Raw genomic sequence first — 112439 nt, forward strand, 5'->3', positions numbered from 1 at the left:
GAGGCCTCCTACGACATCGTGCTTGTCGACGCCGACCCCGAGAACGTCATCGAGTACGTCGAGCACGGGCTGCGGCTCGCGCGCGTCGGCGGCATCGTCGTCGTGCCCCGTGTGCTCGCCGGCGGAAAGGCTGCCGATCCTGTGCAGCGCGACGCCGTCACCAGCGCTTACCGCTCTCTGGTGCAGGAGACGCAGGAGTCACCCGCCGTGCTCGCGGCCATCTCCACAGTCGGCGAAGGACTGCTGCAACTGGTCAGCATCCGCACCGCGTAGCGTCGCGCGAACACAAAAGGGGTGGTGGATCATCGATCCACCACCCCTTTGTTGCTCAGGCGCTCAGCTCACGACGCCCGCGAGGACGTCATGCAGCTCCTTCGCCTCGGCATCGTTCACGGAGACGACCAGTCGGCCGCCGCCCTCGAGGGGTACTCGCACGATGATCAGTCGTCCCTCCTTCACGGCCTCCATTGGTCCGTCACCGGTTCTCGGCTTCATCGCTGCCATCGTGGCTTCCTTTCCTCGCTGGTATGCATCAAGTTTATCGGTAGACTCCCGCCTCGGCATTCGCACGGGAAGAAAGCGTCATGAACGATGCGTATCGTCGACGTCCGCCGGCTCTAGGGAACCTGCCAGTACGTATTCCCCAGGGCGTACATGTGGAATATCCACACCCACTGCCCCAGCAGACACGCCGCGAGAACCGCCAGTCGGTACAGCCGTGATCGCGGTACAGCGAGCGCTCCCACGAGAGGCGTGAGCGGCAGCAGCAGCCGGAACGTGCTCGATTGCGGGAAGAAGACGGCTAGTAGGTACAGAAGGTAGCTCGCACTCCACAGACGCAGGTCGGCGCCGAGTCGCCGCACCTGCGCAGTGAACAGCGCGAGCACCATCGCCACGACGATCAGCACGAGGGCGACGATTCCGAGCCACCCCGGCATACCCCACTGCGAGAACCAGAATTGCGCCGCCTGCACCCACCCGTCGAATGGGATGAAGGCGCTCTCGCCGATCCCCCAGTTGCGTCGCCAGGAAAGTTCGGTGGCCAGGTACGCCCCAGGGTCGCCGGTGACGACGCCGGCGATGACCTGCCACAAGAATCCGGTGGCGGCGGCGAGCAGGCCGAGCGCGACAATGTGCACGATCTCGCGGGTGGGAAGCGGGTCACGTCGCCGGTTCACCCAGCGCAGGATGCCGTAGAGCGCCAAGTACAGCGAGAATGCGAGTATCCCCGGGCGGGTGAAGGCCATCACGGGGATCACAAGGTAGAGCCAGCCGAAGCGACGCCTCGCCACGAGGTCAAGACAGATCAGCAGCAGCAGGACGAACAGCGTCTCGGCGTAGCCGACCTGGAACAGCGCCGCGAGCGGCCCCCAGGCGAAGAATGCCACCGACCACAGTGCAGCCGATGAACCGATGCGTCCTCGCAGCAGGCGGTGCAGCATGACGCAAGCGAAGAAGCCGGCGACCAGTGAGATCAGCAGCGCACCGGCGCCCCACGACCCGAACGGTGTGCCGATGACCTGTGCGGCGTAGGCGTACACGGGCATGAAGGCCCAGGCGTTCTCAGCGACCTGCCCTGCCTCGTTGAGGGGCAGTGTCTGCGGATATCCCTCCCAAGCGACCAGCCAGTACCACTGGGCATCCCAGCCGACGATGAAGCTGCCGATGCTCGCATCCGCGCCGAAGCGTGAAGCGGGCCCTGACAGCGACGCCGCCAACGCAAGGAAGCCGAAGGTCACGAGGCGCCCTGCCACGTAGATGACCGCGATGCGAGCGATGATCGGCATCTTCGCCCACCATCGCGCCACAGCGAGCGCCGCAGGAGCCACTATGCGGTGAGCCAGGCCCGCAAGCCCCGCTCGACAGCGTCGATCTGGGCGAGCGGCACCTGCTCCTCGTCGTGGTGAGCCAGGTGCGGGTCGCCGGGACCGTAGTTCACCGCGGGGATGCCCATCGCACTGAACCGCGCCACATCAGTCCAGCCATATTTCGGTCGGGGCTGCGCGCCGACGGCGGCGACGAACTCCTGAGCGATCGGCGCATCGAGCCCTGGACGGGCTCCGTCTGCGGTATCCGTGATCTCGATTTCGAAGCCTTCGAGCACGCCCCGCAGATGCGCCTCGGCATCTGCTGCGCTCTTGCTCGGGGCGAAACGGTAATTGACCTCGACCTCGCAGAGATCGGGGATGACGTTTCCGGCAACGCCTCCGGTGATGCGCACGGCGCTCAGACTCTCGCGGTAGGTGAGGCCCTCGACCTGCACCTCTTTCGCACGGTACTCCGCCAGGCGCGCGAGGATCGGGGCTGCGGCATGGATCGCGTTCTCGCCGATCCATGCTCTGGCGCTGTGCGCACGCACGCCCTTCGTGCGGACGATCGCGCGCAGGGTTCCGTTGCATCCGCCCTCGACCTGCCCGTTCGACGGTTCGCCGAGAATGGCGAAGTCCGCCTGGAACAGATCTGGGTGGTCGGCCGAGAGCAGGCCCAGTCCGTTGAGGGCTGCGGCGACCTCTTCGTTGTCGTACCACATCCAGGTGATGTCGACCACGGGCGCGGTGAGCTCTGCCGCCAGCTTCAGCTGCACCGCAACGCCACCCTTCATGTCGACGGTTCCGCGACCCCACAGGTGCGGTTCGCCATCGACGTCAACGACGCGCGTGGGCACGTTCTCGTTGATCGGCACGGTATCGATGTGCCCGGCGATCACGACGCGCTGCGCGCGGCCGAGGTTCGTACGCGCGACGACCGTGTTTCCGTGACGAAGGATCTCGAGATGGTCCAGTGGCGTGACGGCGGCTTCGATCGCGTCGGCGAGCGCGACTTCGTCCCCTGACACACTGGGGATGTCGCAGATCGCACGGGTGAGATCGACAGAGGACGCAGTCAGATCGAGCAGCATTCCTCCACCCTACGGCGCAGGCGCCCCACCGGTGACCGGTAGCGTTGACGTATGAGCGACGCGCGCACTGCATGGGGTATCGGCCTGACCACGATCGCCGGTGACGACACGGTTCTCGACGCCTGGTACCCGCACGTGGGTAGTGGCGAGCTCCCCACGATCGACCTCACCGATCTCGAAGCACAAGCAGGCCACGATGAGCGCAGGAACGTGCGGACTGAGGTCGTCCAGCTGCAGATCGACCTCGACGCGTCTCCCTCTTCCACGGCTGATGCCTATCTGCGTCTGCACGCGCTCTCGCACCTTCTCGTGCGCCCGAACGAGCTGAACCTCGACGGCATCTTCGGACACCTCCCCAACGTGGCCTGGACGAACGCCGGCCCCATGCATCCGGACGATGCAGCACGCCTGCAGGCGCAGCTGCGCCGTCACGGCATCCAGGTGCAGGGGCTCGACAAGTTCCCCCGGCTCACCGACTACGTGCTGCCGACAGGCGTGCGGATCGCGGATGCCTCGCGCGTGCGCCTCGGCGCGCACCTCTCCCCCGGCACGACAGTGATGCACGAAGGCTTCGTGAACTTCAACGCCGGAACGCTGGGCGCATCCATGGTCGAGGGGCGCATCTCGCAGGGCGTCGTCGTCGGTGAAGGCAGCGACATCGGCGGCGGAGCATCCATCATGGGCACCCTTTCAGGAGGCGGCACCGTGCGGGTCTCGATCGGTCAGCGCACCCTACTCGGCGCGAACGCAGGTCTCGGCATCGCTCTCGGCGATGACTGCATCCTCGAAGCGGGCGTCTACATCACAGCCGGCTCGAAGGTCGTACTCGCTGACGGTCCGGCCTCCGCCGATGGCGGCAAGACCGTCGTGAAAGCCGCCGAGCTCTCCGGACGCAACGGCCTCCTGTTCTGGCGCAACTCCCTCACCGGTGCGATCGAGGCGAAGCAGCGCCGCGGAGTGGGCGTCACGTTGAACGAGACCCTGCACGCCTGACCCTTCTGCCGGCGCACGAACCGCTCTCAGCTTCACTCTGCTAGGCTTGTGCGGTTGCCCGGCATCGGGTGACTGCGTCGTCGACACGGGGTCCTCCCGGACCACAGCGAGCAGAACTGCTCCCCACCAGTTGGCGTTTCGAACGGCGAACCTCTGCGCACTTCCTGTGCGCGGTCGCCCACCCCACTATTCACGCGTGAATTGTCACGCGTTCACGGAGTATCCCTATGACTACTTTCCTCGACCTCGGCGTGCCCGCACGCCTGGCAGACGTTCTCGCCGCCGACGGCAAGACTGAGGCCTTCGCGATTCAGCGCGACACGCTTCCCGACTCCCTTGCAGGTCGCGACCTGCTCGGCCGCGGCCGCACCGGCAGTGGCAAGACCATCGCATTCGCCATCCCCCTCGTCGCACGCCTGACTGATTCGGGTCGCAAGAGCCGCCCCGGCCACCCGCGCGGCCTCATCCTCGCGCCGACCCGTGAGCTCGCCACCCAGATCGCCGCAGTCGTCGCCCCTCTCGCCGAGGCCGTCGGTCTTCGCGTGACCACCGTGTTCGGCGGTGTCAGCCAGCGCCCGCAGGAGCAGGCGCTGCGCAGCGGCGTCGACATCGTCGTGGCGTGCCCCGGCCGCCTGGAAGACCTCATGAAGCAGAAGGTCGTCTCGCTCGACTCGGTCGAGGTTGCCATTCTGGATGAAGCCGACCACATGGCCGATCTCGGCTTCCTGCCCGGCGTCACCCGCATTCTCACCGCCACGCCCTCCGGCGGACAGCGTCTGCTCTTCAGCGCAACGCTGGATCGCGGCATCGACTCGCTCGCCAAGCGCTTCCTCTCGAACCCGATCAGCCACGAGGTCGACGAGTCCAGTGTTCCGGTCGGCGAGATGACCCACCGCGTGCTCGTCACCACCAGCACTGAGCACAAGACGGTGCTCGTGCGGGAGCTTGCCTCCGGCACTGGCCGCCGAATCATGTTCACTCGCACCAAGCACCAGGCGAAGAAGCTCGCCAAGGTGCTCACCGCAGCGGGAATTCCCGCCGTCGACCTGCACGGCAACCTGTCGCAGAACGCCCGTGAGCGCAACCTCAGCGCGTTCTCGGCTGATCCCGCAGACGGCGGCGTGCGCGTGCTCGTTGCGACCGACGTCGCAGCCCGCGGCGTGCACGTCGACAACGTCGACCTCGTCGTTCACGTCGACCCGCCCATGGAGCACAAGGCGTACCTGCACCGCTCGGGCCGCACGGCTCGCGCGGGTGCTGCCGGCACCGTCGTCACCGTTGTTCTTCCCGAGCAGCGGCGCGACGTGAAGGATCTGCTGCGCAAGGCGCAGATCGTAGCCGAGCTCGAGCAGGCAAACTCCACCATCGTCGATGAGCTCGTCGGCGAGCGTGCAGCGCACGTCAAGCCCGCTCCGGTGCAGCCGCAGCAGCGCCAGCAGCCGAAGAAGCCTCGCCAGCCTCAGCAGGGTGGCGCTCCGGCATCCGGATCGCCCGCACAACGCCGTCGTCGCCCGCAGGGCCAGGGCGGTCAGGGGCAGGGGCAGGGCGGCCAGGGGCAGCCTGCAGGTCAGGGGCAGCGCGCAGGCGCATCCCAGCGCTCCGGCGGCCAGCGCCCCGGCATCCAGGTCGGACAGCGCGTCGACAACCGTCGTCCGCGACGCGCGCAGGGCGGCAGTTCTCAGGGACGCTGAGCCCCACGCGAAAGCCCCGGATCTCTTCCTTCAGGAAGCGATCCGGGGCTTTTCGTCATTCGCCGCGCATCCCGTGGATGGCGACCGGTGATCAGCGGGTCGGGAACTGGCGCTCCGGGGATCCCGTGTACAGCTGCTGCGGGCGACCGATCTTGGTCTGCGGGTCGAGGTTCAGCTCGCGCCACTGCGCGAGCCAGCCAGGGAGGCGTCCGATCGCGAACAGCACGGTGAACATGCGAGTCGGGAAGCCCATGGCCTTGTAGATCACGCCGGTGTAGAAGTCGACGTTCGGGTACAGGCGACGCTCCTTGAAGTAGTCGTCTGCGAGAGCGATCTCTTCGAGCTCCTTGGCCAGGTCGAGCAGCGGGTCGGTGACACCGAGCTCGCGCAGCACCTCGTCGGCGGCTTCCTTGACGAGCTTGGCGCGCGGGTCGTAGTTCTTGTAGACCCGGTGGCCGAAGCCCATGAGCTTGACGCCCTCTTCTTTGTTCTTGACCCGCTCGACGAAGCGCGCCACGCCCTGACCCGAGTCGCGGATCTCGGCGAGCATGCTCAGCACTGCTTCGTTGGCACCGCCGTGCAGCGGGCCGGAAAGGGCCTGAATGCCCGCAGAGATCGATGCGAACTGGTTCGCACCGGTGGAGCCCACCAGACGCACCGTCGAGGTCGACGCGTTCTGCTCGTGGTCTTCGTGCAGGATCAGCAGCAGCTCGAGCGCCTTCGACATGACCGGGTTGATCTCGTAGGGCTCGGAGTGCACACCGAAGTTGAGCTTGAGGAAGTTGTCGACGAAGCTCAGCGAGTTGTCGGGGTACAGGAACGCCTGACCGGTGCTCTTCTTGTGCGCGTACGCCGCGATCACCGGAAGCTTGGCGAGCATGCGAACCATGTTCAGCTCGACGTGCTCGGGGTTATTCGGGTCGGTCTGGCCCTCGTAGTAGGTCGAGAGGGCAGCGACGGCCGACGACAGCACCGACATGGGGTGGGCCGTGTGCGGCAGCGCGGAGAAGAAGTGCTTGAGATCTTCGTGAAGAAGGGTGTGACGACGAATGCGGTCGTCGAAGTTCGCCAGCTCATCGGCAGAGGGCAGTTCACCGTAGATGAGCAGCCAGGCGACCTCGAGGTACGTGCAGTTCTTAGCGATCTGCTCGATCGGGTAGCCGCGGTAGCGCAGGATGCCCTGGTCACCGTCGATGAATGTGATGTCGGACTTGGTGGATGCGGTGTTGACGAATCCGTAGTCGAGTCCGGTGTAGCCGGTCTGCTTGGTCAGCGTCGAGAAGTCGATGCTGTCTGCACCCGCCGTGCTGCGCAGGAGGGGGAATTCTGCCTTGGTCTCACCGATTGTGAGAGTCGCCTTGGCCTGCTGGTCTCCCGCTGCACTCACGCGGTCCTCCTTGTACGTGTCCGCGAACCGCTGGCTTGAATCTTCCAGTCGGTCGCATTTGATCGAGGGCGATGCACGGCGCCGAGCACCTGGCCGGGGACCGACCGAATCGCCTTTACAGCCTAGTCGCCAGATCGGCCTACTGTGACATCGACCAAGGGATGCCTACAATCCACGGTGGGAACCTACAGAGCTTCGCCCCGCAGGCGCCGTGCGCCTTCGGCGATGCGCTCCAGCGGAGCAGTGAGAGACAAGCGCACATGCTGCGAAGCATCCGCCCCGTAGAAAGGCCCAGGCCCCGCGAGGATGCCGAGGTCGGCGAGCCTGCCCATCGATTCCCAGGCGTCTCGTCCTTCGGTGACCCAGAGATACAGGCCTGCCTCGGAGCCATCGATTCGGAAACCCGCGTCCTCGAGAGCAGGACGCAACAGGTCACGGCGTTCGCGATACAGCTCTTTCTGCACGGCGACATGCTCGTCATCGCTCAGAGCCGCGATCATCGCGTGCTGCACGGGAAGCGGCGTCATGAGGCCGAGGTGCTTGCGCGGCGTGAGGATCTCGGCGATCACCCGCGCACACCCCGCGACGAAAGCCGCACGGTAGCCGGCGAGATTCGACTGCTTGCTCAGCGAGTAGACGCTCAGCAGGTTGCGGCGCGAACCACCGGTAACCCGAGGGTCAAGGACAGATGGCACCGGCTCAGTCGCCCACTGGCCGTCCCAGCCGAGCTCGGCGTAGCACTCATCGCTGGCAAGCACCGCTCCGAGTTCGCGCGCGCGGCTGACGGCGGCTGCGAGCTCATCGACGGTCCACGTGCGCCCATCCGGGTTTCCCGGGGTGTTGATCCAGATGAGTCTGGTGCCCTCTGGCCACAAAGCGGGATCGTCCTCTGCGACCGGTGTCGCACCGACGATGCGCGCACCGACCTCGTAGGTCGGATATGCCACCCGGGGGAAGACGACGATGTCGCCGGCGCCGAGCCCGAGGAGCGTCGGCAGGAGTGCGACGAGCTCTTTCGAGCCCACGGTCGGCAACACGTTCTCAGGTGTGAGACCGGGCACTCCCCTGCGCCGCGCGTACCAATCGGCGATCGCCTCTCGCAGAGCGGGAGTGCCGATGTTCTGCGGATAGGAGTGCGCGTCAGTGGCTTCGGCGAGAGCTGCGCGGATCACATCCGGGGTCGGGTCGATCGGCGAGCCGATGGACAGGTCGACGAGGCCCTGGGGATGCTGCACCGCACGCTCCCGGAATGGGACCACCGCATCCCAGGGATAGTCGGCGAGATCCTTGACCCCCACGGACTACTCGCCCTGGGGAGGAAGCGCTGCGACGATCGGGTGATCGTACTTGATGACACCGATCTTGGCGGCGCCGCCTGGGGAGCCGATCTCGTCGAAGAACTCGACGTTCGCCTTGTAGTAGTCGGCCCACTCTTCGGGCAGGTCATCTTCGTAATAGATCGCCTCGACGGGGCAGACCGGCTCGCAGGCACCGCAGTCGACGCATTCGTCGGGGTGAATGTAGAGCGAGCGCTCTCCCTCGTAGATGCAGTCAACGGGGCACTCGTCGATGCAGGCGCGATCCTTGACATCGACGCACGGAAGGGCGATCACATACGTCACCCCTTCAGTCTACGACTCGTTTCGCTCGGCGGGCGTCAGTGTCGGCGCCGCTGCCGGGGTCTGCACTCGGGAAGGAAGCCGATCAAGGCTCGGCCAGGCGATCACGAGCAGCGCGATGCCGCAGATGAGGAAGATCCAGATCAGTCCGACGGGAGTGTTCGGGACGATGACCGACCCACCAGGACCCGGGCCCGAGATGATCAGCAGCATTCCGATCATTCCGATCGCTGTCGCCACTGCTGCTCCGCGATCATGCGTGAGGGTGCGCACCGCGACGAGGAGCGCCGCACACGCGATCCCGCCGACGATGAGGCCGACGGGCACAACGCCCCACATCAGGCTGTGCGCGATGGTCCCTGCCGTCCCGTAGACAGCGCCGACGAGCGCGGCGGCGATCCAGGAGAGGGTACGAGACAACCAGTTGGGCACGCACCGATCTTACGCGTCCCGCGCGTGTGCGCCGTGGCTCAGACTGCCCAGCCGATCAACCGCAGCCCCGCCGCGACGGCCGCCGCAGCGATGACCACGACGAGAAACGACTGCCGCAGGTACAGCAGGCCCGCGGCGACGAGCACAGCGGGAACCCGAGCATCCACCACGATGTGCTGGCCTGCACCGAGAGTCTGCACGGCGACGAGAGCCGCCAGCAGCGCGACCGTCAGCAGGTCAGAGATGCGCGCGGGGCGCGGCGCCTCCAGCAGATGCGCCGGGATCAGGTAGCCGAAGGCCTTCAGCGCCGCACAGACGCAGGCGGCGAGCAGCACCGCGCTCCACACACTCATGCGCTCGCCTCCGCGCTGACCGACGGCTTCTCATCGCGGCCCAGCCAGTTGAACCAGCCGACGACGATGGCAACGACTGCGGCCACCAGCACCGGCAGCCCAGGCATCAGGAAAGGTGTGAGCGCAGCGGCGATCACTGCCGCCGCGACGCCGACCGCGATCGCCTGGCGCTGTTTGAGCCGTGGCCACAGCAGAGCGAGGAACGCTGCGGCGGCCGCAGCATCCAGGCCCCACGATTTCGGGTCGCCGAGCACATCGCCGAGCAGCGCGCCCACGAGAGTGGTGATGTTCCAGCCGATGAAGACGCCGACGCCGGTGATCCAGAAGCCCAGCCGTCGCAGCGGCGGGGTGTTCTGCGAGATCGCAACAGCGGTGGATTCATCGATCGTGACCTGCGCTGCCGCCATCCGCCGGAAGAAGCCGGGGCCGATGGTCGGCGACATCCGCATGCCGTAGGCCACGTTGCGCACTCCGAGCAGTGCGGCCGAAGCGATCGCAGACGGGAGCGCCGAGATGCCCCCTGCGCCGAAGACGCCGATGAAGGCGAACTGCGATCCCCCGGTGAACATCAGCAGGCTCAGTACGCACGTCTGCCAGACATCGAGACCGGATGCTACCGCCAGAGCCCCGAACGAGACCCCATAGGCGCTCGTCGCTATCGCGACGCCCAGCCCTTCGCGCCACACCTCGCGACGGCCTAGTACCGCTTCGGCAGGCCGCTTCGATAATCGCATGGTGATCATTCTGCCCGCTCCCGGCGCATCTCCTGTAACGCGTCGAGGCCCCCACCTAGCATCCACGCCCCCTCCTAGCAACGTCTGCTGCTGGGGGCGTCGACGACAAGTGGGGGCCTCGACGAGTGCAGGTTACGCGTTGGCGTCCTGACGCTTCATGCGCGAAGTCTCGCGACCGCGAACGGTCTGGTCGAGAATGACCTTGCGAATGCGAATCGCCTCGGGGGTCACCTCGACGCATTCGTCGTCGCGAGCGAACTCAAGGCTCTCCTCCAGCGTCAGCTGGCGCGGCGGCGTCATCGACTCGAAGGAGTCCGAGCTCGCGGCACGCATGTTCGTGAGCTTCTTCTCCTTCGTGATGTTGACGTCCATGTCGTCGGCACGAGAGTTCTCGCCGATGACCATGCCTTCGTAGACTTCCTGCGTCGGCTGCACGAAGAACGACATGCGCTCCTGCAGAGCGATCATCGCGAACGGGGTGACGACACCCATGCGGTCAGCCACGATCGAGCCGTTCTGGCGCGTCGTGATCTGACCTGCCCATGCGTCGTAGCCGTGCGAGATCGCGTTGGCGATACCGGTACCGCGAGTCGTCGTCATGAACTCGCTGCGGAAGCCGATCAGACCGCGCGCCGGAACGATGAACTCCATGCGCACCCAGCCGGTGCCGTTGTTGATCATGTTGTCCATGCGGCCCTTGCGGTTCGCGAGGAGCTGCGTGATCGCGCCGAGGTGCTCTTCCGGTGTGTCAATGGTCAGGTGCTCGTACGGCTCGTGAACCTTGCCGTCGACCTGCTTCGTGACCACCTGCGGCTTGCCGACGGTGAGCTCGAAGCCTTCGCGGCGCATGTTCTCGACGAGAATCGAGAGCGCGAGCTCGCCACGGCCCTGGACTTCCCAGGCGTCCGGGCGTCCGATGTCGACGACCTTCAGCGAGACGTTACCGATGAGCTCGCGGTCGAGGCGGTCCTTGACCATGCGTGCGGTGAGCTTGTGCCCCTTGACCTTGCCCATGAGCGGCGAGGTGTTGGTACCGATCGTCATCGAGATCGCCGGATCATCGATCTCGATCTGCGGGAGCGGACGGACATCTTCGGGGTCGGCGATCGTCTCGCCGATGGTGATGTCTTCGAAGCCCGCGATAGCGACGATGTCGCCGGGGGCTGCGGACTCTGCCGGGTAACGCTCGAGCGCACGCGTCTTGAGCAGCTCGGTGATGCGCGCGTTCTGGTGAGTGCCGTCAGCACGCACCCAGGCCACGGTCTGGCCCTTCTGGAGCGTGCCGTTGAAGACGCGCAGGAGCGCCAGGCGGCCGAGGAACGGGCTGGAGTCGAGGTTGGTGACCCAGGCCTGCAGAGGCGCCTCGTCGTCGTAGGACGGAGCCGGGATGTGCTCGAGGATCGCACCGAAGAGCGGCTCGAGGTCGTCGTTGTCGGGCAGGGTGCCGTTCTCGGGACGGTTGAGGCTGGCAGCGCCTGCACGGCCGGACGCGTAGACGACAGGGACGTCGAGCAGTGCGTCGACGTCGAGGTCGGGCACGTCCTCCATGAGGTCGGATGCCAGGCCCAGAAGCAGGTCCTGCGCTTCGGCCTCGACCTCGACGATACGTGCGTCGGCGCGGTCGGTCTTGTTCACGAGGAGGATGACCGGCAGCTTGGCCTCGAGTGCCTTGCGCAGCACGAAGCGGGTCTGCGGCAGCGGACCCTCGGAGGAGTCGACGAGAAGAACAACACCATCGACCATGGACAGGCCGCGCTCGACCTCACCGCCGAAGTCGGCGTGGCCGGGGGTGTCGATCACGTTGATCGTGATCTCCTCGCCACCGGCGTGCTCACCCTTGTAGGTGATCGCCGTGTTCTTCGCGAGGATCGTGATGCCCTTTTCGCGCTCGAGGTCGTTCGAATCCATGGCGCGCTCATCGACGTGAGCGTGCTCGCCGAAGGAGCCCGTCTGACGGAGCATCGCGTCGACGAGAGTGGTCTTGCCGTGGTCGACGTGCGCGACGATAGCGACATTGCGGAGGTCAGAGCGAAGGGCGTGCGCCATGCAAGTTTCCTAAAAGGGGTTTTGGGATGCGCCGGGATGCCGACGGTCCAGGATATCGCATGCTCGCTGAACGCTCGCCGACCGCTCCCGTAACATCGGGTTGTGACCCCTGAAGCCTCGCGCGTGCGCACCTGGTGGGAGATCGCCATCGTGCTCGCGCTCGGGCTCGGCGAATCGGCGATCTACGCGATCGTGCAGCTTACATATCGACTGACGGATGCGACGCCTCTGGCCGATCAGACGACGACGCTGAACCCCTCCCGCAGCGACCGTGAGGTCTTCGACCTCATCTATCAGGTGCTGGGGATCGGGTTCTCGATCGTGCCGGTGCTGCTGGTCTGCTTCCTGGTGTGGCAGAACACCCGACCGCACCTGGGGAGTCTCGGACTCGACGGCACGCGCGTCGGGCACGACATCGGGCGCGGTGCGCTGCTCGTTCTCGCCATCGGCATCCCTGGCATCGCCCTCTATGTCGCCGGCCGGATGCTGGGGCTCTTCGTCCTCGTCGATCCGGGTGGGCTCGACCAGCACTGGTGGACCGTTCCGATCCTGATCCTGTCGGCCGCACGCGCCTCGATCATGGAGGAGTTCGTCGTTCTCGGCTACCTGTTCTTACGGCTGCGTCAGCTCGGCTGGAGCATCTGGCCGATCATCATCGCGACCAGCGTGCTGCGAGCGAGCTATCACCTGTATCAGGGGCCAGGCGCCTTCATCGGAAACCTCGCGATGGGCCTGCTGTTCGGCTGGCTGTTCGCCCGGACGGGGCGCCTGCTGCCGTTCCTGGTCGCGCACTTCCTGATCGACGCCGCGGCGTTCGTCGGCTACCCGCTCGTCGCGCCGCTTCTCCCCTAGCGCGCAAGCCTGCAAAACCACGCCGAGACCGCGGCGGATCGCGCGCGTCTCGGCGTGGTTTTACAGGTTCAGTGCGGGCACCACTCGTCCTGCACAGGTGAGGAACACCCTGTGCACCTGTGGACAGCACAGAAGCGGCTGGCCTATGTGAGAACTTGGCCAGATGCAGATCCTGCCAAGCCCCCTGCCTCTCGTCCTCTCTCGCGACCAAGGCGTCAGCCATACGGAACGCGGATGGCGCGCAGGCACGCTGACGCGTCTCGCTCGCGGCGTGTATGTCGAGACTGAACCGTGGAGAGCGCTTCCTCCGTGGGAGAAGTATCTCGTCCGGGTTCACTCGGTGATCGCGGTCGACCCTCGTCGAGTGATCTGCCACGAATCGGCGGCGGCGCTGCTGGGTGTATTGATCGCTTACCCCAGCCGCCCCGTGCATGTGCTCGCTGGCGAAGGTTCGTCACGGGAGTACCGTGGTGTCCGCACGCACGTATTCGTCGAAGCGCGCGAAATCATCAGCATCGATGGCATCCGTCTCACATCGCCCTCCGCGACGGCCGTTGACATTGCCCGTACCCGTCCACCCGCCGAGGCGCTGGCGTATGCCGATGCACTGTTGCGCGTCGATTCCACGATCATCCCCGAATCACTCGGCGCCCTCAACGAGGCACTCGCCTCCGGGCGCGGACGGCGCCAGGCTTGTTGGGCGCTGGAGCACGCGACTGGGATCCCGGAGAGCGTGCTGGAGTCGGCAAGCGTGGCAGTGATGGAATGGCTGGGCTACGAAGCACCCACTCTCCAACAGGAGTTCTATTTTGAAGGACAGCTCGACCGATGCGACTTCTATTGGAAAGACGCAGACGTCATCGGCGAGGCCGACGGTGATACGAAATACTCGGCCGATTCAGGCGATCCGACGGCGGCGATCATCAAAGAGAAGAGCCGTGAGAACAGACTGCGGCGCAACACAGCGGGTCTCGTGCGCTGGGGATGGCGCGAGCTGCACGAGATCGATCCCGTTGATGCAGCGCTTCGCTCGGCGGGGTTGCAACCCGTACGCCCTCGCGACACGATGCGTCTGGCGAACTTCAGCCCGTTGGGCCGAGACTGACGCGCAAACCTGCAGAACCACGCCGAGACCGCGGCGGATCGCGCGCGTCTCGGCGTGGTTTTGCAGGTTCGAGGGGGGAACGGGTCAGCGGGTCGCGAACACGGCGACAGCCGCCCAGACCACGAGCACCGCAAGAGCGATGATGGATGCCCAGTCCCAGGTACGGACGACGACAGCATCCGGTTGGATTTCCGCATCCAGACGAAGGCGTTGCATCCGCGCGATGCCGTCTTCGGCCGTTTCGTTCCCGTCCTCGCGCGTCCGCTCGGGGCCGATCCTTCGCGGACGTGAGCGGGCAGGGCTGCCGAAGCAGCGCACGACGACGCCATCATCCAGCGTCAGCTCGAGCTGCCAGCGCATGGCGATGCGCTTCACCCTGCTCCATGGAATCCAGGTGCGATGAAGAAGGTTCTGCACGTGGACGCCGCTGCGGTCGGCGCGCACGTCAGACGCGATCCCCACCACGTAGACCGCCCAGAGGACCAGCAGCATCCATGGTGCGAGAAGCAGCGCTTGGGCGCCCCCCGATCGGACGGCTGCGTCGATCAGCAGTGCTGCCGCGACCAGCGCACAGAGCACGAACAGGACGACCGACCCGGTGACTCGAAAGACCCGGGCCGGTCGAGCTTCCCTCATCCGCTGACGCCACCCAGAGGCAAAGTTGCTCCGGGGATGGCATCCAGCAGTCGGCGGGTGTACTCCTGCTGAGGATTGCTGAAGATATCGTCGACCGTACCCTGCTCGACGATGCGTCCCTGCTCCATGACGCACACGAGGTCTGCTGCGACACGAACGACCGCGAGGTCGTGGGTGATGAACAGGTACGTCAGGCCGAGGTCGCGCTGCAGGTCGGAGAGCAGGTGCAGGATCTGATCCTGCACGAGAACATCCAGCGCAGAAACGGCCTCATCGAGAACCACGATGTCCGGCTTCAGCGCGAGCGCACGCGCGATCGCAACGCGCTGGCGCTGGCCGCCCGAGAGCTCGTTCGGGTAGCGCCAAGCGAGTTCCTGAGGCAGAGCCACCTGCTCGAGCAGGTCGAGCGAGCGCTGGTGCTGCTCGTCGCGCGTGCCGATGCCGTGCACATGGAGCGGCTCGGAGATGAGACTGCCGATGCTGCGCAGCGGGTCGAGCGAGCCGTACGGGTCCTGGAACACCGGCTGCATACGACGACGCAACCGGAACACATCCGACCGCGACATCGTGCTCGTCGCCAGCCCGTCTATGAGGATCTCACCGTCGGTCGGCTTCTCCAGCTGCAGGAGCATCTTCGCGACCGTGGACTTGCCCGAGCCGGACTCCCCCACGAGCGCCAGCGTCTTGCCGCGCGGAATCGAGAAGGAGACGTTGTCGACTGCACGGAAGTTCTCGTGACGCAGGCCACCGGTGCGGATCGAGAATTCCTTGACGAGGTCACGCACCTCGACCACAGCCGGAGCGTCCTCGTTCACCTGCATGGACCGCCCCGTGAGCCCGATGCGCTTGGATGCCAGGCTGGGGGCAGCCGCGACCAGTCGCTGGGTGTACGGGTGACGCGGATTCGAGAGGATCTCAGCGCTCGCACCGGCTTCGACGATCTCGCCCTGGTTCATCACGAGGATGCGGTCGGCGCGCTCGGCGGCGAGTCCGAGATCGTGCGTGATCAGCAGCACGGAGGTGCCGCGTTCGCTGGTGAGAGTTGCGAGGTGATCGAGGATCACTCGCTGCACCGTGACATCGAGCGCGCTGGTGGGCTCATCGGCGATGAGCAGTTTCGGGTCGGCTGCGAGGCCGATTCCGATCAATGCACGCTGCCGCATACCTCCGGAGAACTGATGCGGGAACTGGTGCATGCGCCGGGCTGCATCGCTGAGGCCGGCCTGAACGAGAACCTCGACCGCACGGTCGTGCACCTCGCGCCGTCCCCGGGCGAGCCCGTTCGCTCGCACAGCTTCCTTGACCTGGAAGCCGATCGACCACACGGGGTTGAGGTTCGACATCGGGTCCTGCGGGACGTAGCCGATCTCACGCCCGCGGATCCGCTCCATCGCATGTCGGCTCGCCTTGGTGAGATCCTTGCCGTTGAGCTCGATGCTCCCCGCGGTCACTTCACCGGTGCCAGGCAGCAGGTCGATGATCGCGGCGGCCGTGGTCGACTTGCCGGAACCCGACTCACCGACGATCGCGAGCGTCTCACCCTCGAGGATGTCGAAACTCACGCCGTGCAGGACCTCGCGCGACTTCTTGCCGCTGCGGAACGCGACCTTCAGGTCACGGATGCTGAGAAGCGGTGCATTCATCGCTGTGCCCTCGCCTTCGGATCGACGGCGTCGCGCAGCAGCTCGCCGAGACTGATGAATGCCAGCACAGTCACCGTCAGCGCGAGCGACGGCCAGAACAGCGCCATAGGTGCTGTTCTGATGCTGGTCTGAGCCTGGCTGATGTCGTTGCCCCACGACATCGTGCTGCCGCCGAGACCGACACCGAGGAACGAGAGCACGGACTCTGCGACGATTGCCGCGGCGAGGCTGAGGGTTGCGACCACGATGACCGGTGCCATGGCGTTGGGCAGCACGTGGCTCAGCAGCGTGCGGAATCGTGAGAGACCCACAGCTTCTGCGCCCATCACGAAATCGGCCTGTTTCACGCGGAGCACCTCAGCGCGCATAATTCTCGCCGTCGACGCCCACGCGAACCCACCGATCGCGAATGCGAGCACGATCTCGTTCCGCACCGGCATCACAGACATCACCACGATCGCCGCGATGATGTACGGGATCGTGAAGAAGATGTCGCCGATGCGCGAGAGCAGCGAGTCGAGCCAGCCGCCGTAGAATCCGGCGAACGCGCCCATGATCACGCCGAGGACCGTGCTGATCAGCGTGGCGAGCAGGCCCACCACCACTGAAGTGCGCGTTCCCCAGATGATCCGCGAGTACACGTCACACCCCTGGCGGGTGAAGCCAAGGGGGTGCCCGGCCTCCGGCCCGCCGTTGCTCTTCGCAAGTTCGCAGCCGTTGTTGGGAGCGACGTTCGTGAACAGTCCCGGCCACAGCGAGACGATCACCACGAGCAGGACGAACGCTGCGGAGATCCAGAACAGCGGGCGGCGGCGCAGATCGCGCCAGGCGTCGAGCCACAGGTTACTGCGCTTGGCATCGATGCGGACGGCGTCGACCGCAATCGACGTCGTGTCGACGGGAGCGACGTAGTGCTCCACGTTCGCGTCAGGACGAGACATAGCGAATCCTCGGGTCGAGCAGGCCGTAGATCAGGTCCACGACGATGTTGATGAACACATAGACAACGACGAACACCGTGACGAACGAGACGACTGTCGGGTTCTCGCCTCGAATAATCGCCTGGTACAGCGTGTTTCCGACGCCAGGGACGTTGAAGATGCCCTCGGTGACGGTGGCGCCGACCATGAGGATGCCGAACACCGTTCCGAGGTCGGTGACCATCGGGATCAGCGAGTTGCGAAGAACGTGCACGGGGATCACACGTCCACGCGACAGCCCCTTGCTGTATGCGGTGCGCACCCAGTCCTGGTTCAGCGTCTCGATCGTGGAGCTACGGGTCAGGCGCATGCTCGTCGCGTAGACGCTGAGCCCGAGGACTATGGCGGGAAGCCAGAGATCACCCCAGTCGTTGCGCGCACCGACCGTCGGTCTGAACCACCCCAGCTGCACTGCGAGGAAGTATTGCGCGAGGAACGCGAGCACGAAGATCGGCACCGCGACGAAGATGAGCGCGAGCACGAGCATCGAGTTGTCGAAGATCCCGCCCTTGCCGAGGGCGGAGAACAGTCCGATGACGATCGCGAGCCCGAACGCGATGACGATGGCCATCACCGCGAGACGCAGCGTGACGGGGAACGTCCTGGCCAAGATGTCGCTAACCGGTTGGCCCGAGAAGCTGATGCCGAAATCGAGTCGGAAGATTCCGGCGATGTAGTAGAAGTACTGCACGATGAAGGGCTGATCGAGGTGGTACTGCGCGCGCAGTCTCTCGAGAAGCGCCGGGTTGGGCTGTCGGTCACCGAACAACGCCGCGATCGGGTCGCCGGGCATTGCAAAGACCATGAAATAGATCAGCAGGGTGGCGCCGAAGAACACCGGGATCGCCTGCAGGATCCGTTTGAGGATGTAAAGAGCCACCCTCGACCTCCGTTCAGATACGGGCCGGACAGGTGACGAGGCGGTGGTCTTCACCACCGCCTCGTCATCTGTCGTTCGGGTGTCAGCCTACCTTGGTGATCTGTTCGTACAGAGGCACCGAGTTCCAGCCGAACTCCACGTTCTCGACGGTCTCACCGTAGCCACCGACGACGTTCGAGTACCACAGCGGCGTAGCCGGGAGGTCACGGAGCAGAACCTCCTGAGCCTGCTGGAACAGGGAGTTCGCCTCCTCAGGATCCGTCGCCGAGATGCCCTGCGAAAGCAGGTCATCGAACTCGGGGCTGGAGTAGTCTCCGTCGTTCGAGCCGGCGTTGGTTGCGTAGAGCGGGCCCAGGAAGTTGTACAGACCCGGGTAGTCCGCCTGCCATCCGGTGCGGAATGCGGTCAGGATCGCACGATCGGTGACCTCACCGCGCAGTTCAGCGAAGGTCGGGTACGGTGCACCCGATGCGTCGATGCCGAGCGTGTTCTTGATGGAGTTCACAGTGGCGTCGACCCAGGCTTGGTGGCCTCCGTCGGCGTTGTAGGCGATCTGGAAGGAGCCACTCCAGGGGCTGATCGCGTCAGCCTCTGCCCACAGTGCCTTGGCCGTCTCGGGGTCGTACGCCAGAACCTCGGCGCCTTCGAGCGTGTCGGACCAGCCGTCGATGACCGGCGAGGTGAAGTCGCTGGCCGGGGTGCGGGTGCCCTGGAAGATCACGTCGGTGATCTCCTCGCGGTTGATCGCCATCGACAGCGCCTGACGGCGCAGCTTGCCCTCGTCGCCACCGAAGTGCTCGAGGCGCTCGGGGATCGTGAAGGACTGGAAGATCGCGGCCGGCTGGTTCACGGCGCGGTCGCCCAGGTCTGACTCGAAGGTCTCGAAGGCCGAGTCCGGGATCGCGTCGAGGACGTCGAGTTCGCCAGCCTGCAGGTCTGCATACGCAGCGTCCTGCGAAGCGTAGAACTTGATGTCCAGTCCGCCGTTGGCCGGCGTGCGCGGACCGTCGTAGTCAGGGTTGGAGACGAGGTTGATTCCGACGTCGTGCTGCCACGCGCCCTCGCCCTCGAGCATGTACGGGCCGTTGCCGATCGGGTTCTCGCCGAAGGTGTCGATGTCGTCGAAAGCGACATCGGGCAGCGGGAAGTACGCGGAGTAGCCGAGACGCTGAGCGAAGTCAGATGCCGGCTTGTTCAGCGCGATCGTGAAGGTGTAGTCGTCGACCTGCTCGAGACCGGTCAGCTCAGAGTCCTCGTCGTAGCTGAAGCCCTCGATGTCTTCGAAGAAGTAGCTGGAGAGCTGCTCGTTCGATGCGAGAGCACCGTAGTTCCACGCGTTGATGAAGTTGTCAGCAGTGACCTCTTCACCATCGGTGAACTTCAGCCCCTCACGGAGCTTGACGGTGAGGTGCTGCGGGTCTTCGACCGTGATGTCCTCAGCGACGTCGTTGAACACCGAACCGTCGGCCGCGTAGCCGATCAGCCCTGCGAACATCGCGTCGAGGATCTTGCCGCCGCCGACCTCGTTGGTGTTGGTCGGGATCAGCGGGTTCTGCGGCTCAGAGCCGTTCACCGAGATGATGGCCGAAGCATCGCCTCCGCCAGTGCTGTCGCCGTTGCCGGAATCGTCGTTCCCGCTCGCGCAACCAGCCAGAACCATGGTTCCGGCGGCAAGCAGGCCCACCCCGGCGAGGGTGATCTTGTTTCGCTTCATGTGAGTGTCCTCCTGTGGACAGATGCAAAGGCGCGACAACAGTGAGCGCACCATTACATCTGAGGCTACGTGACCTTCTCGCGCACAGGTAGCGCCGTTAATGAACCGTTACTGAACGATCGCCAAGGAAACTCGGTCTCCCATCCCGCGAAACCGCATTTCTTGCGCTTTCGCGGGATGGACTGTTCATGCGAATGCCTCGATCGGAGGGCAGGCGCAAACCAGGTTGCGATCGCCGTATGCCTGATCGATCCGGCGCACAGGAGGCCAGTACTTCGACGCGACGAGCGTACGCACCGGGTATGCGGCATCCTCACGGGTATACGCGTGGTTCCATTCCCCCGAGATCAGGGACGACGCGGTGTGCGGTGCATTCACGAGCGGATTGTCCTCCGCGGGCCAGCGGCCTGCGGCGACAGCATCCGCCTCCTGCTTGATCAGGATCATCGCCTCGATGAACCTGTCGATCTCGCCGAGATCCTCCGACTCCGTCGGCTCGACCATGAGAGTCCCCGGCACGGGGAACGACATGGTCGGCGCGTGGAAACCGTAGTCGATGAGCCGCTTGGCGACGTCGTCGACAGTGATGCCTGTGGCGTCTTTGAGTGGACGGAGGTCGAGGATGCACTCGTGCGCGACGCGGCCGTTCTCACCCGTGTACAGCACCGGGAAGTGCTCGCCGAGGCGAGCCGCGATGTAGTTCGCCGACAGGACGGCGGCAGCCGTGGCATCGCGCAATCCGCCTGCGCCCATCATGCGGACGTACGACCACGAGATCGGCAGGATGCCGGCCGAACCGTACGGAGCGCCCGAGACGACACCACCGGCGAACTCGTACCCGCCGGCATGCGTCGTCCGCTGCTCGAGCGGATGGGACGGCAGGTAGGGAGCAAGATGCGCCTTCGCCGCGACCGGCCCGACGCCTGGTCCACCCCCGCCGTGCGGGATGGCGAATGTCTTGTGCAGGTTCAGGTGTGAGACGTCGCCGCCGAGATCGCCGAAGCGCGCGTAGCCGAGCAGCGCGTTGAGGTTCGCGCCGTCGACGTACACCTGCCCACCCGCATCGTGCACCGCATCGGTGATGTCGACGACATCCTGCTCGTACACACCGTGCGTCGACGGATACGTGATCATGAGCGCCGCGATCTCATCGGCATGCGCGGCGATCTTCGCGCGCAGGTCGTCGAGATCCACGTTTCCGAGGTCGTCGCACGCGACGACGACGACCTTCATTCCGGCAAGAACCGCGGATGCTGCATTCGTGCCGTGCGCGGATGACGGGATCAGGCATACGGTGCGAGCCTCATCGCCGTTGGCTTGATGGTAGCCGCGGATGGCGAGGAGTCCTGCGAGCTCACCCTGCGAGCCGGCATTCGGCTGCAGGGAGACGGCGTCGTATCCGGTGACCTCGGCGAGCCAGCTCTCGAGCTGGTCGATCATCTCGAGGTACCCCTCCACGTCGGATGCCGGGGCGAACGGGTGGATGCCGGCGAATTCCGGCCAGGTGATCGCAGCCATCTCGGTGGCCGCATTGAGCTTCATCGTGCAGGAGCCGAGCGGGATCATTCCGCGATCGAGTGCGTAGTCGCGGTCGGCGAGGCTCTTGAGGTACCGCATCATGGCGGTCTCGCTGTGGTGCACGTGGAAGACGGGGTGGGTGAGGTAGTCGTCCGTGCGGTGGAGCTTGTTGGGGATACGAGCCCGCGTACCGTCACCACGCGGGTCGATCACCCGCGCTGAGGCGACGAACAGGGATGCAACTGTCGAGAGCTCTGCGTACGTCGTCGTCTCGTCGACCGAGATGCTCACTGTGGCGTCATCCACGAGATGCAGCAGGATGCCGTGCTCGTCATGCGCGCGCGCCACGACCGCTGCAGCATCCTGAACACGCACGGTCAGTGTGTCGAAGAACGTCTCATGCACGACCTCGACATCGCGCTCGGCGAGCCAGTCGCCGAGTACCGCGGCCTTGGATGCGACCTCACCTGCGATCTGCCGCAGCCCGTCCGGCCCGTGGTAGACCGCGTACATCGCCGCCATCACGGCCAGTAGCACCTGCGCGGTGCAGATGTTGCTGGTCGCCTTCTCGCGGCGGATGTGCTGCTCACGCGTCTGCAGTGAGAGGCGGTAGGCGGGCTTGCCCTCGGCATCAACCGAGACGCCGACGAGGCGGCCGGGCAGCTGACGCTCCAAGCCCTTGCGCACAGCCATGTAGCCGGCGTGCGGCCCGCCGAAGCCCATCGGCACGCCGAAGCGCTGGGTCGTGCCGACCGCCACATCGGCGCCGAGTGAGCCGGGCGACGAGATCAGCGTGAGTGCCAGCAGGTCGGCGGCGACGACCGCGAGGCCTCCCGCGACGTGCACGGCGTCGATGACGGGTGTGGGGTCCCAGACGAGTCCGGATGCCGCGGGGTACTGCACGAACGCACCGAACAGTTCCTCGGGCAGCGCTTCGCCACCGGACAGGTCGCGCTCGATGAGCTCGATGCCAAGCGCCGATGCACGCGTCGCAAGCAGCGCCTTGGTCTGCGGGAACGCATCGGCGTCCACCACGAACACGGGCGACTTCGACTTCGACGCTCGACGCGCCAGCAGCATCCCTTCGGCGACCGCCGTGGACTCGTCGAGCATCGAGGCGTTCGCCGTCGACAGCCCGGTGAGGTCGGCGACCATCGTCTGGAAGTTGATCAGGGCTTCGAGCCGCCCCTGCGAGATCTCCGGCTGGTACGGCGTATACGCCGTGTACCACGACGGGTTCTCCAGCACATTGCGCTGGATCACGCTGGGCGTGAGCGTGCCGTAGTACCCGAGGCCGATCATCGAACGGTTCACCGTGTTGCGCGATGCGAATCTGCGCAGCTCAGCGAGGGCCTCCGCTTCGGTCGCGGCCGGCGGCAGCACGGAGCTCCCTGAGCCTGTCGAAGGGGCGAAGATGGCGGCGGGAACGGCCTGACGCATGAGCGTCTCGACCGGTGCATCAGCATCCGTGAGTCCGAGCGCCTCGAGCATCGTGCGCTGGGTCTGGGCGTTGGTTCCGATATGACGATCGGCGAAGGCTGTCACTGCAGGATCAACCTTCGGTCAGCGCGACATATGCATCGCGGTCGAGCAGTGCGTCCGTGCCGCCTTCGGCGATCGCCACCTTGATCAGCCAACCGCCTCCGAAAGGCTCGGCGTTCACGAGCGACGGGTCATCGACGACCGCGTCATTGACCTCGATCACTCGGCCGATGACGGGGGCGTAGAGTTCGCCGACCGACTTGGTCGACTCGATCTCGCCGATGACCGCTCCCGTCGTGAGGTCGAGACCGACCTGCGGCAGCTCGACGAAGACGACGTCGCCGAGCTTGTCGGCCGCATAGTCAGTGATTCCGATCGTGGCCGTCGTGCCCTCGATGTGGAGCCACTCGTGCTCTTCGGTGTACTTGAGTGCGTTGAGATCGGTCATTTCTTCCTCCGGTAGAAAGGCAGTGCGGTAACGGTTGCAGGGATCTTGGTGCCGCGGACATCGAGGAACACCGTGGCTCCTTCGTCGGTGAACGCAGGATCGACGAAGGCCATCGCGATCGGGTGTCCGAGAGTGGGGCTGAGTGCGCCGCTGGTGATCTCGCCGATGACGGTGCCCTCGTCGGTGACGACGGCGTAGCCAGCGCGGCCGGCACGCTTGCCCTCGGCGGTGAGACCCACGAGAACGCGCGGTTTGGACCCTTCGACAGACTCAGGGATCGAAAGCGCCGCCTTGCCGACGAAGTCGTCCTTGTCGGATGCCACGACGCGGCCGAGCCCGGCCTGCGCAGGTCTGATCCCGAGTGAGAGCTCATGACCGTACAGCGGCATGCCCGCCTCGAGCCGGAGCGTGTCGCGCGCTGCGAGTCCGGCCGGAACGAGGCCGTGCGGCTCACCTGCGGCGAGCGCGGCGTCCCAGAGCGCAGCGGCGTCCTCGGCACGAACGAGCAGTTCGAAGCCGTCTTCACCGGTGTAGCCCGTACGAGCGACGAGAAGCGGTTCACCGTTATAGCGCGCGTCGGTCCAGGCATAGTACTTCTGCTCGGCCCACGGGACAGTGAGGTCAGTGATGCCATCGATCACCGCGGCGATCGTCTCGGATGCCGGCCCCTGGATGGCGATGAGCGCGAAGGAGTCCGAGACGTCTTCGACCGTGACACCGGTCTTCCCGCCGACGAACGCGAACGACCCGTTGTCGCCGACCATCTCTGGCGTGCGGCGGAACGCGTGTGCGCGTACGCGCTCACTGAGCGCCGCAGAGACGGCATTCCGGTTACCGGCGTTCGAGATGACCAGGAAACGGTCGTCGCTGATCCGATAGACGATGACGTCATCGATGATGCCGCCGGAGTCGGAGAGCAGCAGCGAGTACTTCGCCTTGCCGATACTCATGGTCGATAAGCGCCCCGCGAGCGCGTAGTCAAGATACGCGGCGGCTTCGGAGCCATGGACGAGGAACTCGGCCATGTGCGAGATGTCGAAGAGGCCCGCGGCCTGTCGCACGGCATGATGCTCGGCGAGATCAGAGGTGTAGCGCACCGGCATCTGCCAGCCGCCGAAATCCGTGAAGGACGCCCCTAGCGACTCATGTCGCTCTCGGAGCGGAGTGAAGCATGCCTCGGTCATGGAGTTCTCCCGTGTGGATCGGAAGGATGCCGTACGGAATGCACGGTATCCGAGAACTCCCCCTCTGTCATGGGCCTGAGAGTTTCGCCCGTGATCTCGACGCTTCGACGCGCTCAGCGAGCGAAGGTCAATGTGGGGCTTTCACCGTCGGCGGATGCATGAGCATCGCTTTTCAGAGTGGCCTGACCTGCGCGGTACTCGGTACCTGAGAGATTGGCGGGGAGGCTTGCTCCTTCGGTGCCCGGTCGCATTCACCGGGGCTCTCCCGCACGGGTCGTGAGGCCTTCTTCAGTTGTCACTGACAGCTTAGCCGCACACACCCTCTCATCTAGGCTCGACAGCGTGACTTCTCCCGACGGCAGTTCCGACGCGATCCGCGTCGCCGTGTCGACCGTCATCTTCTCGGTGCGCAGCGGCACGGACGGCGACCGTTTGATGCTTCCGTTGGTGCGACGCACGCGAGAGCCGTATCTGGGGTCCTGGGCGCTGCCCGGCGGCTGGCTCGATCCTGCTGAAGATCTGGATGCCGCGGCATCCCGCACCCTCGCCGAGACCACCGCTCTCAAGCCGAGCTATCTCGAGCAGCTCTACACGTTCGGCGACGTCGACCGCTCCCCCGTGCGTGCGATCTCGATCGTCTATTGGGCGTTGCTGCGGTCCGACCTCGTCGACGCGCACCGCGCGGCCGCCGGCGCACCCGAGAATGTGGAGTGGTTCGACGTCGAGGCGATGCCGACGCTCGCCTTCGACCACAACCGCATAGCCGAGTACGCCCTGTGGCGCCTGCGCAACAAGGTCGGTTACAGCTGGATCGGTGCGGGGCTCCTCCCGGATGAGTTCACACTCACGGAGCTGCGCGAGGTCTACGAGACGGTGCTCGGCCGCCGCCTTGACCCCTCGAACTTCCGGCGCCTGCTCGAAGGATCAGACGAGCTCGTCCCCACGGAGTCGTTCCGTACCGGCAAGCATCGCCCCGCGCGGCTGTTCCGCGTCGCTTCCGACGGCTGAAATTGCAGTAAAGGTCATTTCGACATAACCTGAACCCGCACAGTAAGTGTCGAAGTGACCCTAAGGCGGAGCCTGATGTCCACACTCGCTACCCACCGGATCGATCCCTCGGTTGATCACCTGATCCAGTCAGCACCGGCCGAGTCGTGCAGCAGCGATCTCGCAGCATCCCCCTGGACCTTCGACAGCGTCCCCGGCTACGGCCCCGGCTCCTCGATGGGTGATGTCATTCCGACGGGAGCACCCAGGCAGGGCGAACTTCCTGCCGAGTACCGCGAGGCGAGCGATGCCGCACTCGATCAGCGCATCCGTGTCGCGAAGGCCACGCTCGGCGACCGCGCCGTCGTGCTCGGACACTTCTACCAGCGTGAAGAGGTCGTGCAGCACGCCGACTACGTGGGCGACTCGTTCCAGCTCGCGAACGCTGCGCTCGAGCATCCGAACGCTGAGGCAATCGTGTTCTGCGGCGTGCACTTCATGGCCGAAACGGCCGATCTGCTCTCGACCCCCGATCAGGCCGTGATCCTGCCGAATCTCGCGGCCGGCTGCTCGATGGCCGACATGGCCGACATCGACCAGGTCGAGGACTGCTGGGAGCAGCTCGAAGACGCTCTCGGCCCGCTCGATCAGGCAGGTGCCGACGGCCGCATGCCGGTGATCCCGGTGACCTACATGAACTCCTCCGCGGCGATCAAGGGCTTCGTCGGGCGTCACGGCGGCATCGTCTGCACCTCCTCGAACGCCGAGACGGTGCTGGAGTGGGCTTTCGAGCGCGGTCGACGCGTGCTGTTCTTCCCCGATCAGCACCTCGGCCGCAACACCGCAAAAGCCATGGGCGTGCCGCTCGAGCAGATGCCGTTATGGAACCCGCACCAGCCGCTCGGCGGTTCGTCCGCCGCGCAGCTGGTCGACTCGCGCGTGATCCTCTGGCACGGCTTCTGCTCCGTGCACCGCCGTTTCACGGTCGCCCAGATCGATCAGGCCCGCGCCGAGCATCCCGACGTACGCGTGATCGTGCATCCCGAGTGCCCGATGGAGGTCGTGGATGCCGCCGACGAAGCGGGATCGACCGACTACATCCGCCGGGCGATCGCTGGAGCGACCGAACCCACAACCTTCGCAATCGGCACCGAGATCAACCTCGTACGGCGCCTGGCCGCACAGTTTTCGCAGCACGAGATCTTCTGCCTCGACCCGGTCGTCTGCCCCTGCTCGACGATGTACCGCATCCACCCCGGCTACCTCGCCTGGGTGCTCGAAGAGCTGGTCGCGGGCCGCGTCGTCAACCAGATCTCGGTGGCGTCCGACGTTGCCGATCCGGCGCGCGTGGCTCTCGAGCGGATGCTGGCCGCAAAGCCTCGCGCATGAACGTGATCGTCGCGGGCTCCGGTATCGCGGGGATCACCGCGGCTCTCCACGCCGCCGATGCCGGGCACCGCGTCACCCTCGTCACGGACGACGCCCTCGGGGGTGGGTGCACCCCACTCGCCCAGGGGGGCGTTGCCGGCGCGTACGGCCCTAACGACTCGCCCGCGGTGCACGCGGCCGACACGCTCACCGCGGGCGGAGGGCTCGCTGACCCCGCTGCCGTCGATGTGCTCGTGAGCGAAGGATCCGCGCGCATCGCAGAGCTCATCGCTCGCGGCGTCGCGTTCGATCGCGGTACTGACGGGATGCTGCTGCTCGGCCGCGAAGCCGCCCACGCTCACGCGCGTATCGTGCACGCCGGTGGCGATGCGACGGGGGCGGCGATCTCACGTGCACTCGTCGCCCAGGTGGAAGCCGCCGATATCGAAGTGGTCGAGCACGCCTTGCTGGTCGATCTCATCGTCGCCGATGGTGTCGCGCGCGGCATCCGGATCCTTCGCACAGCCCGGATCGACATGTATGCGGATGCCGTGATTCTCGCGACCGGCGGCGCCGGACGCCTCTATGCGCACACGACGAACCCCCGAGGCGCCACAGGCGGAGGAATCGCCGCGGCGATCCGCGCAGGCGCTGCCGTCACGGATCTCGAGTTCATGCAGTTCCATCCGACCGTGCTCGATGCGGGAGCGCCGTTCCTCATCTCGGAGGCTGTGCGCGGCGAAGGTGCTGTGCTCATCGACGAGCGCGGACGCCGGTTCACGTTCGATTCTCACCCCGACGGAGAGCTCGCACCCCGCGACGTCGTCGCTCGCGCCGTCGCCCGTCAGGCCGCAGCGCAGGGTTCGCCGGTGCGACTGGACGCCACGATGATCGGCGCCGCCCGTCTCGCGGAGCGCTTCCCGACGATCGATCGGGTCACGCGCGAGCGCGGACTCGACTGGAGCCGCGAACCGCTCCCGGTGACCCCCGCCGCACACTATCTGATGGGCGGAGTGGTGACCGATATCGACGGGCGGACCTCGCTCCCCGGGCTCTTCGCCGTCGGCGAGGTCGCCCGCACCGGGGTGCACGGCGCGAACCGCCTCGCCTCGAACAGCCTGCTCGAGGGCGCGGTCTTCGCCGCCCGCGCTGCCGCAGCGCTCGGGCGTCATCTGTCGGCCGCAAGCCAGACGTCGCGCCCCACGTTGTCGCCCCCCTCGTTCAGTTCGCGAATTGTGCCGGTACCGGATGCTGAAAACGGCAGAAATCGCGACCTGAACGGTGGGCCATTCTCGCGTGCTGCGCTGCAGCAGCTGATGTGGGATCGCGTCGGACTGCTACGGACGCACGAAGGTCTCGCTGAAGCGCTCGAGACGATCCGCAGCTGGCGCGTGGCAGCGGCGACCCCTGTCTCACGCTCCGAGCACGAGGATGCCGATCTGCTGCTCGTTGCAGAAGCCACGGCATCCGCTGCCCTCGCGCGAACGGAATCTGTCGGTGCGCACCACGTCGACCACGAACCCGCCCTGATCGGAGCCTGATGCTCACCACCGCCACCCTCACCCGCGTCGTAGGAGCAGCCCTCGAAGAGGACGCTCCGTGGGGCGATCTCACCAGCACCGCGCTGCTGCCGGCCGAGGCCACCGCAACCGCTGACCTCGTGGCCCGCGAGGCCGGGGTCTTCAGCGGCGGCGACGTCTTCTCTGCCGCGTTCACTCTCACCGATCCCTCGCTCACCGTGGACCTGCACGTCGGCGACGGCGACGAGTTCGCACCGGGAGATGTGCTCGCGACCGTGTCGGGTTCTGCGCGCAGCATCCTCACCGCCGAGCGCGTCGCGCTCAACTTCACCCAGCGCATGAGCGGCATCGCGACCCTGACCGCACAGTATGTGCGCGCTGTCGACGGCACCGGCGCGCGCATCGTCGACACTCGCAAGACCACGCCGGGGCTGCGTGCATTCGAGCGGCATGCGGTCGCCTCTGGCGGCGGAAACAACCACCGCTTCTCGCTGTCTGATGCGGTCATGGCCAAGGACAACCATCTCGCCGTGCTGCAGTCATCGGGTGCGGCTCTCGCCCCTGCCCTGCGCGAGGCCCTGTCGAAGCTGTCGCACACCACACACGTGGTGATCGAGGTCGACCGCCTGGACCAGGTCGAGACAGTGCTCGCGGGCGGGGCGCACACCGTGTTACTCGATAACTTCTCGCTCGAGGATCTGCGGGCGGCGGTCTCGCAGATCGGCGACCGGGCAACGGCCGAAGCATCGGGCGGGGTGAACCTCGACACCGTGCGCGCCATCGCCGACACCGGCGTCGACGTGATCTCGGTCGGCGCGCTCACCCACTCCGCGCGCGCGTTGGATCTGGGGCTCGACGTACGGATCGCCTGACGTGCTCTATCTCGATCACGCGGCGACATCCCCGGTGCGTCCGGAGGTGCTCGAAGCGATGCATCCGTATCTCACCCGCATCTTCGGCAACCCTTCGAGTCACCACACCGTCGGCGAAGCCGCCGCGAGCGCGCTCGAGGATGCCAGGTCACGCGTCGCGCGAGTGCTCGGGATGCGCACGGGCGACGTCATCTTCACCGCAGGAGGAACCGAGGCCAACAACCTCGCGGTGAAGGGCATCGTGCTGGCCGCACTGGCGAACGGGCGGCACCACCTGGTCACGACGCCGATCGAGCACGAGTCGATCCTCGAATCCGCAGCCTTCCTCGAGAGGTTCCACGGTGTGACAGTGACGCATCTGCCGGTTGACGAGGCCGGACGCGTTTCGCCGGCGGCTCTCGCGGCCGCGCTGCACGATGACACCACGCTCGTCTCGCTCGGGCACGCAAACAATGAGATCGGCACGGTGCAGGATGCCGTATCCCTCGCGCAGGTCGCGAAGGAGGCTCGCGTGCCGCTGCACCTGGATGCGGTGCAGTCCGCCGGGTGGCTCCCCCTCGCCGGCCTCGGTGCGGATGCCGTGTCGATCGCCGGTCACAAGCTCGGCGCCCCCAAGGGCATCGGGGCGCTCGCGGTGCGCGGCCGAGTGCCGCTCGAGCCCCTACTGCACGGCGGCGGACAGGAACGCGGGCGCCGTTCAGGGACGGCGAACGTTGCGGGGGCCGTCGGGCTCGCGACAGCCCTCGAGCTCGCTGAAGCCGAGCGTTCCTCACGTGCGGAGCAAGTGGGTGCGTTGACCGCGCGGTTCATCACGAGAGTCCTGGAACTACTGCCGCACGCGGCACTGACCGGCGACCCGGCGAGCAGATTGCCGGGCGTCGCGAGCTTCACCCTCGCGGGCGTCAGTGGCGAGAGCGTACTGCTCGAGCTCGAGCGGCGCGGAGTGATCTCATCGAGCGGTTCGGCATGTGCGGCCGGCAGTGACGAACCGTCGCACGTGCTGCTCGCGTGCGGCATCGCCCCCGAGATCGCCCAGACCTCGGTCCGTTTCACCTTCGGTCGCGAACCGCTGCCGGGAGATGCCCCAGAGCGCCTCGCCGCTCTGGTGGCGGATGCTGTCGCCGCTGTCTCGGGCTGACAAGAGCCTCTGCCCCCTAGACTCTTGTGCGTGTCAGACCCGATCGTCACGCTCATCGTCCCCGGCCGCGACATCGAGTCCTTCGCGCCCGCGGCCATCGCCTCGTTGCGCGCGCAGACCGAGCCTCGCTGGCGGGCGATCCTCGTCGATGACGGATCCGTCGACGGCACTGGCGACATCTTTCGCGCCGCCGCCGCAGACGATCCGCGCTTCACCGTCCTCGCTCACGAATACGCCCGCGGTCTCGGAGCGGCCCGCAATGCCGGGCTCGCCCAGGTCGATACGGAGTTCCTCGGTTTTCTCGACGGCGACGACGAGCTCACTCCGAACGCGCTCGAACGCCTGATCGGCACGATCACCGCGACGGGCAGCGACTTCGTCGCCGGCGCCTATGTGCGCCTGCGCCCACAGGGTGATGGCTATACGACAGGGCGCGTGCAGCCGTGGACGACGGCCGCTACAGATCCCGAGCGATTGCGCACGAACATCTTCGAGCATCCGGCGGCATCCGCGAATATCGTCGCCTGGTCGAAGTTGAGCCGCACCGCCTTCTGGAAGGGCGAGCGCTTCCCCGAGGGCGTCGCCTACGAAGACCAGATCGTCGCACAGCGGATGTACACCCGCGCATCGGCCTTCGACGTCATCCCCGACGTCATCGTGCACTGGCGCCTGCGCGCTGACGGCTCCTCCATCACGCAGAGCAAGTCACAGCTTCCCGTGCTGCGCGACTATCTCGCAGCGCTGCGCGGCGGCATCCAGGTGCTGAGAGATGCCGGTGCGCATGCGGCGGTGACCGCGCGGATCGATCTCATCCTCGCGATGGATATGGCTCCACTCGAAGAGATCGCTGCCAGACACTCAGACCCCGCATACGCCGCCGAGGTCGCAGCATTCCTTGACGATCTTCGGGCGCTCCCCGAGTTCGCCGACGTCCATCCCGACCCTGATCTGGCTGCGGCTCTCTCGTGGTGACGCGCATCCTTCTCGTGGAGACCCTGTGAGCACGTACCTCGATTCCCTCTTCTCCCTCGACGGCCGCACCGCGATCGTCACCGGTGGCAGCTCCGGCATCGGACGCGGCATCGCCACGGCGCTCGCCCGCGCGGGCGCGGCAACTGTCATCGTCGCCCGAGGAAAGGATCGCGTTGACGAGACCGTCGCCGAGCTGACAGAGGGCGGATGCCGCGTCGCAGGCGTCATCGGAGACCTCAGCACCCGCGACGGGATCCGCGCGGTCGCCGAAGCCGCGTCAGAGCCATTCGGCGAACCCGACATCCTCGTGAACTCGGCCGGCATCAACATTCGCCCTCCCTACGCCGAGATCACCGAAGAGGACTGGGATGCGACGATGACCGTCAATGCGCTGGCGCCGTTCCTGCTCGGCCAGCGCTACGGAATCGGCATGGCCGAACGCGGCTACGGCCGGCTGATCCACATCAGCTCGCAACAGGCGCACCGCGCGTTCGTCGGCAGCGGCATCTACGGCGCCTCCAAGGGCGCCGTAGAGTCGTTGATGCGCTCAGAAGCTGAGGCGTGGGGCGGCCGCGGCGTCACCAGCAACACTCTTGTCCCAGGCTTCGTGCTCACCCCGCTGAACGCTCGCCTGCAGGAGGATCCGGAGAAGATCGCCGAACTCGCCGCACGCACGATGATCGGTCGCAACGGTCGTCCCGATGATTTCGCCGGCGCCGCGGTATTCCTCGCCGGCGCCGGCTCAGCCTATGTGACCGGCCAGTCGCTGTTCGTTGACGGTGGAATGTCGTCGCACTGAGGCTCAGCCTTCAGCCGGGTATACCCGCTGGTCGACGCCCTGACCATCCAGCAGCGGCACCGGCGCGGTGAGAGCATCCACGGCATCCTCCGCTACCGAGCCCTGAGGTGCGCGGTCGGCCCGGCGGTCGGCGAAGGCCGCCATCAACCCGCCGCTGACCGACTGCTCGATCTTCTTCTCCGTGTCGAGGATCTGAGACGCTGCCACCTGCTGCGCGGCGAGCTCTGCATACAGGCCGCCGGCGGCGAGCAACTCTGCGTGCGTCCCCGACTCGACGATCTGCCCGGCCTCGACCACGTGGATGATGTCTGCCCCCATCACCGTCGACAGCCGGTGCGCGATCGAGAGCACGGTCCGGCCTCTCGCCGCCTTATCGATGGCTTCCTGTACCACCCGCTCGGAGACCGTGTCCAGGGCCGAAGTCGCCTCATCGAGCAGCAGCACCGGCGGATCCTTCAACAGCACCCGCGCAATGGCGATACGCTGCTTCTCGCCTCCGGAGAGCCGGTAGCCGCGTTCTCCGACAACGGTGTCGTAACCGTTCTCGAAGCCGGTGATGATGTGATGGATATTCGCTGCCTGGCATGCCGCGACCATCTCCGCCTCCGAAGCATCCGGCTTCGCGTACATCAGGTTCTCGCGAATCGTGGCGTGGAAGAGGTACGTCTCCTGTGACACGATCCCGACATCGTCGATGATCGAGCCCTGCGTCAGCGTGCGCACATCAGCGCCCGCGAAGAGGACCGCGCCGCCGTGAGCTTCGTAGAGCCTTGGGGCGAGATACAGCACGGTGGTCTTGCCCGCACCCGACGGGCCGACGAACGCGACGTGCTGCCCAGGGCTCGCGGTGAACGAGATTCCCTGCAGAGTCGGGCGGGTGTCCGGCGCGGCATCCGGGTATCGGAAGACGACATCACGGAACTCGATCTGTCCCCTTGGACCCGGTGCCTGCGACGCCGGGATCGCATTCGGGGCATCTTCGATCTCTGGCACCAGGTCGAGATACTCGAAGATGCGCGCGAACAACGCCTGCGATGTCTGCAGGTCGAGCGAGACTCGCATGAGCCCCATCAGCGGCTGAAGCAGTCGTGCCTGCACAGTCGTGAATGCGACGACGGTGCCGGCTGTGATCGCGCCTTCGCCCCCGGCGATCAGATACCCCGCGACCAGATAGATCACGGCCGGGACGGATGCCATCAGCACCTGCACCACCGCGAAGAAGCCCTGGCCGCTCATCGCGCGGCGAACCTGCAGAGTCACCTGATTGCGGTTCTCTGCCTGGTATCGATCCGACTCGGCCTGCTGCCTGTTGAACGATTTGGACAGCAGCATCCCCGACACGCTCAGCGTCTCCTGCGTGATCGAGGTGAGCTCCGACAGGGATTCCTGCGTCTCCCCCGCGATCCGTGCGCGCACTTGCCCGACCCGGCGCTGCACGATGACGAGGAACGGCATCAGCACCACGGCGATGATCGTCAGCCGCCAGTCGATGAGGATCATCGCGACGAGCGACGCGATCACCGTGACCACGTTGCCGAGAATGCTGGTGACGGTGTTCGTCAGAACACCCGAGACCCCGCCGACATCGTTCTGCAGCCGGGACTGGATGACACCGGTCTTGGTACGCGTGAAGAACCCGAGCTCCATCGCTTGCAGGTGCTCGAACAGCCGAACACGCAGATCGCCCGTCACACTGTTTCCGACCGTCGAGGTGAGCCAGGTCTGGGCGACACCGAGCCCGGCTGAGAAGAGGAACAGCCCGACCATGGTGAGTACGAGCCGGATGAGAAGCCCGATCTGCGGGCCACCACCGTCGACGGGAAAGAGCGCGTCGTCGAAGATGCGCTGCACGATCAGCGGAGGAATGACGGCGATCGCCGCCCCGACGATGACGAGTGCGCCGGTGATGACGATACGAGCGAGATACGGACGGAACAGTCCGACCACCCGCTTGCCGAGACCATCGATCTTCGGGGCCTGCGCATTCAGCTTCTTCTGGGCCGCGGCATCGACACCGCGGAATCCCGCGCCCCCACCTCGTCCGCCACCCATGCTCATGCGCTCAGCCTAATCGGCAGAAAATCCCGCGAGCGGGGAATGAGAGCGCGGCATGCAGGGTTATCCTGGAATGTCGCGCACGAGCGGATGCCGGATCTGACGGCTCCTTCTCTGGCCTTCCGCCACCCCCCCCTGTCGCTGAGGAGACGCTTTGGCCACCACACCCACTGGTACTGTTCCCACCGCGAAGAAGGAACCGCTGATCGCCGCATCCGACATGAGGGTGATCTGGCTGCTGCTGGTCGCCGCCTTCGTCGCGATTCTCAACGAGACGACGATGGGCATTGCAATTCCCCAGCTGAACGCCGATCTCGGCATCCCGCCGGAGCTGGGTCAGTGGCTCACGAGCGCGTTCATGCTCACGATGGCCATCGTCATCCCCACCACCGGTTTCCTCCTCCAGCGCTTCACCACCAGGCAGATCTTCATCGCTGCGATGAGCGCGTTCGCCCTCGGCACGCTGGTCTGCATGCTCGCGCCCGGTTTCGAGATCCTGCTGGTCGGACGCATCATCCAGGCCGCCGGTACCGGAATCATGATGCCGCTGCTGATGACGACCATGATGAACGTGGTGCCGCCCCAGTCCCGCGGCCGGATGATGGGCCGCGTCGGCCTGGTGATCTCGCTCGCTCCCGCGATCGGACCGACGCTCGCGGGTGCCGTGCTCGACGCGTTCAGCTGGCGCGCGCTTTTCGTCATCGTGCTTCCGATCGCCCTCATCGCGCTCGCGATGGGTGCGAAGTGGATGACGAACCTCGGTGAGACCAAGGATGCTCCGATCGACATCCTCTCTATCGTGCTGTCGGTCTTCGGCTTCGGCGGCTTCGTCTACGGGCTCAGCCAGTTCGGCGGAGAGGGCTCGACGGGCGAAGTCATCGGCATCGTCTCACTTGTGGTGGGCATCATCTCTCTCGCGCTGTTCGTCTGGCGCCAGCTCGTGCTGCAACGGGTGGATGACGCTCTGCTCGACCTGCGAGTCTTCCTCAGCCGTAACTACACGATCTCCGTCATCGTGATGGCGATCCTCGCACTGTCGATGTTCGGCACTCTTGTTCTTCTTCCGCAGTACCTGCAGAACGTCGCAGGGCTCGACGCGCTGCAGTCCGGCCTGATCCTGCTGCCCGGTTCCGTGCTGATGGGTCTGCTCGGGCCGGTGATGGGCCGCGTCTACGACGCCCGCGGTACGCGCACACTGCTCGTGCCCGGAACGATCATGGTGTCGGCCGCGCTGTTCTTCTACGCCACGATCGGCGAGCACACCGCGTGGTGGCTGCTGGTGATCGCGCAGACGGTGATCTCGGTGGGATTGGCCATGTCGTTCACGCCGTTGTTCTCCGCGTCGCTCGGATCGCTGCGTCGCCACCTGTACTCGCACGGATCCGCCGCGCTGAACACGATTCAGCAGGTGGCCGGCGCCGCGGGTGTCGCTCTGCTGACCGTCATCTACTCATCGATCCTGCACACGGGCGAGCAGCAGGGACTTGAGACAGCCGCCGCAGGTGCGCCCGGAGCGCGCATGGCGTTCCTCATCGCGGCGATCGTCTCGCTGGGCGCTGTCGCGCTGAGCGCGTTCGTCCGCAAGCCCGCAGACGACATCGACTCCGAGTTCGCCGGGGGAAACTGACCGCCAGCGTCGGTGCCGGGTGGGACTTACTCGCCCGGCATCGCGCAGGATCCGCCGCCGCAGCAGCCCCCTGCGCTCTCATCGCCCAGCAGGTTGAGTCCTGCGGGAGCCATCAGCGGTTGCGTCTCCTGCACAGCGCCAGTCTGCGCGGCATCCGTCGTCCGGGAATCGGTCATGGCTCCATGCTACGCCGGTATCCGTACGGCGGCACATCGAGCGCGATGAGGTCAAGGGGCTGGACACGAGCGCGCGCACGCCGAACACTTGAGCCATGGATCAAGAGGGCTCCCTCGGCGACGCGCTGAGTGAAGACGGACGCGACGAGACAGCGAATGAGCGGGCTGACCGCAACTGGGAAGAGCTCATGCAAGAGCTGCGCGTCATGCAGACCGGCACCCAGGTGCTGTCCGGTTTTCTGCTGGCGGTGGCGTTCCAGCCGCGCTTCACCGAGCTCGATCCGCTGCAGGTGGGGCTGTATCTGGTGCTCGTCGGTCTTGCCGCACTCGCGACGATCCTCGCGCTCGCCCCCGTCGGCATGCATCGGTCTCTGTTCGGTCGGAGGCAGAAGCCCGAGCTCGTGCGGATGGCGGCCCGCCTGGTCAAGGCAGACCTTGTCGTCGTCGGCATCCTCAGCGTCGGCGTGACCGTACTGATCGTCGATTTCACGCTGGATCGCACATTCGCCGTTGTCGTGCTCATCCTGGGATCGATCATCGTCGTCAGCTTGTGGCTGGTGCTGCCGCTGCTGGTGTCACGTGGTGCAGAACGGGACGCTCGCGCGCATACGGTTGAGACATGATTCGACGTCTCCTCGCGCGGGCCTTCTGGGCACTCAGCCGATGGAAGCTGGTCAGCGAACCGGCGCCCACCAATCCCACCGTGCTGATCGGCGCTCCGCACACCTCGAACTGGGACTTCGTGCTCATGCTCGCCATTGCCTGGCGGCTGGGAATCGACTTCAGGTGGCTGGGCAAAGCGAGTCTGTTCGCCGGCTGGCGCGGCTCGCTGATGCGCGCGCTCGGTGGCATCCCCGTGGATCGCGCGAATCCGAGCCGGGTCGTCTCCGATGTCGTCGCGCTGATCCGCGAGGGCGAGGTATTCGGTCTCGTGGTGACGCCGGATGGAACGCGAAGCAACACGGCGTACTGGAAGTCCGGTTTTTACCGCATCGCGCAGGAGACCGGGATGCCGTTGACCCTGGGCTACGTCGATCGAACCACCATGACAACCGGACTCGGAGTGACCGTCGAGACCACGGGCGACATCGCAGCGGATATGAGTCGCGTCCGGGAGTTCTACGCCGACAAAGCCGGCTTTCACCCGGAACGGCGCCGCGAGCCACGGCTGCGAGAAGAGGGACCGCGCATCGAGCTGCGTCGCATCACGAAGGATGACGCGGGCGAGATCCTCACGATCCAGCGGGCCGCCTTCGTCTCCGAAGCGCTCATCTACGGCAGTGCCGACATGCCTCCGTTGACCCAGACCCTCGAGCAATTGCGTGCGGAGATCTCTGAGAACGCCGGTTGGGTCGCCACAGCTGACGGGCGTCTCATCGGCGCGATCCGTGCCGTTCAGGACGACGAGGTCTTGCTGATCGGTCGAATCGCCATCGCGCCCGATATGCAGGGCGAAGGCGTCGGACGCGCGCTGCTGGAGGCTGCGGAGAACGGCAGCACTGCGAGCGAATCGGAGCTGTTCACCGGTAGCCTCAGCGAAGCGAACATCCGCCTCTACGAATCATGCGGCTACGTCGAGGCGCGCAGGGTGGCCCAGGACGACGGCACCGAGCAGGTTTTCCTGCGCAAGAACCTGCGCACATAAGACGGTAGTACTCACGCCTCCGTGACGCGGCCAGCGTCGACGCCCCAGCGCCGGTCGGTGCGCACGGTGTCCAGCATCCGCCGGTCATGGGTCACCAGCAGCAGCGTGCCCTCGTAGGATTCGAGGGCCTCTTCGAGTTGCTCGATCGCGGGAAGATCCAGGTGGTTGGTCGGCTCATCGAGCACGAGCAGATTGACGCCACGGGCCTGCAGCAGTGCAAGACCGGCGCGGGTCCGCTCCCCCGGAGACAGTTCGTCCACCGGTCGGCTCACATGATTTGCTTTCAGCCCGAACTTGGCCAGCAGGGTGCGCACCTCGCCCGAGGTCAGCTGCGGAACGCGGGCTTCCACGGTGTCCGCGAGCGGCCGTTCACCGGAGAGCAGAGAGCGCGCCTGGTCGATCTCGCCGATCTGCACGCTCGTGCCGACGCTGGAGGCCCCCTCGTCAGGCGTCTGCTGGCCGAGCAGGGCGCGCAGCAGTGTCGACTTCCCTGCCCCATTGGGTCCGGTGATCCCGATCCGATCTCCCCCGTTCACCTGCAGCGACACCGGCCCCAGCGTGAACGAGCCCTGCCTGAAGACAGCACTGCTGAGCGTCGATACCACAGAGCTCGAGCGAGGCGCCGACCCGATCGTGAATTCGAGCTGCCATTCCTTGCGCGGCTCCTCGACCTCGTCGAGTCGGGCGATGCGACTCTCCATCTGGCGCACCTTCTGCGCCTGCTTCTCGCTGGACTCCGTGGAGGCTTGGCGACGGATCTTGTCATTGTCGGGTGACTTCTTCATCGCGTTTCGCACACCCTGGCTCGACCATTCGCGCTGAACGCGGGCGCGCGAGACGAGGTCGGCCTTCTTTCCGGCGAACTCGTCATACTTCTCTCTCGCATGATGGCGAAGCGTCGCGCGTTCCTCGAGATACGATTCGTAGCCGCCGCCGTACACGCGATTGGAGTTCTGGGCGAGGTCGAGTTCGAGCACGCGTGTCACACAGCGAGCGAGGAACTCCCGGTCATGGCTCACGAGAACCACTCCCCCGCGCAGGCCACGGACGAACGTCTCGAGCCGCTCGAGGCCGTCGAGGTCCAGATCGTTCGTCGGCTCATCGAGCAACACGATGTCGAAACGCGAGAGCAGCAGTGCGGCCAGACCGACACGAGCAGCCTGGCCTCCGGAGAGCGAGGTCATGGGGACCTCCTCGAAGCCCGTACCGGGCGATGTCAAGCCGAGGTCGGCCAGCACCGGCGGTACGCGCTCGTCCAGATCGGCGGCACCACTGGCGAGCCAGCGATCCAGGGCGATCGAATACGCGTCTGAGGGATCCACGCCCGCGGGTGCGAGAGACGGGTCGCCGAGCGCCTCGGCTGCGGCGTTCATCTCCCGCGTGGCTTGCGCGCACCCGGTCCGGCGAGCGATGTAGCCGGACACCGTCTCACCGGGAACGCGCTCATGCTCCTGCGGCAACCAGCCGACGAAAGCGTCGGACGGCGACAGCGCGACTGTTCCACGCTGTGGCTCATCGACGCCGGCGAGGAGGCGAAGCAGCGTCGACTTGCCGGCGCCATTCGCTCCCACGACTCCGACGACATCTCCTGGCGCGACCGTCAGATCGAGAGTGTCGAAGAGCGTGCGGTGACCGTACCCGCCGGCGAGATTCTGGACGACGAGGGTTACGGACATCCGTCAATTGTCTCAGGAATGCCGCTCAGCCCTGCCCGCCGCCGTCTCGCCGCCCACTCCGCAGTCAGTCCTTTGGGAAACGTGATCGCAATCTGTCGATACTCTGCTGAGCCGCGCGGCGCACTTCCACCTCGGGATCCTTGAGCAGCACCCCGATGCGGTCGATATCCGCTGAGGAGCCGATCGCGCCCAGCGCCCGGGCCGCGGCCGCGCGCACCCGCGGAACTTCTTCTCCCAGCAGGTCGGCGAGTTCGGATGCCGCGTCGAGCTCACGCGCTGCGACGAGCCTCGCTCCCATCTCCTTCACCCGCCAGGCGGGGTTGTTCAGCGTGCTGATCACAAGCGACTCTGCCGTCTCGTCCCAGACGGATTCGTCCCAGACATGCAGAAGTGCACGCGCGCCCCAGAGTTCGGGCCAGTAGAGCACAGGTGCCCCGTCCAGGATGCCCTGGGCGTGCTCTCCTCCGACGAAGAGCAGGAAGTCGGATCCTTCGTCATGACCGGCGAGCAACGAGAGCGAGCGGGCCATCACGACCGATTCGCCGTACCGCTCGACGGCGGCCGCCAGACGACGCTCGAGGGGAAGGTTTACGGGAACGGGGCCGGCGGCTGCTGAGTTACGGGACACACTTCAACCATAGGCGGCACCTGCGACGAGCGATCTTCAGTCTTCGAGGCACTCCTCGATGATGCGCACATGAGAGGTTCCTCACAATCCTGCCGCTGAGCTTGAAGACACCGGCGCTGTGCGGAATCGTGGCCCGGACATGTTCTGTCCGGAGCATGTCCGCAACACGGAAGGAGAGCCCTGTGCTCACCCTGACCGAGAATGCAGATGCCGTCGTCACCACGATCGTCGGCCGAGAGGATGCCAGCGCAGAGGCCGGGCTTCGCATCCAGACCGCGGAAGGGCAGGGTCCGAACGGCGAAGCGCGTTTCGCCGTTCAGATCGCACCGTCCCCTGAACCCGCGGATATCGTCATCGAGGGCCCTGGGGCCCGAGTCTTCCTGGAAGACAACGCTGCCGAGGCACTGTCTGACAAGGTCCTCGATGCGGGAGTGGACGAGCAGGGGGCAGTGAGTTTCACGATCCTGCCCCAGCCGCTCTGATCAGCAGTCGTGCGAAAGGGTGGGATGCTTCGGCATCCCACCCTTTTTCGCGTGTGACGTCAACCCCCCTCGGAGATCATCGCGGCAAAGACGATAGTGAGCAGATCGATGGGAAGGATAACGTCATGTCTGATGCGACGAACCCGCAAGAAGAACCACTCACTGAGGTGCCCGTAGAGGAGACCAGGGAAGACAGCAAGGGTTTCGAACCGATCACGCCTGAAGGCGTTCAGACCGGCAAACCCGCTGTCCCCGATCCGAAGGACTCGCAGAACCCGCCGCCGCGGCGCTTCTGAGATCTGTTGCACCGTCCACGAGAAACTCACGAACGAGGAGATGACAATGGCAGAACTCGAAGGCAAGAACGTGGCTTTTCTACTCATCGACGGATTTGAAGACAGTGAGCTGACCAACCCCTGGGGTGCGGTGACGGAAGCCGGTGCCCGCGCTCAGCTCGTCTCCCCCGCCGACCAGAAGGTCACCGGGAAGAACGGACACACCCAGCCGGTGGATGAGGAGGTCGTCGTCGACGAGGGCCTGGTCTCCAGCCGGACGCCGGATGATCTGCCTGCCTTCAACGCGAAGACGGTCGAGGAGATCGCTGAGGGTCCGCACGCGGGTCAGCACGCGTGACCGCTGAACTCTGAGTGCGACAGACTGGTCGCGTGGAAGATCTGAACGTCGCCGGCGGACCCGGAGCGCCCCGTGGCCTCCGGGTACCGGCTGATGAACTCCACGAGCAGTTCTCACGGTCGTCTGGTCCGGGCGGTCAAGGTGTGAACACCACAGACTCCCGCGTGCAGTTGAGTCTCGATGTCGGAACGACCAGTGCGTTGAACGTCGCACAGCGAGAGCGCGTGCTCGACTACCTCAGCTCGCGTCTTGCCGGCACGGTCCTCACGATCAGCGCCAGTGAGCAGCGATCCCAACGGCAGAACCGACTCGCGGCGAGGGAGCGCCTCGCTGAGCTTCTCCGCGAAGCGGTGATGCCGGCTGTCACCCGCCGGTCGACTCGTCCGACGAAGGGGTCGCAGCGACGGCGGCTCGAGGGGAAGCGTCGACGGTCAGAGACCAAGAGCAGCCGTCGGCGCCCTGGCGAGCAGGACTGATCGAGGTCAGATCCACTTGCTGCGTTTGAAGACGGTATAGAGCACTGCCGCGAGCGCGAGCATCAGTCCAAGGGCGAACGGGTAGCCGAATGCCCAGTGCAGCTCGGGCATCTCATCGAAGTTCATGCCATAGACGCCACCGATCAGCGAAGGGGCGAAGAGGATCGCCGCCCACCCGGAGATCCGCTTCATGTCTTCGTTCTGCCGCTGGTTGACCAGGGTTGCGTTGACGCTCAGAATCTGCGCAAGAGCATCGCGCAAGCCGGATGCTTTCGTGTCTGCCTGCACGAGCCGGTCAGCGACATCATCGAGGCGCGTACGCAACTCTTGCGAAGTCTCGTGCCCACTCGGCTCGGAGCGAAGCAGATCAACTGCTTCCGTCAGCGACGCGATCGCCTGCTGCATCTCCACGACCTCGCGGCTCAGTCGGTAGATGCGCTCCGCCACCGTCGCGACGCCGCCGAAGACCTGGCGTTCGATCTCTTCTCTATCTGCGGAGATGCCGCTCAGCACCGGACCGTAACCGTCGACGATCGCATCGAGGAGCATGTAGACGACAGCCACCGGCCCCATCTTCAGCAGACTCTGGTCGGTGAGCATGGCGCGCTCACGATCTCCGAAATCGACCTCGCGCGCGTCGCGGCCATCGTGCTTCGAGTGCTCGGGGCGGCGCAACCACCGGGAATCCTGACAGAGCACCGCGACCGCTCCCGGCCGCAGCAGAACGTGGAACTCGCCGAAGTCCACGGCCTCACTGTCGTCGAGGTACCGCGCTGCTTTCGCCACGAGGAAGAGCGTGTCGCCGTAGCGTTCGAGTTTGGGACGCTGACCGGCGTTCAGGAGGTCCTCGACCAGCACCGGATGCAGCGCCCATGCTTCGGCGAGTTCTTCGATCTGCGCCCCAGTGGGCTGCGAATACAGGAACAGCGCCATCTGATCGCTGTTCTGCGCCGCGAGGACGGTCGCGTCAGTGACCGTGAGATCATCGGGGACGCGAGTAGGCACCCCGTTGTGGACGAATCTCACGAGCTTGCCCGTGACGTACTTGGATTCTTCAGGGGTGTCGTCACGAGCGTGACGGTGAAAGAGTCCGCCGATCCCGAGATCGCTCTGCCACAGCTTCCGCATCGGTTCCTCCGTCTTCACATCATCGCTACGAGTCGACCATAGCCGAGCCGGGAGACACGACTGTGCGGGGCGTGATCAGTCCCAGTCGAGATACTCCTCGATGATGACGGCCGTCTCGATCGGGTGCGTGACCGGGAAGAAGTGATCGGCCCCTTCGAGCGTCTTGATGCTGGCTCGCTCAGGGGCCGTCGCCTGCAGCTTCTCGGCGTTGGCCGCCGGCGTCACGTCATCTGCGGTGCCCTGCACGAGCAGGACGGGGATCGCCGGTGCAAGGGGAATGTCGGCATCCTCAACGCCCAACAGCAGAAGCCCATTGACGCGATCGACGTGCGCGGCGGCGAAGGAGCGAGCGGCCGTACCTCCGATCCCGTACCCGCCCACCCAGCTGTCCTCGAGGCCAAGGTGGTCGAGCACTGCCAGAACATCGGCAACCCGGTCGTCCGCTGATTCATCGGCCGCGCCCGCACCCGTTCCGATGCGGATGATGCGGAAGCCTGCTTCTTCGGCGAGATAGTGCGAGATCACACCGAGCCCGTCGGAGTCCAGTGCGCGTTCAGTGATCAGCACAAGAGCAACTGGGCCCTCACCTTCGACGACGTACGGGACGGCGCGGCCTTCGGGCTCCGAGATGTTCAGCTGGGACACGTGTGGGATCCTCCTGTGCGACGGGTCTTCGTCCGTCAGTCTAATTGCAGAGCGCAGATCCAAGAGGGTGTGTCAGCTCGTCTACGCTGGAGCGATGCGTGCCCACGAGAGGCATGCACGAGAGAGGCACGACGTGAAGATCACGATCATCGGAGGCTCGAAGGGCACCGGAGCGCGGCTTGCCGCACTCGCGGCCAGCGCAGGTCATGAGGTGACTGCCCTTTCGCGCAGCGGAACCGCGCCCGAAGGCGTTCATGCGATCGCTGGTGACGCGACCGACCCCGCCGTGGTGCGGGATGCCGTTTCCGGTTCGGATGCTGTCGTCGTCACCGTCGGCGGGGCGAAGGGAAACTCCCGCCACAGGACCTCGGTCACCCGCGCCGTCATCAGCGGCATGGAGCAGGCGGGTGCCTCCCGCCTTGCCGTGCAGTCCTCCCTCGGTGCTGGTGATTCCGGCGCGCTCATGCCCGCACCGCTGCGCCTGCTGATGAAAGGAGTGCTCGCCGCTCCCCTGGCAGATCACAACGAGCAGGAGGATGCGGTGATGCGTTCTTCGACGAAGTGGACCATCGTGCGGCCCACCGGCCTCACCAATCGGCCAGCGACCGGCAGCTGGCGCGCGCTCCAGGTCGGCGAGAAGGGGCACCTCGGAGGATCGATCCCCCGCGATGATCTCGCTGCCTACATGCTGCAAGCGCTCGGTGATGACGCCCTGATCGGCGCTGCCGTCGGCATCAGCAGCTGAGACCGCTGCCGGACTCAGTTGTCTGGGTGCGCTTCTAAGCCGCGATATCGATCCAGAGGACGTTCCTCAGACGTGGTGGATAGGATCGCGCCATGCGTCAAAGCAGATGGCTGATCACGGGTGCCGCGGGGCGCATCGGTGTCGCGCTTCGTCGTCACCTTGCTGACCACGGCATTGCGTTGCGCTCAGTCGATCTGGCGAGGCCACACGCAGTGGCGGAGGACGACGAGGTCATGGCCGCCGACCTCCGCGATCTCGACGCCATGACGCGCAGCGCCGAGGGCTGCGACGGCATCGTCCACCTCGGAGGCATCTCCGATGAGGCGGACTTTCACGATCTCGCAGAGGTCAATATTGTCGGAACCTACCACGTACTCGAAGCCGCACGCCGAGCAGGAATCCGGCGCGTGGTCTTTGCAAGCAGGAACCGCATCACCGGCATGTACCCCGCAGACACAATGGTCGACCCTTCCATGCCAGTCAGACCCGATGGGTTCTACGGCGTCTCCAAGGTCGCTGGAGAAGCTCTCTGCCGACTCTACGCAGACAAGTTCCAACTCCTCACTGTGACGGTGCGAATCGGATCGTATGAGGAGCTGCCCCATACCCAACGTGACCTGCGGACGTGGCTCAGCCCAGGCGACGCACTCCGCGCGTTCGACGCCGCCATGGTTGCGGATCAGCCTGGAGCAGTGTTCTACGCCGTCTCGGCGAACACCGAGCGTTGGTGGTCATTGAACGCGGGAAAGCAGCTTGGCTATCGCCCCGAGGACGACGCGCAGGACCGGGCGAGCTTCGCTGTAGAGCCTTACCCACCGGCTCGGCCGCAGGCGGGGCCGTACGCTGCTGCCGATTTCTCCACGACACGCATGAATCGATAGACGGCGTGCCGCCGGACACTCACCGACTGACGGAATACGACTGCATATTGAATCGCACTAGACGACAGACACGATCTTGCCGCGTGTATGGCGCTCGCGCATTCCGACCAGCGCTGCATCAATTTCATCGAGCCCGATGACTTCTGCTATCGGCACCACAAGCCGACCGTCGGCCACTCGGTCAAGGAGGTCGGTCAGCATGATGCTGAGGTCGCGGCGATGGCGATCCTCGCCGTGGCTGTACGCGGCGCCGAGGGAGATTTCGTGAACCGATGGCGAGATGCCAAAGGACGCAATCGCGTGCAACTCCGGCACACCCGCGATGCAGGCGATGCCACCCGTGTACCCCAGCATGGCGAGGTGGCGCGTGGCGCTTGCTGAGTTGACGGCGTCCACGACAGCGTCGAGACCGCGGCCATCGTTGGCGGCAAGGATCTGTTCTGCTGCATCGGCGGCGCGGTAGTCGATGACCACGGTGGCGCCGAGGCGCATGACATCCTCATGTCCGTGCGAGGCAAGTGCGATGACGTGCGCACCGGCCCGGGCGGCAAGCTGCACGGCGAATCCACCGACTCCACCGGTGGCTCCAGTAATGAGGATGCTCTGCCCCGAACGGACATCGAGCCGTCGGTGTACGGCCTGATATGCAGTCATGCCGGCGCAAGGGACGGCTGCTGCCTGAACACAAGTGACACCGTCCGGGATCCGTGCCAGAACTTCCGCACCGAATATGACGAACTGTGCCGCCGCACCGTCAGCACGAAGGTCGCCGTGACCCGCAACTCGATCGCCTACGCGCCACTCTGTGACACCATCACCGATCGCGTCGACGACGCCTGCGGCATCCAAGATCGGCACGTGCGGCCAGACCCACTGTGCGTTTCCCGACGCTGCAAGTTCCGCATCTACCGGATTCAGGCCGATCGCCTCAACCTTGATCCGCACTTGACCGGGACCCGCCTGAGGGACAGGGAGATCGACAAGCGTAAGCGGAGCTCCGGCACGCTCCTGCGCAAGAGAAAACATCGTGATTCCACCTTATAGAGCGACCAGCCGAACATTCCGCTGACCCCCGGTCGGTATGCAACCCAGGTTGACAGGATTGCATTTAGCAACATAGGTTGACGGTATGGAGTCTTCGCAGATCGCGGCAGTGGCAACGGATACCAGCAACCCGAGAGCGGGATTGCGGGCGGTGGCATCGTTGCGCATACTCGCGGACACCTTGGAGCTTCGGCAAGTCGAGGCCGCCTTGCGTTCAGGCATGAATTGGCAGGACATCGCCGACGCGCTCGGGGTGACACGACAGGCCGCCCATAAGAAGCACTCCAAACGAATCGACCCCACGATCCCGACCCTCAGGAGGAATGCATGAGCAAGTTCGTTCGCGCCGCTCAAACGAGTCAATCGCTCTCCCTTGCCGCCATGGAGGAAGCATCCAGGCTCGGGCTTCGCGAAGCGGACATCGAGCATATGTTCCTCGCCATGGTCATCAATGACCAATCTGCCGGCCGCGCACTGCGCAGCTTGGGTATCGACCTTGACAGCGCCCGTCGTGCTGTCGAGAAGCAGCACGAGATGCAGCTCGCTTCTCTCGGCATCGACGCCTCGTTTCCCGAGGCTGGAAGGATCGTGTTCCACGAGACGGACGGGTACGAGTGGAGTAAGCGTGCTTCTGACCTCATCGCCAAATCTGGCGGCAAGGGCAAGGCCGGCGACGCCGCCGCAGTGCTCCGAGAACTCGTCGCGGAGCCCAGCGGTTTGATCGCAGACATCCTCGACCACCTGGGCACGACGCCCGACGCTCTGCTCGAGCATCTCGAACAGTTCGCCTCCCCCAGTGGGGAGGCTATGCCTGCTGCAGCAAAGGTGAAGGGTCGGACCTCAGTGTCGATAGAGACGTTCGCCTGCGCGCCGATGGAGGCGGTATGGGAGCTCCTCGCAGACCCCGCACGCATTCCCGAGTGGGAACCCGGCATCGGCGTCATCGATCACGCCAGCCGGGATGCGACGCCAGGTACGGTCTGGCAGGGTTTCGCGCCCACCAGTTACCCAGACGGGAAGCCGGTGAAGGTAAGACCCAAATTTCATCGCCGGAGCATTGAACTCATCGCAGCACATCAACCGGGAAGCATCGCGTGGAGCTTTGGATATCCCGACGCCGCGCGGAGCAATCCGATTCTGACTGAATTCGCCTTAGTGACCACGACAGGTGGCACCCAACTCCAGATCCGCAAGTCATGGTCGCGACGCCACGGCTGGCGAGGACTCATCACATTGCTGCTGCGTCCCATCCAGAAGCTCTTCGTGTGGATCGCCCTGTTCCAGACGGGGAGCGCGATCAGCCGAACATTCCGCTAGCGTCGGCGGCTGCGCGGCCATGCACCACGCTGTCGAAACGTGCCAGGTAACCTGAATTGCCATGATCGACGAGAAACGCCCAGGACTGACAGCGAATCTGACCGGCGGTGAACTACTCCGTTGGTATTGGCTCAAGGAAGAGCTGGCCGACTTCGCCAGACGGCTCGGCATCCGGGCGACCGGCGGCAAGGAGCTTCTGACCCAACGGATCGCAGCGAAGCTAGACGACGTTCCTTTCGCGGAGTCGCAACGGGCCAGCCGCGCTGTCCGTGCGCAACTGACCAGCCCGCTGACACCAGAAACGGTGATCCCTGAGGGTCAACGGTGCAGTCAGATCGTACGCGCCTGGTTTGTCGAGCATGTGGGAGGGGCCTTCGGGTTCGATGCCGAGATGCGCTCCTTCTTTGCTGGTGCCGACGGCACGCAGACCATGCAAGATGCGCTCGACCACTATTGGGCAACGCGCGAGCAGGGCGCAAAGACGATCGACGCCCAGTTCGAGTACAACAGATTCACCCGTGCCTGGCACGAGGCCAACCCCACGGGTGCCCGCGAGGATCTTCTCCACGCCTGGCAGAGGTACAGGGAGCACCCGATAGACCAGCGGGGAAGAGCGTGAGCCCGAACGGATTCGCGAAAGCCGGCGTGCGCGAGAGACCTCAACGAAGCCCGGATAGATTGCCCCAGTCGTTCCGTAACAAGCCGTACACCCAGGAATCGGACACGTCACCGTTGACGATGCAATCCTCGCGCAATGTCCCCTCACGTATGAAGCCCAACTTCTCGAGAACACGAGCTGATGCCGAGTTGCGCGTATCGGTCTCGGACTGCACGCGGTTGAGGTCGAGCGTTTCGAAGGCCCACTCGAGCAGGGCGTGTGCTGCCTCTGTCGCATAGCCGTGGCCCCAGGCAGCTTCGGTGAGGCAGTACCCCAGGGACGCACTTCGAAAGTCAGAGTTCCAACTGTTGAAGGTGCACCAGCCGAGGAACACGTGGTCAGACAGGCGCTCAATGACGATCCGCGCACCACTGCCTTCCTCAGCCATCTTGTGACAGCCGACCATGAAGCGCGTGACAGATGCCCTCTCCACCCACGGCGCAGAGTCCCAATAGCGCAACACCTCGGCATTGCTCTGCAACGCAAAAAGGTCGTCCGCGTCTGCATCCGTGAACGGACGCAATCGCAGTCGTTCTGTCTCCAACGTCGGGGTCGGCAGAATCATGCGATCAGTTTCGCACGATGTGAAAGCCCGCAGCAGCTTCATCGTCGGTCGCAGCGATCTCATCAACGCTCGGCACGCTCACGCGACTTTCCGCGGTGTGATCGACGCGATCTGCTCCCCTGCGATGCCCTCAGCGCGGTCGAGCTCGTAGTGGCTCTGCAGGTTGATCCAGAACTCCGCCGAAGTTCCGAAGTACTTCGCAAGCCGCAACGCAGTGCGCAAGGACCTCCATCAGCGATAACTACCACGAAGAGCGCATCCACCGGCACCCAGTGCCCGCGCCTCGACCGCTGACGTTGAAGCAGAACTCAACCACGTTCCGGTACAGACCAACCTCTGACTCCTGAACCGTCACAGAACGGCGGTTCCTGAGAGGACCACCTCGGCTCGCCCGCCGACCCACAATGTGTGGTCTTCGACACTGACATGGATGCGACCTCTTCGGCCCATCGCGGTTCCCTGCGCGGCGATATAGGGCGCGTTGGCGCGTTCTGTCGCGATCAGCCATTCCGCGGCCGCGGCGTTCAGACTCCCTGTCACTGGATCCTCGAGCAGCGGCTTGTCACCCTCGGTGAAGAATGCTCGCAGTTCGAACGCCGTCTCCGAGCCCGGGTCCTGAGCGCCGATGACGCCGATGTCCCATCGGCCCGGATGCGCTGTCGCGTCCGGACGCAGCTTCAGGACAGTGTTCGCGTGATCGAGCAGAAGCCCCACCCAGCCCGGGCCGTTGTCGAGCCATTCCGCGGCCAGCACCCGTTCGGGCTCGACCCCGAGGATCTCGATCACTACGGCGAGCAGGTCGGGGTCGACGGGACCCGAGCGCAGTCGTGGGGGCGCTGTGAAGGCGAGGCGGTCCGCCTCGACGCGCACGGGGACCAGCCCAGCACCGCATTCCTGCATCACGACGCCTGGCGTCGCAGGGACGCCTCCCGCATCCAGCCATGCCCGAGCGGTTCCCAGGGTCGGGTGCCCCGCGAAGGGAAGCTCTGTGTTCAGGCTGAAGATGCGCACCCGGTAGTCCGCGCCTCGCTCTGTCGGGGGCAGCACGAAGGTGCACTCCGATAGGTTCGACCAGACCGAGAACCGCTTGAGGGCATCGTCGTCGAGTCCCTCGGCATCGAGCACGACAGCGACGGGGTTTCCCGTGCAGGATTCCTCGCCGAACACGTCGACCTGCCGAAATCGCCTCATATGCCGAGGATAGCTTTTCACCGTGGCATCCTAGATGGGCAACGGCAGGCCACTTCTCCGGGGCGGGCCCCCAGCTGCTCCGCGACGACAGCGGCGACACGGCCAATGCGCAACGGTGATCCTCTGGACTGACGATGTTCGTGCTGGCTATGCGCGGCTCATCGAGCTCGGAGCGAAGCCAATCAAGACGCCAGCGACATGGCTCGGTCGCCTGCTCATTGCGTGGGTTGAGGAGCTCGCCGGACATCTGATGCAGGTCATGCAAGCCGTCAACTGACGAGACATCTTCGTTGACAGGGTCATGCTCACCTACGAGACAAGCTATCGGTGCACCAGCCGCGACCGACCTGTCCCTCGCACCCCAGGACGTGGGCTCACCGCCCGACGCGGAAACCTTGCCACGGTGCGATCGCATCAGACATCTCGATGCCCAGTTCGTCGAGAACCGCAGGTTCCCGCAGATCGACGATGGCGGATGTGTCGACATCAACCGAAGCGATCTCGAGCGAAGCGGATCGCGAATCCTTGTGAGCTACCATCCACTGCCCACCAGGCACCTCGGGTACCAGCCCAAGTCGAGCACCGGGTGGCGCCGCATGCGATCGAAGCATAAAATGAACACGAGTTCATTGAAAGGGTCATCGTGCCGCGGACGACAGAGCAGAACGAAGCGTTGCGCTCAGCCACGCGCTCCGCTGTGGAGACGGCTGCCGTCCGGGTGTTCGCGCACCGTGGTTTCGCGGCCACGAACATGCGTCAGATCGCCATCGAGGCGGGGATCAGCACCGGGTCGATCTACCGGCACTACGCGAGCAAGCAAGAGCTGTTCGATGAACTGATCGATCAGGCCTCGCGCGGGCTCGGGGCTGTCGCCGCGCAGCTCTCGACGGAAGGGGATCCGATCTCCATGATCCGATCCTTCACCGAGGTATACGTGGCGGACCTCGTAGCGAACGACGGCGCGGCCGAGTTCTACATGATGATAAATCAGGGCGTCACGACGGACACCCCGGAGGGAACCTCATCTCGGCTGGCCGCATCACAGAGAACGATCTGGCGGGCCTTCGCCTCGCTGATCGCGCGAGGCCAAGCTAAGGGTCAGATCGCCGAGGGAGACTCCGCCCGACTAACCACTCACTACTTCGCCATGCTAACCGGCATCACAACGTTGCACGTTGCTCTGGGGGAGGAATCCGCGAAGCCCGATGTCGACCTGATCCTACGAGTATTCACAGGAGGGCCCCGATGAAGATCGAAGTCACACGTGCAGACGAACTCGGGGAGGAGTACCGACACCAGATCGCGGAAGTTCTCACGCAAGGATTCGCCGAGGATTTCGCCTTCTTCTCCAAGAACGCGGATGTACTCGCCGACGCATTCGCCGCGATGCTCATCCTGGAGCGCTTCCACATCGCGCTCGTCGACGGCGAGCCCGCCGCGGTCGCGGTCGTCACCGAAGGCGAGCAGGAGTGCTTCAAGCCGGATCGGCACGAGCTCCAGCGCGTGCTCGGTCCAATACACGGGATGATCAGCTATCGGATCATCCGAAGCCAATTCATGGGGGCTTACGACGGTGCCCGCGACGGTCTGACGGAGATTGCATTCGTCACGACAGCGCCGCAGCATCAGGGCAAAGGCGTAGCCACTGCGCTGATGCGTCGGCTCCTGGAGCTGCCCTCCGACGAGTTCGTGCTACGTGATATCAAGGACACCAACACCCCCGCCCTCGGACTGTACGCCAAGCTCGGATTCACCGAGACGCAGCGACGACGCATCAAGTTCGCGAAGCGAGCGGGGTTCTCCGCGTATGTCTCGATGGGCCTCAACCGCGCGAAGGCTGATGCTTGAAGGGCGCACGAACTCGACAGGTCCGGAAGCGCGCTTCGGGGCTCTCCTCAAGTCCGGGCTCTAGATCGAAAAGCGGAACTCGACCGGATTACGTCAGCGTTAGCGGTGTGGTCGACGAGTTCGGTGTGACGGACGACTGAGCCTGCGCGGGAATGTAGACACTCGCTACACATTCGCAAACAGAGAGTGAATGTTTCCCTCCGGATCCGCGAAGAAGCCGGTGAACTGGTCCCACTCCCGCAACGCCGGTCGCCCCGTTGGCGTCGCCCCCGCAGCGACCAGCTGATCGTAGCGCCGCTCCACCTCGTCCGCGCTATCACACTGAAGGTTCAGTTCGAATGCCTGGCCGGTGAACCGCATGGCATATGCCGGATGCCCGTCGGTGTTCCCGCTCATCAATGGACGAGAGAAGATCGCGACGCGGACCCCCTGTCCCCCGAACGCGACGTACGCTTCTTCGCGAACCTCCACTTCCCAGCCGAGTGCGATCTCATAGAAATCGGCGAGAGTCTCTACATCATCGGCGAGAACGGTAATACCTTCGAGATGAATCACCATACGCCGACCGTAGCCGGAGCGTCCGACATACCGACTGCCCTACCGCTCATCGCGTGCGCTAGTTGTTGAAGCGGAACTCCACCGAGTTCCGGTACCGAGAAACCTCGACCGTGCCGTCCGAAAGCAGGATGACATGAGCCGCGCTCGACGTCTGTCGCGGGCTGCATGGAGCTCGTCGGAATGACTCCAGAAGAGTCTCAGCACTTGGATCCAGGTGCTGGCTTCATGAGGTAGACGTCGATCGGGTCCTGACTCACGAGGGTGAACCCGTGACGTTCATACAGACGACGGGCAGGACTCCCCTGAAGCACATTGAGCCCGAACGGCTGTCCCGCAGTGTCGGCGCTCAGAATCCGAGCGAGGGCCCAGCTGCCGGTGCCCTGCCCCTGCTGTGCGGGGTCGAGGTAGCTTTCCGCGTGACACCGGAGCGGAGCTTTCGACCGAGCGTAAGACCGACGTCGATTCCTCCGACCTGTATGACACGGGTGTGCGCCGGGGTGAACGCGTCGAGGAATCGCCGTCGCACACGGTCCGGGTCGTAGCGCCCCAGGCGCTCGAGATCGGGCCTAGAAATGCTCGATCCACACCCCGTCATCGTCAGATCGCACCGCGACATAGTCGCCGATGCCACCTGGATGGCCGAGCTTCGAGCGGTGGTCATGCGACCCCGCCTGCCGAAGCAGACGGGGCCTTTCATGAAGTCCTGAGCATCAGACGTCGAAGGGGAACTCCACCACGTCGCTGCAGATCCCAACCTCTCACCGACACGTCTGCGGCTGTGGCAATGCGTGCCGCTCAATGACCGTGCGTCAAGGAGCCTGAGTGCCGCCGCACCACGTCCCGCGCCCAGTCCCGCAATGCGGCCTCGGAGACCGCAGGCTGCTCGAGATGGACATTGTGCCCAGCCCCGTCGATCACGACGTAGCTCGCTCGCGGGTAGTGCGCGAGCAGGGCGAACTGATCCTCGAAGCCCACGACGTGATCCTGACGTCCGGTGATGATCACCGTCGGCCCATCGAACCGATCGAACACATCCTCAGGCCGCTCCTCGAGGAAGTAGCGCTGCGAGAGGCGAACCATCGCCGCCTCGTCGGCGGCCCGAATACCTGGGAGCGCATGATCGCGAAATGCCCTCCAGGACTCAGCGTCCTGACGTACTGCCATGCCCGCGAACTCTTCACGATCGGAGGGTGTCAGCGAATCCATCACCTCGGCATCGGTCTCGAGCACTTCGAACGTCGGCAGCCGGCGCAGCGACGCATCAGGCTCCACCGCGGGCGCGATCAGAGCGAGGCCGATGACCTGCCGCGGGAGCACCGAGACCACGTGCCTCGCCAGAAGGCCGCCCATCGAATTCGCCAGGAGCGCGAACGGGCGCTCTCCGACAAGATCGCCGATCACGTCGACGAGCCATCGCGCAAGCTCTGGAAGTCCGCCAGCACCATCGATCGGGGGCGTTTCGCCGAAGCCGGGAAGATCGAGATAGATCCTCTCCCAGTCCCCGCTCTCCACGAAGCACTCGTCGAGCGCGAGCAGCAACCGATGATCAACTCCGTTGCCGTGCACCGCAATGAGCGGGACGCCGCTGCCTCGCCGCACGAGGTTCACGCCCGAGATCATGCGACCTTCAGCGGTGTGATCGCTGCGACCTTGTCACGCAGCACCCGACGCTCGAGCCTCAGTTCGTAGTTCGACTGCAGGTTCATCCAGAGCTCCTCAGATGTCCCGAAGTACCGCGCCAGGCGGATAGCCGTGTCTGCCGTGATACCCCGCTTGCCGTGCACGATCTCGTTGATCCGGCGCGGCGGCACGCCGATGGACACAGCCAGCTTGTTCTGTGTGATCCCGAAACCCTCGATGAAGTCCTCCATCAGGATCTCCCCCGGATGGATCGGCTCGATCAGATCAGCCTCAGTGGTAGTCGACGAGTTCGACATCGTCCGCACCTCCCTCTCTCCAGACGAAGCAGATGCGCCACTGCGCGTTGACCCGGATGCTGTGCTGACCACGACGGTCACCCGAGAGCTGCTCCAGGCGGTTGCCGGGCGGGATCCTCAGATCCTCGACATCCTTCGCCGCATGGATCAACTCGAGCTTCCGCAAGGTCGCCCGCTGCACCGTCCGGTCAACATGCTTGACGTACTGCTCATGCCAGATGCGCTCGGTGTCCTTGCTACCGAACGATCTGATCACGAGACCAGTGTATAACGGAGGCCGTCAATAACGCTAGACGTTAAATCGGAATTCAACCACGTCGCCATCCTGCATGACGTAGTCCTTGCCCTCCATGCGGGCTTTGCCCTTGGAGCGGGCTTCGGCGACCGAGCCGGTCTCGACGAGGTCTTCGAACGAGATGACCTCGGCCTTGATGAAGCCCTTCTCGAAGTCGGTGTGGATGACGCCGGCAGCCTGCGGCGCCTTGGCGCCCTTCGGGATCGTCCAGGCGCGGGATTCCTTCGGACCTGCCGTGAGGTACGTCTGCAGTCCTAGCGTCTCAAAGCCGATGCGGGCGAGCTGGTCCAGGCCCGACTCGTCCTGACCCGTGGATGCCAGCAGCTCAGCAGCATCCTCAGGATCGAGATCGATGAGCTCGGACTCGATCTTCGCATCGAGGAAGATCGCCTTGGCCGGTGCGACGAGCGCTTCGAGTTCGGCCTTGCGCGCAGCATCCGTCAGCACCGTCTCATCGACGTTGAACACGAAGATGACCGGCTTCGAAGTGAGCAGGCCCAGTTCCTTGATCGGGGCAAGATCGATGCCGCTGACGGAGAGCAGCACTCCACGCTCCAGAGCATCCTTCGCAACGTTCGCCGTCTCGATGACCGACGGGTCAAGCTTCTTACCGCGCACCTCTTTCTCAAAGCGCGGGATCGCCTTCTCGACCGTCTGCAGGTCAGCGAGCATGAGCTCTGCGTTGATCGTCTCGAGATCGTTCTTTGGGTTGATCGCGCCCTCGACGTGCACCACGTCACCGTCGGCGAATCCGCGCACGACCTGAGCGATAGCATCCGCCTCACGGATGTTCGCGAGGAACTGGTTGCCGAGGCCCTCGCCCTCACTCGCTCCGCGCACGATTCCGGCGATGTCGACGAACGACACCGTCGCCGGGAGCAGTCGCTCGCTGCCGAAGATGTCGGCGAGTGTCTGCAGACGCGAGTCCGGCAGGTTGACGACCCCGACGTTCGGCTCGATCGTCGCGAACGGATAGTTCGCCGCGAGCACGTCGTTCTTGGTCAGAGCGTTGAAGAGGGTGGACTTGCCGACGTTGGGCAGGCCGACGATTCCGATAGTGAGAGCCACGGGGTAAGAGTCTACCGGGGCGCACCTGGACGCCTCACTCGCAGTCGGTCGTTGATTCCTACGGCGAGTCTGCCGCGCGAGACTCCAACTCAGGGCGAAAGTGAAAGGGTGCCTCTGGACTTCACCGCAATCGACTTCGAAACCGCGAACTCCAGCCCGGCATCTGCCTGCTCGGTCGGACTCGTCCGCGTCCGAGACGGAGAGGTCGTCGCGACCGCAGGGTGGCTGATTCGTCCCCCGGCAGGACACGACGAGTTCCAGGAGTGGAACATCAAGATCCACGGCATCCATCCTCATGAAGTGGCGGATGCTGCGACTTGGCCCGAGCAGTTCGACAGGCTGTGCACCTTCGCCGGAGCTGACGTCCTCGTGGCGCACAACGCGGGCTTCGATATGAAGGTGCTGCGCACGGCGTCCGAAGTCACGCTCCTCGACTGCCCGCCCTACCGCTCGCTGTGCAGCCTCCAGGTGGCACGAAAGGTGTACGACCTTGATTCGTACCGGCTGCCGAACGCCGCAGCCGCTGCCGGCTTCGCCGAGTTCTCGCATCACGACGCTCTGGCAGATGCTCGTGCCTGCGCGCAGATCGTCATCGATGCAGCCCGCCGCACCGCAGCTGCAGATGTGCACGCGCTCGCCAGCTCGCTGAGCCTGCGCGTCACCGAGCCGGCCGCACCGGCGATCGCCGAACGCGCTGCGTGAGGACATCCTCCGCCCGGCACGCAAGAATGGCCGTATGACGAATCCATCCGGCGCCTCCCCCGTCAGCCTCGAAGTCATCGAGGGCACCTTCGATCTTGCGCGAGCGGGTCGTACCGGCCCGCTCGGCGAGATGATCGACGCCGGCGTCCCGCTCGACCTGCGCAACCCGCGCGGCGACACGTTCATGATCGTCGCGACATACGCCGAAGAACCGCACACAGTTGCAGATCTCATCCGTCGCGGGGCAGATCTAAATGCCGAGAATGCGAACGGTCAGACCGCGATCTCATGTGCGGTATTCCGCAAGAACGAGACACTGTTGCGGATGCTGCTGGATGCCGGAGCTGACCAGAACGCCGGCGCAATGTCGGCGATCGCAATCGCCGACCAGTTCAAGCTCACCGAGATGCGCACGGTGCTCGAAGAGTACGCGGCACGCTGACGTTGCCTTATCGGGGCGGCAGCCCGACAATGTCCGAGGCCCGCGGCATCATGGCGGTATGGATGCTTCGCTGATCGCTCTGCTGGTTATCACCGCCCTCGCGGTCGGTGCTGCTGTGGGTTGGTTCGCGCGCGCAACGCGCGCCACCTCTTCGCAAGCGCAGGCACGTGCTGACCTCGCGCGCACTGAAGCCGAACTGGCCGCGGCCCGCGACGACCGTGATCGGCAGTACGACTTGTACCGCGATGCCGTGGAGCATGCTCGTACAGAGCAGCGGGCCGAAGCAGAACGCGTGCAGCAACAGAACGCGGTACTGACCGCACTCGCGCCAGTGCGCGAATCGCTCCAACAGATGCAGACCAAGGTGGCCTCTCTCGAGCAAGAACGCCATGCGCAGTTCGGGTCGCTTGCCGAGCAGCTGCGGCGCGCACAGGAATCAGACGAGGCGCTGCGTGCGACCACCGAATCGCTCGCCGGCGCACTTCGCTCGACGTCGACGCGAGGCGTGTGGGGCGAAACCCAGCTTCGGCGCGTCGTCGAGGCTGCCGGCCTCACTCGCCACGTCGATTTCGATCTGCAGTCGACGATCTCCTCCGACCGCGGGCAAGGCCGACCCGACATGGTGGTGCGTCTTCCTGGAGGCACGTCGATTGCGGTCGATGCCAAGGTGCCGCTCGACGCTTACCTCGAAGCCAGCGCGCTCAGCGGCGGTGACGCGAACGAGGCCCAGCGCCGGGTGCACATGCAGAAACACGTCAAGGCTGTTCGGGCTCACGTCGATGCACTGGCGAAGAAGGCGTACTGGTCCGGGCTCGATGCGAGCCCAGAGTTCGTGATCTGCTTCCTGCCGAGCGAGTCCCTGCTCGCCGCCGCGATCGATGAGGACCCGACTCTGCTCGACTATGCGTTCAGCAAGCGCGTCGCACTGGCATCGCCGGTCAACCTCTGGGCAGTACTGAAGACAGTCTCGTTCACGTGGACGCAGCAGGAAGTGTCTACCGAGGCCCGCACGCTGCTCGCGCTGGGCACGCAGCTGTTCGATCGTCTGGGCACCCTCGCCGGTCACGCCGACGACCTGCGCCGCGCGCTGGAGCGCACGGTCGACAGCTACAACAAGTTCGCCGGCTCTCTCGAGACCCGTGTGCTCGTGACAGCGCGACAGTTCCCCGGAATCGATGCATCCGCGCTCGCTCCCGCATCGCCCGCGATCACCAACGTGCCGCGCAAGTTCACCGCTCCTGAGCTGGTCGACGCAGATCCGACATCAGAGATCGAAGCCGACCTCGGCGCACTGCGAAACCGGCTGACAGAGGTCGATTCGGTCGGCAGCAACGACGAGGGTCAGGCGCTGTAGGGAACCCAGCTGAGCGCAGCGATCACGAGCCCCGAAGTCAGGACGAATGCGCCGATCATCCACCACGAGCTGATCTCGTGTCCTTCGGCGCGACGGACCCGGAAGAGCACATCAGCGCGGCGTGCAGGATCCACGTGCGCCGGGGCTGATGTCGCGGCGGCCGCAGCGGCCACACGCGCTGCCTCATCGTCCGCAGAGACCCGCAGAATGCGGCCAGTGTTGGTGGTGACCATCTTCACTGGAGCCGACTTCTCGTTGCTGCTCATCTGTCCCGCGGCCATGTGACCCCTCCCTGGATGTCGTCGAGGATGACTCCTCTGCGACATCACCCATTGTGCCAGGTAACCCTGATAACGGTCGGAGGGGCACTCTCAGAGACTCAGAGCCACTTCGAGACGAGGTGCTCAGATGTGACGCGGCGGAGAGTTCCGGATGCACCGCGCAGCACCACGGATTCCGTATAGACGTAGTTGCCTTCACGACGAACGCCCGCTACGAGCTGCCCATCGGTCACCCCGGTCGCCACGAAGATCGTGTTGTCGCCCTTGACGAGCTCGTCGGCCTCGTAGACGTAGTCCATCTTGAGCCCGGCATCGATCCCTCGCTGGCGTTCTTCATCGTCACGCGGCCAGAGGCGCCCCTGGATGTGTCCGCCGAGCGCCTTGATGGCACACGCGGTGACGATGCCTTCCGGGCTGCCGCCGACACCAACGCACATGTCGGTGCGAGCGCCGTGACGCGCTGCATTGATGCCGCCTGCGACGTCGCCATCGCTCATCAAACGGGTGCCGGCACCCGCCTCACGGATCTCATCGATCAGCTTCTCGTGACGAGGACGATTCAGTACCGAGACGACGATCTCGTCGACCGACTTGCCGAGAGCCTTCGCCAGGCGTCGGATGTTCTCACCGACCGGCAGATTGATGTCGACGACACCGACGCCGGCAGGACCTGTGACGAGCTTGTCCATGTAGAAGACGGTCGAGGCATCGAGCATCGTGCCGCGATCAGAGACCGCGATGACCGAAAGCGCGTTCTGGCGACCAGCAGCCGTGAGCGAAGTGCCATCGATGGGGTCGACCGCGATGTCGCACTCGGGTCCGCGCCCAGAGCCGACGACCTCGCCGTTGAAGAGCATCGGGGCGTTGTCCTTCTCGCCCTCGCCGATGACGACACGGCCCTGGAAGTTCACAGTGCCGAGGAATGCGCGCATGGCGTCGACGGCCGCTCCGTCAGCAGCTTCCTTCGCCCCGCGGCCGATGAACGGCACCGCCCGGATCGACGCAGCCTCGGTCGCACGCACGAGCTCAAGCGCAAGGTTTCGATCGGGACGCAGGGGGCTCATATCAGCCGTAAGACTCACCATGTGGCCAGCCTAGTGACGACCCCGCATGAGAGTGGGGCGTTTTCGTCGCAGCTAGCACGAAGAAATTGCGGTTCTTAACGGCAGAGCAAGAGGCGCTGGCGCCGAGACCGGCAGCGCCGTCATCAGTTCATGGCCAGCGATAGAGTGAGCACTGACCCCGCTTCATCTATCGCAGGAGTTTTTCATGCCCGTCGCCACCCCGGAACAGTACGCAGAAATGCTCGACCGCGCGAAGGCCGGTGGCTTCGCGTACCCGGCGTTCAACGTGTCCAGCTCGCAGACCATCAACTCCGTCCTCCAGGGCCTGACCGAGGCCGGCTCTGACGGCATCATCCAGGTGACCACCGGTGGCGCCGACTACTTCGCCGGCCACACCGTCAAGGCACGCGCCACGGGCGCCCTTGCCTTCGCGCGTTACGCGACCGAGGTCGCCAAGAACTACCCGGTCACCGTGGCACTCCACACCGACCACTGCCCGAAAGATGCCCTCGCAGGCTTCGTCGAGCCGCTCATCGCGGCATCCGAAGAAGAGGTCAAGGCCGGACGCAATCCGATCTTCCAGTCGCACATGTGGGACGGCTCGGCCGTGCCGCTGGCGGAGAACATCGAGATCGCCAAGGATCTCCTCCCCCGCATGAAGAACATCAACGCGATCCTCGAGGTCGAGATCGGCGTCGTCGGCGGCGAGGAAGACGGCGTGGCGCACGAGGGCTCGAACGACGCTCTCTACACGACGTTCGCTGACGTCGACCAGGCGGTTCAGGCACTCGGCCTCGGCGAGCAGGGCCGTTACATCGCCGCCCTCACCTTCGGCAACGTGCACGGCGTGTACAAGCCGGGTGGAGTGAAGCTGCGCCCCGAGCTGCTCGGCGAGATCCAGCAGCAGGTCGCCGCGAAGTACAGCACCGGCGCAAAGCCCCTCGACCTCGTCTTCCACGGCGGCTCCGGCTCAAGCGACGAAGAGATCGCTCTCGCGGTCGCCAACGGCGTCATCAAGATGAACATCGACACCGACACGCAGTACGCGTACACGCGTGCGATCGCCGACTACATGTTCAAGAACTACGACGGCGTCCTGAAGGTCGACGGTGAGGTCGGAAACAAGAAGCTGTACGACCCGCGTGCGTGGGGCAAGGTCGCGGAATCCGCGATGGCCGCTCGCGTCGTCGAGTCGACCCGCCAGCTCGGCTCCTACGGCCAGTCCAAGAGCTGATCACGCGCAAACCTGCAAAACCACGCCGAGACCGCGTCGATTCGACGCGGTCTCGGCGTGGTTTTGCAGGTTCGATGGAGCTACTGCCCTGTCGCACCGTTCAGGTACGCGATGAAGGCGGGATCGTTCATCATCGGCACAGTGATGCAGATCGTCGTGATGATCATGGTGACGACAGCCCCGACGAGCGGCACCCACCAGCTGAGCTTGCCGCGACGCAGACGTCGCACCGACAGCCAGGCGGTGATCGCCCAGCCGATGAACAGCACGACCGCGGCGACTGCGCCCCAGGTCTTGCCCTGCGCGAAATTCGTGAACTCGCCGTCGATGCCGAGGATCTCCATGCTCTGGTTCATCAACGCGGGAAGATCCAGATACGACATCGCGGTCATGAAGACATTGACCACGCCGTACGCGAGCAGAGCGATCGTGATGATGCGATCCCACGGGCGGGCGGCTGGCGCGGACGGCGCCGCCTGCACGGGAGCTGCGGGCGCGGCCTGTATCACCGGTGCCTCGTCCACAGGAGGGAGCCCGGCCAGCCGGCGCTGCTCCTCAGGCGTCGCGTACTCTCCGTACGACGGACGGTCACTCATGAAGAAGCAGCTCCCGTACGGCCGCCGAGCGCACGCGGGTCCTTCTGGCCCGAAATGTCCTGACGAAGCTCCTTGGGAAGCGAGAACATCAGGTCTTCCTCGGCGGTCTTGACCTCTTCGACATCCCGGTAGCCGGCGCCGCTCAGCGCCTCGAGCACCTCGCGGACGAGCACCTCGGGCACGGAGGCGCCACTGGTCACGCCGACCGTCTCAACGCCGTCGAGCCACTCCTGCTTGACCTCTTCCGCGTAGTCGACGCGGTAAGCGGCCTTCGCACCGTATTCCAGAGCGACCTCAACGAGACGCACCGAGTTCGACGAGTTCGACGAGCCGACGACGATCACCAGGTCAGCGTCTTTCGCAACCTTCTTGATCGCGACCTGACGGTTCTGCGTGGCGTAGCAGATGTCGTCAGACGGAGGGTTCTGCAGGTCGGGGAACCGAGCGCGCAGTCGGTTGACGGTCTCCATGGTCTCGTCGACCGACAGTGTGGTCTGCGAGAGCCAGACGACCTTCGAAGGATCCTTCACCTGCACGGTGTCGGCTTCGTCGGGCGAGTTCACGATGGTCACGCGCTCGGGTGCGTGCCCGGCTGTGCCCTCGACCTCTTCATGTCCTTCGTGGCCGATCAGCAGGATCTCGAAGTCATCACGCGCGAACCGCACCGCTTCGCGGTGCACTTTGGTCACCAGCGGGCAGGTCGCGTCGATGGCGTGCAGTCCGCGATCGGATGCTGCATCCACGACTGCTGGCGAAACACCATGCGCGCTGAAGACAACGTGTGCGCCCTCCGGCACCTCGTCGACCTCTTCGACGAAGATCGCTCCCTTCGCCTCGAGCTCGGTGACGACGTGGATGTTGTGCACGATCTGCTTGCGCACATACACGGGTGCGCCGTAGCGCTCGAGCGCCTTCTCGACGGCGACGACGGCACGGTCGACACCGGCGCAGTAGCCGCGTGGAGCGGCGAGCAGAACGCGCTTGTGTCCGTCGACCGGGATATCCTGAAGCCGCGTCGCCCGCGAACGTGGAATACGGGGAACGGGAAGATGTACGGTGGCCTGGCTCACACTTCGATCCTACCTTCGGGCGGCGGTGAGAGGCCTGGGCGTCGCACCGGGCGCACAACCGATGAAAGGACGCGATGACGGTCTTCGAAGCCTCCTCCGCGAATGGCCAGACGCCCCCGGCAGACGCGGTCGCACCCCGCGATTCGACAGCGGATGCTCCGACCTCAGTCGCGCGACTGAACGGCACCATCCGCGACTTCATCGCCCGGTGGAACACCGTCTGGGTCGAGGGTGAGATCACCTCGTGGAACGTCCGTGGCGGCAACGTGTTCGGCCGCCTCAAAGACACGCATTCCGACGCGCAGATTTCGATCCGCGTGTGGTCGAGCGTGCGCGGCCGAATCCCTGCCGACCTCGCGATCGGCGACCATGTGATCGCCGCAGTCAAGGCCGACTACTTCGTCAAGGCCGGAGATTTCAGCTTCACCGTTGCGAGCATGAAGCACGTCGGTCTCGGCGACCAGCTCGAGCGGCTCGAGAAGCTCCGTGCGCAGCTGCGTCAAGAAGGCCTGTTCGATGCATCCCGCAAAAAGCCGTTGCCCTTCCTTCCGCACGTGATCGGACTCATCACCGGCGAGCGATCGGATGCCGAGAAGGACGTTCATCGCAACGCCGAGCTGCGCTGGCCGCAGGTGCGCTTCCGTACCGAATACGCCGCTGTGCAGGGGGACCGGTGCGTCCCCGAGACGCTGGCGGCGCTCGCACGACTGGATGCCGATCCCGACGTCGACGTGATCATCATCGCCCGTGGCGGTGGTGATCCGCAGACGTTGCTGGGATTCAGCGACGAGCGTCTCGTACGCGCGGTGGCCGCGGCCTCCACCCCCATCGTCTCGGCGATCGGCCATGAGAACGACCACCCGCTTCTCGACGATGTCGCAGACCTGCGCGCATCGACGCCGACGGATGCTGCCAAGCGCGTCGTCCCTGACGTCGGAGAGCAGCGGGCGCTCATCGGCCAGCTGCGCGCCCGCGCGACCTCGCGCCTGACTCAGCGCATCTCTCATGACATCGCACAGCTCGAGCAGCTGCGCTCGCGCCCGGTGCTGCGCTCCCCCGAGCCGATCATCGCCGCACGCGCGCAGGAGCTCTGGCTGCTGCAGTCGCGTGGGCGCGACACGATCGATCGACAGTTGGATGCTGCTGGCCGCAAGACCTCCGAGCTGCGCGCGTCGCTGCGCGCGCTGTCCCCTGCCGCAACCCTGGCCCGCGGGTACGCGATCGCTCACCTCGACGGGGGCGTGATTGTTCGCGATGCATCGGATGCTCCAGCAGGCAGCACCCTCACCATCACCGTGGACCGCGGATCGATCGCCGCCCGATCCGAAGGTGAGATCGCCGAGGTCGGCTGATCGTTACCCGGGCAGGCGTTGTCGGAGCGCGTCGTAGACTGGGGAGCGTGACTGCGCCCAACGACACCCCGGTGGAATCCCTGTCGTTCGAAGACGCCCGTGACGAACTCGTTCGCGTGGTCTCCGAGCTCGAGCAGGGTTCTCCTACGCTCGAGCACTCACTCGCTCTGTGGGAGCGCGGCGAAGCGCTCGCCGCCCGCTGCGAGGAATGGCTCCTCGGCGCGAAGCGACGTCTCGAGGCCACGCGTGCCGCGGCATCCGACTCTTCGGCATCCGATTCCGCAGACTCCATCGGGGCGAGTTCATGAGCAAGCAGCCACGCGTCGTCGCGGAGCTCGGTCGGCCCGAGACTGCTGAAGAGACCGCTGAGCGCAAGGCCGAGTTCAGCAAGACCTATCGTTCCAGCCAGACGTTCCGCAACCTGATCGCGGCGCTCATCATCACACTCGCCGTCGTCGCGATCGTGATCTTCGGCGTGCCACGGGGCCAGCCGGCATCCGAACCCGAAGTCGATCTGCCCGGGATCGCAGCAGACGTCGAGTCAACGATGGAGCGTCCGGTGCTCGTACCCGAGCTGGGCGACTTCTGGCGTGTGAACGCTGCGGAGCTCGAAGGCGGTGCCACCGTCGTCTGGAACATCACTCTGGCGCCCGCCGCTGAAGACGAACGCGGATTCATCCGGGTAGCGCAGGCCTTCAAGGCCGATGCGAAATGGGCGCCGCAGGTGTTGAACGGCACGGCCGCGACCGAGACCACCCGCATCGGCGGCCTTGAGTGGGACGTCTACTCGGTGAGCCGGAACTCCGACGACAACGTGAGCTACGCCATCGGCATCCAGGCAGGCGTCGACTACGTCCTCCTTTACGGCTCGCGTTCCCCCGACTCGACCGCAGAACTCGCCGAGTCTCTTGTGCCACAGATCAAAGAGATTGCAGAGGCCTCATGACAGCTCTCACCCCCACAGCCGCCTGGGAGCAGATGCTCGAGGGAAACAAGCGCTTCGTCTCAGGAGAGCCGCGACACCCTAACCAGGACGTGGGACGACGTCATGACCTCGCCAACCACCAGAACCCGCTCGCCACACTGTTCGGATGCTCCGACTCCCGACTCGCGGCCGAGATCATCTTCGATCTCGGACTCGGAGACCTCTTTGTCGTCCGCAACGCCGGCCAGGTGATCGGCGAATCGATCGTGGCGAGCCTGGAGTACGCCGTCGGTATCCTCGATGTGCCGCTGATCGTGGTCCTCGCGCACGACTCGTGCGGAGCCGTGCGCGCAGCGATCGACGGCACGCCTATCGACGCCGCACCCCTGCCCCCGCAGATCTGGAAGCTCATCGCCCCCATCGTGCCGGCCGCTCGCAAGGTGCTCGCTGAGAGCGGTGGTGTCGCGGTCTCAGACATCGACGCAGAGCTGGTCGGCAAGGAGCACCTGCGCAACACCGTGCGCAACCTGCTGCAGTCGTCCGAGATGATCAGCACCGCAGTCGCCGAGGGGCGGCTGGGCATCGTCGGTGCGAACTACCGTCTTTCCGAGGGCACAGCCGTGCCCGTCATCACTGTTGGAATCGAATCGGGGATCGCAGACGATCCCGCAATCCAGGAGGAATCGAAGTGACCGATACCGAGTACCGCATCGAACACGACACCATGGGCGAAGTGCGCGTTCCCGTGAACGCGCTCTACGGAGCTCAGACTCAGCGCGCGGTGGAGAACTTCCCGATCTCGGGCACCGGCCTGGAGTCGACACAGATCGCCGCCCTCGCCCGAATCAAGAAGGCCGCCGCTCTCGCGAACAAGAGCCTGGGCACGCTCGATGGCGCGATCGCCGACGCGATCGCTCAGGCCGCAGACGATGTGGCTACGGGCGCACACGACGGTGAGTTCCCCGTCGACACCTACCAGACCGGCTCTGGCACGTCGTCGAACATGAACATGAATGAGGTGCTGGCGACTCTCGCCACCCGCATCCTCGGTTCTGCCGTGCACCCGAACGACCACGTGAACGCGTCGCAGTCGTCGAACGACGTGTTCCCGACCTCCGTGCACATCGCCGTCACCCAGGCGCTCATCGACACGCTCATCCCTTCGCTCGACCACCTCGCTGTGGCGCTCGAGGCGAAGGCGGAGCTGTGGAAGGACGCCGTCAAGTCGGGCCGCACGCACCTCATGGATGCCACACCCGTCACCCTCGGCCAGGAGTTCGGCGGCTATGCCCGTCAGGTGCGCCTGGGCATCGAGCGCGTGCAGTCCGCACTCCCCCGCGTCGCTGAGGTTCCGCTCGGCGGCACCGCGGTCGGAACCGGCATCAACACCCCGCTCGGCTTCCCCCAGAAGGTCATCGAGCTTCTCGCATCCGAGACCGAGCTGCCGATCACCGAGGCGAAGGACCACTTCGAGGCTCAGGCCAACCGCGACGGCCTGGTCGAGGCATCGGGCGCCCTTCGCACCATCGCCGTCTCGCTGACGAAGATCAACAACGACCTCCGGTGGATGGGCTCCGGCCCCAACACAGGCCTCGGCGAGCTGCACATCCCCGACCTGCAGCCCGGATCCTCGATCATGCCCGGCAAGGTCAACCCGGTTGTTCCGGAGGCCGTGCTGATGGTCTGTGCCCGTGTGATCGGCAACGACGCGACGGTCGCCTGGGCCGGAGCATCCGGTTCGTTCGAGCTCAATGTCGCCATCCCGGTGATGGGCACTGCGCTTCTCGAGTCGATCCGTCTGCTCTCGAACGCTTCGCGTGTGCTCGCCGACAAGACCGTCGACGGCCTCGTCGCCAACACCGAGCGCGCGGCAGCATTCGCCGGAATGTCGCCGTCGATCGTGACGCCGCTGAACAAGCTCATCGGCTACGAGGCTGCCGCGAAGATCGCCAAGCACGCTGTCGCCAAGGGCATCACGGTGCGCGACGCCGTGATCGACCTCGGCTACGTCGAGCGCGGTGAGCTCACCGAGGCTCAGCTGGACGAGAAGCTCGACCTGCTGAGCATGACGCGCGCGGGCTGACTCGCGGCTCGGGCTCCGCGACACTTTGGGGGCCGGTTACACGAATGTCGGACGATTCTTCGGGATCGGTCCGACATTCGTCGTTGCGGCCCCCGAAGTGTCGGGCACGGCTCGTTCTGCACCGGATGCAGGGAGGCAGGGTTATCCACGGAACGCGTGTTTCCGGGCGTAGACGAACGGATGCTTCCGCCAAAGTAGTCGGCATGTTCGACCCTGCCCTGCTCATCGCACGCCTCGGCGGAATCGTCCGCGGCGTGCGGCTTCAAGAATTCGGCGTCACAAGGCATCAGCTCGCGATCGCCGTCGACGCCGGCGAGATCCGACGTCTGCGCCCGGGGACGTTCGCGTCGCCGGATGCGCACCCGGCTGAGGTGAACGCGGCCATGCACGGCGGAGCACTCACCTGCTCGGCCGGACTTCGGCAACACGGAGTGTGGGTGCTCGCAGCCGTCGGATCCGCTCACGTGTGGGTCGGTCGCCGCGGCCGCGTCCATCCGCATGCGCGCTGCTCGTGTGTGAGCCACTTCTTCCGCGGCACGCCTCCGTTCGGCCTCGCCGAGGTTGAAGACTCCCTCGTCCACCTCTACCGCTGTGAGGGAGCCGAGTCATTCTTCGCGTCCTTCGAATCCGCATGGCAGCTCCGGCTCCTCTCGAAACCGGCGAGGGATCGCGTGCGGGCGGCACTACCGGCATCCGCACGCTGGCTCGTGGATTTCGCGCGACCCGACGCGGGCAGCGGACTCGAATCCATCCTGCGGCTTCGCCTGCACCTCATCGGGATCGCGCTCGAATGTCAGGTGCAGATCGTCGGCGTCGGCCGTGTCGACTTCGTCGCCGACGGTCGCTTGATCATCGAGGTCGATGGAAGAGAGAATCACGATGGCCCGTTGATGCGTCATAAGGATCTGATGCGGGATGCCGCAGCATCCGCCATCGGATACGAGACGCTCCACTTCGACTACGCGCAGGTCATCCACGATTGGCCGAATGTCGAACGGGCGATCCTGGGTGCGCTCGCGCGTCTCCGCGACTATGCATGAGCGACAGGACGGGGGCACGAACGACGGATGTCGGACGATCATCCATGAAACCGTCCGACATCCGTGCAGTCGGCCCCCAAACTGTCAGGGCCGGCGCCCAGCCTCAGCTGAGCTCCCCACCCTCCAGCAGGTCGGTGACCAGTGCCGCGATGGCCGAGCGCTCCGAGCGCATCAGCGTCACGTGACCGAAGAGTTCGTGCCCCTTGAGCGTCTCGATCACCGAAGCGATGCCGTCGTGCCGGCCCACACGCAGGTTGTCGCGCTGTCCGACGTCGTGGGTGAGCGCGACGCGCGAGTTCTGTCCCATCCGGCTGAGCACCGTCAGCAGCACGTTGCGCTCCAGCGACTGCGCCTCGTCGACGATCACGAACGCGTCGTGCAGCGAGCGTCCGCGAATGTGCGTCAGCGGAAGGACTTCCAGCAGTCCTCGCGCGATGACCTCCTCCACGACGTTCCCAGAGACAACCGAGCCGAGCGTGTCGAAGACCGCCTGCCCCCACGGGCCCATCTTCTCGTTCTGGTCACCCGGCAGGTATCCGAGCTCCTGGCCTCCGACGGCGAACAGCGGCCGGAACACGATGATCTTCTTCTGCTGCTGCCGCTCCAGCACGGCTTCGAGACCCGCACACAGCGCGAGTGCCGACTTGCCGGTGCCGGCCCGACCACCGAGCGAGACGATCCCGACGTCGGGGTCGAGCAGCAGGTCGATCGCAATACGCTGCTCTGCCGACCGGCCGTGCATCCCGAACAGCTCGCGGTCACCTCGCACCAGTCGGTACTCGCCGTCGCCGGAAACCCGCCCGAGCGCGGACCCCCGTTCGGAGTGGATGATCAGTCCGGTGTTGACGGGGATGCCGCGAGCATCCTCGCTGATGCCGACCTCGCTCTCGTACAGGTCGCTGATCTCATCGCCGGAGAGGTCGAGGTTGGCGATCCCGGTCCAGCCGGAATCGACCGCCTGCTCGGCGAGGTACTCCTCCGCCGAGATTCCGAGAGATGCCGCCTTGACCCGCATCGGCAGGTCCTTGGACACGATCGTGACGTCTTGGCCGTCTTCTGCGAGATGCATGGCAACCGCGAGGATGCGACTGTCGTTATCGCCGAGCCGGATGCCGCTGGGAAGCACGCCCCCATCCGTGTTGCTGAGTTCGACGCGCAGCGTGCCACCCTCGCCGATCGGCACCGGGTAGTCGAGGCGACCGTGTTCGATGCGCAGTTCGTCGAGGTGACGCAGCGCCTGCCGTGCGAAGTAGCCGATCTCGGGGTCGTGCCGCTTGCCTTCGAGCTCGGTGATGACGACAACGGGAAGGACGATCGAGTGTTCGGCGAAGCGGAACAGCGCCTGCGGATCCGAAAGCAACACTGAGGTGTCGAGCACATAAGTGCGGAGATCCTGGTCAGGCTTCCCAGAGGAAGACCTGTGTGAGATCTGACGGGTTGACTGCTGTGCTGCACGTGTGGTCACGACCCACTCCCGACCCGGGATGCTTCCCGGCTATGCCACGAGTCGGCCTGGGGCCACGAGTCGCGATCCTGAGGGCCGACTCGATCAGACACGGTGTCCGATGCCTCGAAGGTACGGCTGCGGTCGCGCGACACCTCGGAGGACACGCGCGTGGCGGGATTAACGCTGGGTTAACGACCGGATGCTCACCGCCCGAAGCGGCGATCCCGGTCCGTGAAGTCTCTGATCGCGCGCAGGAAGTCGACCTCACGCAGATCGGGGCCGAGCGCCTCTACGAAATAGAACTCGCTGTGCGCGCTCTGCCACAACAGGAAGTCGCTGAGCCGCTGCTCACCGCTCGTGCGAATGACGAGGTCGGGATCGGGCTGCCCTCCCGTGTAGAGGTGCTCCCCGATCATCTCCGGAGTCAGGTGCGCTGCGAGGTCCTCGAGAGTCCCACCGGATGCCTCGTGCTCCCCGATGATCGACCGCACAGCATCCACGATCTCGTTGCGTCCGCCGTATCCGACGGCGAGGTTCACGTGGAGACCGGTGTGCCCGTTCGTACGCGCCTCTGCGTCGGCGAGGACTCGGGCGAGCTCGGTGGGCAGAATGTCTGATCGGCCGACGTGCTTCACTCGCCAGTCCGGTTCCTGCGACAGGCTTTCTGCGAGCTCGGCGATGATCTCGATGAGATCCTCGATCTCTTTCGAGTCGCGTTTTCTCAGGTTGTCGCTGGAGAGCAGGTACAAAGACACGACACGCACGCCGATCTCATCGCACCAGCCGAGGAACTCGCGCATCTTCGCAGCTCCCGCACGATGTCCGTCAGCGGCGGAGTCGAATCCGAGTTGTCGCGCCCACCGCCGATTGCCATCGATCATCATCGCGACATGGTGCGGAACGGATGCCGGATCGAGCTGCCTGCGGAGCCGATTGCTGTACAGCCGGTACAGCGGACCCCGACCTTCGCTCGTGCGTGCATTCACGTGCCTACGCTACCGCGCCACCGGCTCCGACTCATGTGATGCGGCTGAGGATCAAGGATATGTAGAGTTCGTGGCGTGCGCGGCGACTTAGAGTGAGAACGTGAGTACATCCGATTCCGGCTCCGTTCCCGTGCCCGAGCTGCCTCTTGTCGAAGCGGCAGCCGATGATGCCGAGATCGAGATCAAACCGACCTGGCGCGGCTGGCTGCACGCCGGAACTTTCCCCGTGGCGATCGTTGCGGGCATCGTGCTCATCATCCTCGCGGATGGCGCACCCGCGAAGTGGGCAGCCGCCGTCTTCATGGCGAGCTCGCTGCTGCTGTTCGGGAACTCCGCCCTGTACCACCGCATCGACTGGAAACCGAAGACCAAGCTGCTCCTCAAGCGCATCGATCACGCGAACATCCTCCTCCTGATCGCGGGAACCTACACTCCGCTGGCAGTGAACGCGCTCATCCCCGAGAAGGGCATCCTGCTGCTGTGCGTCGTGTGGGCCGGGGCGATACTCGGCATCCTGTTCCGGGTGTTCTGGATAAATGCACCTCGTTGGCTGTACGTCGCCCTCTACCTGGCTCTCGGCTGGGCCGCCGTCATGTACATGGGCGACCTCCTGAACGCCAACGTCGCCATGATGGTTCTGGTGTGCGTGGGCGGGGTCCTGTACACACTGGGCGCCATCGCGTACGCGATGAAGAAGCCGAACCTGTGGCCAGGTCATTTCGGGTTCCACGAGCTCTTCCACCTGTGCACGGTGCTGGCGTTCCTGTGCCACTGGACCGCCTGCCTGCTCATCTCAATCGCACCGTATTCCCCCTCGCTCGGGCTGCCGGGCTGACATCTCAAGGAGAACACCATGGCCGATGTCGAGAGCTTCACCCTCGATCACACTAAAGTCCGCGCCCCCTATGTGCGGCTCATCCAGACGGAGCACGGCCCCAAGGGCGATGCGATCTCGAACTTCGATGTGCGATTCGTCCAGCCCAACGAGGGAGAGATCCCCACGGCAGGCCTGCACACGATCGAGCATGTGCTCGCCAGCCTGATCCGCGATCACCTCGAGGGCGTCATCGACATCTCACCGTTCGGCTGCCGCACGGGCTTCCACCTCATCGTGTGGGGCGAGCCGGGCGTCGCCGCCGTGGTGACGGCCGTGCGAACCGGTCTCACTGCGATCGCAGAGGACATCACCTGGAGCGATGTTCCCGGCGTCGATGCAATCAGCTGCGGAAACTACCGCGACCACAGCCTGCACAGTGCTCGCGAGTGGTCCAAGCACATCCTCGAGCAGGGAATCAGCCTCGACGCGTTCACACGCATGGGCGTGTGATGTTCAACGAGCTGCGCGATCGCGTCATTCTCGTCACCGGCGGCGCCAGCGGAATCGGCGCCGGCACCGCAGATGCGTTCCTCGCAGAGGGCGCGACCGTCGTCAGCGCCGATCTGAGCCTGCCTGAGGGCCTGAACGAGGGTCGCGACGACGAATGGACGGTGCGTTTGGATGTCAGCGACGAGAGCGCCGTAGAGCAGGTCCTGGATGCTGTCGCTGAAACCGTCGGCATCGTCGACGTCGTCGTCACCGCAGCCGGCACCTCCACGATGGGCTTTGCGACCGAGACGACCAGCGCGGACTGGGACCGAAACCTCGACGTGAACGCGAAGGGGTCCTTCCTCGTCGCGCGCGGGGTCGCGCGACGACTGGTGGATATTGGGCGCACCGGCCGCATCATCTTCATCGCCTCTCAGGCCGCGAAGAACGGCTACCGCGGGATGACCGCGTACGTGGCGTCCAAGCACGCCGTGCTCGGGGTGACCAAGACGATGGCGGTGGAGCTTGCGCCGCACGGCATCACGGTGAACGCGATCTGCCCCGGAATCATCGAGACGCCGATGAAGCACCGTGAGCGCATCGAAGGCGGGGCGATCCGCGGGATGACTGCGGAAGAGGTCGCTGCGGAAGACCGTTCGCAGGTGCCGCTCGGTCGTACCGGCACCCCGGAGGATGTTGCCGGTGTCGCGCTTTTCCTCGCGAGTGACCTCGCAAGCTACATGACCGGTCAGGGACTGAACGTCACTGGCGGCATGACGATGCACTGACGCCGGAACCAGCCGGCGTCACGTTCAGCGCGCGTCGCCCGCCGGCGGCTGCTCGTCGTCAGCATCCGCCTGCCCTGTGTCCGTCTTCTCAGCATCCGTCTGCGCGGCCGCCTGTTCGGCGTCGAGCTCCTCACGAACCTCATCGCGATAGCGCACTCGGCGCACCCGACGATTCATATCCCAGATCAGGAGGGCCAGGGCGACGACGATGATGACGATCACGGCGAAGCCTGCGGGGCCAGGGGTGACGGAGTTCGGGTCGACCGTCATCGTCGGAGTCGGCATCGGGGTGTCGGTGTCTGAGAACACTGTTCCTGCGAACACCGTTGCGGCCAGTGCCGTTCCGAAGAGCCCCATCATGTGTCCGCCTCTCGATCACAGGTCGCGTAACCTGGAACTACAAGCCTAACGACCGAAAGGCGACCTGCGTGACGACCGCCGAAGAGCTCGACCAGCGATACGGACGCACCCGCCGTCGGCGCCTACCCTGGCTGCTCGCAATCATCGCCGCTGTCATCGTCGTCGCGATCGCCGCGTGGATGACGATCTCACAGTCCATGAACTCCGTCACCTCCGATGATCTCGGCTTCGAGGTCGTCGATTCGCACGAGGTGACCGTGCGATTCCAGATCTCCGACGCGCACGGCAAAGAGGTCACTTGCGCGGTCGAGGCACTGGATGAGGAGTTCGGCGTCGTCGGCTGGAAGATCGTCGAGATCCCGAAGATGGAGAGCCATACCCAGCAGTTCACCACGACCGTTCCCACTGTTTCAGAGGCCACCACAGGTTTGGTGAACGCCTGCTGGGTCGCATAGAATTCTCTCGAGACGACGCCCTGGCCCATCCGCCGGGGCGTCTTGGCATATCCCCTCAGCCCCACACGGGCGTTCAGAAAACCGCCCTGAAGGGCGTTCGACAAAGGAGCACGCTGTGTCTACAGACGCTCAGGTACCTTTCCTCACGCAAGAGGCCTACGATCGACTCGTCGCCGAGCTCGAGCACCTCTCCACCATCGGTCGCGATGAGATCGCCAAACGCATTGAAGCGGCACGCGAAGAGGGCGACCTCAAGGAGAACGGCGGCTACCACGCCGCCAAGGACGAGCAGGGCAAGCAGGAAGCGCGCATCCGCACCCTCGAGCAGCTGCTGAAGACCGCGAAAGTCGGCGTCGCGCCGGCCAGCCGTGGCGTCGTCGAGCCCGGCACTGTCGTCACCGCTCTCGTCGCGGGTGGCGAAGAAGTCTTCCTCCTCGGCAGCCGCGAGATCGCTGGCGACACCGACCTCGACGTCTACAGCGAGGCGAGCCCGCTCGGACAAGCCATCCTCGGCCTCAAGATCGGCGAGAAGACCTCGTACGAAGCGCCCAGCGGAAAGTCGATCTCGGTCAAGGTCACCGGTGTGGAGACCTTCTCCGGCTGAGTTCCCGCCCGAACCTGCAAAACCACGCCGAGACCGCGTCGCCATGACGTGGTCTCGGCGTGGTTTTGCAGGTTTGCGAGCGAGCGCGAGGCTAGTCGGGCACGACGATCGGGTCGTAACCGGCACGGCGGAGAGTGTCGAGCGTCAGCTCGGTGTGCTCTGCGCCGCGGGTCTCGATGCTCAGCTGCAGGCTGACCTGGCTGATCTGCAAGCCCTGCCCGTGCCGCGTGTGCATCACCTCCATGACGTTCGCGCCGGCTTCGGCGACGAGCTCGGAGACGCGCGCGAGCTGCCCCGGGCGGTCAGGAAGCGGAATGCGGATCGTGAGATAGCGGCCGGATGCTGCCAGGCCATGAGCGACCACACGCTGGAGCAGCAGCGGGTCGATGTTGCCCCCCGTGAGCACTGCCATCGTGTTGCCCGTGTCAGCGATCTTGCCGGCAAGAATCGCGGCGACTGCCACCGCTCCAGCGGGCTCGGCCACAACCTTCGCCTGCTCGAGCAGGATGAGGATCGCTCGCGCGATGTCGTCGTCGCTCACCGTGACGACCTCATCGACGAGGTCCTTGATGATCTCGAACGGCACGACCCCCGGCTTTGCGACGAGGATGCCGTCTGCGATCGTCGGACGCGTCTCGATCTCGATCGGGTGTCCGACGGCAAGAGATGGCGGCACGGCTGCCGAGTTCTCGGCCTGCACACCGATCACGCGAATCGTTCGTCCGAGCTTCGCTGCCGCTGCCTTGGCCGCCGCCGCCACGCCGGCGATGAGTCCGCCGCCGCCGATGCCCATGATGATCGTGTCGATGTCTGGAGCATCCTCGATCAGTTCAAGGCCGAGGGTTCCCTGACCGATCACGATGTCGCGGTGGTCGTAGGGGTGGATCATGATCGCGCCGGTGCGCTCGGCGTACTCGGCGGCGAGCCGCAGCGCCGTGGACACCGTTTCCCCCTCGAGCACGACCTCCGCACCATAGCCGCGCGTGGCGAGGAGCTTGGGAACGGGAACACCCAGCGGCATGAAGACCGTCGCGGGAATCCCCAGTGCCTGTGCCGCCAGCGCCACACCCTGCGCGTGGTTTCCGGCCGATGCCGCCACCACACCGTGCGAGCGCTCCTCGGGAGTGAGCTGCGAGAGCCGGTACCCGGCACCACGGATCTTGAACGAACCGGTGCGCTGAAGATTCTCCATCTTCAGCACGACGGGCGACCCGAGAATGTCGGAGAGCGCTCGGGAGGGCAATGTCGGAGTGTGCGAGATCACGCGCTCCAGCCCCCGTGCGGCTTCTTCGAACTCGGCCAGGGTGGGGACTGCGCTCATGTGCTCCTCCGTCTCCGCTCGCGCGGCACTGTACTCCAGATCAGATCACCGGGCGGTCTGGCGCCGGTTTTCCACGAACCGCTGCTGAGGCTGACCGCGACCACGTTCACGAACGCGGCCAGCGGCACAGCGAAGAGCGCACCCGGGATGCCGGCGATCATCGATCCTCCGGCCACCACGAGCACAACGGCCAGCGGGTGAACCTTGACTGCCGAGCCCATCAGGATCGGCTGCAGAATATGCCCCTCGATCTGCTGAACGCCGATCACCACGACCAGCATCCACAGCGCATTCCACGGGTCGTTGTAGACCAGCGCGAGGAAGACGGCGACGGTGCCGGTGGTGACGGCACCGACGATGGGGACGAACGCACCGAGGAACACCAGCACAGCGACCGGGATGGGCAGCGGAACACCGAGAAGGAACGCGCCGAGGCCGATGCCGATCGAGTCGATCGTCGCCACGAGCAGCTGAGTCTTGGCGTAGTTGACGACGGTGCGCCATCCGCTGCGGGCGGAAGCGTCGACTGCCGGGCGGGCGGCCTTGGGGAAGAGCTTGGTCGTCCAGCGCCAGATCCCGCCGCCATCGGCGAGCAGGCAGATCAGGATGAACACCGTCAGCAGCGCGCCGATGACGACGTGCCCCGCCGTTGTGCCGATCGCCAGAGCCCCCGACCACAGGAGCTGCGCCTGCTGCTGGATGAGCTCGAAGCCCTGGTCGAGGTAGTCCTGGATCTGCGAATCGGTCAGATGGAGCGGCCCGTCGATGAGGTAGGCGCGCAGCCCCTCGACGGCGGTCACGGTCCGTGCCTGAACTTCCGGCCACTCGCGTGAGACCTGCCAGCCGACCAGCCACATCAAGCCCACGACGATCGCGATCGTACTCAGGAGTGAGACGACGATCGCGAGCCAGCGCGGTACGCGGTGGCGCAGCATCCACTCGAATGCCGGCCAGAGCAGTGCCGTGATGAGGATGCCCACCAGCAGCGGAATGACCAGGAGCTTGAGCAGAATGACGAGCCAGATGATCACACCCGCAGCCGCAGCGATGAGCAGCAGCCGCCAGGCGTAGCTCGCGCCCACACGCAACGAGAATGGCACACTGTTGTCAGCCTCGGTCGAGATCGTCCGATCGGTGGGCATGCGACCCCACAGAAGATCACGCTTGCGAGGGCGTTGCTCATCCGTCATGCGGCAAGTCTAGTTGCGGCATGATGTCTGCTGTGACGTCGCCGTCGATGTCTGAGACGGACGATACGCTGACCGGATGCCGGAGAATCTCAGTGCTTCGCAGGCACGCCGTATCGCTCTCGCCGCTCAAGGCTTCACCCGTCGCCGTCCAGAGGCCACCGTGTCAGCGCGTCATGTGCACCGCACGATGGAGCGCCTGGGCGTGCTGCAGATCGATTCGGTCAACGTCTTCGCCCGCAGCCACTACTTGCCGCTGTTCTCGCGCCTCGGCTCCTACGACCCCGCGCTGCTCGACCGCGTCTTCATGTCGCGCACGACGCACTACGTGGAGTACCTCGCGCACGAGGCGACCTTCGTCCCCGTCGATGATTGGGCACTGTGGCGATTCCGCATGGAGGACTTCCGCCGTCGCTGGGACTCGCCCGATTCGTGGACGAGTCAGAACGCTCGCACCCTGGCGTGGGTGCAGGACGAGCTGCGTACTCGCGGGCCGCTGCGACCCGCCGAGTTGCGCGCCGATGCGCCGCGAGAGCGCCGCACCTGGTGGGACTGGGATGAGGTCAAGCTCGCGCTCGAACACCTGTGGCGCACCGGCGACGTCGCCATCAGCGGTCGCCGAGGGTTCGAGCGGGTCTATGCCCTCGCAGAGCAGGTCATCCCCGCCGAGGTGCGCGATCGCGACGTGCCGCGCAAAGAGGCGATCCGTGAGCTCGTGGGCCGTGCCGCTCGGTCGCATGGGGTCGCAACGGCTGCAGATCTTGCCGACTACTACCGGATCCGCGACCGCGCGGCGGTGCGATCCGTCATCGACGAACTCGTCGACGACGGTGAACTGCGCCCTGTTCAGGTGCGCGGATGGGAGCGCGCAGGCCGCCCTGTCGAGGCGTGGATGCACCGTGATGCGGCGCTCCCTCGCCGTGTGGATGCCGCGGCCATCCTCACGCCGTTCGACCCCGTGGTGTGGTTCAGAGAACGCGCGCTGCGCGCCTTCGAGCTCGACTACCGGATCGAGATCTACGTACCGGCCGCCAAGCGCCGTTACGGCTACTACTCGCTGCCCGTTCTCGTTGGCGACCGCATCGTCGCGCGCATCGATCTTAAAGCCGATCGAGCCTCGTCGACTCTTCAGGTGCAGTCGGCCTGGTGGGAGCCGCAATCACGCGCCGAAGACGCCGAGAGCATCGCGCAGGAGCTTGCGCTGGCGGCATCCTGGCAGGGTCTGGAGAACATCTCTGTCTCCCGCTGGGGCGATGCTGCCGAAGCCGTAGCGGGCGGGCTCGCCTTCAGTCATGGACGCGTGCTGCGCCACGCGCACGAGCGCGAATAGGCGTCTGCTCGCTCAGAACTGCACGCGCGGCGGCTCAGAGATCGCAGCACTGTCAGCCACCTCGAAGAACTCACGCTCGGTGAAGCCGAGGCCGCGCGCGAAGAGGTTGTTCGGGAAGACCTTGATCTTCGTGTTGAGCTCGCGCACGCCACCGTTGTAGAAGCGGCGAGCGGCCTGGATCTTGTCTTCGGTGTCGACCAGGGCGTGCTGTACCTGGAGGAAGTTCTGACTCGCCTGCAGCTGTGGATAGGCCTCTGCGACCGCGAACAGGCTCTTCAGCGCCTGCTGCAGGTGCCCCTCGGCGATGCCCGCCTCGCCCGGACTAGTGGCAGAGAGTGTCTCGGCCCTGGCGCGAGTGACGTTCTCGAACACGGCCTTCTCATGCGCGGCGTAGCCCTTCACCGTCTCGATGAGGTTGGGGATGAGATCCGCACGCCGCTTGAGCTGAACGGTGATTCCGCTCCACGCTTCATCAACACGGACGTTGAGCTGCACAAGGGAGTTGTACGTCGCCCATAGGTAGATGCCGATCAGCACGAGCACCGCGACGACGATCAGAACCGGAATGAGCCATTCCATCTCAGGCAACCCCCCTTGAAGCGTATTTTCTTCATACTATCGACGCTGTCTGCAAGCGCACTGGGCGTCTGGCCCCGAACTCACGCGCCGAGAACCCGATCGAGGTGGCGGTTGGCGAACCGCCTCTCGGGATCCATCTTGTCGCGCAGCGCGAGAAAATCATCGAACCTCGGGTAGCGCCCACGCAACTGATCGGCGGTGAGCGTGTGCAGCTTTCCCCAGTGGGGTCGCCCACCATGCTCGAGGCAGATGCTCTCGACTGCTTCGAAATAGGCGGTCGGGGCGGCGCGCCAGTATCGGTGCACCGCGATGTACCCACTGGCTCGCCCGTGCGCCGTGGAGAGCCAGAGATCGTCGGATGCCGCGAAGCGCACTTCGACCGGGAACTCGATCTTCCATCCACGTTCGCGAATGAGCTTCTGGATCGCGTGGAACGCGGGGACCACGTTCTCGGCGGGGAGCGCGTACTCCATCTCACGGAACCGCACAGTGCGACTCTGGGTCAGCACGGTGTGCGAGCGGTCGGTGTACTCACGGTCACCGGTGAGCTTCACCGCGAGCCTGTTGAACGGCGGGGTGATCACCGGCACCACTTGGCCTGCGGCGCACACGGCGCGGTAGACGCCGTTGGAGAGGAGTGTCTCGTCGATCCATCTGCCGGCCTTCGGCAGCGGCCGTCGCGGTGTAGATTCTGGCAGACGGGTCTGACGCTTCGTGAGTGCGACATCCGTGTGCGGGAACCAATAGAACTCGAAATGATCGGATGCTGCGACGCGCTCGTCAAGCGTCTCGAGCACCTCATCGAGCGGCGTCGGCTCATCGATCGCGTGCAGGATGAAAGCCGGCACACACTGCAACGTGACCTCAACGAGGATGCCCAGCGCCCCGAGCCCCAAGGCCACGGCAGGCAGCAGTTCGGAGTTCTCTTCTTCGTTCACACGGAGGAACTCCCCGGCCGCGGTGATCAGCGTCACACCGACGACCTGCGTAGACAATCCGCCGAATCCAGCTCCGGTGCCATGCGTGCCGGTGGAGATCGCCCCTGAGATGGATTGCCGATCGATGTCGCCGAGGTTCTGCATCGCAAGCCCGTAGCGCGCCAGAAGGCGTGGAATGCGATGCAGCCGCGTTCCGGCGAGCAGAGTCACGCGTGCGCGCGCTGCGTCGACGGATACGACCCCTTGCATGTCGTCGAGTTCGAGCAGAACGCCGGGCGCGACCGCGATTCCGGTGAAGCTGTGGCCGGCGCCGACGGCCTTGATCGGAAGGCCGTGAGAGGCTGCCGCAACCACCGCACGCTGAACGCCTTCTGGGCTTCGCGGACGCTCAACCCGTGCCGGCTTCACCTTGGCCGAGCGTCCCCAGTTCTGCCAGGTGCCGCCGGGACGAGTCACAGGAACGCCTTTCCCTCGCCGCGATAAGTGGGGAGCTCATCGATGATCTGCGTACCGGAGACGAGGTGGTACGCATCGATGTGCTCAGCGGGTTCGCCGCTCTTCGAGTGCCGGAACCAGACGCGGTCCCCGATGGCGAGACCAGCGGCGGCACGACCCTGAAGCGGGGTCTGCACCTCACCGGCCGCCTCGCGTGGCATCGGGCGCAAACCTTCAGGCCACACGGCCTTCGGCTGGCGGGATGCCACCGGCGGGCCGGACGCGATCCAACCGCCGCCGAGCACCGTCGCGATGTCGCTCGCGGGGCGGCGGACCACGTCGAAGGCGAACGCACTGGCCGGCGCGGGGTGGAACGACCGGTATCCGTCGAACAGGTGTCCCCCGAGCAGACCGCTGCCCGCCGAGGCCTCTGTGACGGATTCATCGCTTGCGGTGAATTCCAGAGAGCCGGTGCCGCCGCCGTTGAGGAACTCCAACGAGGCGATATCGGTGAGGACATCGGCGATCTCGGCCCGACGTGAGCGCAATTCGGCGCGGGAGCGCGCCTGCACAGCGCGGATCACCGGAGCATCCGATCCGTTGTCTCCTTGGCCGGCGATCTGTGCCTCATACATCTGCAGACCGACGAGTCGGAACCCCGGACGGTTCGTGACGACACGGGCGAACCGTGCGACATCACCCGCGGTGAACAGCGGTGAGCGACGCACGCCGATGTGACCGAGGGCAGCGGAGCGCCACGAAGCATCCGCATCGATCGCGACACGAATAGTCTCTCGCTGGCCGGGAGCGGCGATGCTGTCGATGAAATCGAGGTGCGCGACGTCGTCGACCATCAGGGTGATGCGGGATGCCGCCCGCTCATCGTGCACGAGACGCTCGAGGTTCGCGCGGTCGACGGTGGGATAACCGAGCATGATGTCGTCATGCGTCTCGGAGAGCCAGAGCGCTTCGGCGAGAGCGTACGACAGGATGCCGTGATACCCGGGGATCTGCAGCACCGCATCAAGCACCGCGCGCACCCGCACTGATTTTGAGGCGACTCGGATCGGGATTCCGCCCGCGCGCACGAGGAGATCCATGGCGTTGTGGCGCAGGGCATCGAGATCGATGATCCCCACGGGTGCGGGAAGATGAGCGGTGGCCTCTGTCAGCCGCGGCCACCAGTGCGCAGGTTGCTCCCACGTGCGATCGGCAGGGGACGTCGGAGGCGCGGTGAGGTCGATCACTCCCCCACCTTATGCCTCGACGCGCGGGGACGCACGGCTAGGCTGAGAGTGTCAGGCCCCCATAGCCCAATGGCAGAGGCAGGCGACTTAAAATCGCTTCAGTCTGGGTTCGAGTCCCAGTGGGGGCACCACTGCGCTCATTTCGCCATACGAAACATGCGGGATGCTTTTCGCTTCTTGTGGAGTCCCACAAGCGACGAAAAGCATCCCGCATGCGCGGTCAGATCGTGATTACGACGCAGCCTGCTTGGCCGGAGCCTTCTTCGCGGGAGCCTTCTTGGCAGGAGCCTTCTTGGCAGCAGCGGGCTTCTCCGCAGCAGGCTTCTCCGCGGCAGGCTTCTCCGCGGCAGGCTTTGCCGGAGCAGCATCCGCTGCCGGGCGAGGACGTGCGGCGAACTCCTGGAAGAACGCGTGCGGCTGCTGGACCTTCTCGAGGTTCACGATGTCGCGGTCGAGCCACAGGTTGTTCCACCAGCCCCACAGCACGCGCCACTTGCGCTCCCACGTCGGCATGGCCAGACCGTGGTAGCCGCGGTGCGCGACCCAGGCGAGGAAACCCTTGAGGGCGAACTTTCCGGACTGGAAGACACCGGTGCCCAGGCCCAGGCCAGCAACGGCACCGAGGTTCTTGTGCACGTAGTTCACGGGCTCTTCGCCACGCAGAACCGCAACGAGGTTCTTGGCAAGGCGCTTGGCCTGGCGAACCGCATGCTGTGCGTTCGGAACGCAGAAGCCGCCGACGCCCCCACCGGTGAGGTCGGGAACAGCCGAGACGTCACCTGCGGTCCAGGCGCCCTCGACGACGTTCGCGTCGGCGTCGATGACGCGCAGCGTGGCCTCGGCGCGAATGCGACCGCGCTCTTCGATGGGAAGGTCACCCGCGCGGACGACCTGCGGGTTGGCCATGACGCCTGCAGTCCAGACGATGATGTCGCTGGGGATGACCTCACCCGTCGACAGCTCGACGTTACCGCCGACAGCACCGGTGACCTGAGTGTCGAGGTGAACGTTCGCGCCGCGCTTGGCGAGGTCCTTGAGGACCCACTCGCTGGTCTTGAGCGAGACCTCGGGCATGATGCGCCCCATGGCCTCGACGAGGTGGAAGTGCGTCTCTTCGAACGTGAGCTCCGGGTAGCGCTTGAGCAGCGCAGAAGCGAAGGAGCGCAGCTCGGCGAAGGTCTCGATGCCCGCGAAGCCACCGCCGACGACGACGACGGTGAGCAGACGCTCGCGCTCGGGCCCGGCCGGAAGGGCTGCGGCCTTGTCGAAGTTCGACAGGAGCTTGTCGCGGACCCAGACGGCCTCTTCGATCGACTTCATGCCGATCGCGTTGTCAGCGATGCCCGGGATCGGGAAGGTGCGCGACACCGAGCCAGCGGTGACGACGATCTGGTCGTAGGCGTATTCGTACGACTCGCCCTCTGCCGGGGTGATCGTGGCGACCTTGTTCGCGTGATCGATCTTGGTCACCTTCGCGGCAACCACGTTCGTGCGCTTCAGGTGGCGGCGGGTCGAGACCACGGCGTGACGCGGTTCGATCGATCCGGCAGCAACCTCCGGAAGGAAGGGCAGGTACGCCATATAGGGCAAGGGATCGACCATCGTCACTTCAGCTTCGCCCTTGCGGAGGTGCTTCTCGAGCTTCCACGCAGTGTAGAAGCCCGCGTAGCCACCACCGACGATCAGAATCTTGGGCACAGTTCTGTTCTCAGGCACAGAAGGACAACTCCTCGTCAGGCTGCTGGCGTGCGTTGCTTGCGCGCCGATCGGATGCGCCGGGCCGCTGCGGTGACGCCTAGCCCGACAAGAATACCAGGGACTGTGAGTGCTATGAGCGGAAGCGTCCCGAAGCGCAACGTTTCTGCGCTGGGAAGCAGCGGCGAACCGGGAGTGGTCGGCGCATCTGCGGCGGGAAGCGGAGCGACCTCGATCGGCGTGAACTCCGGCTCCGGCGCGGGCTCCACATCAGCACGGCGGTACAGCCGCACCCATTCAGCGAGGTCGCCCATCGGATTCTCATCGACAAGAGGAACGGATGCGGAGACCGCAGCTGCCGCGTTCAGCAGACCATAGCCGTAGAGCTTGTCGGGGACCGCGGTCACCCCAGGAACCGGAGTCGCGGTGCGGATGATGCGGTTGATGACGTTCGCCGCATCCAGGTCAGGGTGAGCCGAGCGCACGAGCGCCGCCACTCCCGCCACAATCGGCGCCGCACCGCTTGTACCGCGCCAGGCACTCAGCTGACCGTCGGCCGAGATGCCGAGAAGTCCTTCGCTGGGTGCGGAGATTCCGATCGTGATGCCCTGGGTGGATGCCTCGACGCTCGCTGTTCCCGTCTGGTTGACGCCGCCGACGGTGAGTACCCCTGGGATCGTCGCCGGCGCGCCGACGACTGAGGTGCCACTGCCCCGGTTTCCCGCGGCGACGATGACGACGACGTCATGCTCATAGGCGTAAAGGAACGCTTCATCCCAGCTCTTGTCCCAGTCGAGAGTGTTGGTCGTGAAGGACATGTTGATGATGTCGGCGCCGTGATCGACGGCCCAGCGGATGCCCTCGGCGACCTGGTCGACGAACGGCACTGCTGCGGCGGCGCCGAAGCCGATCGATACCGAGAGCAGCTTGGCTTCGGGGGCGACACCGATCATTCCGGTGCCGTCGCTCTTTCCCCGCGCGGCCGCGAGAGAGGCAACCCACGAACCGTGATCGCCATCGACAGCGCCGACAGGAGAGCGGCCATCGGGCGTACCGCTGCCGGAGACGTCGGTGCCTGCTGTCACGGCGTTGTCGAAGGCGGTGGGAGCCTTGCCGATTCCGGTGTCGATGATGGCGATCGTGGCACCCTCGCCGCGCGTCGTCTGCCACGCCTCGCGGATCTGGGCACTGTCGAGCCAGTACTCGAGTGCGCGTACCGGATCAGACGGGTTGTCCGGGATCGGCACCGGCACCGGCGTCGGGGTGGGCGCGGGTGTTGGGGTGGCGGTCGCACCGACGAGCAAGACGGATGCTGCAACCGCCGCGCCAGCGACAGCTCCCCGCAGCATCGTCTTCAGCTTCATCGCGTCGCAGCGCCCGGGTCTTCGCACTGGCAGCGCTGCGGCGACCAGCTCGAACGCTCGAGCGCAGCGTCGCCGATCGGGTTCACTCCGGGGCCTGCCGCGAGAGCGTGCCCGGCCAGCGCATGCAGGCATTTCACCCGGGTGGGCATGCCTCCGGCGGAGATGCCCGCGATCTCCTCGACGTCACCGAACTGAGCGCGGTCCGCAAGAAACGCCTCGTGCGCTGCCAGGTAGGCAGCGGCGACTGTTTCATCCTCGAGCGTGGCTGCCAGCTCAGGCATGAGCTGATTCGCTTCGAGCGTCGACATGGCCGCGGTTGCCGCGGGATGAGTGAGGTAATAGAACGTGGGGAACGGAGAGCCGTCGCCCAGACGAGGGCTTGTCGCAACCACCGTCGGGTTGCCGCAGACACACCGTGCGGCGATACCGACGACACCGCGCGCCTGGCGGCCGAGCTGTGCGGAGACCACGTCGATTTCAGCGGAGGTGGGCGGGGCGAATGGCGGTGTCGTCACCCCATCAGCCTACGGGTCCCGCCTGTGGAATCTCCCGAAATCACTCCGCAGGGCCGGGGGCTGCGTTCTGCGCCAGACCTGCTCCGACGACGGTCCGCAGCAGTTGCGGCATCCAGTCGGCCGGCGTCTCCACGAGATCACCGCTGACCGGGGCTTGCTCCTTTGGCAGAGAGGCGGGGTCGAGGTCGTTGTCGACGAGGTAGACGACCTCGCCGGGCTTGACGTAGTACAGACGCTCGCGCGCCTGCGTGGTGATGAACGCGGGGTCTTCCCAGCGCGTCTGCTGCTGTTCGAGCGCCTTGATCTCTGCGGCACTCACCTGCACCGAAGCCTCCAGCGCCGCGATCTTCTGACGTTGATCGATGTAGGTGCCGAGCGTGGGCACGAGCACCCACGCGCCGAGGATGACCAGCGAGAGCATGATGACCATGAATCCCGAAAGACGGATGCCGGAGGCCCACTCCCGCACGTCGACCTGGGCGTTCTGCACGCGCGGACGAGCCTGCGCACGAGGGGTGGCCTGTGCCGAGGGAGCAGAAAGGGGAGCCGGACGTTTCGTCATGACTCCCCTCTCTGTCGTCTCTCAGCTGTGTGCTGTGCTGCGTTCAGTCGATCGCTTTACGCGCTCAGGCCTGGAAACGCGGGAACGCCGAGCGGCCGGCGAAGACCGCGGCGTCTGCGAGGTCTTCTTCGATGCGCAGCAGCTGGTTGTACTTCGCAACACGCTCGCTGCGCGCCGGTGCACCCGTCTTGATCTGGCCGGCGTTCGTCGCAACGGCGAGGTCGGCGATCGTGGTGTCTTCGGTCTCACCCGAGCGGTGCGAGAGCATCGCGGTGTATCCGGAGCGCTGAGCGAGGCTGACAGCGTCGAACGTCTCGGTGAGGGTGCCGATCTGGTTGACCTTCACCAGGAGCGAGTTGGCGACACCGCGCTTGATGCCGTCTGCCAGGCGCTGCGGGTTCGTGACGAACAGGTCGTCACCGACGAGCTGCACCTTCGAGCCGAGTGCGTCGGTGAGTGACTTCCAGGCATCCCAGTCGTCCTCGGCGAGCGCGTCCTCGATCGTGACGATCGGGAAGTCGTTCACGAGGCCCTCGTAGTACGAGATGAGCTCGTCAGCCGACCAGTCCTTGTTCTCGAGGCGGTAGACGCCGTCCTTGAAGAACTCGGTTGCGGCGACATCGAGGCCGAGGGCGATGTCCTTGCCCGGGGTGAAGCCGGCCTTCTCGATGGCCTTGACGAGGAAGTCCAGTCCCTCGCGGTTGCTGGGCAGGTCGGGCGCGAAGCCGCCCTCGTCGCCGAGGCCCGTGGCGTAGCCCGCAGCCTTCAGCTCGCCGCGGAGCACGTGGTAGGTCTCGACGCCCCAGCGCAGCGACTCTGAGTATGTGTCGGCGCCGATGGGTGCGAGGAAGAACTCCTGCATGTCGATGCCGTTGTCGGCGTGCTCGCCACCGTTGATGACGTTGAACAGCGGAACGGGCAGGACGTGCGCGTTGGGTCCGCCGAGGTAGCGGTACAGCGGCAGGTCTGCGCTGTCTGCGGCAGCCTTGGCGACCGCGAGGCTCACGCCGAGGATCGCGTTGGCGCCGGTGCGCTTCTTGTTCTCGGTGCCGTCGGTCTCGTTCAGGATCTCGTCGACGATGCGCTGCTCGCTCGCCTCGACACCCTCGATCGCAGGGCCGAGCTCGTCGATGATCGCTTCGACAGCCTTGAGGACGCCCTTGCCACCGTAGCGGGACTTGTCACCGTCGCGGAGCTCGTACGCTTCGAACGCGCCAGTGGATGCGCCGGAGGGAACAGCTGCCCGCTGGACGATCCCATCATCGAGGAGCACCTCCACCTCGACGGTCGGGTTGCCACGGGAATCCAGAATCTCGCGTGCGCCTACAGCCTCGATGAGTGCCACGTATGTGCTCCTTGATCAGAGAGAAAGGTGGGTGTGGAGCGTCGTCGATCCGTGGTCAGTCTAGCTGGCGGCGCTCACCCGCCACATGTTCAGATCACGAGGGCGAGCGCGAAGCCGTCCCAGCCTTTGATTCCCACGGTCTGGAGAGCCGTCGCGTCGAAGCGCGGGTCCTCCGCCAGCATCCGCAATGCGTCACGCGTGCCGATCACCATCGGATCGGTCGTCGCGTCATTGACGATCTCGCCGTCTCGCCCGATGTTGTCGAGCACGATGACGGTGCCCTGTCTGCCGAGCCGGGCCGCCCAGTCGAGGTAGATCGTGTTCGACTGCTTATCCGCATCGATGAATACCAGGTCGAAGGGCTCTGAGCCTTCGAGCGTGGGCAGCACCTCCGCCGCGCGCCCGATGCGGATGGCGACCCGATCCCCCACCCCGGCCGCATCGATGCTCGCTCGTGCCACTGCGGCATTCGCTGGCTCGGCTTCGATCGAGACGACCTCACCGTCATCGCCGACGGCGCGCGCGAGCCAGATCGTCGAATATCCACCGAGCGTGCCGACCTCGAGCACACGGCGAGCGCCGCTGATGCGGGCGAGGAGGCCGAGCAGCTTGCCGCTGACCGGTGCCACCTCGATCGCCGGCATCCCGGCGGCTTCCTGCGCAGCGAGCGCGGCGGCGAGCGCCGCGTCGTGGCCGACCAGCAGCTCAGAGAGGAACTCGTCTGTGCGGCGCCAGTTCGCGGGAGTCGATTCGGCCATGGCTCCACCCAACCCCGCGGTGCTCGCCACGTCAAGCGCCCGTGTGCTGCGCTCCAATGCGCGGTGCGGAGAGCACGCGACCCACTGCACCGTCCAGCTCGGGCTGATGACGGAACTGCCCGGTCAGCGCCGGCACAACCGCCACGATCGCGCATACGATCCAGCCGGATACTCCGAGCAAGCCCGCCAGCGCGGGATCGAACGTGGTCCCGGAAAGGTACAGCAGCCCGATCAGTCCACCGGAAGCATTCATCGCGCCGTGCGCGAATACCGCCGGCCACACCGACGCCGAACGCAGGCGCAGCCATCCGAGCAGTACGCCCCAGGCGATGCATCCGCCCGTCATGAACAGCACGCCGGTGATGTCGAGGCGGCCGAAGTTGTAGCCGAGCAGGATGACGGGCGAGTGCCACAGTCCCCACACGGCACCGCTGATCAGCAGCGCAGGCCACGTTCCCAGCGGACGCAGCGCCGGAACGAGGAAACCACGCCAGCCGATCTCTTCACCGAAGGCGAGAGCCGAGTTGATCGTGGCTCCGGCGACGGGGATCAGCATGAGCTGCGAGAGGATCACGATGATGGCCGGCGGTGCGGGCACTCCTGCAGGAAGGCTCGCCTCGATCTGCTCGGCGAACGCCGAGAAGTGCACCAGGTCGAGCTGCACCCATCCGCACAGCGCCGCAACGGCCACAGTCGCCATCGTCAGCACGATGGGAGCGAACAGGCCGAGCACCATCATCCACACGACGCGCTTCGCCGGACGCAGCGGCCAGATGCCCAGAAATCTCAGGCGCTCGCCTTTCGGCACCGGACGCAGAGCGAGCATGACGATCAGCACGGCGACCGCCGGCGTGTACATCATGATCGGGATCAGGATCCCCGTGAGCGGATTCGCGAGCCCGCCATCCATCCACAGCGGAAGGGCGACGAGCCAGGCCAGCCCGCAGGCGAGGACAATGAACGCGATGGTGGCGAACGGGCGGATGCGGGTCATGATTGCGCTCCCTTGGCAGCACTGTTGAGTACGGATGCCGCGGTGGCGGCATCGTCGATGGTGATGACGAATCGTCGACCGCTGTGCCGAGTGACCTGGAGGCCCTCCCCGGTGCGCAGCACGATGCCCATCCGGCCGTCGACGGCGATGCGCAGACCCCACCCGCCGAACTCTCCCATCGGATTGACCGATACGACCCGCACATCGCTGATGTCTGCCGCGGGGATGTTCCACCGCGGCCACCCTGCGATCGAGCGCACTCGAAGTCCCTCAGCGTTCACCCTGACGCGGAAGACGAGCGTGACGACGACCAGCAGGACCACCAACAGCGTGACCGTGGCCATGATCCATCCCGTGCCGGGATCGGCGCCGAATACCCATACGGTCGTGATGATCAGCAGGAGGACTGCCACGATCAAGGTGATGATGCCGGGGCGCGCCATCGCGGCGGTACCGAACCAGGCTGCGCGCTCCGTCTCACCGAGCTCGATGTCTTCTCCCGCCGCCCCCGCGTCACCAGTGGGCTCAGGCGAGCGCGGCTGCAGGAACCATCCGACCGCTGCACCGACGACGAGCAGCCCGAGCGCGATCCAGACCGCGCCTGCGATGTCAGGCGCCTGTGCCGCGTCGGTGATCCCGCGTTGCACCCCAGTCATGACAAGTGAGATGAACGCGAAGAGCAGGGCGAGCCCCAGGTTCATTCCGCCGAGGAATCGCGACGTGGGCCCCCACGGCTGTACCTGTGACTTCGTGCTGCTCTGCGGCATGCGGTGCCCTGACACCCCGATCAGCGTCATGAACGCCACCAAACCACCACCGACACCGAGCGGAAGCACGATCGCCATCCACTTCGGCCCGTAGCCGTCGACGCCCTCAGCGCCCCAGTGAGTAGCGATCGGGTCAGGCAGCTCCGGCAGCCATGTCGCGACTATGACGGTGGTGATGAGGATGATCGCCAACGGGACGATCACACCAACCCAGACAAATGCGGTGCGGGACCGCCGGACGTCATCTTTCATGAGCTGTGTCCTTCACGAGAGAGGCAAGAGTTGTAGATGAGATCCCGAGGGACGCGGCGCGGCGGACGAGATCAGCGACGTCGCCGGCGAGATCGGCGAGGGGCGCGGCAGAAGCGGAGACCACCGCGCCGCGGCCACGGCGCAGATCGATCAGGCCCTCGTCACGCAACTGCTGGTAAGCGCGGAGGACGGTGTGCAGGTTGATCTCGAGCGCATCAGCCACCTCACGCGCCGTCGGCAGCCGGTCCCCCGGGCCGATGCGTCCGGTGAGGATGTCGCCGCGCACCGAGGACGCGACCTGCTCGAACAGCGGCCGATTGCTCTCGGCATCGATTCTGATGAGCATCCTGCACCTCCTGAGTTATCGCTGTAATTCTATGACAACTAGAACAACTGTGGCAACACTCACATCAATTCTTGCTGACCTCTTTCGGTCGGCCACACTGAGGACATGAAGATCACTCCCCGCCGCCTCGCTATCGGAATGAGCCTGTGGGCCCCGAACTTCTTCAGCGGCATCCGCGTTCGGCGCTTCAGCGACGACTGGACGCGAGCGAGCGTCGAGCTGCATGTCAACGTGTTCACGCGCAACTATGTGAAGACCGCGTTCGGCGGCTCGATGTCAGCGATGACCGACCCGTACTACTTCATGCTCGTCATGCACCAGCTCGGACGTGACTACGTGGTCTGGGACACCCGTGGTGAGATCGACCTCATCAAGCCGGGACGTGGCGTGCTGACCGCGCACTTCCACGTCTCGAAGGAGCGGATCGCTGAGATCCGCGAACGCGCGCACGGCGGCGCAAAGGTGCTCGAATGGTTCGAGACCGAGATCACCGACCGCAACGGAGACGTGGTGGCGAAGGTGCGCCGGGAGGTCTACATCCGTGAGAAGAAGCGTGTGACCGTCGCTCGCGACACCTGAAGTTCACCCGCAGGTGACACGATGACAGGATGCAGCTCGCCCGTCGCCTGACCCTCACAGATGCCGTCGCCATCGGTCTTGGCTCTATGGTCGGCGCCGGGGTCTTCTCGGTGTGGGGACCAGCGCTCGACGCCGCCGGTTCCGGTCTGCTCATCGCGCTGGCCATCGCCGCTGTGGTGGCGTTCTGCAATGCCACCTCGTCTGCCCAGCTCGCCGCCGTGCACCCGGTTTCGGGCGGCACGTACTCCTACGCCCGCGCCGAGATCGGCCCGTGGTGGGGATTCATCGCCGGCTGGTGCTTCGTCATCGGCAAGATCGCCAGCTGCGCCGCGATGGCGTTGACGTTCGCGGCGTACGCCGCCCCCGAGGGCTGGCAGCTGCCGGTCGCGATCCTCGCCGTCGCCGCCCTCGTCACGGTGAACTGCTTCGGTGTCACGCGCACAGCGCTGCTCACCCGCATCCTCGTCATCGTCTCGCTGCTGGGACTCGCGGTCGTCGTGGCCGCGGGGTTCGCCGCAACGCCGACGGCAGATCCCACTCCTCTGCCCGACCTCACCGCCTACGGCGTGCTGCAGGGGGCGGGGCTGCTGTTCTTCGCCTTCGCCGGCTACGCGCGCATCGCCACGATGGGCGAAGAGGTCACAGACCCCGCCCGCAACATCCCGCGCGCGATCGTGTTCGCTCTCTCCGGAGCGATCATCGTCTACGCACTCATCGCCGTCGTCGTGATGCAGACGCTGGGGGCGGATGCCGCGACCAGCACTGCGCCACTGGCCGATGTCGTCAGCGCAGCCGGGTGGTCTGCGCTCGCACCTGTCGTACGAGTCGCTGCCGCCACAGCATCCCTCGGCGCGCTGCTCGCGCTGATGACCGGAATCGGGCGCACGACCCTCGCGATGGCGCGCGAATCCGACCTGCCGCCATGGCTCGCGGCCGTGCATCCTCGCTGGCAGGTTCCGCACCGCGCCGAGATCGCAATCGGTCTCGTCGTCATCGTCATCCTGCTGTTCGCCGATCTGCGCAACGCGATCGGCTTCTCATCGTTCGGCGTGCTGCTCTACTACCTGATCGCGAACGCCTCCGCGTTCCGCCAGAAGGCAGATGTGCGCCGTTATCCGCGCGCGCTTCAGGTCTTCGGCGCGCTCGGCTGCCTGGTGCTGGTGAACACTCTGCCCGTCGTGGCAACGCTCATCGGAACCGGAGTCGTCCTCGTGGGCGTGGCGTACCGGATGCTGCGTCTCAAGGTCGCGCGCTCTCAGACCGGTAGCTCGTCGGCGTAGACGGCGCCTGCGGATCATCGCCGCAGGCGAGAGTCCTGCCAGCTCACACGTCGTTACGATGGGAGCCCATGGAGAGTGGAGCGCCGTGCAGAACGATGATGCCATCGCAGCCCTGATCGAAGGCCTGGTCGAGCACCTGAGCGGTGCCGGAGACGACTGGGACTCGCTCGCCATGGTGATCTCTTTCGATGGCGACCGATTCACCGGCACGTACGGCTACGCGTACTCGCCGAGCGGTGAGATCCTCGCCGTGGCGTCACGTCCTTCCGCGATCCGCCCTCTCGTGAACACCTACATCGAGAGTCGCTGCGCGCCGGGCGAACGACTGCCCGTGAAGCTTCTCCTGCAGTTCGACCGAAAGAAGGGCGAGCACGCAGTAACGGTCGAGGACCTCGATGCGACACGATGGAAAGTGACCGCAGAGAACTACAGCGAGATCCGTGAGGAACTGCGTCCGCGCCTTTGACAGCGATTGCAGCAACGCCTCGACGGTGCGTCGGTATCCAGTCTGCTTTGTACGATGGAATCGATCCTGGGGGTGAACGATGGACGTAGACGAGCTCATGCACGTCGTGCGCACCGAGCACCTCGACACACCGGTCCTCTACGGCGTCGGTGATCTGTATATGGATGCCGTGGTGCTGGAGCGCGGCGGCGGGGTGTGGAGAACACATCTCACCGATGATCAGTCCGCGATCATCACGCACACAATGCGAACGTTCAACGACGAGACGGCCGCGCTCTGGGCCGTCCTGCGCAAGCTGCGTCAGATTGCAGAAGCTCGTCGTACCGGCGCGGCGCTGCCCGACCACGCGGGAAGCAGACGTTCGGTGGATTTCGCGCCGCGCTCGATGCGCACCGGGGCAACGCTTCCTGACGGCGCGGGCAGGGTGATCACCTCTCTCGAGATTCGAATCGCTGATTTGTCGACGACGAAAGTCCGCCATGATCAGTGGCTCGCGGATGGCATACCTCTCTTCGCCCGAGGCGATGCATGGATCGTGCCCCTTTCGTGGGAACCTGCGCTGATCGACGGGGATGACGCACAGTGGCCAAGCCTCCAGAAGCGAGCCACCGAAATCACGACTCACATCCGCGTCGACTGCGGGCACCGCCATGGGTCCCCGATCTGGGTCGATCTTGATCCTGAAACAGGCAAGAGCGGCTACGCAACGGAGCTGAGGCGCAACGGAGCGAGAGACGCCTGCTGGTGGCGCTTCGGCAACACCGCGATGGTCTGTGTCGTCTATGGAGAGCCGCTCCCGGCACCTAAGACGCTGACGGCCGTACAGGTGGTTCCGATCGATTGGGTAAGGGACTCCCGGGGTCGCGGGAAGTTGAAGCAGAAGATCGGGGCAGATCTCAGCTGGTCCTGGGCCGATGTGGTCGAGTTCACCCGAGTGGATACGAGGAACGACGAGTGAGTTTCGACATGGACCTGCACAGGGACGCGGCTGTCGCATTCGGTCCCGCATCTTTGCGAGCGGGCGGACTTCTGCCGTACGAAGGGCGTGCGTTCATACAACGAGATACCGGGTTGCCTCCAGCCGTATTCGACGCGGGGCACGACGGTTGGCTCTCAGCGGATAACCCGATTCTTGTCCGGGGGCCGGTCAGGATCTTGCCGCTCGCATGGCAAGGTATCCCCTCGAGCGAATACAACGCGTACGCCGAGGCTGGGCAAATCGCCAAGTTCGCATCGAATATGCAGAGTGCAGGCATGCATTGGGCCGGGAACTGGCGCGTGCTCGAACTCGAAGAACGCCGGGATGACAGCATCGGTTCGTACAACGCCGCGCTCCGCGTAGCCGGGGCCACCCGGGCGGATTGCTGGACGTACTCCGAGACCGTTGGGATCGCGCTGGTGTGGGCAGGGTCCGAAGACGAAGGGACGATGTCGCTCGCATTGCACGTCGTGCCTGCCAGCTGGGTCTCCGAACGTCGGGCCGTAAAGCCTGTACGAGGCATCGATGTGCGCTGGTCGTGGTCTGAGGTCATCGACCTCTACACCAACCGAGTCGATGCTGAGGCGCCTGGCGGAGGCTAAGACAGCGGCTCTGCTCCAGCCTTCCAGGCTCGGTGCTGGCAGAAACCGTCGCGAACGCGGTGTAGCCGTCGGCTGCGGAACGCTGCGCGACGGGTCCAGCAATCGGCACATCAGCATCGTGCACGAGGACGACCGCCTGGCCACCGGCGTCCGCCAACCGAGCTTTGGGACGTCGTGCGTACCGAAAATCTCGATACGCCCGCCCTCGACGGCGTCGGGGATCTGCACGCGGATGCCGTCGTGCTCGAGCGCGGCGGTGGCGTCTGGAAGACCTACGTCGTCGCTGGCCATGGTTCTCGAGTTCGATGCTGAGAAGGTCAATGGCGTGTACGGGTTCGCCTACTCGGCTGACGGAAAGGATACGGGGGTGACCGCGTCGCCCTACGAGATCCGGTCCGCGGTCAAGGCCTACACGGACAGCTACTTCGAGCCAGGTAGCCCGCTTCCGATCAAGTTGCTCGTGCAACTCGAGCGAGATAAAGGCCAGTATGAGGTCACTTTCGAGGACACCGATGCGGCACGTTGGGAGATGACGCCCGCCACGTTTGACACGATACCTGAGGAACTGCGACCGAAGTTCGATTGACGGCGAAGCTCGGATGCGGGAGCAGAGGCTACGACAGCGGCTTGAGCTCGAGCGACCCTGGCTCGACACCGGCGGAAACCGTCGCGAAAGCGGTATAGCCATCGGCGGCCGAGCGCTCCAGTAGCGCCTTGAAGTTCTTCACGCGGCGCTCGAGACGTACGCGACCCTTCGACGCGCTCAGGGAGCGAAGTAACGCGGCCTTGTGCGCGACGAGTTCAGTAACCGGCACATCAGCGTCGTGTACAAGGACGACCGCCTGGCTCTCGGCATCCGCATCCAACTCGACGAGGTCGACGAGCCGTTCGAAGCCGAGTGAGAAGCCGACCGCGGGCACCTGCTGGCCGAGGAACCGACCGATCATGCCGTCGTAGCGCCCGCCACCACCCAGCGAGTACGACACCGACGGGTGCGCGAGCTCGAAGATCGTGCCGGTGTAGTAGCCCATCCCTCGTACGAGGAAGGGATCGAAGACAAGCGGAATCTCTTCGACGGTCCCCGCGGTCGAAGGGCGCCCACCAGCAACAGCCTCGCCGATACCAACGAGGTGCTGGACAATGTCATCCGGCGCGTTCTCCGGCAGCGCCTTGCGAACCTGCCGCTCGCCAAAGGCGTTGTACTCCATCGTCTGCGGACGACGCAGGAACGCGTCGAAGGCATCGACAGCGGATGCCGTGACTTCACGTTCGCGCAGCTCAGCAATGATGCCGTCGGGCCCGATCTTGTCGAGCTTGTCGATCGTGATCAGCACGCCAGGGCGCTCTTCGGCCGCGAAGCCGAAGGAATCCAGCATCCAATCGAGCACTCGACGGTCGTTGATGCGCACGGTCGCACCGGCGAGGCCGAGCGCGTCGAGGGCATCAAGGGATGCCACCAGCAGCTCGGCTTCGGCACGGGAGGTGTCATCGCCCATGATGTCGATATCGCACTGCATGAACTGGCGGTAGCGGCCCTTCTGCGGGCGCTCTGCGCGCCAGACCGGGCCGATCTGAATCGCACGGAACACGCCGGGAAGCTGCCCACGATTGCTGGCGTAGAAACGCGCGAGCGGCACCGTCAGGTCGTAGCGCAGGCCCAGGTCGCTGAGGGCAGCGGGGTCCTCAGCGCCTGCGGCGATGGCGTCAGCATCCAGCCCACGACGAAGGATGTTGTACGAGAGCTTCTCGTTGTCGCCGCCGATGCCCGCATGCAGCCGGTCGTACTCCTCGACGGCAGGCGTCTCGATCTCGTCGAATCCATGCGCGAGGTAGCGCTCGCGGATGACGGAGAGCACGCGCTCACGGCGAGCCTTATCGGCGGGGAGGATGTCGCGCATGCCGCGCGGCGGGTTCACAGTAGCCACGTCTCTATCTTTCCAGGTCAGCGAGCCTCGGCCGCGCGGACCTCGTCCTCGAGCACGCGCACGCGTTCGCGAAGCGCGCGCTCTGCATCCCATCCGTTCGCACGAGCGGTGGCTGTGAGCATCAGCAGCAGTTCGCCAAGCTCTTCTTCCGACTCCGGCGCGGCGCCGACCTCGGCTGCATCGTGCGCGGCGAGCGCCACATCGTCGCCTGCTCCCACGGATGCCGCACGGCCCAGCACCTTCTGCGCACGTGCGAGTGACGGCATCCCCGCGGGAACCCCGTCGAGCACGCTGCGTCGCTCACGTTTTTCGGCCGCCTTCGCCGCGTTCCAGTGCACGAGCACCTCGTCAGCAGTCGTCGCCACCTCATCGCCGAAGACATGCGGATGCCGGCGGACCATCTTCTCGGTCAGCGTCTCGGCCACATCATCGATGTCGAACGGATCCTCCGCATCCTGCGCGGCGATCGCCGCGTGGAACAACACCTGCCACAGCAGGTCACCGAGTTCCTCCCGCAGGTCGGCGCGCGAACCGCTCTCGACCGCGTCGATGACCTCGTGGGACTCTTCGATCAGGTAGGGCACGAGATCACGATGCGTGATCTGCTGCGACCAGACGCACCTCTCGCGCACCGCGCGCATCGTCTCGGCGGCGGTGCGCAGTGCGTCAGAGTCGGTCATCGTATCCTCCAGGTCGTCACGAGCTCGCCGCGTTCACGCGACGGTGCCACGCCGCACGGGAAGAGACGAGAATTCCCGCGAGCACCACCGATATCAGCGATCCGACGAGCACGCCGAGGATCGCCTGGTCACGCACGCCGGGATCGGCGGCGAACGCCAGGTTCGCCAGCAGCAGCGAGACGGTGAACCCGATGCCGCCGAGCGTTCCTGCCGCGACCAGGTCCATGAGTCCCAGCGCAGGGCGCTTTCCGCGGGAGCCGATTTTGATGGCGATCCACCCGAACGCCGTGATGCCGATGATCTTGCCCACCGGCAGTGCCACTGCGATGCCGAAGAACGCCGGAGACAGCTCCGCCGGTGCCACAGCCGGAATCACGACGAATGCCGCAGCGAACGCGAAGATCGGCAGGATCGCCGCGTTGACCCAGGGTTCGAGAACATGACGGGCGCGCATCGACGGCGCCTGCGCGATCGCCAGTCCCAGCATGACGCCTGCGATGGTGGCGTGGATGCCGGAGAGCAGCACGAGCGCCCACACCACAACGCCGAGGATGATCATCACGGCGACGATGGGCCATGAGCGCTTCGCGGGCAGCATCCGCGACACGGCACCGAACGCGACGACGCCCACGACAGCGAGCACGAGGAAGATCCAGTTCAGATCGTGCGCGAAAAGCACGGCGATGAAGACGATGCCGATGATGTCGTCGAGAATCGCGAGCGCGAGCAGGAACACCCGCAGTGCGGCAGGCAGCCCCTTGCCGAAGACCGCCAGTACCCCGAGCGCGAAGGCGATATCGGTGGCGGTAGGAATGGGCCACCCGGATGCTGTCGCTCCATCACCGGCGATCAGGAGGTAGATGGCGATCGGCACGAGCACGCCGCCTGCCGCAGCGATCGCGGGCTGCAGCGCCTTCCCGAAGGAGTTGAGCTCTCCTCGGGTGAGTTCGTACTGCAGCTCCATCGCGACGACGAAGAAGAAGATCGCCAGCAGTCCGTCTGAGATCCAGTGTGCGACCGAGAGGTCGATGCCTGTCCCCGGAATCGCAATATGCGCGTCGAGAATCGCCGCGATCGGTCCATGACTGGGCAGGTTCGCGAGCAGGAGGCCGAGCGCTGCGGCGAGCAGAAGGAGCACGGCGGGAAACTGCTGCGTGCGCAGAAGGTTACGGGTATCAGACATCCGCTCCATGCTACGGCTCCCGGTCACGACCCGTCACGTGGTCGGAGACCGCACAGCGACGCGGCTAACCTCGAAGGGTGATCACGGATTCCCCCTCCCCCGAGCCCACACCTACAGAGGCCATCCGCGTCATCGGCCGTTTCGAAGCCGGACGCGGCATTCCCGACGCGATGCGTGCGGACGTGCGGATGCTCGGCGCTCTGCTCGGCCAGGTGTTGCGCGAGTGCGGCAGCCCCGGACTTTTCGAAGACGTCGAGCGACTGCGTCTGGCCAGCATCCAGGCCTACGAAGAGCACAGCACCCCCGCAGAGAGCGGAGCCTTCGATCGCGCTGCCGAGATCGCCGAGTCGTTCACGACCGAGCGGGCTGACGAGGTCGCCCGCGCTTTCACCTGCTATTTCCACCTGGTGAATCTCGCCGAGGAGCACCAGCGGGTGCGCGTCCTCCGCGAGCGCGCAGGTCGCCCGGCCACGTCCTCTGGCTCAGCGACTGGAGCTCGGGAGTCCGACACGGTCGCCGCTGCCTACGCGCAGCTGCGCCGCGAGGTCGGCGATGACGAGGCCCAGCGTCGCCTCGGAGAGCTCCGCTTCCACCCGGTCTTCACCGCGCACCCCACCGAGGCGCGCCGCAGGGCGGTGTCGGGCAGCATCCGTCGCCTTTCTGAGCTCCTGAGCGAGCGCGATGCGGCGAGCGTCGGCGGCGCTGAAGAGCGCCGCGCGAATCGTCGGATGCTGGAAGAGGTCGACACTCTCTGGCGCACCGCCCCCCTGCGCGCGCAGAAGCCTTCTCCGACCGACGAGGTCCGCACCGTCATGTCGGTGTTCGATGAGACCCTCTTCACCACGGTGCCGCACGTATATCGCCGTATCGACGACGCTCTGCGCGGCGAGGAGTCCGGCGCGAGCGCACCGATCGTTCCCGCATTCGTGCGCATCGGATCGTGGGTCGGCGGTGACCGTGACGGCAACCCGTTCGTCACTGCCGCAGTGACCCGCGAGGCGTCGAGGATCGCCTCTGACCACGTTCTGCGCGGTCTCGAGCGCGCCATCGACCGCATCGGCCGCAGTCTCACGCTCGATGCCGAGGGCACCCCGCCCAGCGCCGAGGTCACTGCGCTGTGGGATGCGTTCGCGCAGTCCGCGCCCGACCTGGCGAACGCGATCGCCACGCGCGCCCCCGATGAGCCGCACCGCCGCGTGCTGCTCGCTTTCGCGCACCGGGTCTCCGCGACGCGCACAGAAGCCGCGGGCGCGTACGGCGCTCCGGAAGAGCTGCTGGCCTGTCTCCGTGCTGTTCAGGAATCGCTCGTGGCCTCTGGCGCGAACAGGCACGCCTTCGGTGGCATCCAGCACCTGATCTGGCAGGTCGAGACGTACGGTTTCCACCTCACTGAGCTCGAAGTGCGCCAGCACTCGCAGGTGCACCGTGAGGCTCTTGCAGAACTCGAAGCGGGCGGGGAGCTCAGCGAGCGGACGCTCGAGGTGCTCGATGTCTTCCGCGCGGTCGCTGACATTCAGCGCGCCTATGGTCTGCGTGCAGCCGGTCGCTACGTCGTCTCGTTCACGCAGTCGGCACAGGACCTCGCGAACGTGCACCGCCTCGCGAAGTACGCGCTGGGCGATGACGCCCCTGTGCTCGACGTCGTGCCGCTGTTCGAGACGTTCGCCGACCTGCAGGCAGCCCCGGCGATCCTCACCGAGGTCGTCGAGTTCCCTGAATTCCAGGCGCGGATGGCTGCGACCGGCAACCGCCTCGAGGTCATGCTCGGGTACTCCGACTCGTCGAAGGACGTCGGCCCGGTCGCCGCGAATCTCGCCCTCTACGAAGCGCAGGAGAAGATCGCGCTGTGGGCCAAGGAGTCCGGCATCGCCCTGACCCTGTTCCACGGTCGCGGCGGCGCTCTCGGCCGCGGCGGGGGGCCTGCGAACTCGGCGATCCTCGCCCAGCCGCCGCACTCCGTCGACGGACGCTTCAAGCTCACCGAGCAGGGCGAGACCATCTTCGCCCGCTACGGCGAACCCGCGATCGCCATGCGCCACATCGACCAGGTCGCCGCGGCGACTCTGCTGGCATCTTCGCCGAGCGTCGAGGAGCGCACCAGCGGCGCTGCTGCGCGCTACGCGAAGATCGCACAGACGATGGATGCCGCGTCCCGCGAGCGCTTCTTCTCGCTCGTGAAGGCCGAGGGCTTCGCCCCCTGGTTCGCCACCGTCACCCCGATGGAGGAGATCGGCCTGCTCGCTCTCGGCTCGCGGCCCGCCCGCCGCGGGCTCTCTGTCGAGTCCCTCGAAGACCTGCGCGCGATTCCGTGGGTGTTCGCGTGGACCCAGGCCCGCATCAACCTGGCGGGTTGGTTCGGTCTGGGCAGCGCGCTCGAGGCTGTGGGGGATGAAGCGCTCCTCGTCGAGGCCTACCGCGAGTGGCCGCTGCTGCACGCGATGATCGACAACGTGGCGATGAGCCTGGCGAAGACCGACGAGCGCATCGCGCGTCAATACCTGGCGCTCGGCGACCGTGACGACCTCGCCGCCCTCGTCCTCGACGAGCTCGCGCTCACCAAAGCGTGGGTCATCCGCCTCACCGGTGGCACGGGTCTGCTCGAGAACAAGCCGATCCTCCAGCGGGCCGTGACACTGCGCAGCCCCTACGTGGATGCGCTGTCGCTGCTGCAGCTGCGTGCGCTGCGCGAGCTGCGCTCGGCGGCATCCGAATCGGAATCGGTCACTGAGCCTGTCGAAGTGTCGGGCGTGGCTGACGAGCAGCGCCGGCTCCTGCTGCTCTCGGTCAGCGGCGTTGCCGCTGGCCTGCAGAACACCGGGTGAGACCCCCTGTTACTACACCATCGAACACCCGGGGTAAAGTGAAACCTCGCGCCCGATCCGGCGCACGACTTCACGCGACACGATCGCGCCCTCAGCCACAGAACCAGAAAGCTGTCCCGCGTGACCGCAACCCTCACTGAATTTCACCCGCTCACCGAGTCTGTCCAGCCCGTGTTCGACACGGTTCTGGCCCGCAGCCCGCACGAACCCGAGTTCCAGCAGGCAGTGCACGAAGTGCTCGGAACGATCTCCCCGGCGCTCGAGCAGCACCCGGAATACGTCGAAGCAGGCATCCTCGAGCGGCTCGTCGAGCCCGAGCGTCAGATCATGTTCCGCGTGCCGTGGATCGATGACGCAGGAAAGCTGCAGGTGAATCGCGGCTACCGCATCCAGTTCTCCTCGGTGCTCGGCCCGTACAAGGGCGGACTGCGCTTCCACCCCTCGGTGAACCTTTCGATCATCAAGTTCCTGGGCTTCGAGCAGATCTTCAAGAACGCTCTGACCGGTCAGGGCATCGGCGGCGCCAAGGGCGGCTCGGACTTCGATCCGCACCGCAGGAGCGACGCCGAGATCATGCGCTTCTGCCAGTCGTTCATGGGCGAGCTGTACCGCCACCTCGGCGAACACACCGATGTTCCTGCGGGTGACATCGGCGTCGGCGGGCGCGAGATCGGCTACCTGTTCGGTGCGTACCGCAAGATCACGAACCGTCATGAGTCGGGCATGTTCACCGGCAAGGGCACCGGCTGGGGCGGCGCTGAAGTGCGCACCGAGGCCACCGGCTACGGAGCGGTGTTCTTCGCTGAGGAGATGCTCGGCGTGCATGGGGACTCTCTCCAGGGCAAGCGCGTCGGCGTCTCGGGCTCGGGCAATGTCGCGATCTACGCCATCCAGAAGGCGTCACAGCTCGGTGCGACTGCCGTCACGGCATCCGACTCTTCGGGTTACATCGTCGACGATGCCGGAATCGATCTCGACCTCCTGCGCCAGATCAAGGAAGTCGAGCGCGGCCGCATCGTCGAGTACGCGAACCGTCGCGCAAGCGCACGCTTCATCGAAGGCGGCAGCGTCTGGGATGTTCCCGTCGACATCGCCGTGCCGTCTGCAACGCAGAACGAGGTCACCCTCGCCGACGCAGAGTCGCTGATCGCGAACGGCGTCCGCGCGGTCTCCGAGGGCGCGAACATGCCGTGTGTTCCCGATGCCGTCGCCGCATTCCAGCGTGCCGGCGTCCTGTTCGCACCGGGCAAGGCGGCCAACGCCGGTGGTGTGGCCACCTCTGCGCTCGAGATGAGCCAGAACGCATCGCGTCAGCGCTGGACCTTCGGCGACAGCGAGAACAAGCTGCGCGAGATCATGCGCGACATCCACCGGGCATCGTTCGATGCGGCCGAGAAGTACGGCGTCGCAGGAGACTACGTCGCCGGCGCGAACATCGCGGGCTTCCAGCGGGTTGCCGCAGCGATGCTCGCCCAGGGCGTCATCTGATCCCCGGTATCTCTGCTGGCTGACACTTGTCAGTCGATTTCACGGATGTCGGTCGAAACCACCCGGTTTCGACCGACATCCGTGTTTTGTACTGACATCCGTGCGAACCTCGCCGGTCAGAGCATGCGATCGTCGGCGTGCCGCGCGAGCGACGTCGCGTACCGCTCGGTGAGCTGCACCATCAGATCCGGTGTGTCCCGGTCGACGCCGAACACGTGCCCTGGGAAGTCCAGATCCGGCTGCGCCGCGGCGATGGCATCCGCCTGATCAGGTGAGAACAGCTGTACGGGGTCTCCGACGGCGACCCACCCGATCGGCACCACCGTGCCCTCTGGAAGCACCGCACGGCGCGTCACGATCGCGTTCACTCGGATCTCGCAGCGCCCTCCGACGATTGAACCGTTGAACACACGGGCGCCCGAAGCGAAGAACACCTCCTCGCCGACGGTCGCACCGGCGATGCTCGCAAGAGTGCCGACGAGCGTGTGATCCCCGATGCGCACCGCGTTGGCGGCCGTGGCGCGGATGAGGGCGTTCTCCATCACGATCACGTACTCGCCGAGGGTGATCGGACCACCCTCGGCGGTGATCACGGCGCCATGCAGCACCTGGCAGCCAGGTCCGATCTGGACATCGCCCGAGATGACAGCGGTCGGCGCGATGACGGCAGTGTCATCGATGCGGGGCCGAGCCCCGAGGTGCTCGTACAACATGCCGCCAGACTAGCGCTGCGCGGTGCCGGCGTGCACGAGTTCAGGACGCGGCCGGGGCCGGCTGCGGGAAAAGCGCGGTGAGCAACTGCGACACCCACGGGAGGATCTCGGCATCCGGCGCGAGCGGCACGACGAGCGCCTCTCCCCCGGCGACGAGCTTCGCCTTCGGGTACAGGCGCTGCAGGCGCACCTTCATCGAGTCCTCGAGACGCGCCGGGGCCACGCGCAGGTTCGATCCCATGACGACGAGATCAGTCAGCCCTGCTGCGGCCGCACGACGGCGCAGACGCGCAATCGCAATGAGGCCCTCGACTTCTTCAGGCAGCGCGCCGTAGCGGTCCGTGAGCTCTTCGATGACGAGGTCGATCGCGTCGTCCTTCGCACTGAGAGCCGCTGCGGCTGACAGCTTCTGATAGGCCTCCAGGCGCAGCCGCTCGCTGTCGATGTAGGTCTCGGGAATACGGGCATCCACCGGAAGCTCCATCCGAAGCTCCACGTCCTCTCCGGTGTCTTCACCGCGGAAGTTCGCCACGGCCTCGCCGACCATGCGCAGGTAGAGGTCGAATCCGACACCGGCGATGTGGCCGGCCTGCTCTCCGCCGAGCATGTTGCCCGCCCCGCGCAGTTCGAGGTCCTTCAGCGCGACCTGCATACCCGAGCCGAGATCGTTGTTGATCGCGATGGTCTGCAGCCGGTCAGCGGCTGTCTCGGAGAGCGGCTTGGCATCGTCGTAAAGGAAGTATGCGTAGGCGCGCTCGCGCGCACGCCCCACGCGGCCTCGCAGCTGGTGCAGCTGCGAGAGCCCGTACTTGTCGGCCTTGTCGATGATGATCGTGTTGGCGTTGGAGATGTCGAGTCCGGTCTCGACGATCGTCGTCGACACGAGCACGTCGTACTTGCGCTCCCAGAAGTCATCGACGACCTGCTCGAGCTGGTGCTCGCCCATTCGTCCGTGGGCGACGGCGATGCGCGCCTCCGGCACGAGCTCGGCCAGCTCGCTCGCCACGCGCTGGATCGACTGCACCCGGTTGTGCACGAAGAAGACCTGTCCTTCGCGGAGGATCTCGCGCCGGATCGCGGCGGCGATCTGCTTGTCACTCCGGGGACCGACGAAGGTGAGAATCGGATGCCGGTCCTCCGGCGGCGTCGCAAGCGTCGACATCTCACGAATCCCCGTGACCGCCATCTCGAGCGTGCGCGGAATCGGCGTCGCGCTCATCGCCAGGATGTCGACATTGGTCTTCAGCTTCTTCAGCTTGTCCTTGTGCTCGACGCCGAAGCGTTGCTCCTCGTCGATGATCAGCAGCCCCAGGTCCTTGAACATCACCTGGTCGGTGAGGATGCGGTGCGTGCCGATGACCATGTCGACCGAACCGTCCAGGAGCCCCTCGAGCGTCAGCCTGGCGTCCTTATCGGTCTGGAAGCGCGAGAGCGCCTTGACCTTCACGGGGAACCCGGCGAAGCGCTCGGTGAAGGTCTCGAGGTGCTGCTTCACCAGCAGCGTGGTCGGCACGAGCATGGCGACCTGCTTGCCGTCCTGAATCGCCTTGAACGCCGTGCGCACTGCGACCTCGGTCTTGCCGAATCCGACGTCGCCAGAGAGCAGACGATCCATCGGGATCGGCCGCTCCATGTCTGCCTTGATCTCGTCGATCGTCTGCAGCTGATCGAGTGTTTCGGCGAACGGGAACGCCTCTTCGAGCTCGCGCTGCCAGGGAGTGTCCGGCGAGAACGCGTAGCCCTTGGCCGCCATGCGGGCTGAGTACAGCTTCACGAGTTCGACCGCGATATCGCGGACCGCCTTGCGTGCCTTGCTCTTGGCCGCCGACCAGTCGCTGCCGCCCATCTTCGACAGAGTCGGTGCTTCACCGCCGACGTACTTCGAGAGCAGGTCGAGCTGGTCAGTGGGCACGTAGAGCTTGTCACCGGGATAGCCGCGCTTTGCGGGCGCGTACTCGAGCACGAGGTAGTCGCGCGTGGTCTTGGTGGCGTTGCGCCCGCCGGTGGAGACCTCGCGCTGGGTCATCTCGACGAACTTCGCGATGCCGTGCGTGGAATGCACGACATAGTCGCCGTTCTTCAGTTGCAGCGGGTCAACGACGTTGCGGCGCCGCGAGGCGAGCTTCTTCACGACGCGCTGGTCGCCGCCGATCGTTCGGCCGTAGAACTCGTTGTCGGTGAGGACGGCGAGCTTCGCCTCCGGCACCTGGAATCCGGACTCAAGAGATCCGAGCACGAGAGTTGCGACACCCGGGTCCGGAGCATCCGTCAGCGTCTCGACCGGACGGGCGGCAAGCCCCCGCTCCGAGAGGACGTCGCGAGCGCGGTCGACGAGCCCGATTCCGGATGCCACGACCACAACGCACCACGCATCAGCGAGCCGGGCGGCGACGAAGTCGATCGCGCCGTCGACGTTGCCATGGAAGGACGGGATGATCGACGCGTCGATGTTGGCGGCATCCGCGTCATCGCTCGCGAATGGGCTGAACCGCCACCAGACGCCATCGCGCTCGCGGACGATCTCGCGCAGCCTCGCGACGCTGAGAAAGTCTCCGGCGCCGAGGTCGATGGGTGCGGATGCTCCAGACGTCGCCGCGCTCCACGCGGCATCCAGGAACTCGCGGTTCGTCTCACCGAGGCTATGGGCGCGGGCGGTGGCCCGCTCAGGGTCGACGAGGGCGACAGCGGTGCCAGGTGCGAAGTACTCGGCGAGAGACCTGAGCGGGCCGGCGACAGCTGGCAGCAGCGACTCCATGCCCTCAACAGGAATGCCCTCGGACATCTTCTCGAGCATTCCCGCGATCGCAGGAAAGCCGGCGATGAGCGACCGCGCCTTGTCACGCACCTCCGCGGTCAGCAGCAGCTCTCGGGTCGCCGGAAGCTCGACGAGCTCGATATCGCCTGGTAGCGACCGCTGGTCGGCGACCGAGAACACCCGGATCTGGTCGATCTCATCACCGAAGAACTCCACGCGGTACGGATGCTCGCTCGTCGGCGGGAAGACATCGAGGATGCCGCCGCGCAAAGCGAATTCACCGCGACGAGAGACCATGTCCACCCGCGTATACGCGCGCTCGACGAGCTGCTCGACCGCATCATCGAGCTCGAGACCTCGCCCCCGCAGCGCGAGAGCGAGAGGAGCGGTGTCGCCGAGGTTGCCGGCGATCGGCTGAAGGGCCGCACGCACGGAGGCCACGACGATGAGCGGACGCTCGCCAGCCCAGGTCGTGATGCGGCGCAGGGTGTCCAGTCGCCGGCCGACCGTGTCGGCGCTCGGGCTGAGTCGTTCGTGGGGCAGCGTCTCCCAGGCGGGGAAGCTGAGGATCTCAGCATCCGGCACGAAAGACCCGAGCGCTGCGGCCAGCGACTCGGCACGGCGACCGGTCGGCGCGACGACGAGAAGAGAAGCCGGATGCCCCGCGCTCGTGCGCTTGGCAAGAAGACCCGCGATCGTGGGAGCATCGAGTCCGTCGACGAGCCCGAGGTCGGCATCGGTCTGCGCCCAGGTGAGGGCGTCGTGGTACAGGGTTGCCTCTTCCAAGGCGCGCAGAATCCCGGGAACAGTCACCAGGTGAGTCTAATGGGCGCCTCGGACACCGGTAGCCTTTCACGATGGAACCGGTCACCCTGCACACCGATCGACTCGTCCTGCAGGCTCCCACCGCAGATGACGTGGACGCTATCTTCGAGGCCTGCCAGGATCCGGAGATCCCCCGCTGGACGACGGTTCCGAGCCCCTACACACGAAAAGACGCCGAAGGTTTCGTCGAGTTGATCGCGCAGTGGTGGGCGGACGAGAGCCAGACGATCTGGGGCATCTTCCACAACGACACGCTCATAGGCGTCGTCGGTCTCCATCACATCGCGGCGCACGACACAGGCGGCTCTACCGAACTCGGCTACTGGGCGACGGCTGCGGCACGGGGCCAGGGCTTCATGGTCGAGGCATCCCGCGCTGTCATCGAGTGGGGGTTCGCCGAGCTCGGGCTCGCGCGCATCACCTGGCGCGCGGTGGTGGGAAACATCCCCTCAGCCCGCACCGCCCGCGCACTCGGATTCCACTACGAGGGCACTGTTCGCCAAGGACTGACGAGCACACGCGGGCGCGACGACGGCTGGATGGCAGGCCTGCTGGCATCCGATGACCGCACGCCGACCGACTGGCCCGTGCCACTCGGCTGAGCTGCTACTCCCCTGCGCTCGCGCGCAGGAGCGCGCGTCCCACAGCGTGGGCGATCGGCGACGTCTGCAACGCCTCGCGCACACGCAGGGTGCTGATCGTCACTGAGCCCTCACTCCAGCGGACGGTCGCGGTGCTGGTCGCAGCCCCGCGCAGCCATCCGGAGAAGATCGCCGAGTGCACGACCGCCGAACGCAAGGGTCCAGGAATCCCGCTGATCACGAACTCACCGAGCAGATCCTCGTAGGCGATGCCGAGGATCGTGTCACCGGGGACCTCAGCGAAGGCTCCGCGGCGGTCCAGCCACTCGGTGCGCGGCACCCAGTCGCCGTCTCCCGCACGCGAGGTCAATCGCGCGGAGGGCAGGTAGTCAAATGCCGCGCCGAGCGCGTTGTCCGCTTCGGCCAGCAGCAGAACGCGTCCACCTGATCGGGCGTGCTGCTGTGCCTCAGCCGTGAACGACCGCACGACGAGCAGATCGCTGTCGACGGACGTCGGAACGGAGAGCTCGCCGAGCCACTGCGCGATCTCGGCATCCCCCGCTCGCACAGCGCCCCCCGCCCATGGGGTGCGTGCGACGACGAGGATGTCTGCAGCGTCGCGGGCGAGCAGCTCCCCCCCGACGTGCAGTTCGGCTTCGACCAGGTGCTGCGCGTTCTCGGCCGGCATCGGGATGCGCAGCGTCCATTCTTCGCGGTCTGCTCCCGCGGGCTGCGACGCAACAGGCTCACCATTGACGACCACCCGCATGGTGACATCCGCTGGCAGGCCGACCGGCGCCGGCAGCGACGTCACCGTCAGCGCCAGCTCATCTCCCGCATAGAGGCTGTATGCCTCAGGCCGCAGCGCCACAGCGTGCTCGCCGTTAGCCAGCGCGAACTCGGCGGTGTACTCCTTGGGCCTGCGGTTCATGTCGAAGAGCCCGTTGGCTTCCCACTGCACGTCGCTCAACTGGGTGAGCACGTAACCGCGGATGTCGTCATGCAGTCGGATGCTCGTGGTCTGGTAGCGGTTGGCGACGAGCTGCGCGTGGTGCAGCTGACGGACCAGCTCTTCCCATGATCCGAACGTGTCCTCAAGGCCCAGGCCCCGGAAGCGAGCCATGAGACCCGTGCCCTCGGCAGCGCCGAAGGCCCAGTCCGCACCGAGCGCGAACCACCAGGGCTCAGCGCCGTCGTCATCGTACTGATCCAGCACATGGGGCAGACCCCAGTTGCCGAATTCGCTGAGAACGAGCGGCTCGTCGCCGGTGCGTTCGGCATCGCCGTGCGGCGAGAAGGTCCAATCGGGGCGGGTCGCGAAGTCCGCGATCTTCGCGTCCCATACCTGGCGGCTCTCCGGGATGCCCCGGTAGACGTGGAAGTCGTCGATGTGCGTGCGCAGATGGAAGTTCGGCTCGCACGCGGAGTTGTCGACGACGAGCGATCCTGCGGCGTACTGCTCGATGTCGTCGAACACGTCACGCAGCCACGCGCGTTGGGTGGCACTTGCCAGATCGATGCCCCACGACTCGTTCATGATCGTCCAGATCACGATGCTCGGGTGGTGACCGTCACGGTCGATGAGCGAGCGCAGCAGCTCGTGGCCGGCCTTCGCGGTTTCCGGCGTCCACGTCATCCAGCTGGGCAGCTCGGTCCACACCAGCATGCCCATGCGGTCAGCGATCTCGTAGTAGCGCGGGTCGGGGCGCTTGATGTGCACGCGCAGCATGTTGAAGCCGAGCGCCTTGGTCTGGCGCAGCATGTCCTCCCATGCGGCGAAGTCGTCCGCCGCGGGAGTGGCACCGGGGTGATAATCCTGGTCGAGAACGGCGCGCAGGTAGATCTCGCGGTCGTTCAGGAAGAATCGCCCGCCCTGCGAGCGGAACGAGCGGAAGCCGGTGTCGCGCGTGAGCACATCGGTCGTCGCGCCTGCGCTCTGCAGCGAGACCTCGACGGTGTACAGCCGCGGGTCATCGAGGTCCCAGAGCTCGGGGTCGACAACGACGATGTCGCCGGAGACTTCAGTGCCCTGCACAGTGAGAGCTGCGGTGGTGACAACCGCGTCATCACGCAGCACCCGGACCTGGGCCGATTCTGCTTCCGCCGCGGCGGCGCCGCGGAGAGAGATCGTGCCGGTCGCGGCATCCGATCTGATCGAAAGCGCGCGGACGTGAACCGGATGCCGGTCCTCCAGAACCACGGATTGCCAGATGCCCGCCGTGGTGCCGTACCAGGACTGCTTGCCCAACGGATGCTCGAGGAAGCCCGGTTCGCTGGAGGAGCCGAAGCGCGGCGGGTACGAGACGGTTACCTCAATGGTGTTGGGGCCTGCAGAGACGGCATCCGTGATGTCGAACTCGAAGGGCTCCCATGCTCCGGAATGCGTGCCGATCTCTCGCCCGTTCACTCGCACCGACGCGGTGTGGTTCACGGCCCCGAAGCACAGCACCAGGCGTCCCGCAGGCGCACTGGTGACCTCGAACTCGCGTTCGAAGCGCACGGTCTCGTGCGAGTCGCCGTAGCCGGCAACCTGGGTGGTCCATGTTCCGGGAATCATGACCTCCCGCGATTCGGCATCGCCGGGGAGGTGCAGGAGCCAAGCGCCGTCGAGACTGACAGCGGCGCGGTGGGCGGTGAGCATGAAGCCTTCTTCCGAAAGAGAGCGGGGTGAGGACGCGATCGTCCCCACCCCACAGGAACTGCTGTGTTACTTGATTTCCTGCGTGACGCGAGCCTGCGCTTCGCTGAGAGCCTCGGCGATGTCCTTGTCGCTGAACCAGACCTCATCCAGCTGTGCGTGGATGAGCGACTTCACGGACGTCCAGTTCTCGACCTGCGGCACGAAACTGATGCCGGTCAGAGCGGTCTCGGTGTAGTTCGCACGCTCGGGAGCCGCGAGGTACTCCTCCGAGTCGATGATCGAAACCCGCGGCGCGATGTGACCGGTTGCGATTGACCAGGATCCGCTGTTGTCGTAGAGGAACTTGGCGAACTCGAGTCCGGCACGGTACTCGACAGGGTCATCGCCCTTCTGACGCGGCAGCACCCACATGTGCGACGAAGCCCACGCGGCAGGTGCGTCGTAGAGCGTCGGCAGGTCGGTGACCGTGTAACCGAAGTCGGTGGTCGCTGCGTACTCGTTGATCGCCCACACGCCGTTCAGCAGAATCGCGGACTGGCCGTTCTTCCACTCGTCGATGGATCCTGCGTAGTCGGCGTCGGTGTGCATGTAGCCGGCGTCGAGCAGCTCGTTGATGAGCTCGAGAGCCTTAGCTGCGGCCTCGGTGTCAACCTCGGCGCTGCCGTCAGCCGAGATGACGTCGCTGCCCTGCTGGCGAACCAGCGAGTAGAAGAAGCGCCATGCCATGTCGTCATTGGCGAAACCAGACGAGAACAGCATCAGGCCGGTCTTGTCCTTGACATCCTTGCCCATCTGCAGCAGCTCGTCCGGGGTGGTCGGCAGCACGGGACGGCCGTCCTCGCCGATGTAGCCTGCGGCGGCGAGCACGTCGGTGTTCACGTGCATCACGAGTGCGTGTGCGTCGAACGGAACCGCGTAGGTCGATCCGTCCCACATCACGGACTTCTGCGCCTGCTCGGTCGCGTCGGTCATGTCGATGCCGATCGACTCGGGATCGAACGCCAGCAGCTGGTCGCGCGTGGCGTAGTCGGACATCGAATAGTCGTGCAGGTTCGCGATGTTGGCGGGCTCGCCACCCGCAATGGATGCGTTGAACGCGTCGTAGTACGAGTTCCAGTCGGTCCCGCCGAGGCGCTCGATGGTGATGCCGTACTCGTTCTCGGCGTTGAACTTGTTGGTGAGGATCTGAATGGCCTCGCACTCGGTGGTCGCCTTCGCGGGGTCGGTGACGCCCTGCGTGGTCTCCTCGCAGTCACCGAACATGCGCGACATGGTGATCGTGGTGCCGTCGAGCTGCTCTGCCGTGACTGCTGCGATCTGCTCGTTCAGGTCGCCGCTGTCAGCGGATCCGGAGCCACCATCGGCTCCAGCGCCGCACGCCGTGAGCAACAGGGCCGCTGCCGTCAGCGACGCTGCTGCAGCGACAATCTTGGTCTTCTGCATGGTTTTCCTCTCATGGGGTGGACGTTGTTGTCCGTGGCTGCCGGGCAGCAGCCGATCGGCCATCGATGGCCGGAGTCTGGATGGTCACTTACTGCCCGAGGTCATCGAGATGCCTCGGATCAGGTGCTTCTGGAAGAAGATGAACACGAGCAGCAGCGGCAGCGAACCGATCAGCCCGCGAGCCATGAGGCTGCCGAGCTCAGTCGCCTGGGCGAAGTTTCCCTGCAGCGATGCAAGGCCCGTGGTGATGGTGAACATCTCCGGGTTCGTTGCAGAGACCAGTGGCCAGAGGTAGTCGTTCCAGGTCTGCACGAAGGTGAAGATCGACAGCGCGATCATCGAAGGCCGAGCCAGCGGCAGCATGACCGAGAAGAAGGTCCGCCAGGGGCCCGCGCCGTCGATGCGCGCTGCTTCTTCCACTTCTGCCGGAACCTGCGAGAAGAACTGTGTCATCAGGAAGACGCCGAGCGGGGCGGCGATACGCGGCAGGATCAGCGCGGCGTAGGTGTTGTGCATCTCCACGTCGGCCACCATCGTGAACAGGGGGATGAACATCGCTTCTTTGGGGATCATGAGGCCTGCGAGAACGCTGGCGTACACGATCGTCTTGCCGCGGAACGTGAAGCGCGCGAATGCGTAGCCCGCCATCGCGCACAGCAGAACCGTGAGCAGCGTGGTGAAGATCGTCACGATCGCGCTGTTGAGGAACCAGCGGCTGGTGAGACCGACGCTGAAGACGCCGAGCAGGTTCTCCAGTGTGAAGCCCTGCGGGATGAGAGTCTGGGTCTCTTTGGTCAGTGCCTGGTTGTCGCTCAGCGAGAGCGACAACATCCAGAGCATCGGGATCAGCCAGACGAGGGCTGCGACGATCATGGCCACGTGGTACCAGGCGGTGACGACACCGCTGCGTTTGATGCGAACCGGTCGACGCGCAGCATTCCGGGCGGTCGTGGTCATCGCCTGCGTGCTCATTTGCTGTCGTCCTTGCCGAGGGTGCGCATTTGGATGAGGGAGACGACGAGCATCACTGCGAAGAGGAACAGTGACATCGCCGAGCCGTAGCCGAGCTCGAAGTCGCGGAATCCGGTCTCATAGATGTGCTGGATCAGCACGAGGGTCGAGGTGCCTGGTCCACCGCCGGTCATGATGTTGACCTGGCCGAAGACCTGGAACGATGCGATCACCTGCATGACCATGACCAGCAGCAGCACGTGCTTGAGTCCGGGAAGAGTGATGCTCGTGAACTTGCGCCACGCGCCGGCGCCGTCAAGCGATGCCGCCTCGTACAGCGCGGGGTCGACGTCCTGGAGGCCTGCGGCGAACAGCACGAGGTTGAAGCCGACCGTCCACCAGATGGTGGTGGCGATCACGGCGAGCATTGCGACGTTCGGGTTGGCGAGCCAGGGAATCGGATCGATGCCGAGCGGTTCGAGCAGGGCAGCGAGCAGTCCCTGGTTCGGCGAGAGGAAGTAGGTCCACACCAGCGTCACGACCGACACGGGCAGGATATACGGCAGGAAGAAGACCATCTGGTAGATGCGCGTGCCCCGGCGGTTCCCCTGCAGGGCGAGAGCCATCACCAGGCCGAGACCGGCGATCAGCGGTGTCGAGATCGCCGTGAACAGCAGCGTGTTCTGCAGCGCGGTCCAGAAGTCAGGATCGAACCAGAAGCCGCCCTCGGCCGGGTGGAAGCCGAGTGCGACGACGAGAGCCAGGATGCCGGCGACGCCGAGACCGATGCCGAGAGTGAGCCGGCGGCGCAGCAGCGGCTTGATGAGCAGAGCGAGCGCGGCGACGACCAGGATCACGCGCGGCAGCGCGAGGTGGCTCATCGACCACGTGATGTCGTGGCCCCACAGCATCCGCTCGAAGTTGTCGATGCCGATGAAGTCGCGGGTGGCGCCGAGCAGGTCCCAGTCGTGGAAGCTCATCCAGACGGCCTGCACGACCGGGTAGATCACGAAGATCAGGTACAGGAGCAGGAACGGGGCTGTGAACGCGATGCCGTACTTCAGGCCGCTGCCGCTGCGCTGCGAGGCTCGGCGCATGCGACTACGTCCGGTGGTCGACTGACTCGACATCCATATCTCCCTTTTGCCACGTTGCAAACCAGCAATGCATATATTTTTGCCACGTTGCATATCTGGTGTCAAATGCGTCTGCGAGGATGGGATCGAATTGTGATCGATCAAGGAGGACGAATGAGCGCGAGTATCACTGACG

At 65.5% G+C, this 112439-nt stretch carries 116 protein-coding genes, 1 tRNA gene, 2 pseudogenes and 2 riboswitches (2 of these 121 cut by a window edge); of the genes and pseudogenes, 56 read left to right on the forward strand and 63 right to left on the reverse strand.

Features of this window, described 5'->3' with window-relative positions; translation table 11 throughout:
* On the forward strand, positions 1–273 hold the 3' portion of the coding sequence (locus ACTU6U_RS00250) for an O-methyltransferase (RefSeq protein WP_443467164.1). 363 nt of this gene lie to the left of the window's left edge; 273 of the gene's 636 nt are visible here — the last part of the coding sequence; the start codon falls outside the window, past its left edge; the stop codon is at positions 271–273.
* Positions 274–336: 63 nt separating this feature from the next.
* On the opposite strand, the gene ACTU6U_RS00255 is transcribed toward ACTU6U_RS00250, so the two are convergent.
* From ACTU6U_RS00255 to dapE, 3 genes are all read right to left on the reverse strand, one after another.
* Complete coding sequence (locus ACTU6U_RS00255) at positions 337–504, reverse strand: DUF3117 domain-containing protein (RefSeq protein WP_084595462.1); 168 nt, start codon at positions 502–504, stop codon at positions 337–339.
* A gap of 113 nt (positions 505–617) precedes the next feature.
* Entirely contained in the window at positions 618–1787 is a 1170-nt protein-coding gene (locus ACTU6U_RS00260) for a hypothetical protein (protein ID WP_443467883.1), read from the reverse strand.
* A gap of 41 nt (positions 1788–1828) precedes the next feature.
* On the reverse strand, positions 1829–2899 hold the full coding sequence (dapE, locus tag ACTU6U_RS00265) for a succinyl-diaminopimelate desuccinylase (RefSeq protein ID WP_443467165.1): 1071 nt from the start codon (positions 2897–2899) through the stop codon (positions 1829–1831).
* Between the two features lie 51 nt (positions 2900–2950).
* Here dapE and dapD point away from each other — a divergent pair, with 51 nt between their 5' ends.
* Entirely contained in the window at positions 2951–3892 is a 942-nt protein-coding gene (dapD, locus tag ACTU6U_RS00270; RefSeq protein ID WP_443467166.1) for a 2,3,4,5-tetrahydropyridine-2,6-dicarboxylate N-succinyltransferase, read from the forward strand.
* Positions 3893–4119: 227 nt separating this feature from the next.
* Positions 4120–5583 (forward strand): DEAD/DEAH box helicase, encoded by a 1464-nt coding sequence (locus ACTU6U_RS00275; RefSeq protein WP_443467167.1) that lies wholly within the window; start codon positions 4120–4122, stop codon positions 5581–5583.
* Between the two features lie 91 nt (positions 5584–5674).
* Here ACTU6U_RS00275 and ACTU6U_RS00280 read toward each other — a convergent pair whose 3' ends face one another.
* The 7 genes from ACTU6U_RS00280 to typA all read right to left on the reverse strand — a co-directional run bounded on the left by ACTU6U_RS00280 (position 5675) and on the right by typA (position 12154).
* The gene (locus ACTU6U_RS00280) at positions 5675–6970 is read right to left on the reverse strand and encodes a citrate synthase (RefSeq protein ID WP_417508250.1); all 1296 of its coding nucleotides are present in this window, start codon (positions 6968–6970) and stop codon (positions 5675–5677) included.
* A 185-nt stretch (positions 6971–7155) separates the two neighbouring features.
* On the reverse strand, positions 7156–8268 hold the full coding sequence (gene dapC / locus ACTU6U_RS00285) for a succinyldiaminopimelate transaminase (protein ID WP_443467168.1): 1113 nt from the start codon (positions 8266–8268) through the stop codon (positions 7156–7158).
* Positions 8269–8271: 3 nt separating this feature from the next.
* Positions 8272–8592: a ferredoxin gene (gene fdxA, locus ACTU6U_RS00290; protein ID WP_443467169.1), complete on the reverse strand. Its 321-nt coding sequence runs from the start codon at positions 8590–8592 to the stop codon at positions 8272–8274.
* Between the two features lie 9 nt (positions 8593–8601).
* Positions 8602–9021: an MFS transporter gene (locus ACTU6U_RS00295; protein WP_443467170.1), complete on the reverse strand. Its 420-nt coding sequence runs from the start codon at positions 9019–9021 to the stop codon at positions 8602–8604.
* A 38-nt stretch (positions 9022–9059) separates the two neighbouring features.
* Positions 9060–9374, reverse strand: coding sequence for an AzlD domain-containing protein (locus ACTU6U_RS00300; protein WP_443467171.1), 315 nt, complete (start codon positions 9372–9374; stop codon positions 9060–9062).
* Entirely contained in the window at positions 9371–10108 is a 738-nt protein-coding gene (locus ACTU6U_RS00305) for an AzlC family ABC transporter permease (protein WP_443467172.1), read from the reverse strand. Before ACTU6U_RS00305 ends, ACTU6U_RS00300 begins: the two co-directional genes overlap by 4 nt.
* Before the next feature lie 132 nt (positions 10109–10240).
* Positions 10241–12154, reverse strand: coding sequence for a translational GTPase TypA (gene typA / locus ACTU6U_RS00310; protein WP_443467173.1), 1914 nt, complete (start codon positions 12152–12154; stop codon positions 10241–10243).
* Positions 12155–12256: 102 nt separating this feature from the next.
* On the opposite strand from typA, the gene ACTU6U_RS00315 reads away from it, so the two are divergent.
* Both ACTU6U_RS00315 and ACTU6U_RS00320 read left to right on the forward strand, forming a co-directional pair.
* Complete coding sequence (locus tag ACTU6U_RS00315; protein ID WP_443467174.1) at positions 12257–13006, forward strand: CPBP family intramembrane glutamic endopeptidase; 750 nt, start codon at positions 12257–12259, stop codon at positions 13004–13006.
* Positions 13007–13169: 163 nt separating this feature from the next.
* A complete protein-coding gene (locus ACTU6U_RS00320) occupies positions 13170–14111 on the forward strand; it encodes a type IV toxin-antitoxin system AbiEi family antitoxin (RefSeq protein WP_443467175.1) in 942 nt (313 codons plus the stop codon).
* Between the two features lie 84 nt (positions 14112–14195).
* On the opposite strand, the gene ACTU6U_RS00325 is transcribed toward ACTU6U_RS00320, so the two are convergent.
* The 8 genes from ACTU6U_RS00325 to ACTU6U_RS00360 form a co-directional block, all read right to left on the reverse strand.
* Positions 14196–14747: a PH domain-containing protein gene (locus tag ACTU6U_RS00325; protein WP_443467176.1), complete on the reverse strand. Its 552-nt coding sequence runs from the start codon at positions 14745–14747 to the stop codon at positions 14196–14198.
* Positions 14744–16390: a dipeptide ABC transporter ATP-binding protein gene (locus tag ACTU6U_RS00330; protein ID WP_443467177.1), complete on the reverse strand. Its 1647-nt coding sequence runs from the start codon at positions 16388–16390 to the stop codon at positions 14744–14746. The genes ACTU6U_RS00325 and ACTU6U_RS00330 overlap by 4 nt, the downstream gene beginning before the upstream one ends.
* A complete protein-coding gene (locus ACTU6U_RS00335; protein ID WP_443467178.1) occupies positions 16387–17331 on the reverse strand; it encodes an ABC transporter permease in 945 nt (314 codons plus the stop codon). Before ACTU6U_RS00335 ends, ACTU6U_RS00330 begins: the two co-directional genes overlap by 4 nt.
* Positions 17318–18250 (reverse strand): ABC transporter permease, encoded by a 933-nt coding sequence (locus ACTU6U_RS00340; RefSeq protein WP_443467179.1) that lies wholly within the window; start codon positions 18248–18250, stop codon positions 17318–17320. Before ACTU6U_RS00340 ends, ACTU6U_RS00335 begins: the two co-directional genes overlap by 14 nt.
* Positions 18251–18332: 82 nt before the next feature.
* Entirely contained in the window at positions 18333–19964 is a 1632-nt protein-coding gene (locus ACTU6U_RS00345; protein WP_443467180.1) for a peptide ABC transporter substrate-binding protein, read from the reverse strand.
* Between the two features lie 186 nt (positions 19965–20150).
* Positions 20151–22973 (reverse strand): aminomethyl-transferring glycine dehydrogenase, encoded by a 2823-nt coding sequence (gcvP, locus tag ACTU6U_RS00350; protein ID WP_443467884.1) that lies wholly within the window; start codon positions 22971–22973, stop codon positions 20151–20153.
* A gap of 61 nt (positions 22974–23034) precedes the next feature.
* The gene (gcvH, locus tag ACTU6U_RS00355; RefSeq protein ID WP_443467181.1) at positions 23035–23412 is read right to left on the reverse strand and encodes a glycine cleavage system protein GcvH; all 378 of its coding nucleotides are present in this window, start codon (positions 23410–23412) and stop codon (positions 23035–23037) included.
* Positions 23409–24596 carry a glycine cleavage system aminomethyltransferase GcvT gene (locus ACTU6U_RS00360; RefSeq protein WP_443467182.1) on the reverse strand — a complete coding sequence of 396 codons (1188 nt, stop codon included), beginning with the start codon at positions 24594–24596 and terminating at the stop codon, positions 23409–23411. Before ACTU6U_RS00360 ends, gcvH begins: the two co-directional genes overlap by 4 nt.
* Before the next feature lie 54 nt (positions 24597–24650).
* Positions 24651–24778: riboswitch (glycine riboswitch) on the reverse strand.
* Positions 24779–24874: riboswitch (glycine riboswitch) on the reverse strand. It lies immediately after the preceding riboswitch.
* Positions 24875–24938: 64 nt separating this feature from the next.
* Between ACTU6U_RS00360 and ACTU6U_RS00365 the strand changes: the two genes are divergently transcribed.
* The 7 genes from ACTU6U_RS00365 (at position 24939) to ACTU6U_RS00395 (ending at position 32252) form a co-directional block, all read left to right on the forward strand.
* Entirely contained in the window at positions 24939–25604 is a 666-nt protein-coding gene (locus ACTU6U_RS00365; RefSeq protein WP_443467183.1) for an NUDIX hydrolase, read from the forward strand.
* 75 nt (positions 25605–25679) lie between these two features.
* Entirely contained in the window at positions 25680–26972 is a 1293-nt protein-coding gene (gene nadA / locus ACTU6U_RS00370) for a quinolinate synthase NadA (protein ID WP_443467184.1), read from the forward strand.
* The gene (nadB, locus tag ACTU6U_RS00375) at positions 26969–28492 is read left to right on the forward strand and encodes an L-aspartate oxidase (protein WP_443467185.1); all 1524 of its coding nucleotides are present in this window, start codon (positions 26969–26971) and stop codon (positions 28490–28492) included. Before nadA ends, nadB begins: the two co-directional genes overlap by 4 nt.
* Positions 28492–29343, forward strand: a complete 852-nt coding sequence (gene nadC / locus ACTU6U_RS00380; protein WP_443467186.1) for a carboxylating nicotinate-nucleotide diphosphorylase — start codon at positions 28492–28494, stop codon at positions 29341–29343. The genes nadB and nadC overlap by 1 nt, the downstream gene beginning before the upstream one ends.
* A 1-nt stretch (position 29344) precedes the next feature.
* Positions 29345–30481, forward strand: a complete 1137-nt coding sequence (locus tag ACTU6U_RS00385) for a cysteine desulfurase family protein (RefSeq protein ID WP_443467187.1) — start codon at positions 29345–29347, stop codon at positions 30479–30481.
* A gap of 30 nt (positions 30482–30511) precedes the next feature.
* Positions 30512–31453 (forward strand): glycosyltransferase family 2 protein, encoded by a 942-nt coding sequence (locus tag ACTU6U_RS00390; protein WP_443467188.1) that lies wholly within the window; start codon positions 30512–30514, stop codon positions 31451–31453.
* A gap of 25 nt (positions 31454–31478) precedes the next feature.
* A complete protein-coding gene (locus tag ACTU6U_RS00395; protein WP_443467189.1) occupies positions 31479–32252 on the forward strand; it encodes an SDR family NAD(P)-dependent oxidoreductase in 774 nt (257 codons plus the stop codon).
* Positions 32253–32255: 3 nt separating this feature from the next.
* Here the strand turns inward: ACTU6U_RS00395 and ACTU6U_RS00400 are convergent, their stop codons facing one another.
* Complete coding sequence (locus ACTU6U_RS00400) at positions 32256–34304, reverse strand: ABC transporter ATP-binding protein (protein WP_443467885.1); 2049 nt, start codon at positions 34302–34304, stop codon at positions 32256–32258.
* A 223-nt stretch (positions 34305–34527) separates the two neighbouring features.
* Between ACTU6U_RS00400 and ACTU6U_RS00405 the strand changes: the two genes are divergently transcribed.
* Entirely contained in the window at positions 34528–35934 is a 1407-nt protein-coding gene (locus ACTU6U_RS00405; protein WP_443467886.1) for a DHA2 family efflux MFS transporter permease subunit, read from the forward strand.
* 26 nt (positions 35935–35960) lie between these two features.
* Here the strand turns inward: ACTU6U_RS00405 and ACTU6U_RS00410 are convergent, their stop codons facing one another.
* Positions 35961–36110 carry a hypothetical protein gene (locus ACTU6U_RS00410; protein ID WP_443467190.1) on the reverse strand — a complete coding sequence of 50 codons (150 nt, stop codon included), beginning with the start codon at positions 36108–36110 and terminating at the stop codon, positions 35961–35963.
* Positions 36111–36205: 95 nt separating this feature from the next.
* On the opposite strand from ACTU6U_RS00410, the gene ACTU6U_RS00415 reads away from it, so the two are divergent.
* The 3 genes and pseudogenes from ACTU6U_RS00415 (at position 36206) to ACTU6U_RS00425 (ending at position 37755) form a co-directional block, all read left to right on the forward strand.
* Positions 36206–36733, forward strand: a complete 528-nt coding sequence (locus ACTU6U_RS00415; RefSeq protein WP_443467191.1) for a DUF6328 family protein — start codon at positions 36206–36208, stop codon at positions 36731–36733.
* A pseudogene (locus ACTU6U_RS00420) lies at positions 36730–37293 on the forward strand (1-acyl-sn-glycerol-3-phosphate acyltransferase); the annotation flags it as partial. The gene ACTU6U_RS00415 and the pseudogene ACTU6U_RS00420, both read left to right, overlap by 4 nt.
* A 105-nt stretch (positions 37294–37398) precedes the next feature.
* A complete protein-coding gene (locus ACTU6U_RS00425) occupies positions 37399–37755 on the forward strand; it encodes a GNAT family N-acetyltransferase (protein ID WP_443467887.1) in 357 nt (118 codons plus the stop codon).
* 11 nt (positions 37756–37766) lie between these two features.
* Here ACTU6U_RS00425 and ACTU6U_RS00430 read toward each other — a convergent pair whose 3' ends face one another.
* The gene (locus ACTU6U_RS00430; RefSeq protein ID WP_443467192.1) at positions 37767–39431 is read right to left on the reverse strand and encodes an ABC-F family ATP-binding cassette domain-containing protein; all 1665 of its coding nucleotides are present in this window, start codon (positions 39429–39431) and stop codon (positions 37767–37769) included.
* Positions 39432–39495: 64 nt separating this feature from the next.
* Entirely contained in the window at positions 39496–40059 is a 564-nt protein-coding gene (locus tag ACTU6U_RS00435) for a HEAT repeat domain-containing protein (RefSeq protein WP_443467193.1), read from the reverse strand.
* 182 nt (positions 40060–40241) lie between these two features.
* On the opposite strand from ACTU6U_RS00435, the gene ACTU6U_RS00440 reads away from it, so the two are divergent.
* From ACTU6U_RS00440 to arfB, 4 genes are all read left to right on the forward strand, one after another.
* Positions 40242–40541, forward strand: coding sequence for a Fe-S cluster assembly protein HesB (locus ACTU6U_RS00440; RefSeq protein ID WP_443467194.1), 300 nt, complete (start codon positions 40242–40244; stop codon positions 40539–40541).
* Positions 40542–40666: 125 nt separating this feature from the next.
* Complete coding sequence (locus tag ACTU6U_RS00445) at positions 40667–40837, forward strand: hypothetical protein (protein WP_443467195.1); 171 nt, start codon at positions 40667–40669, stop codon at positions 40835–40837.
* 40 nt (positions 40838–40877) lie between these two features.
* Positions 40878–41174 carry a DJ-1/PfpI family protein gene (locus ACTU6U_RS00450; RefSeq protein WP_443467196.1) on the forward strand — a complete coding sequence of 99 codons (297 nt, stop codon included), beginning with the start codon at positions 40878–40880 and terminating at the stop codon, positions 41172–41174.
* Positions 41175–41206: 32 nt separating this feature from the next.
* Positions 41207–41650 (forward strand): alternative ribosome rescue aminoacyl-tRNA hydrolase ArfB, encoded by a 444-nt coding sequence (gene arfB / locus ACTU6U_RS00455; RefSeq protein ID WP_443467197.1) that lies wholly within the window; start codon positions 41207–41209, stop codon positions 41648–41650.
* 6 nt (positions 41651–41656) lie between these two features.
* Here arfB and ACTU6U_RS00460 read toward each other — a convergent pair whose 3' ends face one another.
* Both ACTU6U_RS00460 and ACTU6U_RS00465 read right to left on the reverse strand, forming a co-directional pair.
* Complete coding sequence (locus ACTU6U_RS00460; protein ID WP_443467198.1) at positions 41657–42778, reverse strand: magnesium and cobalt transport protein CorA; 1122 nt, start codon at positions 42776–42778, stop codon at positions 41657–41659.
* Positions 42779–42853: 75 nt separating this feature from the next.
* Positions 42854–43423: an alpha/beta fold hydrolase gene (locus ACTU6U_RS00465; protein WP_443467199.1), complete on the reverse strand. Its 570-nt coding sequence runs from the start codon at positions 43421–43423 to the stop codon at positions 42854–42856.
* A 133-nt stretch (positions 43424–43556) separates the two neighbouring features.
* Between ACTU6U_RS00465 and ACTU6U_RS00470 the strand changes: the two genes are divergently transcribed.
* Positions 43557–44168, forward strand: a complete 612-nt coding sequence (locus ACTU6U_RS00470) for an NAD(P)-dependent oxidoreductase (RefSeq protein ID WP_443467200.1) — start codon at positions 43557–43559, stop codon at positions 44166–44168.
* A 92-nt stretch (positions 44169–44260) separates the two neighbouring features.
* Positions 44261–45049, forward strand: coding sequence for an NAD-dependent epimerase/dehydratase family protein (locus ACTU6U_RS00475; protein WP_443467201.1), 789 nt, complete (start codon positions 44261–44263; stop codon positions 45047–45049).
* A gap of 57 nt (positions 45050–45106) precedes the next feature.
* On the opposite strand, the gene ACTU6U_RS00480 is transcribed toward ACTU6U_RS00475, so the two are convergent.
* Positions 45107–46075 (reverse strand): zinc-binding dehydrogenase, encoded by a 969-nt coding sequence (locus ACTU6U_RS00480; protein ID WP_443467202.1) that lies wholly within the window; start codon positions 46073–46075, stop codon positions 45107–45109.
* A 103-nt stretch (positions 46076–46178) separates the two neighbouring features.
* Here ACTU6U_RS00480 and ACTU6U_RS00485 point away from each other — a divergent pair, with 103 nt between their 5' ends.
* From ACTU6U_RS00485 to ACTU6U_RS00495, 3 genes are all read left to right on the forward strand, one after another.
* The gene (locus tag ACTU6U_RS00485) at positions 46179–46424 is read left to right on the forward strand and encodes a hypothetical protein (RefSeq protein WP_443467203.1); all 246 of its coding nucleotides are present in this window, start codon (positions 46179–46181) and stop codon (positions 46422–46424) included.
* Positions 46421–47410, forward strand: a complete 990-nt coding sequence (locus tag ACTU6U_RS00490) for an SRPBCC family protein (RefSeq protein ID WP_443467204.1) — start codon at positions 46421–46423, stop codon at positions 47408–47410. Before ACTU6U_RS00485 ends, ACTU6U_RS00490 begins: the two co-directional genes overlap by 4 nt.
* Before the next feature lie 61 nt (positions 47411–47471).
* Positions 47472–48029, forward strand: a complete 558-nt coding sequence (locus tag ACTU6U_RS00495; RefSeq protein WP_443467205.1) for a DUF6434 domain-containing protein — start codon at positions 47472–47474, stop codon at positions 48027–48029.
* 40 nt (positions 48030–48069) lie between these two features.
* Here the strand turns inward: ACTU6U_RS00495 and ACTU6U_RS00500 are convergent, their stop codons facing one another.
* The 3 genes and pseudogenes from ACTU6U_RS00500 to ACTU6U_RS00510 form a co-directional block, all read right to left on the reverse strand.
* Positions 48070–48633: a GNAT family N-acetyltransferase gene (locus ACTU6U_RS00500; RefSeq protein ID WP_443467206.1), complete on the reverse strand. Its 564-nt coding sequence runs from the start codon at positions 48631–48633 to the stop codon at positions 48070–48072.
* Between the two features lie 78 nt (positions 48634–48711).
* Positions 48712–48849, reverse strand: a pseudogene (locus tag ACTU6U_RS00505) (helix-turn-helix transcriptional regulator); the annotation flags it as partial.
* A gap of 135 nt (positions 48850–48984) precedes the next feature.
* The gene (locus tag ACTU6U_RS00510; protein WP_443467207.1) at positions 48985–49824 is read right to left on the reverse strand and encodes a PhzF family protein; all 840 of its coding nucleotides are present in this window, start codon (positions 49822–49824) and stop codon (positions 48985–48987) included.
* A 115-nt stretch (positions 49825–49939) separates the two neighbouring features.
* On the opposite strand from ACTU6U_RS00510, the gene ACTU6U_RS00515 reads away from it, so the two are divergent.
* The 3 genes from ACTU6U_RS00515 to ACTU6U_RS00525 all read left to right on the forward strand — a co-directional run bounded on the left by ACTU6U_RS00515 (position 49940) and on the right by ACTU6U_RS00525 (position 51672).
* The gene (locus tag ACTU6U_RS00515; RefSeq protein WP_443467208.1) at positions 49940–50101 is read left to right on the forward strand and encodes a hypothetical protein; all 162 of its coding nucleotides are present in this window, start codon (positions 49940–49942) and stop codon (positions 50099–50101) included.
* A 366-nt stretch (positions 50102–50467) separates the two neighbouring features.
* Complete coding sequence (locus ACTU6U_RS00520) at positions 50468–51073, forward strand: TetR/AcrR family transcriptional regulator (protein WP_443467209.1); 606 nt, start codon at positions 50468–50470, stop codon at positions 51071–51073.
* Positions 51070–51672, forward strand: a complete 603-nt coding sequence (locus tag ACTU6U_RS00525; RefSeq protein ID WP_443467210.1) for a GNAT family N-acetyltransferase — start codon at positions 51070–51072, stop codon at positions 51670–51672. The genes ACTU6U_RS00520 and ACTU6U_RS00525 overlap by 4 nt, the downstream gene beginning before the upstream one ends.
* Before the next feature lie 165 nt (positions 51673–51837).
* On the opposite strand, the gene ACTU6U_RS00530 is transcribed toward ACTU6U_RS00525, so the two are convergent.
* The 5 genes from ACTU6U_RS00530 to ychF form a co-directional block, all read right to left on the reverse strand.
* A complete protein-coding gene (locus ACTU6U_RS00530) occupies positions 51838–52230 on the reverse strand; it encodes a VOC family protein (protein WP_443467211.1) in 393 nt (130 codons plus the stop codon).
* Positions 52231–53025: 795 nt separating this feature from the next.
* Positions 53026–53838 (reverse strand): alpha/beta fold hydrolase, encoded by an 813-nt coding sequence (locus ACTU6U_RS00535; protein ID WP_443467212.1) that lies wholly within the window; start codon positions 53836–53838, stop codon positions 53026–53028.
* A gap of 8 nt (positions 53839–53846) precedes the next feature.
* Positions 53847–54167: a HigA family addiction module antitoxin gene (locus tag ACTU6U_RS00540; protein WP_443467213.1), complete on the reverse strand. Its 321-nt coding sequence runs from the start codon at positions 54165–54167 to the stop codon at positions 53847–53849.
* Positions 54142–54423: a type II toxin-antitoxin system RelE/ParE family toxin gene (locus tag ACTU6U_RS00545; RefSeq protein ID WP_443467214.1), complete on the reverse strand. Its 282-nt coding sequence runs from the start codon at positions 54421–54423 to the stop codon at positions 54142–54144. Before ACTU6U_RS00545 ends, ACTU6U_RS00540 begins: the two co-directional genes overlap by 26 nt.
* A gap of 33 nt (positions 54424–54456) precedes the next feature.
* A complete protein-coding gene (gene ychF, locus ACTU6U_RS00550) occupies positions 54457–55530 on the reverse strand; it encodes a redox-regulated ATPase YchF (protein ID WP_443467215.1) in 1074 nt (357 codons plus the stop codon).
* Between the two features lie 108 nt (positions 55531–55638).
* On the opposite strand from ychF, the gene ACTU6U_RS00555 reads away from it, so the two are divergent.
* From ACTU6U_RS00555 to ACTU6U_RS00565, 3 genes are read left to right on the forward strand one after another with little or no spacing between them, the layout of a single operon-like run.
* Positions 55639–56232 (forward strand): 3'-5' exonuclease, encoded by a 594-nt coding sequence (locus tag ACTU6U_RS00555; protein WP_443467216.1) that lies wholly within the window; start codon positions 55639–55641, stop codon positions 56230–56232.
* Between the two features lie 34 nt (positions 56233–56266).
* Positions 56267–56674, forward strand: a complete 408-nt coding sequence (locus tag ACTU6U_RS00560) for an ankyrin repeat domain-containing protein (RefSeq protein ID WP_443467217.1) — start codon at positions 56267–56269, stop codon at positions 56672–56674.
* 58 nt (positions 56675–56732) lie between these two features.
* A complete protein-coding gene (locus ACTU6U_RS00565; protein WP_443467218.1) occupies positions 56733–58028 on the forward strand; it encodes a DNA recombination protein RmuC in 1296 nt (431 codons plus the stop codon).
* Here the strand turns inward: ACTU6U_RS00565 and ACTU6U_RS00570 are convergent.
* Together ACTU6U_RS00570 and glpX are read right to left on the reverse strand one after the other, a co-directional pair.
* Complete coding sequence (locus tag ACTU6U_RS00570) at positions 58016–58309, reverse strand: hypothetical protein (protein ID WP_443467219.1); 294 nt, start codon at positions 58307–58309, stop codon at positions 58016–58018. The genes ACTU6U_RS00565 and ACTU6U_RS00570 overlap by 13 nt on opposite strands.
* A gap of 98 nt (positions 58310–58407) precedes the next feature.
* The gene (glpX, locus tag ACTU6U_RS00575) at positions 58408–59394 is read right to left on the reverse strand and encodes a class II fructose-bisphosphatase (RefSeq protein ID WP_443467220.1); all 987 of its coding nucleotides are present in this window, start codon (positions 59392–59394) and stop codon (positions 58408–58410) included.
* Between the two features lie 184 nt (positions 59395–59578).
* Between glpX and fbaA the strand changes: the two genes are divergently transcribed.
* On the forward strand, positions 59579–60607 hold the full coding sequence (gene fbaA, locus ACTU6U_RS00580) for a class II fructose-bisphosphate aldolase (RefSeq protein WP_443467221.1): 1029 nt from the start codon (positions 59579–59581) through the stop codon (positions 60605–60607).
* A gap of 80 nt (positions 60608–60687) precedes the next feature.
* Here the strand turns inward: fbaA and ACTU6U_RS00585 are convergent, their stop codons facing one another.
* Both ACTU6U_RS00585 and ACTU6U_RS00590 read right to left on the reverse strand, forming a co-directional pair.
* Entirely contained in the window at positions 60688–61203 is a 516-nt protein-coding gene (locus ACTU6U_RS00585; RefSeq protein ID WP_443467222.1) for a DUF6264 family protein, read from the reverse strand.
* A complete protein-coding gene (locus ACTU6U_RS00590; protein ID WP_443467888.1) occupies positions 61200–62237 on the reverse strand; it encodes a 4-hydroxy-3-methylbut-2-enyl diphosphate reductase in 1038 nt (345 codons plus the stop codon). Before ACTU6U_RS00590 ends, ACTU6U_RS00585 begins: the two co-directional genes overlap by 4 nt.
* Before the next feature lie 110 nt (positions 62238–62347).
* Between ACTU6U_RS00590 and xseA the strand changes: the two genes are divergently transcribed.
* From xseA to ACTU6U_RS00620, 6 genes are all read left to right on the forward strand, one after another.
* Positions 62348–63625 carry an exodeoxyribonuclease VII large subunit gene (xseA, locus tag ACTU6U_RS00595; RefSeq protein WP_443467223.1) on the forward strand — a complete coding sequence of 426 codons (1278 nt, stop codon included), beginning with the start codon at positions 62348–62350 and terminating at the stop codon, positions 63623–63625.
* A gap of 47 nt (positions 63626–63672) precedes the next feature.
* On the forward strand, positions 63673–63933 hold the full coding sequence (locus ACTU6U_RS00600; RefSeq protein ID WP_443467224.1) for an exodeoxyribonuclease VII small subunit: 261 nt from the start codon (positions 63673–63675) through the stop codon (positions 63931–63933).
* Positions 63930–64571 carry a DUF4245 family protein gene (locus tag ACTU6U_RS00605; protein WP_443467225.1) on the forward strand — a complete coding sequence of 214 codons (642 nt, stop codon included), beginning with the start codon at positions 63930–63932 and terminating at the stop codon, positions 64569–64571. The genes ACTU6U_RS00600 and ACTU6U_RS00605 overlap by 4 nt, the downstream gene beginning before the upstream one ends.
* On the forward strand, positions 64568–65242 hold the full coding sequence (locus ACTU6U_RS00610) for a carbonic anhydrase (protein ID WP_443467226.1): 675 nt from the start codon (positions 64568–64570) through the stop codon (positions 65240–65242). The genes ACTU6U_RS00605 and ACTU6U_RS00610 overlap by 4 nt, the downstream gene beginning before the upstream one ends.
* Positions 65239–66633 carry a class II fumarate hydratase gene (locus ACTU6U_RS00615; RefSeq protein WP_443467227.1) on the forward strand — a complete coding sequence of 465 codons (1395 nt, stop codon included), beginning with the start codon at positions 65239–65241 and terminating at the stop codon, positions 66631–66633. The genes ACTU6U_RS00610 and ACTU6U_RS00615 overlap by 4 nt, the downstream gene beginning before the upstream one ends.
* Positions 66634–66836: 203 nt before the next feature.
* Entirely contained in the window at positions 66837–67673 is an 837-nt protein-coding gene (locus ACTU6U_RS00620; protein ID WP_443467228.1) for a DUF559 domain-containing protein, read from the forward strand.
* Between the two features lie 103 nt (positions 67674–67776).
* Here the strand turns inward: ACTU6U_RS00620 and phoH2 are convergent, their stop codons facing one another.
* Both phoH2 and ACTU6U_RS00630 read right to left on the reverse strand, forming a co-directional pair.
* On the reverse strand, positions 67777–69102 hold the full coding sequence (gene phoH2 / locus ACTU6U_RS00625; RefSeq protein ID WP_443467889.1) for an RNA 5'-3' helicase PhoH2: 1326 nt from the start codon (positions 69100–69102) through the stop codon (positions 67777–67779).
* Between the two features lie 221 nt (positions 69103–69323).
* Positions 69324–70106, reverse strand: a complete 783-nt coding sequence (locus tag ACTU6U_RS00630; protein ID WP_443467229.1) for an isoprenyl transferase — start codon at positions 70104–70106, stop codon at positions 69324–69326.
* Between the two features lie 130 nt (positions 70107–70236).
* Here ACTU6U_RS00630 and trhA point away from each other — a divergent pair, with 130 nt between their 5' ends.
* From trhA to ACTU6U_RS00645, 3 genes are read left to right on the forward strand one after another with little or no spacing between them, the layout of a single operon-like run.
* Positions 70237–70941 carry a PAQR family membrane homeostasis protein TrhA gene (gene trhA / locus ACTU6U_RS00635; protein ID WP_443467890.1) on the forward strand — a complete coding sequence of 235 codons (705 nt, stop codon included), beginning with the start codon at positions 70237–70239 and terminating at the stop codon, positions 70939–70941.
* Positions 70942–70959: 18 nt separating this feature from the next.
* Positions 70960–71433: an S-ribosylhomocysteine lyase gene (locus ACTU6U_RS00640; protein ID WP_443467230.1), complete on the forward strand. Its 474-nt coding sequence runs from the start codon at positions 70960–70962 to the stop codon at positions 71431–71433.
* Complete coding sequence (locus tag ACTU6U_RS00645) at positions 71433–72200, forward strand: SDR family NAD(P)-dependent oxidoreductase (protein WP_443467231.1); 768 nt, start codon at positions 71433–71435, stop codon at positions 72198–72200. Before ACTU6U_RS00640 ends, ACTU6U_RS00645 begins: the two co-directional genes overlap by 1 nt.
* A 24-nt stretch (positions 72201–72224) precedes the next feature.
* Here the strand turns inward: ACTU6U_RS00645 and ACTU6U_RS00650 are convergent, their stop codons facing one another.
* On the reverse strand, positions 72225–72560 hold the full coding sequence (locus ACTU6U_RS00650) for a hypothetical protein (RefSeq protein WP_443467232.1): 336 nt from the start codon (positions 72558–72560) through the stop codon (positions 72225–72227).
* 68 nt (positions 72561–72628) lie between these two features.
* Between ACTU6U_RS00650 and ACTU6U_RS00655 the strand changes: the two genes are divergently transcribed.
* Complete coding sequence (locus tag ACTU6U_RS00655) at positions 72629–73015, forward strand: DUF4307 domain-containing protein (protein ID WP_443467233.1); 387 nt, start codon at positions 72629–72631, stop codon at positions 73013–73015.
* A 115-nt stretch (positions 73016–73130) separates the two neighbouring features.
* Positions 73131–73619 (forward strand): transcription elongation factor GreA, encoded by a 489-nt coding sequence (greA, locus tag ACTU6U_RS00660; RefSeq protein ID WP_443467234.1) that lies wholly within the window; start codon positions 73131–73133, stop codon positions 73617–73619.
* Positions 73620–73710: 91 nt separating this feature from the next.
* Here the strand turns inward: greA and ilvA are convergent, their stop codons facing one another.
* Complete coding sequence (gene ilvA, locus ACTU6U_RS00665; RefSeq protein ID WP_443467235.1) at positions 73711–74940, reverse strand: threonine ammonia-lyase; 1230 nt, start codon at positions 74938–74940, stop codon at positions 73711–73713.
* Positions 74937–76130: an AI-2E family transporter gene (locus ACTU6U_RS00670; RefSeq protein ID WP_443467236.1), complete on the reverse strand. Its 1194-nt coding sequence runs from the start codon at positions 76128–76130 to the stop codon at positions 74937–74939. Before ACTU6U_RS00670 ends, ilvA begins: the two co-directional genes overlap by 4 nt.
* Before the next feature lie 76 nt (positions 76131–76206).
* Here ACTU6U_RS00670 and ACTU6U_RS00675 point away from each other — a divergent pair, with 76 nt between their 5' ends.
* A complete protein-coding gene (locus ACTU6U_RS00675; protein ID WP_443467237.1) occupies positions 76207–77457 on the forward strand; it encodes a winged helix-turn-helix domain-containing protein in 1251 nt (416 codons plus the stop codon).
* Positions 77458–77469: 12 nt separating this feature from the next.
* Here ACTU6U_RS00675 and ACTU6U_RS00680 read toward each other — a convergent pair whose 3' ends face one another.
* From ACTU6U_RS00680 to ACTU6U_RS00690, 3 genes are all read right to left on the reverse strand, one after another.
* On the reverse strand, positions 77470–78036 hold the full coding sequence (locus ACTU6U_RS00680; RefSeq protein ID WP_417508576.1) for a LemA family protein: 567 nt from the start codon (positions 78034–78036) through the stop codon (positions 77470–77472).
* An 80-nt stretch (positions 78037–78116) separates the two neighbouring features.
* Complete coding sequence (locus ACTU6U_RS00685; protein WP_443467238.1) at positions 78117–79430, reverse strand: D-arabinono-1,4-lactone oxidase; 1314 nt, start codon at positions 79428–79430, stop codon at positions 78117–78119.
* Positions 79427–80653 (reverse strand): type III PLP-dependent enzyme domain-containing protein, encoded by a 1227-nt coding sequence (locus ACTU6U_RS00690; protein WP_443467891.1) that lies wholly within the window; start codon positions 80651–80653, stop codon positions 79427–79429. Before ACTU6U_RS00690 ends, ACTU6U_RS00685 begins: the two co-directional genes overlap by 4 nt.
* Positions 80654–80711: 58 nt before the next feature.
* Between ACTU6U_RS00690 and ACTU6U_RS00695 the strand changes: the two genes are divergently transcribed.
* Positions 80712–80787 (forward strand) — tRNA-Leu (locus ACTU6U_RS00695).
* Between the two features lie 100 nt (positions 80788–80887).
* Here ACTU6U_RS00695 and ACTU6U_RS00700 read toward each other — a convergent pair.
* The 9 genes from ACTU6U_RS00700 to ACTU6U_RS00740 form a co-directional block, all read right to left on the reverse strand.
* Entirely contained in the window at positions 80888–82354 is a 1467-nt protein-coding gene (locus tag ACTU6U_RS00700; RefSeq protein WP_443467239.1) for an NAD(P)/FAD-dependent oxidoreductase, read from the reverse strand.
* Positions 82355–82389: 35 nt separating this feature from the next.
* A complete protein-coding gene (locus ACTU6U_RS00705) occupies positions 82390–83715 on the reverse strand; it encodes a S8 family peptidase (protein WP_443467240.1) in 1326 nt (441 codons plus the stop codon).
* Positions 83712–84230, reverse strand: coding sequence for a DUF501 domain-containing protein (locus ACTU6U_RS00710; RefSeq protein ID WP_443467241.1), 519 nt, complete (start codon positions 84228–84230; stop codon positions 83712–83714). The genes ACTU6U_RS00705 and ACTU6U_RS00710 overlap by 4 nt, the downstream gene beginning before the upstream one ends.
* A gap of 40 nt (positions 84231–84270) precedes the next feature.
* Complete coding sequence (locus tag ACTU6U_RS00715) at positions 84271–84792, reverse strand: FtsB family cell division protein (RefSeq protein WP_443467242.1); 522 nt, start codon at positions 84790–84792, stop codon at positions 84271–84273.
* A 64-nt stretch (positions 84793–84856) separates the two neighbouring features.
* On the reverse strand, positions 84857–86137 hold the full coding sequence (gene eno, locus ACTU6U_RS00720) for a phosphopyruvate hydratase (RefSeq protein ID WP_443467243.1): 1281 nt from the start codon (positions 86135–86137) through the stop codon (positions 84857–84859).
* An 89-nt stretch (positions 86138–86226) separates the two neighbouring features.
* On the reverse strand, positions 86227–86895 hold the full coding sequence (locus ACTU6U_RS00725) for an O-methyltransferase (RefSeq protein WP_443467244.1): 669 nt from the start codon (positions 86893–86895) through the stop codon (positions 86227–86229).
* Between the two features lie 31 nt (positions 86896–86926).
* Positions 86927–87889 (reverse strand): CPBP family intramembrane glutamic endopeptidase, encoded by a 963-nt coding sequence (locus ACTU6U_RS00730; protein ID WP_443467245.1) that lies wholly within the window; start codon positions 87887–87889, stop codon positions 86927–86929.
* Positions 87886–88908 (reverse strand): DUF1648 domain-containing protein, encoded by a 1023-nt coding sequence (locus tag ACTU6U_RS00735; protein ID WP_443467246.1) that lies wholly within the window; start codon positions 88906–88908, stop codon positions 87886–87888. The genes ACTU6U_RS00730 and ACTU6U_RS00735 overlap by 4 nt, the downstream gene beginning before the upstream one ends.
* The gene (locus ACTU6U_RS00740; RefSeq protein ID WP_443467247.1) at positions 88898–89254 is read right to left on the reverse strand and encodes a GntR family transcriptional regulator; all 357 of its coding nucleotides are present in this window, start codon (positions 89252–89254) and stop codon (positions 88898–88900) included. Before ACTU6U_RS00740 ends, ACTU6U_RS00735 begins: the two co-directional genes overlap by 11 nt.
* Positions 89255–89359: 105 nt before the next feature.
* On the opposite strand from ACTU6U_RS00740, the gene ACTU6U_RS00745 reads away from it, so the two are divergent.
* The 7 genes from ACTU6U_RS00745 (at position 89360) to ACTU6U_RS00775 (ending at position 93746) form a co-directional block, all read left to right on the forward strand.
* Complete coding sequence (locus tag ACTU6U_RS00745; RefSeq protein WP_443467248.1) at positions 89360–89833, forward strand: DUF4442 domain-containing protein; 474 nt, start codon at positions 89360–89362, stop codon at positions 89831–89833.
* A gap of 29 nt (positions 89834–89862) precedes the next feature.
* Positions 89863–91113, forward strand: a complete 1251-nt coding sequence (locus ACTU6U_RS00750) for an APC family permease (RefSeq protein WP_443467249.1) — start codon at positions 89863–89865, stop codon at positions 91111–91113.
* 85 nt (positions 91114–91198) lie between these two features.
* Positions 91199–91579: a hypothetical protein gene (locus ACTU6U_RS00755; protein ID WP_443467250.1), complete on the forward strand. Its 381-nt coding sequence runs from the start codon at positions 91199–91201 to the stop codon at positions 91577–91579.
* 79 nt (positions 91580–91658) lie between these two features.
* Positions 91659–92537: a hypothetical protein gene (locus ACTU6U_RS00760; protein WP_443467251.1), complete on the forward strand. Its 879-nt coding sequence runs from the start codon at positions 91659–91661 to the stop codon at positions 92535–92537.
* A gap of 296 nt (positions 92538–92833) precedes the next feature.
* Positions 92834–93160: a hypothetical protein gene (locus tag ACTU6U_RS00765; RefSeq protein ID WP_443467252.1), complete on the forward strand. Its 327-nt coding sequence runs from the start codon at positions 92834–92836 to the stop codon at positions 93158–93160.
* Positions 93161–93334: 174 nt separating this feature from the next.
* On the forward strand, positions 93335–93472 hold the full coding sequence (locus tag ACTU6U_RS00770) for a hypothetical protein (protein WP_443467253.1): 138 nt from the start codon (positions 93335–93337) through the stop codon (positions 93470–93472).
* Complete coding sequence (locus ACTU6U_RS00775; protein WP_443467254.1) at positions 93450–93746, forward strand: hypothetical protein; 297 nt, start codon at positions 93450–93452, stop codon at positions 93744–93746. The genes ACTU6U_RS00770 and ACTU6U_RS00775 overlap by 23 nt, the downstream gene beginning before the upstream one ends.
* 28 nt (positions 93747–93774) lie before the next feature.
* On the opposite strand, the gene ACTU6U_RS00780 is transcribed toward ACTU6U_RS00775, so the two are convergent.
* Genes ACTU6U_RS00780 through nhaA form a run of 3 tightly spaced genes read right to left on the reverse strand, consistent with a single transcriptional unit; the run spans position 93775 to position 96948 of the window.
* Complete coding sequence (locus ACTU6U_RS00780) at positions 93775–95058, reverse strand: histidine--tRNA ligase (protein WP_443467892.1); 1284 nt, start codon at positions 95056–95058, stop codon at positions 93775–93777.
* Positions 95059–95102: 44 nt separating this feature from the next.
* Entirely contained in the window at positions 95103–95765 is a 663-nt protein-coding gene (locus ACTU6U_RS00785) for a nucleoside triphosphate pyrophosphohydrolase (RefSeq protein WP_443467255.1), read from the reverse strand.
* A gap of 16 nt (positions 95766–95781) precedes the next feature.
* The gene (nhaA, locus tag ACTU6U_RS00790; RefSeq protein ID WP_443467256.1) at positions 95782–96948 is read right to left on the reverse strand and encodes a Na+/H+ antiporter NhaA; all 1167 of its coding nucleotides are present in this window, start codon (positions 96946–96948) and stop codon (positions 95782–95784) included.
* A 170-nt stretch (positions 96949–97118) separates the two neighbouring features.
* On the opposite strand from nhaA, the gene ACTU6U_RS00795 reads away from it, so the two are divergent.
* Positions 97119–99770: a phosphoenolpyruvate carboxylase gene (locus ACTU6U_RS00795; RefSeq protein WP_443467893.1), complete on the forward strand. Its 2652-nt coding sequence runs from the start codon at positions 97119–97121 to the stop codon at positions 99768–99770.
* 120 nt (positions 99771–99890) lie between these two features.
* Positions 99891–101258 (forward strand): NADP-specific glutamate dehydrogenase, encoded by a 1368-nt coding sequence (gene gdhA, locus ACTU6U_RS00800; RefSeq protein WP_443467257.1) that lies wholly within the window; start codon positions 99891–99893, stop codon positions 101256–101258.
* Positions 101259–101374: 116 nt separating this feature from the next.
* Here the strand turns inward: gdhA and ACTU6U_RS00805 are convergent, their stop codons facing one another.
* Together ACTU6U_RS00805 and mfd are read right to left on the reverse strand one after the other, a co-directional pair.
* Positions 101375–101971: a gamma carbonic anhydrase family protein gene (locus ACTU6U_RS00805; RefSeq protein ID WP_443467258.1), complete on the reverse strand. Its 597-nt coding sequence runs from the start codon at positions 101969–101971 to the stop codon at positions 101375–101377.
* Positions 101972–102011: 40 nt separating this feature from the next.
* A complete protein-coding gene (mfd, locus tag ACTU6U_RS00810) occupies positions 102012–105539 on the reverse strand; it encodes a transcription-repair coupling factor (RefSeq protein WP_443467259.1) in 3528 nt (1175 codons plus the stop codon).
* A gap of 44 nt (positions 105540–105583) precedes the next feature.
* On the opposite strand from mfd, the gene ACTU6U_RS00815 reads away from it, so the two are divergent.
* A complete protein-coding gene (locus ACTU6U_RS00815; protein ID WP_443467260.1) occupies positions 105584–106153 on the forward strand; it encodes a GNAT family N-acetyltransferase in 570 nt (189 codons plus the stop codon).
* A gap of 4 nt (positions 106154–106157) precedes the next feature.
* On the opposite strand, the gene ACTU6U_RS00820 is transcribed toward ACTU6U_RS00815, so the two are convergent.
* The 4 genes from ACTU6U_RS00820 to ACTU6U_RS00835 form a co-directional block, all read right to left on the reverse strand.
* Entirely contained in the window at positions 106158–108773 is a 2616-nt protein-coding gene (locus tag ACTU6U_RS00820; protein WP_443467261.1) for a glycoside hydrolase family 2 protein, read from the reverse strand.
* Between the two features lie 66 nt (positions 108774–108839).
* Positions 108840–110216, reverse strand: coding sequence for an extracellular solute-binding protein (locus ACTU6U_RS00825; protein ID WP_443467262.1), 1377 nt, complete (start codon positions 110214–110216; stop codon positions 108840–108842).
* A gap of 84 nt (positions 110217–110300) precedes the next feature.
* Positions 110301–111188, reverse strand: coding sequence for a carbohydrate ABC transporter permease (locus ACTU6U_RS00830; RefSeq protein WP_443467263.1), 888 nt, complete (start codon positions 111186–111188; stop codon positions 110301–110303).
* Entirely contained in the window at positions 111185–112297 is a 1113-nt protein-coding gene (locus ACTU6U_RS00835; RefSeq protein WP_443467264.1) for a carbohydrate ABC transporter permease, read from the reverse strand. The genes ACTU6U_RS00830 and ACTU6U_RS00835 overlap by 4 nt, the downstream gene beginning before the upstream one ends.
* 120 nt (positions 112298–112417) lie before the next feature.
* Here ACTU6U_RS00835 and ACTU6U_RS00840 point away from each other — a divergent pair, with 120 nt between their 5' ends.
* On the forward strand, positions 112418–112439 hold the beginning of the coding sequence (locus ACTU6U_RS00840; RefSeq protein WP_443467265.1) for a LacI family DNA-binding transcriptional regulator. It continues 986 nt past the right edge of the window; only the first 22 of its 1008 coding nucleotides appear in the window; the start codon lies at positions 112418–112420; its stop codon lies off the right edge, out of view.

Source organism: Microbacterium zouquanmingi (assembly GCF_052266695.1).
Classification (GTDB): domain Bacteria; phylum Actinomycetota; class Actinomycetes; order Actinomycetales; family Microbacteriaceae; genus Microbacterium.

Coding starts and splice junctions, on each gene's coding strand:
- ACTU6U_RS00825 (WP_443467262.1), bottom strand. CDS start 110,216: ATGCAGAAGACCAAGATTGTCGCTGCAGCAGCGTCGCTGACGGCAGCG.
- ACTU6U_RS00830 (WP_443467263.1), bottom strand. CDS start 111,188: ATGAGCACGCAGGCGATGACCACGACCGCCCGGAATGCTGCGCGTCGA.
- ACTU6U_RS00815 (WP_443467260.1), top strand. CDS start 105,584: ATGGAACCGGTCACCCTGCACACCGATCGACTCGTCCTGCAGGCTCCC.
- ACTU6U_RS00805 (WP_443467258.1), bottom strand. CDS start 101,971: ATGTTGTACGAGCACCTCGGGGCTCGGCCCCGCATCGATGACACTGCC.
- ACTU6U_RS00345 (WP_443467180.1), bottom strand. CDS start 19,964: ATGAAGCGAAACAAGATCACCCTCGCCGGGGTGGGCCTGCTTGCCGCC.
- ACTU6U_RS00640 (WP_443467230.1), top strand. CDS start 70,960: ATGGCCGATGTCGAGAGCTTCACCCTCGATCACACTAAAGTCCGCGCC.
- ACTU6U_RS00780 (WP_443467892.1), bottom strand. CDS start 95,058: ATGCGCGACATCCTCCCCGCCGATAAGGCTCGCCGTGAGCGCGTGCTC.
- ACTU6U_RS00795 (WP_443467893.1), top strand. CDS start 97,119: ATGCGTGCGGACGTGCGGATGCTCGGCGCTCTGCTCGGCCAGGTGTTG.
- ACTU6U_RS00570 (WP_443467219.1), bottom strand. CDS start 58,309: ATGGCCGCGGGACAGATGAGCAGCAACGAGAAGTCGGCTCCAGTGAAG.
- ACTU6U_RS00820 (WP_443467261.1), bottom strand. CDS start 108,773: ATGCTCACCGCCCACCGCGCCGCTGTCAGTCTCGACGGCGCTTGGCTC.
- nadC (WP_443467186.1), top strand. CDS start 28,492: ATGCTCACCACCGCCACCCTCACCCGCGTCGTAGGAGCAGCCCTCGAA.
- ACTU6U_RS00530 (WP_443467211.1), bottom strand. CDS start 52,230: ATGGTGATTCATCTCGAAGGTATTACCGTTCTCGCCGATGATGTAGAG.
- ACTU6U_RS00610 (WP_443467226.1), top strand. CDS start 64,568: ATGACAGCTCTCACCCCCACAGCCGCCTGGGAGCAGATGCTCGAGGGA.
- ACTU6U_RS00445 (WP_443467195.1), top strand. CDS start 40,667: ATGTCTGATGCGACGAACCCGCAAGAAGAACCACTCACTGAGGTGCCC.
- ACTU6U_RS00410 (WP_443467190.1), bottom strand. CDS start 36,110: ATGACCGATTCCCGGACGACGGATGCCGCGCAGACTGGCGCTGTGCAG.
- ACTU6U_RS00715 (WP_443467242.1), bottom strand. CDS start 84,792: ATGACGAAACGTCCGGCTCCCCTTTCTGCTCCCTCGGCACAGGCCACC.
- ACTU6U_RS00525 (WP_443467210.1), top strand. CDS start 51,070: ATGAAGATCGAAGTCACACGTGCAGACGAACTCGGGGAGGAGTACCGA.
- ACTU6U_RS00500 (WP_443467206.1), bottom strand. CDS start 48,633: ATGATTCTGCCGACCCCGACGTTGGAGACAGAACGACTGCGATTGCGT.
- ACTU6U_RS00605 (WP_443467225.1), top strand. CDS start 63,930: ATGAGCAAGCAGCCACGCGTCGTCGCGGAGCTCGGTCGGCCCGAGACT.
- ACTU6U_RS00415 (WP_443467191.1), top strand. CDS start 36,206: ATGGATCAAGAGGGCTCCCTCGGCGACGCGCTGAGTGAAGACGGACGC.
- ACTU6U_RS00305 (WP_443467172.1), bottom strand. CDS start 10,108: ATGCGATTATCGAAGCGGCCTGCCGAAGCGGTACTAGGCCGTCGCGAG.
- ACTU6U_RS00480 (WP_443467202.1), bottom strand. CDS start 46,075: ATGTTTTCTCTTGCGCAGGAGCGTGCCGGAGCTCCGCTTACGCTTGTC.
- ACTU6U_RS00475 (WP_443467201.1), top strand. CDS start 44,261: ATGCGTCAAAGCAGATGGCTGATCACGGGTGCCGCGGGGCGCATCGGT.
- ACTU6U_RS00510 (WP_443467207.1), bottom strand. CDS start 49,824: ATGAGGCGATTTCGGCAGGTCGACGTGTTCGGCGAGGAATCCTGCACG.
- fbaA (WP_443467221.1), top strand. CDS start 59,579: ATGCCCGTCGCCACCCCGGAACAGTACGCAGAAATGCTCGACCGCGCG.
- ACTU6U_RS00335 (WP_443467178.1), bottom strand. CDS start 17,331: ATGTCTCGTCCTGACGCGAACGTGGAGCACTACGTCGCTCCCGTCGAC.
- ACTU6U_RS00670 (WP_443467236.1), bottom strand. CDS start 76,130: ATGACGGATGAGCAACGCCCTCGCAAGCGTGATCTTCTGTGGGGTCGC.
- ACTU6U_RS00585 (WP_443467222.1), bottom strand. CDS start 61,203: ATGAGTGACCGTCCGTCGTACGGAGAGTACGCGACGCCTGAGGAGCAG.
- ACTU6U_RS00275 (WP_443467167.1), top strand. CDS start 4,120: ATGACTACTTTCCTCGACCTCGGCGTGCCCGCACGCCTGGCAGACGTT.
- ilvA (WP_443467235.1), bottom strand. CDS start 74,940: ATGAGCGCAGTCCCCACCCTGGCCGAGTTCGAAGAAGCCGCACGGGGG.
- ACTU6U_RS00785 (WP_443467255.1), bottom strand. CDS start 95,765: ATGACCGACTCTGACGCACTGCGCACCGCCGCCGAGACGATGCGCGCG.
- ACTU6U_RS00775 (WP_443467254.1), top strand. CDS start 93,450: ATGGTTCTCGAGTTCGATGCTGAGAAGGTCAATGGCGTGTACGGGTTC.
- ACTU6U_RS00330 (WP_443467177.1), bottom strand. CDS start 16,390: ATGAATGCACCGCTTCTCAGCATCCGTGACCTGAAGGTCGCGTTCCGC.
- nhaA (WP_443467256.1), bottom strand. CDS start 96,948: ATGTCTGATACCCGTAACCTTCTGCGCACGCAGCAGTTTCCCGCCGTG.
- ACTU6U_RS00405 (WP_443467886.1), top strand. CDS start 34,528: ATGAGGGTGATCTGGCTGCTGCTGGTCGCCGCCTTCGTCGCGATTCTC.
- ACTU6U_RS00730 (WP_443467245.1), bottom strand. CDS start 87,889: ATGACCCGCATCCGCCCGTTCGCCACCATCGCGTTCATTGTCCTCGCC.
- ACTU6U_RS00430 (WP_443467192.1), bottom strand. CDS start 39,431: ATGTCCGTAACCCTCGTCGTCCAGAATCTCGCCGGCGGGTACGGTCAC.
- ACTU6U_RS00650 (WP_443467232.1), bottom strand. CDS start 72,560: ATGATGGGGCTCTTCGGAACGGCACTGGCCGCAACGGTGTTCGCAGGA.
- ACTU6U_RS00485 (WP_443467203.1), top strand. CDS start 46,179: ATGGAGTCTTCGCAGATCGCGGCAGTGGCAACGGATACCAGCAACCCG.
- ACTU6U_RS00300 (WP_443467171.1), bottom strand. CDS start 9,374: ATGAGTGTGTGGAGCGCGGTGCTGCTCGCCGCCTGCGTCTGTGCGGCG.
- ACTU6U_RS00565 (WP_443467218.1), top strand. CDS start 56,733: ATGGATGCTTCGCTGATCGCTCTGCTGGTTATCACCGCCCTCGCGGTC.
- ACTU6U_RS00835 (WP_443467264.1), bottom strand. CDS start 112,297: ATGTCGAGTCAGTCGACCACCGGACGTAGTCGCATGCGCCGAGCCTCG.
- gcvP (WP_443467884.1), bottom strand. CDS start 22,973: ATGCTCGAGGCGCTCGGACTCACGGATGCTGATGCACCGGTCGAGACG.
- gcvH (WP_443467181.1), bottom strand. CDS start 23,412: ATGACCGATCTCAACGCACTCAAGTACACCGAAGAGCACGAGTGGCTC.
- ACTU6U_RS00495 (WP_443467205.1), top strand. CDS start 47,472: ATGATCGACGAGAAACGCCCAGGACTGACAGCGAATCTGACCGGCGGT.
- dapD (WP_443467166.1), top strand. CDS start 2,951: ATGAGCGACGCGCGCACTGCATGGGGTATCGGCCTGACCACGATCGCC.
- ACTU6U_RS00490 (WP_443467204.1), top strand. CDS start 46,421: ATGAGCAAGTTCGTTCGCGCCGCTCAAACGAGTCAATCGCTCTCCCTT.
- ACTU6U_RS00680 (WP_417508576.1), bottom strand. CDS start 78,036: ATGGAATGGCTCATTCCGGTTCTGATCGTCGTCGCGGTGCTCGTGCTG.
- ACTU6U_RS00645 (WP_443467231.1), top strand. CDS start 71,433: ATGTTCAACGAGCTGCGCGATCGCGTCATTCTCGTCACCGGCGGCGCC.
- ACTU6U_RS00260 (WP_443467883.1), bottom strand. CDS start 1,787: ATGCCGATCATCGCTCGCATCGCGGTCATCTACGTGGCAGGGCGCCTC.
- ACTU6U_RS00745 (WP_443467248.1), top strand. CDS start 89,360: ATGAAGATCACTCCCCGCCGCCTCGCTATCGGAATGAGCCTGTGGGCC.
- ACTU6U_RS00760 (WP_443467251.1), top strand. CDS start 91,659: ATGGACGTAGACGAGCTCATGCACGTCGTGCGCACCGAGCACCTCGAC.
- ACTU6U_RS00740 (WP_443467247.1), bottom strand. CDS start 89,254: ATGCTCATCAGAATCGATGCCGAGAGCAATCGGCCGCTGTTCGAGCAG.
- typA (WP_443467173.1), bottom strand. CDS start 12,154: ATGGCGCACGCCCTTCGCTCTGACCTCCGCAATGTCGCTATCGTCGCG.
- ACTU6U_RS00765 (WP_443467252.1), top strand. CDS start 92,834: ATGCATTGGGCCGGGAACTGGCGCGTGCTCGAACTCGAAGAACGCCGG.
- ACTU6U_RS00400 (WP_443467885.1), bottom strand. CDS start 34,304: ATGGGTGGCGGACGAGGTGGGGGCGCGGGATTCCGCGGTGTCGATGCC.
- glpX (WP_443467220.1), bottom strand. CDS start 59,394: ATGGTGAGTCTTACGGCTGATATGAGCCCCCTGCGTCCCGATCGAAAC.
- ACTU6U_RS00735 (WP_443467246.1), bottom strand. CDS start 88,908: ATGAAAGATGACGTCCGGCGGTCCCGCACCGCATTTGTCTGGGTTGGT.
- xseA (WP_443467223.1), top strand. CDS start 62,348: ATGACGGTCTTCGAAGCCTCCTCCGCGAATGGCCAGACGCCCCCGGCA.
- nadA (WP_443467184.1), top strand. CDS start 25,680: ATGTCCACACTCGCTACCCACCGGATCGATCCCTCGGTTGATCACCTG.
- ACTU6U_RS00325 (WP_443467176.1), bottom strand. CDS start 14,747: ATGAGGGAAGCTCGACCGGCCCGGGTCTTTCGAGTCACCGGGTCGGTC.
- nadB (WP_443467185.1), top strand. CDS start 26,969: ATGAACGTGATCGTCGCGGGCTCCGGTATCGCGGGGATCACCGCGGCT.
- ACTU6U_RS00255 (WP_084595462.1), bottom strand. CDS start 504: ATGGCAGCGATGAAGCCGAGAACCGGTGACGGACCAATGGAGGCCGTG.
- ACTU6U_RS00450 (WP_443467196.1), top strand. CDS start 40,878: ATGACAATGGCAGAACTCGAAGGCAAGAACGTGGCTTTTCTACTCATC.
- ACTU6U_RS00705 (WP_443467240.1), bottom strand. CDS start 83,715: ATGAAGCTGAAGACGATGCTGCGGGGAGCTGTCGCTGGCGCGGCGGTT.
- ACTU6U_RS00560 (WP_443467217.1), top strand. CDS start 56,267: ATGACGAATCCATCCGGCGCCTCCCCCGTCAGCCTCGAAGTCATCGAG.
- ACTU6U_RS00320 (WP_443467175.1), top strand. CDS start 13,170: ATGCAGATCCTGCCAAGCCCCCTGCCTCTCGTCCTCTCTCGCGACCAA.
- ACTU6U_RS00460 (WP_443467198.1), bottom strand. CDS start 42,778: ATGCGGAAGCTGTGGCAGAGCGATCTCGGGATCGGCGGACTCTTTCAC.
- ACTU6U_RS00540 (WP_443467213.1), bottom strand. CDS start 54,167: ATGTCGAACTCGTCGACTACCACTGAGGCTGATCTGATCGAGCCGATC.
- ACTU6U_RS00620 (WP_443467228.1), top strand. CDS start 66,837: ATGTTCGACCCTGCCCTGCTCATCGCACGCCTCGGCGGAATCGTCCGC.
- ACTU6U_RS00425 (WP_443467887.1), top strand. CDS start 37,399: ATGCCTCCGTTGACCCAGACCCTCGAGCAATTGCGTGCGGAGATCTCT.
- dapE (WP_443467165.1), bottom strand. CDS start 2,899: ATGCTGCTCGATCTGACTGCGTCCTCTGTCGATCTCACCCGTGCGATC.
- ACTU6U_RS00725 (WP_443467244.1), bottom strand. CDS start 86,895: ATGGCCGAATCGACTCCCGCGAACTGGCGCCGCACAGACGAGTTCCTC.
- ACTU6U_RS00675 (WP_443467237.1), top strand. CDS start 76,207: ATGCCGGAGAATCTCAGTGCTTCGCAGGCACGCCGTATCGCTCTCGCC.
- ACTU6U_RS00750 (WP_443467249.1), top strand. CDS start 89,863: ATGCAGCTCGCCCGTCGCCTGACCCTCACAGATGCCGTCGCCATCGGT.
- ACTU6U_RS00360 (WP_443467182.1), bottom strand. CDS start 24,596: ATGACCGAGGCATGCTTCACTCCGCTCCGAGAGCGACATGAGTCGCTA.